Consider the following 111057-nt stretch of genomic DNA (forward strand, 5'->3'; position numbering starts at 1 on the left):
AGTGAACGAATACGGTGTGAAGCTTATTGTCAACCTTCACGACTACTTAGATACTGGTCTTTTCTTGGATCACAAACTAACACGTCGCCGCATTGGTGAGATGGCAGCGGGTAAAGATTTCTTGAACCTGTTCGCTTACACCGGCTCTGCAACAGTTCATGCTGCGGTTGGTGGTGCTCGCACGACTAAGACTGTCGATATGTCGAATACCTACCTAGAGTGGGCAAAAGAAAACATGGAGCTTAACGGTCGAGTAGGCCGCCAACACCAATTTGTTCAAGCTGATTGTCTACAATGGCTAGCAAAAGAGAATGGTAACTACGATCTTATCTTTATCGATCCACCAACGTTCTCTAACTCTAAGCGTATGGAGCAGACATTCGATGTACAGCGTGACCACCTTCAGTTGATGGAGAATCTAAAACGCCTTCTTCGTGAAGAAGGCACGATTGTGTTCTCGAACAACAAACGTCACTTTAAAATGGATCTAGAAGGCCTAGAGGCGTTAGGCCTTAAAGCACAGAACATTTCTGGTAAGACATTGCCTCTAGATTTCGCACGTAATAAGCACATCCATAACTGTTGGGTTATTACTCACAAGTAATGTGTTGTGCACGAATAAGGATAGATAAGTGCTGACACTATACAGTACTGAAGGGTGCCATCTATGTGAGATGGCATTTGAACTTACGGAACAGTTAAACATTAGCCAGCACGTTCAAGTGGTTGATATTGCTTTTGATGATGAGCTATTTTCCCGTTACGGGGTCACTATTCCCGTACTCAAATACGAAAGCTCCGACGGCAATATTAGTACAGAACTGAACTGGCCCTTTGGCTTGTTAGAATTAAACGATTGGTTAAGAAAGAATGGCATTACTTACAATTCATAATGGTCAGTTAGCATTTGGCGATCACCCATTATTAGATCGTGCAGACTTCGCTTTGCAAGAAAATGAGCGTGTTTGTTTGGTAGGCCGTAATGGCGCTGGTAAGTCAACCTTAATGAAGGTTCTTGCTGGTGAGATCATTATGGATGACGGTAAGATGCAAGTGACACAAGATGTTGTTGTATCGCGCTTAGAACAAGATCCTCCTCGTAATGAAGAGGGAACGGTTTATGAGTATGTTTCTGGTGGCTTAGCGGAAATTGGTAAGAAGCTAAAGATCTACCACGATCTATTGGATCTTATTGCGGAAGATCCAAGTGAGAAGAACATTAACCGTTTAGCTCGTGTTCAAGAAGAGTTGGATCATGCGAACGCATGGCGCTTTGATGATCGCGTTAACAATGTTCTTGGGGCTTTGAAACTGTCTCCAAACACTAAGTTAACCGATTTGTCAGGTGGCTGGCAGCGTAAAGCGGCTTTAGCTCGTGCGCTTGTATGCGACCCTGACGTATTACTTCTTGATGAGCCGACCAACCACTTAGACGTAACAACGATCGAGTGGCTAGAAGGTTTCTTAAAAGACTTCCGTGGTTCTATCATCTTTATCTCTCACGACCGTGCATTCATTAAGTCGATGGCGACTCGTATCGTTGATTTAGATCGTGGGCAGTTGAGCTCGTTCCCTGGTGATTACGACAATTACCTTGTCGAGAAAGAAGAAGCGCTTCGCGTCGAAGAGATGCAAAACGCTGAGTTCGACAAAAAGCTTGCTCAAGAAGAAGTGTGGATTCGTCAAGGTATCAAGGCTCGTCGTACTCGTAATGAAGGGCGTGTACGTGCACTTAAAAAGCTCCGTGAAGAGCGTAAGAATCGCCGTGAAGTGCAGGGTAAAGCCGTTATTCAAATCGATGATGCACAGCGTTCAGGTAAGATTGTATTCGAAGCAGAGAACCTGAACTTTGGCTTTGAAGGCAAAGAGATCGTGAAAGATTTCAGCTTCAACATTATGCGTGGTGACCGCATTGCACTGATCGGCCCTAACGGTTGTGGTAAGAGTACAGTCCTTAAACTTCTATTAGACCAGCTTAAGCCTGATTCTGGTCGTCTGCATTGTGGTACTAAACTCGAAGTGGCTTACTTCGACCAATACCGCGAGATTTTAGATCCAGAGAAATCAGTTATTGATAACCTTGCAGACGGTAAGCAGGAAGTGACGGTCGGTGGTCGCGAACGACACGCGTTAAGCTACTTACAAGATTTCTTATTCTCACCTAAACGTGCACGCACGCCGGTTAAAGCTCTTTCTGGTGGTGAGAAGAACCGACTGTTGCTTGCTCGTATTTTCCTCAAGTCGAACAACTTGTTGATTCTTGATGAACCAACTAACGATTTAGATATCGAAACTTTGGAACTTTTAGAGGATTTGCTTGCCAACTATCAGGGGACGCTTCTTTTAGTAAGCCACGACCGTCAGTTCGTAGATAACACGGTTATGACAAGCTGGATCTTTGAAGGTAATGGCGTTATTGAAGAATTTGTTGGTGGCTATCACGACGCTCAACAACAACGAGCGCAAGTTCTTCAGTCGCGTCAGGTTGAAAAGCCATCAAAGAAAGCAAAAGTAGTTGAGGAAACTCCCAAAACTGCGCCAGCTAAGGCTAAACCTAAGAAGTTATCGTATAAGCTACAGCGAGAGCTTGAAGCGTTACCTATGCGTTTAGAGGAATTGGAAGCCCAAATTGAAACTCTTCAGGAAGAAGTGAATGAACCTAACTTCTTCTCAAAACCTGTAGAGCAGACACAACCAGTTTTAGATAAGCTATCTGCTGCAGAGCATGAGCTAGAAGTTGCTTTTGAGCGTTGGGAAGAGCTCGAGGCACTACAACAGGAAAGTTAAGAAGTAATAATGAGTAGTACGAATTTTAAGTTAACGACAATTGCAGCCTTAGTACTGGCTGCGACGAACGCTAACGCTGCCTTATACCAAGTCGTTGAGGTAGAGAAACCTGCAGCGATTACGAACGCAACTGAAACTTTCGGTGTTGCTATTCAACCTGGTAGTGCGACGGATGGGTCTAATGAACTTGCTATGGGTTGTTTCGATTCTAACGCGACAAACTGTGCAATCGGTTCGTTTAAGTTAGCGGGCGAAACACGTAATACGGTTGAAGGTGTTAGTTATCGTGAAGAAGTGCCTTTTGCGATGGATGCTGCGTTTCAATATATCCAAGAGTTTAACGACTTTGAGAGCTACTGCTTTCGTGAATTAAGATATTCAACTTGTGAAAGTTGGGCCTTACAGCGCTGGAATACCTGGAAGTTAGAAATCAATGATCTAACACATGTTAATGCTCAGGCATTCGTAGAAGGCGGCACTTCTTCTATCAGCACACATAATGTTGTCATTAACGCCCTTGATAGCGCTGCTGCACCTATTGGCATCGAGTCAAATGGTAATGATATTCGCAACAACGCGGTGACTACTGTTCCTGTAATTGCAGCTTCAGAGTCTCGCGCTTGGGGCGCTAAAACACTTAGCGACGGTACTGTTGTCAACTACGGCAGTATATCTGTAGATCAGCCGAATACAGGAACGTCTACGATTACGTTTAGCTCTAAGGCAGCAATCTGGGATGCTGGTAATGTTCAGCAACTTACATGGATTCAAGGCGATATTCCTCAGACAGGGGATTACTTTGCTCAAGGTAGTATGCGTGGACTCGCCGAGAAAGACGGTAAGTTATACGGAGTCGGCTTTGACACAGTTAATGGTAGTGGCGATCTACAAGACATGAACGCTAGTGTGTTCATAAGCAATGGCATTGATCTGTCTTCGGCTACTTGGGAAACGAAGCAAGTTTCTGGTGCTCAAGTAAATTCAGGATCTTCTAATGATGATGCTGTTTACAGTAATTCGGTTGTGGCCGATATAAATGATAATCTTCTAGCTGTTGGCTATGCAAAACGTAATGGCTATGTGCCAGAAAGTGGTTCAGCCGCAAACAAAGCATTTGTTGTTGATAACATCGCTTCTGGTTCTCCTTCTGCAAACTTTACATTACAGAGCTCTTTGTTCTTCACTGGTGCAGGTTCGGAAGCTAAAGCGCTTAACAACTTTAATGAGTTTGTTGGCCAAGTTGACGCCGATACTATTCGAGAAGTCGATGGTAGCGAGCGTCGCCATCGTGGTTTTATTTACCCGTATCAAGCAGACGGTACAGACCCTTCGAGAATCGCATTATTCGATAGCAAAGCTTGGTGGTTAGACGACCTGACCAACGGTGCTAATGCTGATGGTCAAGATTTCTCAGACCAGAATAACTTTTTCCGTATCATCGATGCATCAGATATCAATGACGCAGGTGTTATTTCAGCAACTGCTATCAAATGTACAGTGAATGGCGTGGCACAACAGTATGACACAACGTCGCATAACTCATACTGTGGAAATGCATCATCTGATGCAGTAGAGGAAGTTGTCGCTGTAAAACTGGTTCCAATTTCTGGTGCAACGTCTGCTGATATACAAGCGCGTGGAACTGATTCTCAGAATGTTGAACGTCAAGGCGCAGGCCTGGGTATTTTCGCTTTGACACTGCTTGGTTTCCTCGGGTTCCGTAGAAAATTTAAATAATTTTAGCTCTTGAGCCCAAGTTCACAGTTCTGAACTTGGGCTTTTTTTCGCCTTGAGAAAAGTAGGATCTTGGTTAATTCTTAAAGTTGGAGTCACAGAAACTCCACGATGTTGTAATCATTATATGTTTAGAAATGGACACCCGTATGAGGACTGCACTATGAAGAGACAAAAGCGTGATCGCCTAGAACGAGCACAATCTCAAGGCTACAAGGCTGGTTTAAATGGAAGGTCGCAAGAAGCTTGCCCGTATAGCCAAATGGATTCTCGGTCGTATTGGCTAGGTGGTTGGCGTGATGCCAAAGATGACAAACAAGCAGGTCTCTATAAGTAATAGGACAAACGTCAAGGATTTCAAAGGCTCCGATTTTCGGGGCCTTGTTATTTTTTGTGAACGAGAAGCTGGTGGAGGGGGCAACTTTAATGATTACAGCAAATAACCAACCATTTAATGCACTATAACTAATGTGTTTGACGCAAAAGAAAAGCTGCAATTAGCAGCTTTATCTTTAGAACTCTTTTAGAAAGAAGACGTATCTTGGAAAAGGCCAACTTTTAGGTCTTTTGCAACGTAGATTTCTTTACCATCTACAAGAACGCGACCATCTGCTAAGCCCATTACTAGCTTACGGTTAACGACACGTTTCATGTGGATCTCGTACGTTACTTTTTTCGCAGTAGGTAGGATCTGACCAGTAAATTTAACTTCACCTACACCTAGAGCACGGCCTTTACCTTCGCCGCCAACCCAGCCTAGGAAGAAGCCAACTAGTTGCCACATTGCGTCTAGACCTAGACAACCAGGCATTACAGGGTCACCCGGGAAGTGACAATCAAAGAACCATAGGTCTGGAGTAATATCTAACTCAGCAAGGATTAGACCTTTACCAAAATCACCCTCAGTTTCTGACATCTTAGTGATGCGATCCATCATCAACATGTTTGGTGCTGGAAGTTGAGGGCCTTGTGGCCATAGTTCGCCTTGGCTTGATGCTAGAAGCTCTTCGCGAGTGTAAGAATCACGTTTGTTTTGCATTATCAATTTACTCCAATTTTTGATAGGTGCATATTAGTGAACAGGTGTACGCTAAACAAGTCCGATCAGTACTAGACAAACCAGTTTTTGATGCGTTCCACAATTCCTGGCGGATGTTCATGTCTTTCAAAGTTTTCAATACGTTCCGCGATTTTGCTAAGAACGCTTTCTTGCTCTTCGTCTCTAAATGGTTTGTTCATGATAAGAGGAATTGCTTCATCTACATTCGATACAGACCAGATATGAAATTGTCCATTTTTGATGCTTTCAACGACATCGGGTTGAAGCGCTAAATGCTTTAAGTTTGTATGCGGTAGAATAACACCTTGCTCGCCTGTTAGTCCTTGATGTTTACAGACGTGATAGAAGCCTTCGATCTTCTCGTTCAACCCTCCAACAGCTTGTACGCGGCCAAATTGGTCAACAGCACCTGTAACGGCAATCTGCTGATTAATAGGGTACTCTGAAAGGGCGCTGACAAGTGAACACAGTTCTGCCAACGAGGCACTGTCGCCATCAACTTCGCAGTAAGACTGCTCGAATACAACTGATGCGGAATATGGTAGCGGGTCTTCAAGGTTGAGTGAGGCACTCACAAACGCTTGCATGATCATCATGCCTTTAGCGTGTAGGTTACCGCCGAGTTCGGCTTTGCGTTCTACATCAGAGATATCGCCATCACCAAAGTGGATCACACATGAAATACGAGCAGGCTCACCATAAGAGATAGGGTGTCCAGGGACGTCAATAACGGTTAAACCATTAACCTGGCCAACTTGCTCACCTTGAGTTTCAATGATCACTTGTCCATCAAGGATATCGTCTAAAGCTCGCTCCGGTAGATAAGACTCACGTTGGTATTTGTGTGATAAGGCTTGCTCGATATGAATACTATTTATTTCAGTGTTGTTTGATTCAATAGCCGCTTCACTAAGCAAAGTGTTGTGCCAAATTGGACACAAAGGGGTATATGTTTGATCTTCAGCTTCCCTAGCACCAGCGCAAAGTAAGGCTGTAACAGCTTCTACATTAAGCTCTGGTAACTGATAGCGTTGTTGTAGCCATTTTAGATAGCCTAAATATTCAACCAAACTTTCTTGGTCTAACTTAAGATCTTGTTCAATCTCACTAAAAAGGCAAAAGCCGCTGCGGATGTCGCTGTCTAAATAGTCAAGGTCGCCCATTTGGCCACGATCACCAACTATGATGAGCTTGATGTTATATGTACGAGGTAGCTGTGGTGCACATAGATGATCTGGGTTGCTTCTGATTGGATCAATCTCATCTCCTAATAAGGCAGACTTAAGTAATAGCCAGCTTCCTGGGTTCGCGAGGATAAGATTCGCAGATACAATAAGAAATCCATTGTCGGCTTTAGAAAGCAGGCCTTGCTTGGTTGCAATTACTTGTCCATCTTTTGACTCAACTTGATCGAACAGTGCTTCTGCATTAAGTGATTCTGTTCTGATTACAGGGTGATTGTCGTCTGAAGTAGAGAGACTCAATGATTCAATGATAAGTTGACGATAGATGGCATTATCAGGTGCGTTGACGAGTAACACGCGTGATAGGCTAGACAAGCGTACAAAGCGACTTAAGGCATCACGGAATCTATGCTGAATCTGAGTAAATGAAAAAGGCGTTAGGTTAGGGTATTGCTCTAACTGATGTACGTATTCATCATATTGTGGCGTAACATGTCGCCAGTCTACTTGAGTCATTGAATCTACTAAAAATGGTAAAGAGACAGGGAGTATATAGAAAAACGACAATGCCTAATAGAAGTATCTGTTTAATCGTAATAAACCAAGCAATATAAGTATGATCTTGGTCTATTCTTTTAATTGATCAATTGTCTAATTGGGTAATTTGGGTTACGCTGTCACTAGAATTAACGTTTGGGATTTGACATGAAATATCAGCAGCTTGAAAACTTAGAATGTGGTTGGAAATGGAACTATCTGGTAAAAAAATGGAAGGAAGGTGAATCCATTACCCGTCATATCGATTCAAGTGAAGCAGATGTTGCTGTACAGAATCTTCTTAAGTTAGAACACCAACCAACAGGCGTTCTTGAGTGGATAGAAGAACACATGTCGCTAGAGCTCGACAACAAGCTAAAGCAGGCTATACGAGCTAAACGTAAGCGCCACTTTAACGCCGAACAAGTCCATACCAAGAAAAAGTCGATTGATTTAGATTATCGCGTTTGGGAAAAACTTTCACAAAGAGCCAATGAACTAGGCTGTACGCTTTCTGACGCGATTGAATATTTGGTAAGTGAAGCATCAAGAAGTGAACAAGCAAGCAAAACAGTAACAAGCCTCAAAGAAGATTTGAGTGCGTTGCTATCTGACGATAAATAGTGATTTAAGGCGGCTGTTATGATGTATGTGATTCTTATTGGGGCAGCACTCGTATTTTGGTTGGTTGCAATTGATAGGCCTGTACTTAAAGTGACTTTTGAAAAAGGGCGAATAGCTCAGTTTAAAGGGCACATGCCACCAAGTTTTAAACACAACTTACAAGAAATTGGCCGTAATCAAAGCTTTGATGGTGAGCTAAAGGTTTATGCGAAACGCTCGGGCTACAACTTAAAGTTCTCCAAACAGGTTCCTAAAAGTACTCAACAACGTATTCGTAACGTTTTCCCTCATAATGGCTTTAAATCGAAAGGCTCTAAGAGAGCGTAAATTCTGATAACGCTAACTGACTAGTATTGTACCATTCTAAACTCATTCAATTTGTTCAAATTTGACCTGCATAATACCTTCAGTCAAAGGAGGTATTATGAAAAGGTTACTGATTCTTTGTCTCTTTTCTCAAGTTTCTGTTGCTGATGATGCGTTGGTTAACCCGGTAGCGAAGAAGATTAAGTCTCAAATTATCAAAACACTGAATGCTAAAGGGCATAGTGAGCTTGATGGGTTTTGTGATTTAATGCTGGAAATGAAGCACAGCAAAGCATTCACCAAAGTTCATCGAGTTAGGACTCATGGTGATGCGAAATTATGTAAGCTAGCTAAAAAAGCAGTACCTAAGAAACAGTATCGGTACCAAAGCTATGAAAAATTCATTCGTATCCAGATAAGTTTTTAACGACAAACTAGATTTAACGCACTATAACTAAATTTATTGAGTAACCGATAACTATCCCGTGAAAAATAATGCAACTTCATTTAATATATACCACTAATAACTTAAATAGGCTGTCATAACAGTCAGATAACGAAATGTGGTCAAGGGATTTGTAGGTTGTTGTTAGCAAATAAAAATTACACTCCTGAAGTAGTAGAACTCTCCAGAAAAATATCTTCGAATGTTGCAGAACGTTTTAACAAGTGGCTTGTCAGTCCGAAATACAAACTTAATCAGGATCTCGTTGACTCATTGCTTAGCCTAGAGAATCGCTATTGTGATGATGTTATTTTTAAAGAATCGGAGCGTATAACCAATAATCAACGCATTTTATTAATGTGCGAACAGGATAGGGTTGCCGCTAAACGTGAAAAAATCGCAGCGAAGCAAAACACACTGCGCTATGTTCTAGAGGATGTCTGCGAGACGGCTTCAGTACTTCTAGAAAAAAAGCTTGAAAGCACTCTTATCAGCTCTCTCTTTTCCCAGCTTCCAGACTATAACGACTTTGCTAGCGTTGCTTATTCTCCCTCATTGAACTTCAATAAATTGCATCGTGTAGCGGAAGAGAATCGAGGCTTATCGTCGAGCCTAACGGACTTTGTTTCTAACAGACAGTTTTGTGAGAAATATGGACGTAAACCTAAAGCCATCTTAGATCCTAAAATAGCCGTAGGGCAGATCGGGATTGATAATAGTCGGTTACTTTTTCCTATCTTGATGAGCCAACCACTACTTAAGTGGTCTGACGAAAATACGAAACATATTGCTCCCAAACTATGGCAACACTTAATGGTGACCGCAAATGCAACGCGTATACGTCTGCAAGACACTTCGGTCAGAGAGCCCGATGTTGGTATTCTATTAGGCACACTGCGTATTTTACCAATGTTTCTGGTATGCAATCATTTCTCTCAAACGTTTGAAGATGCTCTCGTCCAAACTATGCTGAGTTATCGTGAAGCAAGTGATAAGCACAACGAATACTATGCTTGTGCGGAAGTGTTACCTGATACCAGCTTCCTAGAGAAAGTGTTTTCAAGCATGGAAATGACACTGCTTAATAAGCTAATCGAACATATCGATTGGAGCCCGAATACCACTTACATTAAGCAAGCATTAGTGGAGGAGGTCGATGGTGTGAATGTTTCTGATAGGAGCGTTTATGGTGCTGCACTTGCCCAGGCTCATGCATTTTCTATTTTCGAATCCCTAAACAATAGTGAATTGTTTAACCTCAAGCATCGTCCTTATTGGTTCTCTCAGGTGCAAATGTCCGGCTTGGCGATCGCTCAGATGAAATCGAGAGTCCCTGGGCAGTTGATGAATAGTATCTAGTTACCACGTAACTAAAGTATGTTTAGCACCGACTTTGCAATGTAGTCGGTGTTTTCTTTCAAAGCTATAGTTATAGTTACAGCCATCTCAATAATACCTTCCGTGTTTTACGTAACTTGTTAAAACTCTTATATGTTTCACGAAAAAGAGCAGGGAACGTATAACATTCACACCTTTTCATCAAACCTATCGTATCTGTTTAACACTAGTAGTATCAAGCTACACTGTAACTTTTTCTGTCTGAAGTGTGGATGCTATCGTGCACCGAGAGTTTCTTGCATCAGTATGAGTAAGTGTTGTTCTAACGCAGAGAGCAAAGGTTGCAAGTCGGAACATTGTCAGGTAACGATAGTAAGCGCGCAAAGCGATAACAGAGCCAATCGGCTTATAAACCGGGAAACTACGAGTTAGATAGTTCAAGCTTCACGGTCAATAACTTCGGCGGCCTTGAGTTAAAGCGCTTCGGTATCACACTTGTGAGGTCAATGAAATGATGACAGCAACAGAGCTCAAACAATCACACAATATGTGGATGAAGCACTTGAAGATGCCAATAATGAACATGCAAAGGCACAATACAAAAAGATCTTCGACAGCTTAGAGTGTCTACATGAAATGTTGTTGATGCGAGAGTCAGATAAAAATCATGTGAAGATGCTTGGATACCGTGAAGACTCCAATCAAGTTCAATGTATGGTGTCGAACGTAGTTGGCTTAAACTTCTTGGAAGTCAATGAACTGGCTGACTCAGGATTTTTAATCGACGACTGGTTCATGTCAGTAACAAACGTGGATGAGCAACAAAGCCACCAAACTAAAATCTATGGGCCATACAAAACAGACCAACAAGCAATGGACGCAGCGCGTAAAAGCTTGTCAGTCACAAGGTTCAACGTAACAGAAAGCCCAGAGCGCCGCGCCCAATAAGTACAATCCAACTGCGCATTATGTATATTATGTTAAATGTAGTGTGTATGAGCGAGATATAACTTCTTATATCCACACCCCACCATCACTTTTCTGCAGGCAAAGCGCTTCAATTTAACCGAAAGCCTATTTACCATAAAATACCTAATAATCATATTCATAATCTTCGATTCAGAATACGTTTATTAGGACTCTATTAATAAACGATCTATCGCTTCTGTGATCTCTTTGGTTCTTACTGGTTTGGTCACAAAATCATTCATACCCACATCCAAGCACGAGACTTTATCTTCGTTAGATGTATGAGCTGTCAATGCGACGATTGGTATATCTATGTTGTTTTGCCTCATCAGTTTGGTGGTTGTTAACCCGTCCATTACTGGCATTGAAACGTCCATAAGAATAATGTCTATTGGTGCTTCTTCAGCTTGGATAAAGTCGATTGCTTCTTTTCCGTTGCTTGTGATGAAAACTTTATGCCCTTGTCGTGACAAAATCAGCTGAATTACCATTTGATTCGTTGGGTTGTCTTCAACGATTAACACTGAGTATTGAGCCCTGAAACATGCGTCTGTTGGGCAACATACTTCTTTCTGTTCAGTATTCTGATGTAATCGACTTAACACTGGTAATTGAACTTTGAAGCATGACCCCTTGCTAAGTTCACTCGCGACTTCAATCCTACCGTCCATTAACTCAACTAGCCGTTTGGTAATCGCTAAACCTAAACCTGTCCCACCAAATCTGCGTGTAATGGTACTGTCTGCTTGAACAAATGGACTGAATAACGAAGCTAACTGTTGCGGCTTCATTCCAATCCCTGTGTCTTCAACCGATATGTGGAATGCACTTTGTTGGTAATGAATACCGATGTTGACTTCACCTTGCTCTGTGAACTTAATGGCGTTGCCCACCAAATTAAACAGAATCTGCGCAAGTCTCGTTTGGTCTATGTAATGCAACTCGTTTTCAGGCATCTCGCAGGACAGATTTAGCGCCAGTCCTTTAGCGTCTGCTATCTTCTTTTGTTCGGATAATACAAAAGTTACAGTGTCTCTTACGTTGTTCCATTGAGGAGCCAGTGAAAAGCACCCGGATTCAATTTTGGAGAAGTCCAGTACGTCGCTAATTATAGCCAATAATAGTTCAGAAGATGTTCCCATGCTCTGAATGATCGAGCGTTGTTCGCAAGTAAGTTCTGAGCACTTTAGTGTTTCTATCAGTCCGATAATGGCATTCAGTGGTGTTCGGAGTTCGTGGCTCATCATTGCCAAGAATTCAGATTTGGCTTTGTTTGCTCGTTCTTCTTCTTTACGTGCAGAGATGAGCTCGGCAGTACGTTCTCTAACAGTCGCCTCTAACTTCTCTTTATTTTCAATGTCGAACACGGCACGTTCAATTAGAGGTCTAAAACGATTCAATGTGGCTTTAGTTTCAACACTAAAGTGCTTTGTATTGGAGTGAATGAATACGATAACCGACTGGGTTAAACCTGTATCGATACCTGTCATCAATACAGAGTTGATCTGATCAAGCAATATAGAGTTGAGTGAACTAAACTCCGGAAGATTTCGAGGCTCAAATAATATCGTGCATTCGCCATTAATAACACGAGACAGCTTTCCTGAGTCTCGCCAAAAGATATTTTCGTAAACACGATTGTTAGTTAGAAGCGTTTTAAAACTATCTCTATTATTGACTCGTGAAATTACGATGAAGTCATCGAACTTTATATACTTCTTAAGAACTAGTTCTAGGCTGGAGAATATATCCGAGATTGAGTTAGCTTTACTAATTTCAGATATTGTCGACAAGATCACCCGATTCTCTTCAGCTAAACTGCGCTCTCGTGACTTAGCTCTCTCTAATTGAACAAGTGCTTCTTGCAACGCTTCTTGGTTGTCCGTACCCATTACTTTTTTAACCTATAAAATGTGGCAGATGACACCATCAAGTTACCATGTGCGTTCTCGCCACCACACAGACGTCCTTGTTCGCCAAAAGTGAATGGACATATATACGGAAGTCCATTAAGTGCTTGATTTATTTGGGTGCAGACTTCACTCATATCTTGTTTAAGACTTAGCATCGGCCCTGCGCAGAAGATGTTGATTGCGCCCAGTTTCTCTTCATGATCCATGTCGTTAAAGTAGGATGAATGTATGATATTGGCAGCTCTACTAATGATCTGCTTTCTAGATCCTTGCATGAGATGAATGACATCACCCTCATTAATATCGGTAAATAATTCAATGCCTTTACACTCAGTTTGTCTAATTGAATGGGATAACTTGAAATAAGGTGTTTTATACGAAGAGCCCACCTTTCGCCCAAGCGGATAGACAGATGACTGTTCGAAAATAAAACCATCATCTGAGCTTCCCAAGTGATAATTGGTCCATTCATTGTAGACATCAACAGCCGGCTTATTATCGATCTCTTGGAGTATACGATCTCGCGCTTTTGTTACTGTGCCAGAAAATTCAGTTGGCGTGTGTCCAGCATTGAGTGAGCTATATACGGATTGCGATGAGAAAAATACAGTAAGCGAAACACCATTAATAGAAACGAGATCTTCTGTAAATATACTCCAGTTTCCTGAAACCTTATTATCAGCTGCACTGCCACCAATTATCGGTACTTCGGTTCCGAATTTCGAATCAATCGCATCCATGACCGTTTCTTCATTGCCCGGCGTTGAATGAAGAAGAATAAGGTCAGGTACTTCCCCTGCTCGGTCTGCCTTTTTCAATGCCATATCAATAGCATCATAGGTGCTTGAGGTAACATCGCCATCGAAGCTCTTTATCCCCGTACCATATGCATTGATTCCTGAATCATAAATGGCTAATACACCGATAACTGGACCTGAATGAAACCCAGTCTCTGTCATTATCCCATGACAGGTCGTACAGCCTTGAATTGGTATATTTGGGAGATACTCTTTGAGTAACTCCTGAATCGCGAACGTGGAATACTCTTCGGTGCAGTAGCAGATAAGACAAGCGATCTCATGAGTTCGCTCTAAACCCGCGAGGAGCTCTTGAACAGCAATAACGTTGTTATGTGAGTAGGAAACTTTAGAGAGAAACTTCATAAACGCTTGATTAATTTATTAATCGCTCAGTTATAACATTTTGAGGCGTGAGTTTTTACTGATTTAGTACAAGTTTATCGCCACCTCCGACCTCATATTGACTATTTTGAGAGGGTGACCGAAACACTATGATCTTGTTGCGTGGTTGTGACTGTTATTTGTGATGTCGGTTCATCGGTTGTAAGTAACCAAGAAGATGGACTTTTCGTGACTAAAGACCCGCCTCCCTCATAGCTAATATCAATTTTGTTACTTTCAGATGTTTCGATTAAATAGTTGTGATTATCACTTGAAACTCTAACATTATATTTATCAATAGTAATTTCACACGGCGTAGAAAGAATACAGTCAACCGTTTCGTTATTTTCGTATGTCACTGTTCTCCAAGTAAATGCAGCTAATAAAATAGACAACATGACGATAATTTGTACAAGCCTGCCTTTTGTGAGCTTTTGTGCTGCCATTTTATCCTTTACTCCTTGTTACAAAGTTCAAAGTTTTTAAATAAAAATACATTTCCTGACCAACCGTAAGGTTACTACTCTGTCATTGATTTGTTAATTCAAGTATAGTGTCGCGTTGAAAATGCCACTTTTTTTTAAAATCAGCAAGCGGAAATAAAGTTCTGAATAGTCTGAGTTTCTTTTTCTGATTTGGGTGGCATTACGACGTGAGTCGTGTTGGAAGTAAAGTGTAGTAAATAAGAAATTGGAAGCATGCAAATGAGCCAAGAAAAGCAGCTTGAACAAAACTACAACTATACGGTCGTCCGTCAGTTCACCTTAGTAACTATTCTTTGGGGTATTGTCGGTATGGGCGTTGGTGTTTTGATTGCCGCTCAATTAGTTTGGCCACAGCTAAACTTTGATACGCCGTGGCTGACGTACAGTCGTTTACGTCCCCTGCATACTAATGCGGTTATTTTTGCGTTCGGTACAAGTGCCCTGTTTGCAACATCATATTATGTTGTACAACGCACCTGTCAGACGCGTCTCTTTGGTGGCCCTCTCGTAGCCTTCACCTTCTGGGGTTGGCAAGCGATTATTCTGTCCGCTGCAATTACTTTACCGTTAGGTTTAACCTCTGGTAAAGAATACGCAGAACTAGAATGGCCAATCGATATCGCTATCACGCTTGTGTGGGTAGCTTATGCGGTCGTGTTCTTCGGAACCATGATTAAGCGTAAGACGTCGCACATCTACGTAGCAAACTGGTTCTTCGGAGCCTTCATTATCACGGTTGCCGTGTTGCACATCGTTAACAGCCTAGCTGTTCCTGTATCTGCGTTTAAATCGTACTCGATTTACTCAGGTGCTATCGATGCAATGGTACAATGGTGGTACGGTCACAACGCGGTAGGCTTCCTGTTAACAGCTGGTTTCCTAGGTATGATGTACTACTTCGTACCTAAGCAAGCTGAACGCCCTGTTTATTCTTACCGTCTATCGATTGTTCACTTCTGGGCTCTAGTGTCTCTGTATATCTGGGCTGGTCCTCACCACCTACACTACACAGCACTACCTGACTGGACTCAATCTCTAGGTATGGTTATGTCTCTTGTTCTATTCGCTCCTTCTTGGGGTGGTATGATCAACGGTATCATGACTCTATCTGGTGCGTGGCATAAGCTACGTTATGACCCTATCTTACGTTTCCTAATCGTATCTCTATCTTTCTACGGCATGTCGACTTTCGAAGGCCCGATGATGGCTATTAAGACGGTTAACGCACTATCTCACTACACTGACTGGACTATCGGTCACGTACACTCTGGTGCATTAGGTTGGGTTGCAATGGTTTCTATCGGTTCTGTTTACCACTTAGTTCCTAAGCTATTTGGTCAAGAACGTATGTACTCTGTATCTCTGATCAATGTTCACTTCTGGTTGGCAACAATCGGTACTGTTTTCTACATCGTAGCAATGTGGATTTCAGGTGTGATGCAAGGTCTGATGTGGCGTGCAGTTAACTCTGACGGTACGTTGACTTACAGCTTCGTTGAATCTGTAGAAGCATCTTACCCATTCTACTTTGTACGTTTCCTAGGTGGTTTCATCTTCCTAAGCGGTATGTTCTTAATGGCATACAACACGTACAAAACTGTTACAGCACCAAAAGCTAGCTTAAAAGCTATCGCGCAACCGGCTTAAGGAGATTTAAGAATGAGCTCAAATTCAAATAATCGCCATGAGTTGGTAGAAAAAAACGTTGGCTTGCTAGCAATCCTGATCGTTATCGCAATCAGCTTCGGTGCTCTTGTAGAGATCACTCCTCTTATCTTCCAAAAGCAGACAACTGAACCTGTGGATAACCTACGTGTTTACTCTGCTCTTGAGATGGAAGGTCGTGACATCTACATCCGTGAAGGTTGTAACGTATGTCACAGCCAAATGATTCGTCCATTCCGTTCTGAGACTGAGCGTTACGGCCACTACTCTGTAGCTGGTGAAAGCGTTTGGGAACACCCATTCCTATGGGGCTCTAAGCGTACTGGTCCGGATCTAGCGCGTGTTGGTGACCGTTACTCTGACGAGTGGCACCGTGTTCACCTAATTGACCCTCGTGAACTTGTTCCAGAGTCAAACATGCCTGGTTTCCCATGGCTTGAAGACAATGTACTTGATGGCAAATTGACGCAGCAGAAGCTTGAACTCTTCCGCAACCAATTTGGCGTTCCTTACACAGACGAACAGATTGCTAACGCGAAGCAAGATGTTGAAGGCAAAACAGAGATGGATGCAATCATTGCTTACCTTCAATCTCTTGGCCACGCAATGAAATAAGGAATGACTATGGACATTATTACATTTCAAAGCGTTTGGACTGTGACCGTTTTTGCTTGTTTTATCGGCATCGTTTGGTGGGCATTTGGCAAGAATCGTAAATCTCGTTTCGAAGACGATGCAAACCTAGTTTTTGCGGATGAAGCTGAAACGAGTTCAAAAGAACAAGGAGTGACTAAGTAATGAGTACATTCTGGAGTATCTGGGTTTCCGTAATTACTATCGGTACACTCATTGGTTGTGCGGTTTTACTTCGCTCATGCTTCTCGAACAAAACGGGTATTGAAGAAGGTGATGACATGGGTCATGAATACGATGGTATTCGTGAGCTAAACAACCCTCTTCCGAAGTGGTGGACTTACCTATTTATCGGCACGCTTGTGTTCGCGGTAATCTACTTCATCCTTTATCCAGGTTTAGGTAACTTTAAAGGTGTTCTAGGTTGGACGAGTTCTGACCAGACCGTTACTTCGGTAGCACAATCTCGTGCTTCTGTAGTTGACGCTCAACAGAACAAGCGACTAGACCAATATGCGAAAGAGCTAGACGACGCTAATAACTACTTTGGCGAAGCGTTTAACCAACTTGCATACGACGATAACGGTCTTCGTTCTATCCCTGATATCGCATCAGACTCTGAAGCAATTAAAGTAGGTCAACGTCTGTTCCTACAAAACTGTTCTCAGTGTCACGGTTCAGATGCACGTGGTCAGAAAGGTTTCCCTAACCTAACTGATGATGCTTGGCTATACGGCGGTGAGCCGGAAGCGATCCTGACGACAGTACTACACGGTCGTGTTGGTCAAATGCCAGGTTGGAAAGACGCTCTTGGCGAAGAAGGCGTAAAAGAAGTAGTTAGCTACACTCTTAGCCTTTCTGGTCGTAGCGTTAACGCTCGTGAAGCTGAAGCCGGTAAAGCTCGTTTCGTAGTGTGTGCAGCGTGTCACGGTACAGATGGTAAAGGTAACCCTGCTGTAGGCGCACCTGACCTTACTGACCGCGATTGGTTGTTCGGCGATTCTCGCGCAGATGTAACAGAAACTGTAATGTACGGCCGTTCTGGTGTAATGCCAGCATGGAAGGACATTCTAGGTGAAGAAAAAGTTCAACTAGTTTCTGCATATGTGTGGAGCTTAAGCAACTCAGATAATAAGTAACATTTCAATAACAGCCCCTTTCTTAGGGGCTGTCTTTCCTTTATTTTATAAACACTTCTTTTTATTCTTTTTCGAGATCTTTTTTATGGTAAAGCCTTGGTATAAACAGTTTTGGCCGTGGTTCTTAATCGCGTTGCCTGCGACAGTTGTGGTCTGGACGATCTTAACGGTTATTGTATTTACACAAAACTCTGTCGACTTAGTGACTGAGGATTACTATAAAAAAGGGAAAGGCATTAATGTCGATATCTCTAAAGTTAACGTAGCAAAAGAGCTAGGCCTGTCAGCAGATATTTCTGAGCGTGGCGAGTCAATCATCATCTCACTAGATAAAGGCAAACTAGAGCACTTCCCTGCGATCAGTGCCATGTTTGTTCACCGTACTCTTCCTGACCGTGATTTCACGCAGTTGCTTACAGCAAACGCTCAAGGCGATTATGTGCTCAACACGCAGCATGAAATTGAAGGTCCTTGGTTCATTGAATTGACGCCACATAACGAAGAATGGTTGGTGCAAGGCCGTATTACCTTCCCTCTAGAAAACAAAATCAAGCTAGAGAACTAAAGTATGAGTGAATCCTGTTATCACTGCGGTGAAGATGTACCAGCGGAAACGGATTTTAAAGTAGAAATATTAGGCTCTATACGTCCAATGTGTTGCCCGGGCTGCGAAACCGTAGCCCAAACCATCGTTGATAGTGGCTTAGTCTCCTACTACCAGTATCGTACCGCTCCGGCTGAAAAAGCTGATCTTGTCCCAGAACAATTGCTTGCACTGAGTCATTACGACAATGAAGATGTGCAACTTGAGTTTGTTCGTAACTCAGAAAATACCTCTGAAGTGACATTGTCACTAGAAGGGGTCTCTTGTGCAGCTTGTGCGTGGCTGATTGAGAAGCAAGTTTCCTCTCAAGATGGTGTTTATGGTATCCGTGTCAACACGACAACCAACCGTGCCCTACTTAGCTGGGACAATACCAAGACGAAACTAAGTGAACTGCTGTCAGCCATTCATACTCTTGGCTACAAAGCTGCGCCTTTTGAGGCAGACCAGCAAGAAGCTGCGTACCATCGCTCGATGAAGAACTACTTGTACCGCTTGGGCGTTGCTGGTTTGGCGACGATGCAAGTGATGATGCTCGCGGTCGCACTCTACCTTGAAGTATTCGGCAACCTTGAGCCTGAATTTAAACATTACTTCCGTTGGGTTAGCTTGATCTTCGCTACACCGGTTCTTCTCTATTCTGCTCTACCTTTCTACATTAATGCTTGGCGCAGTATTAAAGGTCGAACTCTCGGCATGGACGTACCCGTGTCGATCGCCCTATTGTTCGCTTATGTTGCGAGCTTGGTGGCTACAGTCACAGAGCAAGGTGAAGTCTTCTTCGAATCTATCTCTATGTTTACGTTCTTCCTGCTGTTAGGACGATTCCTAGAGATGCGGGCACGTCGCAAAGCCGCTGCGGCGAGTGGTAACCTGCTTAAACTCGTACCAGCGATGGCGACGACATTAGATGGCGAACAGATTCCTGTTAAGACGCTAAAAGTCGGCGACAAAATTCGCGTATTACCAGGCGAACATATTCCTGCAGACGGTATCGTACTTTCTGGCCGCGTTCACATTGACGAGTCAATGTTGACGGGTGAATCAATCCATGTGGTTAAAAACCAAGGCGATTCTGTTTTCGCAGGTACCTTGAATGGTGATGAGTCTTTTGAGCTAGAAGTTAAAAGCTCTAAGGCCGACTCGGTTATCTCAAATATTGTTCGTTTGCAAGATGAAGCGCAGCTCTCTAAGCCGCGTATTGCAGAAATTGCAGATATTGTTGCGCGTTACTTCGTTGCCGTGATTCTGATTATCTCTTTTGGCACCTGGTTGTATTGGCATCAAACCAAACCAGAAGATGCGTTCTGGATCATGCTGTCAGTACTGGTAGCGACCTGTCCTTGTGCATTATCTCTTGCTACGCCAACGGCAATCACTTGTTCAACTTCGCGTATGGGTAACTTCGGCATCCTGCTACGTAAAGGACATGTATTTGAGACACTGTGTAAAGTGAACCACCTTATCATCGATAAAACGGGTACACTGACCGAAGGCGATATCCGTATTAGCCAAACTGAAACGCATGCAGAGCTAGATAAAGATATTTGTCTACAAATCGCAGCAAGCCTCGAACAACACGCTAACCACCCTATCGCTAAGGCGTTTAAAGCCTTCGAATCTGACGACATAAAAGTAGAATCAGTGAACAACGTGATTGGCTCAGGTATTACTGGTGAATGGGATGGTCACAAAGTGGCTATCGGCAGTAGTGAGTTTATTCTTGGCCAGGCGCAGAATGATCAGAGTAACGGCATCTATCTTTCTCTGGATGACAAACATATCGCCACCTTTGTGTACGAAGACCCAATCCGTAAAGAGAGTATTGAGTTCATTCAGAAGTTTAAAGAAGCGGGTATTAAGACCACTCTTTTAACAGGTGATTCTCTGGTGAACGCCAAACCTGTTGCAGAAGAGATCGGTATCACTGATATCGTGGCGAATGCGAAACCAGAAGATAAGCTTGCTTACCTTAACTCTCGTGACGATAAAGACATCACTATGATGGTAGGCGATGGTATCAACGACGCCCCTATTCTTGCTGGTGCTCATCTCTCTGTTGCTATGGGTGGTGGTACAGACGTAGCCAAAGCATCGGCTGATATGGTTTTATTGGGTGATAAGCTAGATAGACTACTTCAATCACGTAAGTTGGCATTGAAAACGCGTAAAATCATCCGTGAAAACTTAGCGTGGTCATTAGGGTATAATCTACTTATACTGCCGCTTGCGGTTGCTGGCCTCGTCGCACCGTATATCGCTGTAGTTGGCATGTCAGCGAGTTCTATTATTGTAGTGTCTAACTCATTAAGACTTCTAAAAGAGCAAGGTAAATAATGGAAAGCTTATACATACTCATTCCTATCGCTATCGTCTTAGTGTGTATTGCAGTCGGCATCTTTTTGTGGGCTGTGAAAAGTGAACAATTTGAAGATCTAGAACGTCAAGGTCACAACATTTTGTTCGATGAAGACGCGAACGATCCTTCTTCAAAGAAACAACCAAGTAGCAAGAAATGACACCTGATTGGATTGGTGCCTTTGTTGTCGGCTTAATTGGCGCTGGCCACTGCATGGGAATGTGCGGTGGTATTGCGTCAATACTCTCTATCGGTACTCAAAAGCCTTCTCCTATTACGCCGGTTCTATATAACTTCGGACGTTTATTAAGTTATATGGTGATCGGTGGTTTGATTGGCGGCGCAGTTTCGTCATTAGGACAACTAAGCGATTTCAACGCGGCATTAGCTTGGTTAAGACTTGTCGCTGCGGTGTTTATGATCGTTCTGGCGTTGTACATCGGTAAATGGTGGTTCGGGCTTTTAGCGTTTGAAAAAGTCGGGCAGCGTTTATGGCGCTACGTCTCTCCTATTGGACAATCTCTACTTCCTCTTAAACACCCAAGCCATGCTCTGCCATTTGGCTTTGTATGGGGCTGGCTTCCTTGCGGCCTGGTTTACTCTATGTTGACTTGGGCAGCGGTCTCTGGAAGTTGGCTCAACGGTGCGGGAATTATGCTTGCGTTTGGCCTAGGGACATTGCCAGCAATGCTTACCGTTGGCTTTGGCACAGGCTTTCTCAAGAAGCTGCAACAAGCTGACTTATTCAGGCAGTGTGGTGCAATTTTGATCCTTTTGTACGGTCTATTTACAGCTTACCAAGCCATTCAGCTCATTATTTATACCGTATAGCAATGCTTTAAATGCGGTTTTTTTGCTATCCTTTAGTCTTAAGGGATGCTAAAATATTGACGTATATCAAATAGTGAAAGATTGTTATGATTTCTGAAAAGCCTGTGACGAAACGTGTTCAGTCTGGTGGCTGTGCAATCCACTGCCAGGATTGTAGTATTAGCCAGCTGTGTATCCCATTTACTTTGAGTGAATCTGAACTGGATCAACTAGATCAGATCATCGAACGAAAAAAGCCTATTCAAAAAGGCCAAGAGCTATTTAAAGCGGGTGACGAGCTTAAGTCTCTTTACGCGATACGCTCTGGTACCATCAAAAGCTACACGATTACTGAGCAAGGTGACGAGCAAATCACTGCATTCCACCTCGCGGGTGATTTAGTAGGCTTTGATGCAATTACTGGCGATTTACACCCTAGCTTTGCACAAGCGCTAGAGACATCGATGGTATGTGAAATCCCATACGAAATCCTAGACGACTTATCAGGTAAGATGCCAAAGCTTCGCCAACAGATCATGCGTTTAATGAGTAACGAGATCAAAGGTGACCAAGAAATGATCCTGCTTCTTTCTAAGAAGAACGCAGAAGAGCGTCTTGCAGCATTCCTTTACAACTTGTCTACTCGTTTCTCTCAACGTGGCTTCAGCCCTCGTGAGTTCCGTCTAACGATGACTCGTGGTGATATCGGTAACTACTTAGGCCTTACGGTCGAAACCATCAGCCGTCTATTAGGTCGCTTCCAGAAAGCGGATATCCTAAGCGTTAAAGGTAAGTACATCACCATCGAAGATCACGATGCACTGATGGAACTGGCTGGCGTTTCTAAAGAATAGTTCTAAATATCAATGATGTAGTTCAATAATGAGCTACATCATGTTTCTCTCCAAAAACCTCCTATATTTCTCTTAATCTCTTTATAACTACGCTACATTGTTTATATGTCCAGTCTGAAAAGTAGGCTTAGTTATGAGTATCTATAACAAAATCTTAGTGGTCGCCGATATCAATCATGATGAGCAACCTGCCCTAGTTCGCGCTATTCAACTTGCTAAAAAAAGCACTTCAAAAAGCCACGTTACTTTCTTTCTTTCCATTTACGATTTCTCCTATGACATGACATCAATGCTCTCTGCTGACGAGCGTGACGCGATGCGTAAAGGTGTGATTCATCAACGTGAGATCTGGATGAATAAAGTGGCTGAGCCATACCTAGATGACACTATCGAATTCAACGTTAAAGTTGTGTGGCATAACCGCCCATATGAAGCGATTATCGCTGAGGTATTTAGTGGTGAGCACGACATCCTAATCAAAGGCACTCGCAAACACGATACACTTGAGTCGGTTATCTTTACTCCGACCGATTGGCACTTGTTGCGTAAATGTCCAAGCCCAGTCTTGTTAGTTAAAAACGAATACTGGCCAGATGACGCGAAGATTTATGCGTCTGTTCATGTCGGTTCTGAAACAGAATCACACCTAGAGCTCAACGATGCGATGGTTGATCGTCTATTAGAGATTACTGGTCGATTAGACGCTCAGCCTTACTTAGTTAACGCCTACCCTGTGACTCCAGCCAACATTACTATTGAGCTGCCTGAGTTTGATCCGACGTCGTACACTGATGCCGTTCGCGGTCATCATTTAACAGCCATGAAAGCGCTGCGTCAGAAACACGGTATGTGTGAAGAGCAGACAATCGTAGAGCAAGGCTTACCTGAAGATATCATTCCTAAGGTGGCTGCAGAGAACAACGCAGCAATGGTGATTTTGGGTACGACAGGTCGTACTGGGCTTTCTGCTGTGTTTATTGGTAACACTGCTGAGCATGTGATCGATAAAATCAATTGTGACGTCTTGGCATTGAAACCTGCTGGATTTATTAGCCCACTCGATCCACATACCTCGAGCTAAACTTTATCAATCATTAAAAAAGCGCCTCTAGTCTAACTAGAGGCGCTTTTTTATCTTTATTTCTAACGTAAATGCTAGATGTTAGTTACGTCGATGAACATTGACTCATCGATGTTAGAAAATGAGATTTCAGCTTCTTGGAATTCGTACTCTTCACGCTCGCCGCTACGGTCTAGTGGAAGGTTTACGAAGTCAAACAGTTCGCGGTCAGCCAGTTGGCTTGGGCTAACGTTTTGGATTGATTTGAAGATCTTCTCAACACGGCCTGGAGTTTTCTTATCCCAGTCAATCAGCATCGCTTTAATAGATTGACGTTGTAGGTTCTCTTGCGAGCCACACAGGTTACAAGGGATGATTGGGAACTCTTTGTGTTCAGCGTATTTGATTAGGTCCGTTTCACGACAGTAAGTCAGTGGACGAATAACAACGTTACGGCCATCATCAGAACGTAGTTTAGGTGGCATAGCCTTTAGACGAGCGCCGTGGAACATGTTAAGGAACATTGTTTCAACGATGTCATCCATGTGGTGACCAAGGGCGATCTTAGTTGCGCCGATCTTCTCTGCGAATGAGTACAAAGTACCACGGCGCAGACGAGAGCACAGGCCACACGTTGTTTTACCTTCTGGGATCTTCTCTTTAACTACTGAGTACGTGTCTTTATCTACGATGTAGTAAGGAATGTTCAGCGTTTCAAAGTACTCAGGAAGAATATGCTCAGGGAAGCCAGGTTGTTTTTGGTCTAGGTTTACTGCGACAACATCAAATTTGATTGGCGCTGCTTCACGTAAACGTAGCAGGATGTCTAGCATAGCGAATGAGTCTTTACCGCCACTAATACAGGCCATTACTACGTCATTTTCTTCGATCATGTTGTAGTCGATGATGGCATTTCCAACATTTCTTCTTAGGCGCTTTTGAAGCTTGTTGAATTCGTGGATTTCTTTTCTGTTATCGTTTTGGTTCATTGCTATTCTCATACTGCCGGGATCACCGACTGTCGATTGCTAGGTGGTATGTTTTAGGGCGTGGATTATACGGATTTTTATTTAAGGTTGAAATAGTCAACGCGAGATAACCTCACCTCTTATTGACAATACTGTTCTATATCAATCAGATTCAAACAAAAACAGCAAGCGATGTGCTTGCTGTTTTGCCTAAACGTTAGAGCCCGATTTACTTGTCAGCTGGAATATATGGCAACACTCGTAACGTTGGTTCTGGCAGTGTAAAGCTGCTCGCGCCGTCGAGTTCTGCAATGGTAAAGCGAGCGCGACCTTGCTCAATTGCTATTGTTTTGCCATTTGAAAGGCTGATTTCACTATCGAGTTGATTTGGGAATTCCAGTGTTACACCTTCAATATCAGGTGTGAACCAACTAGAAAACATACCGCTGAGGTCTTCTAACATGGTCTGCATTTGCGGTAGAAGTGTTTCTATATCGCTAACCTGTACTTCGCCTTGTAGTGGCTCTTTGGTCATGACTACGAGTGAGTATGCGCACTCTTCTTCTGTTGTATGAACGAAGATTAAAGGGTTCGCTGAACGCAAGTTTTTGTCGATAGGAATCAGAAGCTCATTACCTGAAGAAACCTCTAGATCTTCGTAGTGCTCTTCTTTTTCCATCCAAGACTTACGAATGTGACAAGTCGTATTGTTGGCCTGATCTACAAAAAACACAGCAACCTTTACGTCTTCGTGACCTTCTTTAAGGTTGTTCTTAAGTTGCGTGTAGAGTTTTGAATAGGTGAACATGTACTCTTGGGCAGCAGCGGGCAGAGACAGCCCAAGACTCAATGAGGCTAGAATAGCAAGCGTCGTCTTTTTCATGGTACTTCTTATAATTGTTGAGCTAGGAAACAAAAAAAAGCAGCGTTAACCAGCTGCTCTTTGTTCATTTAATCGGTTATTTGACCCAGTATACCTTGTTGTGGCGTATCATGGCTTGTAAATCAGTCACATAGTCGGCACCACGTTCAGAATATTTCAATAAACCTTCGGTTAGCTTAGTCGCAGCATCAAAAGTTAATAGGTCTGCGCCTTTGTTGGCCAGTTCCGTTCTGATACCGCGTAGGTCTTGATAGGCTTTATTTCTATTTAAGTTCATGAAATAACGGTGAACAGACTCTTGGCTAGAAGAGAATTTCGCCACTTCATGGGTGCTCCCTTCGTTACGTTGTAATGGCACAAGACCACACCCTTTGCTGTAGCACCAATGCCCAAAGTAGTTGTTTGCTTCGGTCGCGAATCGAGATGTACCCCAAGCAGACTCATTGGCTGCTTGCGTCAGAACGAGTGCTTCTGGGAGCACGTTTACTCGGTTCAGCATCTCTTTCAACCACGCTTCATCAATACCTGCAGTTGGTAGCGGTAAGCTGTAGAGCTTGGCTAACCTTTTCGCGTACGCTTTGTCTTCCGCATCAGCTTCTGAGCTTCCCTTATCGGCAAGGCTTTCTAAGAATGCTCGTTCTTTGGAAATACGGCGGTTTTCAAGATTGATACTTGGACGTAAATAGTCGAAGAAGGCTTTTTTCTTCGCGTTGGTATCTTCAATTGCAGCGAAGTTAGGCTTCCCTGATGGTAACTCCAATTTTGGGATAACATTTGTCGCCTTTGCTTCAGTTTTCTCGATAGATGCCTTTCTACGTTCCTCTTCCTCATTATAGAGGTAAGGACCAACTAAGGAGACCGAGCCTACCAAAGCTAAAGCCGTAACCTTGAGTGCAAGAGAACGGCCTTTTTGTGCTGAATCTGAACTATGCATCGAAAACCTGTGAGTCGTTGTTATTGTCGTCATCGCCTTTTGGCTTATCTGAAGCGATAAGTTTTAGTTTGATGCCGAACATTTCACGATACAGAATGCCTTTCACATGGAAGAAGAAAGGTAAAACGAAAATCAAGCCAATGCCGTATAACATTGCGGCCGCAATAAACATCAGCATCACCATCAGGTAAATCGCAGCAACCGTGAATATTTTTTTGTTCACTGCGCGTAGTGACAGCAGTAAAGATTGCATCGGCGGGACTTTCTTATCACAGATAAGCAGGATTGAATGAGTGAAGGCTAAAGAGAAGTAAATCGACAAGAACGGCAGAATCATACCTGCAATCCCCTGCAGCATTAAGCTAAATAGTGTTGCTAGGATCACTGGTACCGTGAATTGCAATCCTTTACCGATATGGCGCAGTTTGGTGTTTAAACCCGCAGCGTGGCTCATGGCCATTAGACTGATGCCTGCGTATACCGGTGCGCTGATAACTTCGTAGCTAAAATTAGCAATGAAAATCGATTCAACGATCTGTGGTGTAAATGCTTCAGGATCAATGACCGCATCAAGGATGATACCTGGGTCACCAAGCTGTAACTTGAGAGCGATATAAAAGATAGCAAGCTGGACAAACATTAAAGCAATAATGGCTGGCGAGAAGTTCAAGAAGTGACTAATCGTATGCTTCCAAGCTTCTTGGAAAACAGCTGTCGCTTTCAGTTCGTAATCCCCAGAAAGTGCTCTGTCTATACTGCCGCCTAAATTAAAGTCTTTTTCGATGTCATTATTCATAGTGATACCTAGGTGCGCTAGCGAATTCGAAGCCACCTAACTTATTGATAAAAAATTGGCTTCATTATACTCATATGTCGAGTGCAAACTAAAACTTGATTCTGTAACAAGGCTTGCTTTTGTGCGTTAATGGTTAATAATTAAACACTTATTTATGCAGAAATGCCTCAAATATCAGTATGGTAAAGGATGTTTACTTTTACCTGCGAAATTTTTTATCAACCAATGATAAAAAATGCTTTGAATTCACGATTTTGGTGATTATGATGCGCGCCTTAAAAGTGTGTAGCAACAGGTCTTGAAAAGGACCAAGGTGGAGAAAAACAGACGTTGAACGCTAAACAATCAGTAGGAAAGCCAGTAGTACAACTCACTGGTATTAGTAAAAGTTTCGATGGTAAGGAAGTCATCGGCAATCTTGATCTAAATGTCAATCACGGTGAGTTCCTCACCATCTTAGGCCCATCCGGTTGTGGTAAAACCACAGTACTAAGAATGATTGCGGGTTTTGAAACGGCAGATAGTGGTCAAATCCTATTAGCTGACCAAAATGTTACCCAAGTTCCTGCTGAACAAAGGCATGTAAACACTGTTTTCCAGAGCTACGCCCTATTCCCACATATGACTGTCTTCGACAATGTGGCATTTGGTCTACGTATGCAGAAAGTTCCGAGCGCCGAGATTGAACCTCGCGTAATGGAAGCTTTGAAAATGGTACGCCTAGAACAGATGGCGCAGCGAAAACCACACCAACTCTCTGGTGGTCAGCAGCAACGTATCGCGATTGCGCGCGCAGTTGTTAATAAGCCTAAAGTTCTACTGCTGGATGAATCTCTATCGGCGCTGGATTACAAACTCCGTAAACAGATGCAGATTGAGCTTAAGCAGCTTCAGCGTCAACTTGGTATTACGTTCATCTTTGTAACGCATGACCAAGAAGAAGCACTATCGATGTCCGACCGTATTATCGTTATGCGAGACGGCGTTATCGAGCAAGATGGTACGCCACGTGAAATCTACGAAGAGCCTAAAAACCTATTCGTTGCGCGTTTCATTGGTGAGATCAACGTGTTCGAAGCAACCGCAATTTCTCGTCAAGACGAAAAGCGCATCGTGGCAAAGATTGAAGGTGAAGACTCTATTATCTATCACGATAAAGAGATCACTGAAGGACAAAAGCTGCAAGTTCTATTAAGACCTGAAGACCTTCGAATCGAAGAGATCAAAGAGTCTGAGCAGCGTGGCATTGTTGGCCACATTATCGAGCGTACCTATAAAGGCATGACATTGGATTCAGTTGTTGAACTGGAATCTGGTATGCGCGTAATGGTAAGCGAATTCTTCAACGAAGATGACCCAGATGTTGATCACTCACTGGGCCAAAAAGTTGCTGTAACTTGGGTTGAGAGCTGGGAAGTGGTGCTAGAAGATGAGCAAGAAGTTTAATTTACAAAACGCCATTATCGCTTTAATCACAGGTTGGCTTGTTATTTTCGTGATGATTCCAAACATCATGATCATTGGTACAAGCTTTCTAACTAGAGATGAAGCGAACCTTATCGAGATGACATTCACGCTCGATAACTATGTTCGTTTAGCTGACCCACTGTACTTTAAAGTCTTAGCGCATTCGTTCTACATGGCGATTGTGGCAACCCTACTTTGTTTAGTGATTGGTTACCCATTCGCTTACATCGTAGCGAAAATGCCGGCTAAATGGCGCCCTATCATGCTGTTCTTGGTGATTGTTCCTTTTTGGACAAACTCACTGATTCGTACTTACGGCTTGAAGATTGTGTTGGGTACTCAAGGCGTGTTGAATAAAAGCTTGATGGCGTTAGAAATCATCGATAAACCGATGCGTATTATGTATACCGAAACCGCAGTAATGATCGGCTTGGTATACATCCTATTACCATTCATGATTCTGCCACTCTACTCTGCGATTGAGAAGTTGGACGATACCTACATTGAAGCGGCAAAAGATTTGGGGGCGAGTAAGTTACAGACCCTACTTAAAGTCATTTTGCCTCTAACAATGCCAGGTATTATTGGCGGCTGTTTGCTTGTTCTTTTACCAGCGTTAGGTATGTTCTACATTTCTGACCTACTAGGCGGCGCGAAGAACCTACTGATTGGTAACGTGATTAAGAGCCAGGTACTGAATGCCCGAGATTGGCCGTTTGGTGCGGCAACCAGTATCGCGCTAACGGCAGCAATGGCTGTGATGCTTTATGCCTACTATCGTGCAGGCAAGCTATTGAATAAGAAGGTGGAGCTAGACTAATGGGTCGCACAGTTAAGTTCAGCTTTATGACATTGGTATATGGTTTTCTATATCTACCAATCATCGTATTAATCGCAAACTCGTTTAATGCGAACAAATTTGGCATGAAATGGGGCGGCTTCACCACCAAGTGGTATGACGCACTCATAAATAATGACAGCCTTATGCAGGCAGCATGGCACTCTCTCAATGTGGCTGTATTCTCTGCAACAGCGGCGACAATCGTTGGCAGCCTAACGGCGGTGGCACTATTCCGATACCAGTTCAAAGGTAAAGGTGTCGTAAACACAATGCTTTTTGTGGTGATGATGTCGCCAGATATTGTTATGGCAATCTCGTTACTGGCTCTGTTTTTGGTAATGGGCGTACAGCTTGGGTTCTTTACCCTACTCGCGGCTCATATTACCTTCTGTCTACCGTTTGTCGTGGTGACAGTGTACAGTCGCTTGAATGGCTTTGATGTCAAAATGCTGGAAGCAGCAAAAGACTTGGGCGCGAGTGAGTGGACGATCTTGAAACAGATCATTCTTCCGCTAGCGAAACCTGCTGTTGCTGCGGGTTGGTTACTGAGCTTCACGCTATCGCTTGATGACGTGATTATCAGCTCATTTGTGACTGGTCCAACATATGAAATCTTACCATTGAAGATTTATTCAATGGTGAAAGTGGGAATTTCACCAGAGGTTAATGCCCTTGCAACGGTTATGCTTGTGGTCTCTTTGATACTAGTTGTTGCTTCTCAACTGCTAGCAAGAGAGAAGATCAAGTAAACCTCACGTGTTATTCATAAACAGAATGGTGAAATCGCCATTCTGTTTTTCTATCTACTGCCTTTTAGGCAACGTTTAGTTCGGAGCTAACGTCAATGAAAAAATGGGCTACTTTATTAGCTGGTAGTGCATGTGCGCTTTCTATGTTTTCTGCGTCTGTATCTGCAGAAGAGAACAAAGAATTAGTGTTTATGAACTGGGGTCCTTACATCAACAGTGAGATCTTAGAGAAGTTCACAAACGAAACAGGTATTAAGGTTATCTACTCTACCTATGAGTCGAACGAAACCTTATACGCAAAGCTAAAAACGCATAACAAAGGCTATGACCTTGTTGTGCCATCAACCTACTTCGTGTCTAAAATGCGCGATGAAGGTATGCTACAAAAAATTGATAAGTCTAAGTTAAGTAACTTCACTAACCTAGATACTAATTACCTAGACAAGCCGTACGATCCAAACAACGACTACTCTATTCCTCACGTTGTTGCGATCACTGGTCTTGCTGTTAATACAGATATGTATGACCCAGAAGAATTCCAAAGCTGGGCAGACTTATGGAAGCCTGAGCTTGAAGGCCAATTGATGATGATGGATGATACGCGTGAAGTGTTCCACATTGCTCTTCGCAAGCTAGGTTACTCAGGCAACACAACGGACGAAAAGCAAATCGACGAAGCTTACGCTGAATTACAAAAGCTGATGCCGAATGTACTTGTGTTTAACTCTGATAACCCAGGTGCCCCATACATGTCTGGTGAAGTTGGTCTAGGTATGCTTTGGAACGGTTCTGCTGCTGCTGCTCAAAATGAAGGCTTACCAATTAAACTGGTATTTCCGAAAGAAGGTGGTATCGGCTGGGTAGATAACTTTGCTATCAGCTCTGGCGCTGTGAACGTGGAAGCAGCACATAAGATGATCGACTTCCTACTGCGCCCTGAGATTGCAGAGCAGATCTCTCGTGACACTGGCTACCTAACCGCAGTAAAAGCATCGAACGAGAAGTTCAAAGATAGCCCTGCGCTGTTCCCTTCTCAAGAAGATCTAGACCGCGTTGAATGGCAAGCGGCTGTTGGTGACAAAACCGTGAAATATGAAGAGTATTTCATGAAGTTGAAAGCCGGCCAGTAAGGTCTATAATAATTTCAATGCAATAGGCAGCTTAGGCTGCCTATTTTCGTATTAGACTGCTATAATCCGACGCGATTTTTATAAATCGATTCACATTGGGTCCGCAACCCAGATTCAAATCAAACAAATGAACGGAACAGTAATGAAAAAAACACTGTATACCGGCGCATTGTGTGCTGCTACCTTACTTTCAACTCCTTCTTTCGCAGCTGACCAAGAACTGTACTTTTACAACTGGTCTGAATACATCCCTAACGAAGTGTTAGAGGACTTCACTGAAGAGACTGGAATTAAAGTTATCTACTCTACCTACGAGTCTAACGAAAGCATGTACGCTAAGTTAAAAACTCAAGGTTCAGGTTACGACCTAGTTGTACCTTCTACTTACTTCGTATCTAAGATGCGTAAAGAAGGCATGCTTCAAGAGCTAGACAAATCTAAGCTAACTCACTTTGCTGATTTGGATCCAAACTACTTGGACAAACCATTTGACCCAAGCAACAGCTACTCTATCCCATATATCTGGGGTGCTACGGGTATTGGCATTAACTCAGACATGCTAGACAAGTCTTCTGTTAAATCATGGGATGACCTATGGGATACACAGTGGGAAGGTCAGCTGATGATGATGGACGACTCTCGTGAAGTGTTCCACATTGCTCTAACAAAGCTGGGTTACTCTCCAAACACAACTAACCCAGATGAAATCAAAGCGGCTTACGAAGAGCTGAAGAAGCTAATGCCAAATGTATTGGTGTTCAACTCAGATTTCCCAGCAAACCCTTACCTAGCAGGTGAAGTTTCTCTAGGTATGCTTTGGAACGGCTCTGCATACATGGCTCGTCAAGAAGGTGCAACAATTGACATCATCTGGCCAGAGAAAGGCGCAATCTTCTGGATGGACAGCCTAGCGATTCCATCAGGCGCGAAAAACGTAGATGCGGCACACAAGATGATCGACTTCCTACTACGCCCTGAAAACGCAGCAAAAATTGCTCTAGAAATTGGCTACCCAACGCCAGTTAAAACGGCATACCCTCTTCTACCGAAAGAGTTTGCTGAAGACCAGAACGTTTTCCCACCACAATCTGTAATGGACAACGGTTTTTGGCAAGACGAAGTGGGTGAAGCGAGCGTTATTTATGACGAGTACTTCCAAAAACTAAAAGTAAACAACTAGTTTACTTTTAAATGAATATGAAAGCGGCGTTGGCCGCTTTCTTTTTATCTAAACTTTATATAGGATAAAAATAAACAACACGAAGTGCGATTTAATATGAAGGCAAACCCTATACTATTGATTGTCACTCTAATGCTACTAGGCTCCTTTGTGATGCTTGGCTTGAGCTCTGTGACAGACATAGATTCAAACTACGACTTATTCTTTGAAACCAATACACTGATCATCGTAATTTATGTCTATGCTGTTGCTCGAAAAGCGATACTCCCTCATAAGATCTTGCACTTCGGTGCTCTGCTCCTTATTTTCAACCTTTGTTATGACGTCGCAACAGAACTCGAGAGGCTTGATGAATGGGCAGACCGCCATGAACTCATTGATACTTTTCTTGAAGATGGTTTACTGCAGATCGCGTTTTTGCTTATCGCGATTGGTATTACCCAACTCACCTCCTCCATTAAAGCTCAGAGCCACATTGATGAGTTGACGGGCCTGTTTAATCGAAAGAAATTCGACACAATTACACTCGCCGAGTTCGATGTTATCTATCTGGACCTTGATGGCCTAAAACGCGTGAATGATTTAAAAGGTCATAATGTAGGTGATCTCATGATTGTGCGCTTCTCTCAGGTACTTCGCCAAGCTGCGGTTCAGGACGAGTTACTATTTCGAATTGGTGGTGACGAGTTTGTCGTGGTTGCACTCAAAGGACGTAGCGCTGAATTTATAGATCAGGTTGTCAATCTGCTTCACGGCGAAAATATTGATTTTTCATATGGTGTAGCCCCTGCGACACAAGACACTTTTCAACAGGCCTTGGTTGCGTCAGACAAAGCGATGTACACAATGAAAAAGGCCAAGCACAGCTTGAAGAGTGTTTAATTTGCTGTAGAAGGAGCTTCGTTATAAGACAAAACACAAGTTTGTTTTTGCTCTGTAACTCGCACTTCGTGTGAACTATTGCTTGAGTCTCTGTTGGTTATGCTAGTCTTTTTTTGTTGTAGTTCAGAAGGATAAAAGACGTGAAGCCGATAGATGATATTGATGACTATGATATTGATGACTATGAAATTGAAACTGATCCAGAGATTCTTGCTGAGCTAGAAGAAAAACGTCAACTCGTTGACCTGATTCAAAATTACGGGATGACCAGTGAAGAAGCTATCGCTTTCTATGCCAAAAAGCACTAACTGTGTATGAGTAGTGCTTTTGAGTCAGACCAAAAACAAACAAGGCATCACATTGAATTGTGATGCCTTGTTTTTATATAAACCGATAGGCTATTTTTCTTTTCAAGCTCTTAAACTTTTAGGCTCTTCGTATAGAAGTTCTGAAACTAATTTAGGGACTTCAATGCTTGCCTTACCATAACGCTTTTCAACAAATTCGCTTTCTACAGCGCTTGGCTCTAGATTAATTTCAATAGTATGAGCGCCATGCATTTTCGCATCATGGACAAAACCTGCAGCTGGGTACACTACGCCAGAAGTACCGATAGAAATAAATAGATCCGCTTCTTCTAACGCTGAATAGATATCCCCCATACGTAGTGGCATTTCACCAAACCAAACAATGTGAGGCCTCATCTGAGCTGGGATTTGGCAACAATGACATAGCTCACCAGTCAGAATGTCATCTTTGTGCTCAATAACCTGATTCGATTCACTGCAACGGGCTTTTAGGAGTTCGCCGTGCATGTGTATCACATTGTCGCTACCGCCTCTCTCATGAAGGTTATCGATATTCTGTGTGATGATGGTGACTTTCCCATCTAAACGCTTCTCAAGCTCCCCTAGCGCTTTGTGTGCAGCATTAGGCTCAATATCAGGGCTTTGCAATCCTTTGCGGCGCTTGTTATAAAATGCTTGAACCAAATCAGGGTCTCGTTGAAAGCCTTCGGGAGTCGCCACATCTTCGATCTTGTGGTTTTCCCATAATCCGTCCTGCGCACGAAAAGTTTGTATTCCTGATTCTGCCGAGATCCCAGCACCTGTGAGAATCACGATATTTCTGTATGGGAAATTCATATTACGTCCTTATCAATATGTCACTTTGTAACAGCTTAGCATTGTTCAAATTCCAACAATAGTTTTGGGGATTAGACCATGGTCTTATGTGCATGTATTCATTGGTCATTTGTGAACTAGCTTGAGTTTTGAAGAGGAAAAATAGCTCGGAGACGATTGTTAAATCGGTTTTTTGCTCCTTATCGCTCTTTACAAAAAATGAAAAAAGCGACCGAAGCCGCTTTTAATTTCTGTATCTAGAGGTAAGAAGATTACTTCGTTTAAAGGTTAATCTTCGCTTACAGATGAGATCTTGTGAATGGATAGATCCGCACCGTTAAATTCATCTTCCTCACTTAAACGAAGGCCTGTCACTTTGTTTAGGATGCCGTAAACGATGAATGCACCGCCAACTGCAATGACAATGCCTGCAATAGTACCCAGAACTTGTACCACAAAGCTCACACCACCAAGTCCCCAGAATGCTTGTTGGCCAAAGATACCTGCTGCGATGCCGCCCCATGCGCCACAAACGCCGTGTAGAGGCCAAACACCTAATACGTCATCAATCTTGGTTTTGTTTTGCATGTAGGTAAATAGGTAAACAAATAGTGCGCCTGCGACACCACCTGTTACTAGTGCACCGAGTGGGTGCATCAAGTCTGAGCCAGCACAAACTGCGACTAAGCCCGCCAAAGGACCATTGTGAATGAAGCCTGGGTCGTTCTTGCCAGCAAACAGTGCAGCTAGAATACCGCCAACCATCGCCATGAGAGAGTTCATTGCAACTAAGCCGCTAATGCCATTGATTGCCTGTGCTGACATTACGTTAAAGCCAAACCAACCGACACAAAGAATCCATGCGCCTAACGCTAAGAAAGGAATGTTTGATGGTGCGAAGTTGGTGTGCTTACCCGCACGAATACGTCCTTTACGCATTCCCAGGAAGTAAACTGCGACCAATGCAATCCAACCACCTACGCCATGTACGACGATTGAACCTGCGAAGTCATGAAAACCATAGCCGAACTGTGCTTCAAACCAACCCTGTAGACCAAAATTCCCATTCCAAATAATGCCTTCAAAGAACGGATAAACCAGCCCAACCGTAAATAAGGTCGCCAATAGTACTGGGTAGAAACGTGCACGCTCTGCGATACCACCCGATACAATTGCTGGAATCGCCGCCGCAAACGTCATTAAGAAGAAGAACTTCACTAACTCATAGCCATTTGCTTGAGCCAAGGTATCGGCATCAGCGAAAAAGTGTGCGCCATAAGCAACCCAATATCCGATAAAGAAATACGCAATGGCGGAAACGCCAAAATCTGCAAGAATCTTCACCAAAGCGTTTACTTGGTTTTTCTTTCGTACCGTACCTACCTCTAGGAAGGCAAAACCTGCGTGCATCAAGAAAACCATGATGGCACCAAGTAGTAAAAACAGTGTGTCCGAACTTTGCGTCAAGTTCTGTACTGCACTATGAACTTGCTCGACTGACTGGCTCATTAAAGCTAACTCCTTTTGCTTTATCATTTGCACTGATTGTGTGCGCGTTAAATGATGTAATTATTTAAAGACTCAATAGCTAGGCAAGATGCGTTCCAAACCACATGAACCGAATAAGCGCAGTTGCACCTCTAGGTAAGTTATTGATTAATAGCGGATTGAATATTTAGTGGCACAATTTTGGTGAGCAACAGGATGTAAGTTGTTAATCTTTTTTGCACCAAGATAGTGAGATGCACCATAAAGATGCGTGCAACATCAAGGGATTGGCTGAGAGGATTTAGAAAGCAGACAATAAAAAACCCAGCAAAGAGCTGGGTTTCAAATAGAACAACTTAAGAGTGTTGTTACAGGTTTGGTCCTGTCGAAGCTTTTTGAGGCAAACCTTGCTTCAGGCGGGTCATTCCTTGGTACATACGAATAAACCAAACCACGATGGCAATAGCACCAAACAACATTCCCACGTAAGGGATGTAGTATGCAATCTCATCGATGAAATGACTCTTATACCAGTAGTCGTTTACACCTTTCAAAACGCCATTTGACGTTGCAACAGTAACGATCAATACCACAAAGTAGGTCAGATTCAGGAAGAAAGTACGGATTAGACCGTAGTAATGGGAGTCAATGACTTCCCCATCCTCTCCTTTGTCTAGACGATAACCCGCATAGACAATAGCTATCACACCCGAAATCAGACAAGTAAATGGCGTAAAGCAACTTAGTATATAAGCAACCCAAATACCTTTATGAGGTTTGTTCATTCGGCTTTACCTCTTTTGCTGTTTGAGAGACGTTTTCTGTGTTCGAACCAGTTGTGTCACCTTGTAGTGCTTCCTGTTTCTCTTTAGCCATGACTTCTTCGTACCAAAGGTCGTGGTGCTCTTTAGCCCAAGTTTCGTCAACTTCACCCGTTACCATACCTTCTAGCGCCCCTTCCATACCAAACAGGCCGATATAGATGTGGAACACAAAGCCACAGATAAGGATCAGTGCCGCTAGCATGTGAACTAAGTTAGAAAGCTCCATATCACGACGTGTTTGACCAAAGATTGGGAAGTCTAGAACTAAACCACTGATCGCAACGACGGTACCTACAACGATAAGTAACCAAAACAGTGCTTTTTCACCAGCGTTTGAAAACTCTGCTGACGGGTGTGAGCCTTTATGCTTACCAACCATACCACCAAGCTTCATAAACCACTTAAGATCGACCATCTTGAAGATAGACTTACGCCACCACTTCACTAGTACGCACATTAGCAGTACATAGAAAATTGGACCGATGTAGTTGTGGTATTGCTTAGCGAGCATGATGATAAAGCCCCACAAATCCGTTGGGATATAAGGCTTTAAGAAGTGCTTACCATAAACCAACATTAAGCCGCTGAAGGCCAAAGTTAGAAAGGTAAACGCCATGCTCCAGTGAAGTGCTCTGTCTAAACGAGACCAACGTTTTATCTTACGTCCGGTTCTCGGCGCACTTAACATGAGCGGGCCAATCACAATGTACATCAGAGTAACAAAGGCAATACTACCGAAGATAGCAACTGCGCCTGCCGGAGACATCCACTTCTCTTTTAAGATGTACCACGTTTGTCCAGGAGTACTGATCAGCATGCCGTGCTCAGCAGATTGAGACGTTGTGTAGCCTGTCTCACCTTCACGCACTTGTCGCCAAAAGTCTGCACCCGCAAGTTGGGTCATCTCACGCTCTGCGGTATTCGCTTTCGTCTCAGCAGCGTGACTCATTGGAGCCAGCATTGTCAGTGCTGCCAATAGCGGCAGCACGACAAATGAGAGACGTTTTAACAATGAAAGCATACGTCTCTCCCTACTTAGCTCTTAGTCGCATCGTAAGATAGGTCGTTACCATTGGTCCAACCCGCGCCTTTTGCGCCACGCTCTACAACACGTTGACGGAATACATCAGAGACTTTCTCTGCGTCACCCGCTAGAAGCGCTTTAGTTGAACATAGTGATGCACACATTGGTAGCTTGCCTTCAGCAATACGGTTCGCACCGTACTTCTGACGCTCTTCAACAGAGCCCGCTTCAGTTTCAGGACCGCCTGCACAGAATGTACATTTGTCCATCTTACCGCGCTCACCAAAGGCTTCCTGTTTAGGGAATTGTGGTGCGCCAAACGGGCAAGCGAATAGACAGTAGCCACAACCGATACACAGATCTTTGTTATGAAGTACGATGCCGTCTTCAGTGTGCTCGAAGCAGTCTGCAGGACATACCGCCATACAAGGCGCGTCAGTACAGTGCATACAAGCAACTGAGATAGAGTTTTCACCCGGCTCGCCATCGTTCAGTGTTACAACGCGGCGACGTTGGATACCCCACTCTAGCGCATCATCGTTTTCGTTTTTACATGCAGTGACACAGCCGTTACATTCGATACAACGCTTAGTGTCACAAAGAAATTTCATTCTAGCCATTATTGGACTCCTTAAGCCTTACGAATGTTACAAAGGGTTACTTTCGTTTCCTGCATCAACGTTACAGGGTCATAACCATACGTGGTTGCTGTGTTTGCAGCTTCACCAATAACATACGGGTCAGTGCCTTCAGGATACTTAGAACGTAGGTCTTCACCTTGGAACTTACCGCCGAAGTGGAATGGAATAAATGCCAGACCAGGCTTCACACGACGAGTAACTAGAGCTTTAACCTTAATACGGCCTTTCTCTGCACCTTCAACCCAAACATCATCGCCATCTTTGAAGCCGATGTCGTTTGCGTCTTTCGGGTTAACTTCAACGAACATCTCTTGTTGAAGTTCAGCAAGCCAAGGGTTAGAGCGAGTCTCTTCACCACCACCTTCGTATTCAACCAGACGGCCAGAGGTTAGGATGATTGGGTACTCGCCAGACTTATCTTCTTCTTGAATCGACTTGTACAAGGTTGGTACACGGAAGATCGCTTCTTTGTCGTCCCACGTTGGGTAGTCAGCAACTAGGTCACGACGTGGCGTGTACAGCGGCTCACGGTGAAGTGGTACGCGGTCAGGGAATGTCCACACAATCGCACGCGCCTTCGCATTACCAAATGGGATACAACCGTGCTTAATCGCAACGCGTTGGATACCGCCAGATAGGTCGGTTTTCCAGTTCTTGCCTTCAGCAGCTGCTTTTTCTTCGGCTGTTAGATCGTCCCACCAACCCAGCTGTTTCAGAAGCTTGTCACTGAACTCTGGGTAGCCGTCTTTGATTTCACTGCCTTTCGAGTAGCTGTCTTCTGCCAGTAGGTTTTTACCTTCAAACTCAACACCAAAACGGGTACGGAAGTTACCGCCGCCCTCTGCAACAGGCTTAGATGTATCGTAAAGGATATGAGTACCAGGGTGTTTCATCTCTGGTGTCCCCCAACATGGCCAAGGCATACCGTAGGTTTCACCGTGAATTGGGCCGCCTTCTGCTTCCAACGTTGTTTTGTGGAATGTGTGCCAGTTTTGTTGGTGCTCTTTAATACGCTCAGGGCTTTGACCGGTGTAACCGATCGTCCACATACCTTTGTTGAACTCACGGGTTAAGTCTTCAATCAGTGGCTGATTGTTCTCAACGCGGATGTTTTTAAACAACTGGTCTGCATAACCTAGCTTCTTAGAAAGCAGGTACATGATTTCGTGGTCAGGCTTAGAGTCGAACAGTGGATCAACCACTTTGTCACGCCACTGTAGCGAGCGGTTTGATGCTGTAACACTGCCGTAAGTTTCGAACTGAGTCGTCGCTGGAAGTAGGTAAACGCCGTCAGTACGGTCGTTCATTACCGCTGCAACTGTTGGGTATGGGTCAACAATAACCATCATATCCAGCTTCTGCATCGCTTTCTGCATTTCAGGACCACGAGTCTGAGAGTTCACCGCGTGACCCCAGTAGAACATTGCGCGAATGTTTTCACGTTGGCGGATGTTGTCTTTGTTTTCTAAAACACCATCAACCCAGCGAGATACAGGGATACCAGCACTGTTCATTGGTTTCTGACCGCCATAAGCGTTGTCATCGAAACGGCCTTTCACCCAGTCAAAATCTAGATCCCAAACTTTAGACCAGTGGCGCCATGAACCTTCAGAGAGACCATAGTAGCCTGGAAGTGTGTCTGATAGTACACCAAGGTCAGTTGCGCCCTGTACGTTATCGTGACCACGGAAAATGTTAGCACCGCCGCCTGATTTACCGATGTTACCTAGTGCAAGTTCAAGTACACAGTAAGCACGAGTGTTGTTGTTACCAGTGGTGTGTTGAGTACCACCCATACACCAAACGATACAACCAGGACGGTTTTCAGAAAGCAGTTTCGCTGTGTGGTAAACGTCAGCTTCAGATACGCCAGTTACGCGCTCAACCTCAGCTGGCGTCCATTTTGCAACTTCTTCACGGATCTCATCCATACCAAATACACGTTGGCGAATGAACTCTTTGTCTTCCCACTTATTTGCGAAGACATGCCATAGCACGCCCCAAATAAACGCGACGTCAGAGCCCGGACGAAGTGATACGTAGTGATCAGATTTTGCAGCCGTACGAGTGCGACGAGGATCTGCAACAACGATCTTACAGTTGTTCTTCTCTTTCGCGATCAGGATGTGCTGCATTGCGACTGGGTGTGCTTCTGCTGGGTTCGAACCAATGAATAGCATCGACTTACAGTTGTGCATGTCATTGAACGAGTTTGTCATTGCACCGTAACCCCAAGTGTTCGCTACACCTGCTACTGTGGTTGAGTGACAAATACGCGCTTGGTGGTCAACGTTATTGGTGCCCCAAAGTGACGCCATTTTACGGAATGCGTAAGCTTGCTCGTTGCTGTGTTTCGCACTACCAAGGAAGTAAACCGAATCAGGGCCAGACTCTTTACGAAGTTCTAGCGCTTTGTTACCGATCTCTTCGATTGCTTGATCCCAAGAAAGTTTCTTCCACTTACCGCCTTCCAGTTTCATTGGGTACTTAAGACGACGTTCACCGTGGCCGTGCTCACGCAGTGCTGCACCTTTCGCACAGTGTCCACCAGCGTTGAATGGGTGGTCAAATGCCGGCTCTTGGCCAGTCCATACACCATTTTGAACTTCAGCGTAGATACCACAACCCACAGAGCAGTGAGAACAGATCGTACGTTTGATCTCAGTTTTCGCATCTGGATCAACCGATTTCGCTTGTGCTTTCTTCATCATGCCTGGAGCAAATAGGCTTGCACCTACTACAGCGCCACCAGCAGCCAATGAAGTGTTCTTCATGAATGCACGACGAGATACGCCGAGCTGATTGGTTTCCTTGCTCACACTATCGGAGCGTTTGACTAGTTTCATCCTTTATCCCCTATAGTGTGTCGTAGTAGTCGCGAATATGTTGCGTTTCACGGTAGCCAGTCTTCTTCACGTCTTTTTTGGAAAGGTCAGGCGTTTCAGCCGCTGATGCCACTGTTGAAGTTCCAGCGACAACAGCACCCGCTACGGCTGCAGTTGTTAAGCCTTTGAGTAAGTCCCTACGGCTTGTATTTACTTCTTTATTATCTTTCATCATTGCTTCCTTACCTTACGGTAGATCTTTATGGAGGCTTACTGCCCCTCTATCGATATGATCGAGTACTGCTCGATTACTCGTAATCAGTGACGTTTTTCACATCAATTTTTGATTTGTGCTTACTGCTTTTGGTATTCACACTAAAACGAACTTGTTCTAGCGATAGGAATGCTTGGCATAGCTGAGCGGCCGGCTTGTAAAAGTTGGCGTGTTCCGCACTCTCCGTTTGACGAGTGAAAGATTCAAACCAAGGTGCAATATGTTTATTGAAAACAACTTGTTGAAGCTCTTCTTCTTCACCGGTTAGCATCGCCATGACTTCACAAAGAGCTGAAATATGATCTTCTGGCTCTTTTACGTTTTCGTCGCGCTCAATACCAAGAAGCTCAAGATCGTGTCGGATCTCAGCGAGTGGTTTTTCCATCATTGCGCCAGTCATGTGCCATGAACCAAAAGGCATGACTTCACCACGGCCAATACCGATGAAAAGGTCTTGGTATTCGTCTTCTAGTGCTTCACGTTCAGATTGAATTGCGGCTTGTTGAAGCGCAATCCAAGCTTTTTGCATGGCACTTTCCGACTCTTCAATTTCTAGAGATTTTAAAAAGTCAATCATCTCTTCTGTTGGAGCACTACGAAATAGTGCGGATAGAACAAGGTAGATATCTGTTCTTAGTGTTTGTTCATGTTCTGAATGAGTATCCAAAGCCAGCTCCTAGTATTTCAGTTGTTTCAATGGGTCTTGAGCCATTGAATCGAACATATCGATGACACGGCAGTCTTCACACATAGCAATACGATTGATCGCTGCTTCGTCAGAAAAATGAGAGTGACCGCGTAACTTGTTTTGCAACATATCAATCATAGATTGAGGAGCAAAAGGCTTATGACAACGAATACACTCCGCTGCTTTTTCTTCATGAATCACAACGGCCTTCTGACGCTCCTCTTTCACCCAATTCATTCGAGGCGTTAGAGTCAGAACGTTTTCAGGACATGCTTTTTCACAAAGGCCACACTGAACACAATCCTGCTCAATGAATTTTAGAGATGGAGATGTGCCATCGGTATGAAGTGCACGAGTTGGACATACCGCCACACAACTCATACATAACGTACAATCTTTGCTTTCACACGAAACGTTGCCGTAAGGTGCGTTCGATGGGAGCTCAACAATATTCTCGACAGGAATTCGTGATGTGCTTAGAGCATCAAGCGCAGTAAATAGACGTTCACGCTTATTGCCTTGCAAGTCCCCTAATGCCAAATCAAACGAATCGGTACACAGTATCGGAGCACCTTCACGAAGCGATTCAAGGTAAAGAATATCTACCGTCTCTTTTGCTACACCGATTTGATCCAATAGTTCTTGAGCAATACCGACTTCGTTATTTAGAACTCGAATAATGGTTTCTGGCATAAATCGAGATGCAGCAAACAGAACCTGAGTTGCACCATTTACTAAAGCTGCAAACCACGTATCAATACCTACAGAAGGAAGCTCTTCAACAACAATCGGAATAACATTGTCTGGAAGTGCTTTAAGTGCCATCACGTTATATGTTTCATGACGTGAGCTACAAATCAGAACGATCGGGTCTAGCCCCCCTGCTTTCTCATAGTTGGCTAACGTGCGTTCAATGAATTTTTGAGTGTCATCTGGATTAGGAAGTGCGTAACTGATCGCTTCAGTTGGACAGGTTGTTGCACAAGTACCCACGCCTTGACAAAGGTACGGGTTAATTTCGATGCGATGACCGGTTTTGTCCGTACCTTCACTTGATAGCGCGCCTGCAGGACAAGCATCAACACAACGCTCACAGCCTTTAACGCCACGAGAGCTATGCGCACACAAATCAGTATCTAAACGGAAGAATTTTGGCTTATCGAAGGTGCCCATCAGCGTTGGGATTTCTTCTAGCGCTTCAGCCAATTTCGGATAGCCACGTCCAACTGGGTAGTAACCCGGAACTGGAACTTCTTCAGTCATACAGCTGTTTAGGCATAGGTCTAACACAACATCAAAGCAATCGTGATTAATCGCAACTTTCGCTAAATTGCTCGTCGTCCCACGGTTTTCAATAACTACTTCAAACGTACCTAAAAAACCTGATACCTGAACTGAATTAGCGAAATAGAGTTCACTGTTTGAACCCTTCTCTCCATCGGTTGACAGCAAGGTAAGGCTAGTCAATTGAGGTAACTGCGCAGCCGCGCTCTCAATGATTGCAGTTGGCCCTATGATCAGGGTATTTCCACCACTTTCATAACTTACAGTTGGTGGAATAAGGTTGGTTAACTCTACGGTATTTTCAAAAGCATAGAGTCGCGCTTTACCATTATTTGTTGTTGCTTCTTTTAATAGTTCTATAAGCATTGCTCAGTTCCATATAGCGTCATGGATAATCTGCTCAACCTTGATTGTAGTCAGCCTCGTATAGAATGCTGATTAATTGCTCAATTAATCATGTGTCGTATTTCAGCATCGATAATGAAACAATCTACTAACCTGTTGATTATGCTTGTTTATAGCAATGTATATGCCAACTTTATTTTAATTATATTTCAATGGTTTATGTTATTTATTGCTATTTAATAAGGACAAAAAAACCGACTGGGACAATTTGTCTCAGTCGGTTCATTGAGTGTTTAGTCAAAATGTACCTATTCTTTGTGTGGTATATTTTGTCCCAGTTAAAGACTCATACTTTCAGGTGAAGTACCGATTTTATGGGTAACTGTATAAATATACAGTTATTGTTGTTTGGGAGACTTTTCAACCTTCTCAGTGTCTGAATTGAGGGCATTTTTAGGTTCGTTTTCAGAAACATCGCCCGCTTCTTGTGGAGCTTCTTCTTGCTCTGTTTCAGCGACTTGTTGTTCTAAGGTATCACTGGTCGAAGTTGACTCATCTTGAGCTTTAGCAGTGACAGGCTCACTATCCTCGACGGTATCTTTTACCCAGTCTCTTAACGTATCAGCAACGCCTTCAGTAAGAGACTTGAGATTGCTGTAGTCATCATCATAGTCATCTAAGCCATCACGAACGTTGAACTCTTCAGATAAGAATAGCTTTCTTAGAGCAGCCTTTTTAACGCTCTCCGATGCCTCAGATACCAGAAGTTGAGCAACAGAAGGAGACTCATCTTCAGCGTTTTCTACTGAATCATCAAGAGTTTCACTAGAAACATCCGCGGTTGTTTGTTCTGAATGAACCGAAGGATCTAGGTCATTAACGCTTGTTAATTGAGAAGGTTGAGCATCAGTGTTAGCGTTAACTGACTCTTCTGTCTCAACGTCAGTGGCCTTTTCTCCATCTAACTTACGCTGTGACCAACGACTAAAGAAACTAGTTGCCATTTGCGCGCCCTGCTCCTTTACGTTTCTTACGACGTTTTTCTAACAGCTCGCCATGTCGACCAATGAAGGCCTCCATCCAAGCTTGAACAGGTAAAGGCATATCAAACGAAAGAACTTGATTGTCCCCATCCATATACTGACCTGCGACAGTTTGAGAGGCTGTCAGCAATTGGATAATAGGTACACCTGAATCGACGTTATCCATTACCAAGAAAAGCTTGGGTTGTTGTGAACTAAGGTTGAATCGATAGTCTGTACGTTCATCTTTATGCAGTTGAAGTAGACACACATCTTTCGAGTCACTGTTTGGGGATAGTTCAAACCCTGCAAGTTCCCATTGTGTGGTCGTCCACATGCCCGTTTTGATCTCTTTCTCGATACGATGAACGCCTATCGACCAAGATGTCTCGGTTTTCTCATATTGTTGTTCTAGTTCTTTAGTTTCCGACATATCTCATCCAGTTGTTATTTGAAGCCGCTACCAATAGGACATTTTGTTCTATTTACGACATCACAAAATCTTTGGTTTACTACAACTAAGCAATAACCACGCCATAGCACCATCAAAATAGGCGAAGTCTCTGTTCAGGTTAGACCGATGTGACAGTTTTTGCGCTAAGTAAAGGTAATCATCCGAATAATTTGAGATAAATAGCGCTTTGGAATAAGAATTGCTTTAAGCATTAAGACAAAGAAGCCGACACCCTCTGCGAGCTTCAAAAATAACGCCTAAACCGTCAACGTCAAAACGCGTGATGAGCGTATACACAACTAGGATATTAAAGTGGTTAAACCAAACATTATTAAAACCAGTGAAAACCCTCTACAAACCATTGAAGTGGAAGTGTTCGACGAGTATGGCGAAAAGCTAACAAAACAGATTGCTTGCGAACGTCCTCTAACTGTTATGCTTAACTGGAAAGAGATCGTGACCCTGATGACTTTGGGCTCACGTCCTGAATCATTAGTCTTAGGTTATTTAAAGAACCAAAGCTTCCTTTCTGATCCTGAGGCGATTGAATCAATCATCATTGATTGGGAAACCAGTTCTGCAGCAGTCGTAACGAAAGAAGATACAAGCCAATTAGAAAGTGCGCTTAAAAAGAAAACTGTCACCTCAGGTTGTGGTCAAGGCACTATGTACGGCAACGTAATGAAGCAGCTGGAAAATTACCAAGTGCCTCAAACTAAGCTTAAGCAATCAGAAATCTACATGGCTCTTGAAGCGTTAACTCACTATAACGACACCTATAAAAAAGCAGGAGCTGTCCATGGTTGTGCTGTATGCAAAGACGATCAAGTGCTCTCTTTCGTTGAAGATGTGGGCCGTCATAACGCGGTAGATACGCTGGCAGGTGAAATGTGGCTGAATCAGGAAGATGGCTCAGACAAAATCTTTTATACCACTGGCCGTTTGACGTCTGAAATGGTGATTAAGGTAGCTCAAATGGGTATTCCTGTACTACTCTCTCGCTCAGGTGTGACTCAAATGGGCTTAGATTTAGCTCAGAAGTTTGGCATCACTACGATTGCTCGTGCTAAAGGTTTACGCTTCCAAGTCTTTACAGGTGCAGATAAGATTATCTTTGATGTTAAAGGTAACCAAGACGGTGAATAATGTATTTAAAATGCACCGTTGTTTCCTTATCTAACGAAGCCTAACCAAGTGTAATTCGATGCCCTCAATAGCCATGATCTCTACCAAGAAGTATGCAGTATCAATGTGTTGTTGAGGGTATTTACCATATTAGAGCTTGTTAATATGCCCTATTTAAGCTTGTTTGGGTAAAATTTTTACCAAACTGGTCCAATCCCTTGCGTTACTCCCCTAATAAGCTATTAGTTACATATCTATCTTTTATAAATACATTACTCAAATAAATAACAGATAGATATAAAACGTCATCGGCTAAAAGGAGTTGCCTATGGATAGGTCAACCGAAAAGCAGCGTTCTTCGCTGTCATTGTCTATACGAAGTAAATTTATTCTTATCAACATCACGCTATTTGTCTCCGTGTTTGTTTATGCCGTATATGAACAGATGAGCCTTGACCGGCTGGAGTCACTTGAGCGTGCCGCCAATGAGAATCTGAGAAGCTCAGTCGACCTACTCATGCTCAGAAGGCACGAGAAAGACTTTCTAGCAAGGAAAGAACAGAAATACGCAGAGCGCTTTGATACTACCGCCGTAACACTGGATCAAAGATTATTAGATTTGAATCAGACGCTTATTTCCCACGAGTTAAACCTCTCTGATAACACCTCCAAAATCAGCCAAGCAATCGAGAGCTACGAATATCAATTTCGTCAGATTGTTCAACAAGTCAATGCGATTGAAAACCCTAACCCTTCTGTTGGCTTGATTGCAGTTTTAGACAAGAGACGAAATGAATTGAAACATGCGGTAGAGAAAGAGGCGAATCTCGCACTGGAACTCGCCTTGCTTGAGTTGGTAGAGAAAGACTTTCATTATCTCGCCCACACCAATGACCAAACCAGTCTCGCCTTTGATGGTGCATTAGATGTGTTTACTCCCTATGCACAGAATACAGATACGACAAAACAGGCGTATTTGAACTACCGAGATGCCGTCGAAAAACTGCTCGTGGCTAATACGCGCCTTGGGCTGACCGAGGAGCTGGGGCTGAAAGGAGAACTTCGCCGAACCGTTCATCAAGCTGAACAAGCAATTAATGGCGTCCAATTGGAAATTAACACGGCGATTAGCCAAGCCAGTTCTGATACCAAAAATACCCTGCATCTGTTTGGTTTTGCCATCGTTATTCTTTTATCGGCATTATTGGCACTAATCGGTAAAAGTGTTTTAACTCGTATCAAAGCAATCAACCAAATGATGGAGTCTATTGCCAATGGTGATGGCGACTTAACGGTGCGTATGAATGCCAAAGGTACCGATGAACTTGCTCAGCTCTCCCACTCCTTTGATGCGTTCATTAGTAAGTTACACGCTAACATTAAAGATCTCTCTGGAGTTATGACCGTGCTTACTGACAGTTCCTGTAGTTCAGAGCAAGCTGCGCAAAAAAGCATGAGTAACGCCGAGAAGCAAAAGCAACAATCTGAATCGGTAGCCACGGCAGTCAATGAACTTGTGATGACCAGTAATGAAGTGGCCGCTAATATTGAAAACGCTGCACTGAGCGCTGAGAAAATCAAAGGTAATGCTCATCATGCACTGCAAGAGACGCACGCAACCGATGACAGCATTCAGGTGCTGGTTACCAACATCGAAGAGTCTCAGACCTTGATTGATCATCTTGAAGAACAGAGCCGTGAGATTAACCAAGTAGTTACGACGATTCAGGGTATCGCAGAACAGACTAACCTACTCGCCCTCAATGCCGCGATTGAAGCAGCACGAGCGGGTGAACATGGCCGAGGCTTTGCCGTAGTGGCGTCGGAAGTGAGAGAGCTTTCACTCATGACCAACAACTCTACCCATCAAATTGAAACCACCATCCAAGGGTTAACCAGCGGGATTGAGAAAACCGTCGCTAAGATGTCGGAGAGCTTAGATCAAACGGAACATGTTAAACGCCAAACCAAGGGTGTGGTTAATGCGATTGAAGGTATTCATCTGCAGGTTGGTGAAATGTTTGACTTGAATAGCCAAATTGCGACCGCGTCGGAGGAGCAATCTGTTGTCTCCGCGGAGATTGACCGAAACATCACAGATATCGCCCATTTGTCCGTCGATACGTATGAAGTGGTTTCTGGTTCTGTACGCTGTAGTGAACAGGTATCTAATGTGAGCGTTAAACTGGATAAGATCGTCGCCCAGTTTAAATATTAGTGTTGTTGTAACGAACAGTTCAGCACAAACAAAAGCGCCTTTATCGCAGTGATAAAGGCGCTTTTTAATAAGTCTGTGTCGCTTGGTTAGCGTTAGAGGTTCAATTAACCGTCGATGCCACGCGCTTTTAGGAACTCAGCGTAAGTACCACGGAAGTCATGGATCTGACCATCTTTGATTTCTAGGATACGTGTCGCTAGTGAGTCTACGAATACACGGTCGTGAGAAACGAAGAACAGCGTGCCTTTGTAGTTTTCAAGAGCAAGGTTAAGTGCTTCGATAGATTCCATATCCATGTGGTTTGTTGGTTCATCCATTAGCAGGATGTTTGGTTTATGCATCATGATCTTACCAAGAAGCATACGACCTTGTTCACCACCAGAGATAACCTTAACTGACTTCTTAATGTCGTCTTGGCCAAATAGCATACGACCCAGGAAGCTACGAACTACTTGCTCATCTTCGCCTTCTTGACGCCATTGGCTCATCCAGTCGAATAGGTTCATGTCTTCTTCAAAGTCATGAGCATGGTCTTGAGCGTAGTAACCGATGTTTGCATTCTCAGACCACTTGTATTCACCTGTACGCGCTTCTAGTACCCCAGCAAGTGTGTTTAGTAGAGTTGTTTTACCAACGCCGTTCTCACCGATGATTGCAACACGCTCGCCCACTTCGAAGATCGCATCGAACTTGTTGTATAGGTCTTCTTCAAAACCTTGAGATAGGTTTTCAACCACAAGTGCGTTACGGAACAGCTCTTTAGACTGTTCGAAACGGATGAACGGGTTTTGACGACTAGATGCTTTTACTTCTTCTAGCTGAATCTTATCGATCTGCTTCGCACGAGATGTTGCTTGTTTAGCTTTAGACGCGTTAGCAGAGAAACGAGATACGAACGTTTGAAGTTCAGCAATTTGCGCTTTCTTCTTCGCGTTGTCAGACAGTAGACGCTCACGAGCTTGTGTCGCTGCTGTCATGTATTCATCGTAGTTACCTGGATAAACGCGTAGCTCACCGTAATCAAGGTCAGCCATGTGAGTACATACAGAGTTTAGGAAGTGACGGTCGTGCGAAATGATGATCATTGTGCAGTTACGTTGGTTTAGCGTCTCTTCCAACCAGCGGATGGTGTCCATGTCCAAGTTGTTCGTTGGTTCGTCTAGAAGCATGATATGCGGGTCTGCGAACAGAACTTGTGCCAGAAGAACACGTAGTTTCCAACCTGGAGCAACTTCGCTCATTAGGCCAAAGTGAAGAGATTCTTCGATGCCTACCGCCAGAAGAAGCTCACCCGCTTTCGCTTCTGCCATGTAACCATCCATCTCTGCGAACTGAACTTCTAGGTCAGCCACTTTCATGCCGTCTTCTTCGCTCATTTCAGGTAGCGAGTAAATACGGTCACGCTCTTGCTTCACAGCCCATAGCTCTTTATGGCCCATGATAACTGTGTCGATTACAGAGAACTCTTCGTACGCGAATTGGTCTTGGTTTAGCTTAGCAACGCGCTCGTTTGGATCGTAGCTTACGTTACCTGCGCTTGGCTCTAGTTCACCTGAAAGGATTTTCATGAACGTCGACTTACCACAGCCATTCGCGCCGATTAGACCGTAACGGTTACCTTCGCCGAACTTCACTGAAATATTTTCGAAAAGTGGCTTCGCGCCGAATTGTTGGGTGATATTTGCTGTGGAAATCAATGCCTTTACCTTTTTAATGTGAAAAACGCCGCAACGTTACTCGTTCAGGCGGTTAACTGCAAGCGTTGTTTGTCTTATTACGCATATTAGCCACGTGAAATAGAGAAAATCATATCTAACCTTTCGCTTAGGCTAATGGCTTATTAAAAAGTAGAAGGGATTTTCGAAAACCCCAGCTTTGGTGACGTTTATTTCACCGAAAAGACATAGTTAACGACAATTAAAGAGGATCAATGGCGGTAAACGAACTACACTAATTCAATCTAATCAGGAAGTTAAAGTGAAGTTTATGCGCCAATTATCACTGATATGCGCTCGGCATATTTGGTTACTGTGGGTAGCAATGGTTTCATTTAGTAGTGCTGCACAATGGCAATACGAACAGGAAGTCACCCCCAGCGTTAGTGAAACCGCTGTGAGCATCAATAATGAGGTTCAAACCCTACCCGAGCCGCTATTTATGTCGGTTCAGGATCAACGCAAAGCGTCTCAGTTATTAAGAGTCGTACTTATCGAACAACAAAAACAGAGCGATCAGTTCGCACTGCATCTTTCCCAGTTTATCGATAACCTTAAATCCGATGAAGAACCCGATGTTAAATCGAAAGCGAGCGATGACATATGGTTCAAGGTTCAGTCTGACTATCTAACCCTAAGCAGCATCAATAGCAGCAAGCAAAAGTTACTTGAGCTTGCTGATAGCGCCACTCGTGACAAGCTCATTGGATTTGGACCGCAAGGGGTTAGGCAGTTGAAGCAAGAGTGGCAGTTAACGCTGCTTAATGCCGAATACCTGTTTTACTTTCAGCTACGCAGTTTTCGCGCGTTAATAGAAGATATCTTTGTTTCACCCGTGCCTGTGGTATGGGCTGGTATCAAAATATTTTTCATTTATAGCGTACTCATGTGGTGGCTTGCCAATAGCGCAAGAATAATAGAACTGTATAAAAACTCAGTTCTAGAAAAAACTAATACTCCGCCGTTATGGGTGCGCATCATTTGGTATTTTAGTCGTGCGCACAAAGCCATCGCTTGGTTGATAGCGATAACCCTATCCTTGCAAGTATTGTCGACCATTCCAAGCCTTCAGCATGTCGTCTTTCTCGAAATATTTACCTGGTGGATTCTCGGCGGTTCTATCGCGATTAGCTTCATTTTGGAGTTCGCTTACCGAAATAGCCGCTCTTCTAGTCAAGAGATTGTTGAACTGCGACTGTCGACCATTCGTCGTTATGTATGGGGCGGGATTATTGCTGGTGTGATCTTGCAAATTTCAACCATGACACTTGGTAAAGGCACCATCTACAACTGGATATACAGCGTGCTCTTCTTCTGGTTTGTTCTTATTACCATTTCAGTATTGAGGTTGTGGCGCGACACTGTGTTTGAAATGGTGGAGAACATTGCTGATCGTCCTTGGTGGGTCAATTGGGCAATCAGCAAAAAGCGGATCTGGGTCATCAGTATCATTGCAACCGCGATGGCCGCAGCATGGGTCATAGTACATATTGCTAAGCATCGATTAATCTCAAAGCTTTCGCACTTTACCTTTTTCAGCCAAGCGCTCGCCTATTTGTTTCGAATTGAGGTCGCTAAGCAAAAAAACAATACTGCAGATCGCCACGCATTAGTTCGTGTTAAAGGCGCTGCTGCCTTTGATTATGTGTTGCCAGGGAATCATGACAGTGAATTAATCGACTATGCTGATGCCGAAATTAAACAACTCTCTAAATATCTACTGACTGACTCTCCTGCTTTATGTGTCGTCTCTGGAGAGCGTGGCGTGGGCACTACAACCTTTTTAAAACAGATTTTGCATAAAGTGAAAAATGCAGAGCCTGTTTACCTCAATTGTCCTCACTCTGGCTATCAAGAGCTACTGGCTCGCTTTGCTGTGAGTATTGGGCTTGATGAAGAGACCACGGAAATACAGATCCTGAGTCAGCTTCGAGGCAGTCAAACCACTTACTTAATTGCCGTCGATAATGGACAGAGATTAGTGAAGCCTATGGTTGGGGGTTTATCAGCACTTATCCGTTTGACTAATCTCATTCGACGTTCCAAGAAAAATCACCGTGCAATCATCTCAATTGAGAAAGCGAGTTGGCGATTTGTTGATCGAGCGCGAGGAGAAAGACTTCTATTTGACTGGGTCGCCTTTCTGCCTAAATGGAATGAAATACAAATAGCGTCACTGCTCGATACGCGTATCAACCAATCAGACGAATACACAGTGAGCTTTGACGGATTAGTGGTACCGAAACAGTGGGACCAACAAGATATCAGTGAAGAGGAACGGGCAAAGCAAGGTTTCTATCGAATCCTATGGCACTACTCTGATGGAAACCCGACCGTTGCATTAAGGTTCTTCCGTTTCTCGTTAAATCGAAATAAAGAGACCGAACAAGTGTTGGTGAGGCTGTTCCATGCTCCCGAATCAGAAGAGCTTGAGAAGATGCCCAAACCCATGTTGGCGGTATTACGCTCTATTGTTCAATTGGAGATTGCGACACCAGAAGAACTCTCTGAATGTACACAGCTTACTATCTCCGAAGTGACTGGGACGCTGCGCTACTTCCAAAGCCGAGGCTATATCGAATGGACAGAAGACAAAGCCAAAATCTCAGATCATTGGTTCAGACACATTACCAATGTGTTAGACAGACAGCATTTATTGGTGAAGTAATATGATTAGAATATCTAAAATACTAGGCATCGCCTTACTGACACTGTTGCTGCCATCTCAACTGGCAATTGCCGCAGAAGAAGTGGTTAACGTTGAGAGCATCCAACAGTTTGCTAGCCTGATTCGTTGGAGTGGCGTCTTCTTCTCAATTCTAGTTGTCGCGGCAACATGGTTACTGATCAAGTTTATGAACTCGATGGTCGAGAGCATTGGTGGGCAGTTTGTTCAGTACCGAATGGTGCTACAAAAGGTTCAGTCTTTCCTACAGTTCTTCATCTATATGACAGCTGGTCTGGTCGTCTTTATGATGAGCTTTCGAATTAACGATCATATCTTGGCGCTGATTGGCGGTACGCTCGCTGTATCCGTAGGTTTCGCATTGAAAGACCTTGCGGCGTCGTTTATAGCGGGTTTAACCGTGATGATAGACAGGCCGTTTCAAGTTGGCGACCGTGTTACGTTTGAGGGGAATTACGGCGACATCATTACCATCGGCTTACGTTCTGTGCGTATGAGAACACTCAACGACGATATCATTACCATACCTAACAATAAGTTTCTAAATGAAGTAACGACCAGCGGGAATTATGGCGCTCTCGATATGCAGGTCGTGATTCCTTTCTATGTCGGGATGGATGAAGACATCACCCTAGCCCGCGATTTAATTCAAGAGGCTGCATCGTCAAGTCGTTACATTCACCTACCAAAGCCAGTCACAGTGCTAGTTAAACAAACCATCACTGACAACTACTTAGCCATTCAATTGACCTGTAAGGCTTATGTTGTTGATACGGCTTATGAGAAGTTGTTTGAAACCGACATTACCTTAAGAGTGATGAAAGAGTTTAAAAAGCATGGAATCAAGCCGCCGAAGATAGCTTTGGCTTCAAGCTAGCAAACTCGTCGGTTTAAAAAACAAAAAGCCCTCGCTTCAAATGAAACGAGGGCTTTTCTTTAGAGCGGTTTTAACAATTACACTTTGAAGTATTTCAGTTGCTCAGTTAGGTGCTCTGCAGTGTTCGCCATCTGTTGGCTATCTTCAGCGAGTGATTGAGATGCCTGAAGCACTTCGTTTGCTGCTAAATGAATGCTAGATACGTTCTGGTTCATCTCTGTCGCCACTGAACTTTGCTGTTCTGAGGCTGCAGCAATTTGTGCCACCATATCGTTAGCATTTTGCAGCTCTGCGACGATTTCATCCAATTGAGCTCGAGTATCGTCAGACGCTTTCACACTATGATCAACCTCTTCATTGCTTTGCTTCATCGCGACGAAGGTTTGCTCTGCCTGTTGAGTAAGCTTCTCAATGGTGTGTTGTACTTCATTGGTCGAGTTCTGTGTGCGGCTTGCAAGGTTACGTACTTCGTCGGCAACCACAGCAAAGCCACGACCTTGCTCACCCGCTCGCGCAGCTTCAATCGCTGCGTTCAGAGCCAACAAGTTAGTTTGCTCAGAAACATCACGAATAACCCCCACTACTTGACTGATTTCAGTTACGCCCGCTTGTAGGTCTTGCACCAAGCTGTTCGCATTCGAAATATTATCAGACACGTGAGAGATACTTGTCGCTGTTACCTTCATGTTTTCGTCATTACGATACGCATGATCAACCACTTTATTTGTACTCACTGCTGTGTTTTCAGCATTAACGGCCACATCAGAAATGGTGGCACTCATCTCGGTCATTGCTGTTGATAGCAGCTCAAGTTGCGCATGTTGAGAGTTAACACTAGTCGCAGCCTCTTCACTGGCTTGAGCAATATGACTCGCCATTGAGCTAGATTGCCCTGCTGATTCATTGGCAGTTTTAAGCGTGCTTTGCAGTTTCTCTAGCATCTTATCGATCTGCGTAGACATCTCACCCAACTCATCTTTGCGTGTCATGTTCATGCGCACACGCAAATCACCATCAGCGATCGCATGAGTGTTGTTAATCAACTTGGCCAAAGGAATCAGAATGTTATTGGAAATGGCGTAGCCCATCGCAAACAGCATCCCTGATAGAACAAGCGCTACAAACGCCTCTTTTATCGCTAACGCCCAGAATGCTTCTTGAATATCTGCAACTAAGATCCCTGAACCTACGATCCAGTTCCACTCAGGAAATAGTTCAACATAAGAGATCTTATCTTTGAGTTCCCCTTGAGGACTCTTCCATTGGTAATCAAGAAAGCCTTTAGTTTGCGGAGAACGTGAGATAGAGACCATTTCACGCCAGTGGAACTTACCCCCGCCGTCTTTGAAGTTATGAGTATTCTCACCATTCAGTTCAGGCTTTAACGGGTGCATCACGACTTGTGATTGCTGGTTAAGAATCCAAAAGTAGTTGTTACCGTCGTAACGTAGGTTTTGAATCGCAGCTAATGCTTGTTGTTGTGCTTGTTGCTCACCCAACACGGCACGTTGACCATAATAATGCTTAGCTAGCGATACGGCGGACTCGACTTGCGCACTGAGTTTACTCTCACGTTCAGCCATTGATGTGGCACGCTGCTGAAGCAAATTGTACGTACATGCCATAATCAGCGAGACCACTGAAAATATGACAATTGAGGCGAGTTTGGATTTGATAGAAAGATTGCTTAATTTCATAGCTGACTGACTTTATTTTTTGTTATTAGTTGGGAGCAACTTAACAAAACTGTCTCTAGCCGCGATGATGTAAGTCATGAAGAGTGAATATTCATATAGTTACACATGCAAAAGGTGACACTTGTCACCTATAGCCGGTTGAATTCTATAAAAATATCAATAATTGATAAGCCTTATTGAGTTAGCCTTTTAATTCCGAAAGTTGTGTAATGCTTTCACATTGAACACTGTCAGTGCTTTGTTCTGGTTTCTGTGTAAACCAAATGGCATTGATTCCAGATTTAAGAGCAGGAGTGATATCTTTCTCAAGTGTATCGCCAACCATAGTGATGCTAGAAGCAGGCACGTTGAGACGAGAAATAATTGTGGGGAAAAAATCTGGGCTGGCTTTATCAACGCCAAGGTTAGCTTTACAGAAGTAACCAGAAATGAACTTATCTAACCCTATTCTGCTAAATGCTTGTTGGATTTCTTGTTCGGAAGAGTCTGCTGCATTAGTCGCAATGTAGACACGGTGATGTTTAGAAAGGTATTCGAGGGTTTCCAATGCACCATCAATCGGTTCAACGATTGGCCAATCGCACATTTTTCCAGATTGATCGGGGAAATTAACCATCAAGGTGTCTCCCCAATCAAAGAGGTACGTTTTTGTCATTCTGCCTCCATGCATGACGTTATATCTATTTATTACTTTTAGTTCATCGAGTGCAACCCGATCACATTACCCTCAGTATCCATGACTAAGCTAATAAAACCAAATTCTCCAATCGCCATTTTGCTCATGTGAAGTGTTCCGCCGTTCATTAAGGCGCGTTTTTCTTCTATGGCACAGTCTTCACAGGAGAAATAGACGATGGTGCTGTTTCCACCAGCGGCCATATCGTCCATCTTCACTAAAGCGCCAGTCGCCCCATAGCTGCCCATATCATCAGAGAATACCCACATATCAAGAGGAATACCTCCAGGGCTATCAAGCTTCGACAGGGTTACTTGAAACACTTGTTGATAAAACTGTTTTGCTCGATCCATGTCATTCACATAGATCTCGAACCATCCCACTGGATTGCCTAACATAAGCCTATCCTCATTTGCCAAACACAAATTGAGCATAGTTCACTGCAAACCATACATCGTAGCTAATATCAGTTTCATCAGTAACGATACAATGAATGTTGGCTTGTTTTTAGTTAACGTTAGAAACCAGTAATTGTGGTGCTGCTTTCTTAGGTAAATAGACGCTGAAACGACTGCCTTTGCCTAATTCAGATTTAACACGAATTTCACCGCCGGTTTGAGACAGAATACTCTGCGAGACTGATAAACCTAAGCCAGTACCATCGCGCTTGGTGGTATAAAACGGTGAGAAGATACGCTTCAACTGATCTTCTTTAATACCACAGCCTTCGTCTTCAACATGAATCACAGCGCCCTGCACTACACCTTCTTCAATCCAGTCTTCACTAGAGATGGTCAGGTTCCCTTCTCCATCCATCGCGTGAATCGCGTTCATTTGAAGATTAACCAAGATTTGTAGCAGTTGGTTTCGGTTTACTTCAACAGAGGTTTTGGCATCAAGAGAAGAGTGATATACGATACCTTTCTTTTTAGCGCCGGTTTTTACCAGAGTAATACTCTCATCAACGATTGGGTTGATGTGCTGCCAAGTAACCTCATCTTGTACTCCGCCATGACGGCTGTATTGCAGAAGGCTGCGCGTGATGTTTCGAATTCGGTCGATCTGCTCCATGATCGCTTGGATCTCTTCATTGACGCGAGCAGTATCGTCGCCCAGCTCAAACTTCATGAGCTCGACGTTCCCGAGAATTACAGCCGTTGGGTTATTAATCTCGTGAGCGATACCAGCCGTAAGCTCACCAAGCGCAGCAAGCTTCTCATTGACCACTAATTTATCTCGAGCTTGGTTGAGCAAGGTAATGTGGTGTTCAAGCTGCTCCGTTTTCTCTTTGAGGCTAGCGGTACGAGAATGAACCTTGCACTCTAGCTCTAGCGCGGCTTGTTGGATCTCTTGATTGCGCTCGTGAAGAAGATCCAACATCTTGTCGAACTGTTTCGCAAGCTGAGTCAACTCGTGCTGATCATCCAGTCCCAAGGTACCGATTCGTTTGTCTTGTCCCATCTGAACTAATTTCACCACTTTGTGAATGCGCTCAATCGGGTTAAATAGATCTCGCGCACCACGATGAACAATAAAGCCGGACAGCAATAACAGTGCGACGATGGTTATGCTTATCTCACCAAGGTTAGTCAGGTAAGTTTCAATCAGCGGCCAAATCAGATAACCGGTATAAAGCATACCAATCACCTGTTCATGTTGATCGCGAATTGGTTGATAGGCGGTGATGTACCACGCATCGTAAACATACGCGCGATCAAGCCACTCTTCTCCTCGGTTTAACACTTTGGAGTGCACTTCATGAGAAACTCGGGTACCTATCGCTCGTCCTTCACTTGCATCACTATTGAGCGGTACATTGGTGCTGACACGCAGATCATCCAAAAAGACGGTCACAGTACCAACCCGGCGAGAGAATCCTTCACGCCTTGGATAGATAAGGTTACTGATCTGATCAACAAGCTGAGTACTGTTATTGAGAAGAATACCGCCATCTAGGAAGCCAACAACACGGTTGTCCCCGTCATAGATAGCGATAACAGTGCGACTGACTAAGCCACGAGTTTCAATCTCTGTGCCAGTAAGCAGCGGTACTTCTGCTCTTTTGGCTAAGGTTCGATCTAATTCGTCAAGCTGACTGCGTGTTAGTACGCTAAAAAAGGATTGCTTACGAGTGAGTTCAAGAAGTTCACTGGTATCTTGGACAGATTGAGCGCTGTGCCAGCGTAAGAAGTCGAGCTCGTAACGAGCTTTATTGTCCGATACCCATTGGACAAGTTGTTCTTCAGCGATATCACTCTGTAGTTTGTTTCTAAAACGGTAAGATTCTGAAAACGCTCTTACGTTGTAGGCCTGTTGGTTTTGAATAAGGTGGATACTGTTGTCAGCAACGTCTAAGCGCTCATCAACATCAATCAATGCACCTTGCCAGGTGTAATGCACTGACCAGTAAAGCGTGATAGCGATAAGAGCACAGAGAGTAAGAATGATTGGCGCAGAGGTTAAAAACAGAAGACGATAGCGAACCATCGTCTTGAATCGAAAACTCCATTTCGCCCACCAGTGACGACTAGTCGGCATATTCTGATCCCTCTGCATTCCAATCTTTATATTTACGCTCTAGGGTTTTACGCGCAACGCCTAAGTCACGGGCTGCTGCCGACTTGTTCCCATCGTGATAAGAGACGACTTGTTCAATATGTGCCTTCTCTACTTCTTTGAGTGTCCAGCTATTTGGATAGCCTTCTGCCGCGTCATTCGGATCCATCCCTGGAAGCTCTGAACCATGTGACACCGTCACAGATACTCGAGTAGGTACATTGCTCTCACCATTTAACTCACGCCAATAGTGTGCAGGTGGTTTACCAAGCAGTATACAACGCTCCATCAAGTTCTTAAGTTCACGAATATTACCCGGCCACTGATATTCGTTCATAGCAAGAATATCTTCATGTGCCCAAGTTGGTTCCGGCATGCCCAGTTCATGGGCTAGCATGCGTGTAAAGTAAGGGACAAGGTCCATCAGGTCTGACACACGTTCACGAAGAGGTGAAACATCGATCTTCAATACATTTAAACGATAGAAAAGGTCACGTCTGAAGTTGCCCTTCTCTACCTCTTCTTGCAGGTTTCGGTTAGTAGCAGCGACTACGCGCACATCAACCGTGATCTCTTTTTCACTGCCCACAGGACGGATTGTTCGTTGTTCCAAAACACGAAGCAGTGCGGCTTGCATTGGCAGTGGCATCTCACCTATTTCATCAAGAAACAGTGTGCCGCCACTGGCTACGCGAAAAAGACCTTCACGATTCTTTTTCGCGCCGGTAAACGCGCCAGATGTGTGACCAAATAGTTCACTTTCCAATAGTTCTGGGGCAATTGCTCCACAGTTAATCGGTACAAAAGGCCCTGTTCTTTTACTCGCTTCGTGAACACCGCGAGCCACTAACTCTTTACCGGTCCCCGATTCGCCTTCGACCAGAACTGAAGCTCGTGATGGTGCGAATTGAGTAATCAGCTGTTTCAGAACTCGAGTTTTGTCTGAATTACCGATGATTTCGGTTTTGATATGGCGACTAACGTCACGCTTCAAAGCATATTGCATGCGTTGTGCAAGTCGCTTGTCCATGCAGCGAAGGACTGCTTGAATCATCTGTTCGAGGTTGAACGGCTTTAATATGAAGTCGGAAGCGCCAAGCTTAAGAGCGGAAATTGTCATCTCTAGGTCCGCGTAGCCAGTCATAAAGATAACGTCTGAGCGCTTCTCGCTATCGTTGAAGGCTTCTTCCCACTCAATCCCTGAGCGACCAGGCAGATTGATATCTAAAACGATCAAATCAAAGTGTTCAGCGCTACGGATTGTCTCCGCCTCTTCCACTGAACCTGCGCACATCACCTTACCAAACAATTTACCCAGCGCCTTTTTCAAAATCGCCTGCATTCCTATCTCATCATCAACCACCAAAACAGAGAAAGCTTGGTATTGAGTTAAGGAGTTCAGAGTCTTGTTTGTGACATTTGGGCTGGTAAGAGACATAAAAACACACCGGTGAGGAAATTTGGGACAGAGTGTACCAACTCGTCTCAAGTACAACAGGTTCAATATGCGACATTTTGTCCTAGCTCATATTTTCTTTAAATTTAATTTCATAAATGGTGCTATTTTGCCCGAAATAACAGACATTTAATGAACCTAGTTGCCCATCCTTGTTGGCATCAAGTTTGCTTATAGGGTGTGGATAATCAATTTATACCATTTAGCCCAGGAGCCATAAGTCGATTAACTATGCTTATGGTGGTCTATTCATAACTCATGGACATAATAATAATGAAAGCAATTCCTTTAACTATTGCAGCACTTTCTCTCGTCAGTTACTCAGCTAGCAGCGCTGAAGATACTCAACACATCAAACTCGCTACAACTACCAGTACCTACCATTCAGGTCTACTTGATTTCCTACTGCCAGAATTTGAGAAAGATTCAGGTATCAAGGTTGACGTAATTGCTGCAGGTACAGGTAAATCTCTGCGCATGGGCGAGAACGGTGACGTTGATCTGGTTATGACACACGCACCGAAAGCGGAAGCGAACTTTGTTGAGAAAGGCTACGGCGTTCTTCCTCGCAAACTGATGTACAACGATTTCGTTATTGTTGGCCCTCAAAAAGACCCAGCAAAAATCGTTTCTCAAAACGACGTTGCTGACGTATTTAAGTCTATTGCAACTAACAATGTGACTTTCGTTTCTCGTGGTGACGACTCAGGTACGCACAAAAAAGAGATGGGTATCTGGGCTCAAACTAAGATGGAACCAAACTTCGGTGGTTACCGCAGCGTAGGTCAAGGCATGGGTCCAACGCTAAACATGGCGTCTGAGATGCAAGGCTACACTATGACTGACCGTGGTACTTGGTTGGCGTACCAAAACAAACTAGACCTTAAGATCCTATTCCAAGGTGACAAGAACCTATTCAACCCGTACCAAGTGATTCTTGTTAACCCAGAGCGCTACCCAAGCATCAATTATCAAGCAGCAAAAACATTCAGTGATTGGTTGGTAAATCCGAAAGGACAAAAGCTGATCAACGAGTTTAAGCTTCATGGTAAGCAGCTATTTGTCGCGAGTGCTGAATAAAACACTGCGAATTGTCTCAGGTTGCGATATGAGCTACTTATATCGCAACTGGCGAAGTTCGTAACAGATCATATTCGCGAAAGACAATATTCGTAATGGACAATGTCCGTAACTGACAAAGCTATACTGGAACTAAATGCGGAGCCTCCGCACAAAAGAGATACATCATGACCCTATGGCAAACAACGCTGGATGCACTGAACTTACTTGTGAGCTTTGACCACGAACTGTGGCAAATTGTCGCAGTGTCATTCAGCGTTTCTCTGTCGGCAATTTCACTGGTTATCGTACCTGCAATTGTCATGGCTTTTTTACTCGCCTACACAGAGTTTCCCGGCAAGTGGGGCTTGCTCTCTATCATTAATACTCTACAAGCGATCCCTACAGTCGTGATTGGTCTATTAATGTACATGATGCTATCTCGCTCTGGCCCTTTGGGTGATTGGCAAATGCTTTTCACCCAAAAGGCTATGATTCTCGGTCAGATGCTGATCTGCTTCCCTATACTTGTCTCTATGATGCATGGTGCGCTTCAAGCGAGTGACCGACGTGCCGTTGAAACTGCTCGTACTTTGGGTGTTTCGACTTTCCGTATCGCCTCAACATTGATTTGGGAAACACGCTTCCCACTTCTCGCTGCGACCATTGCCGCCTTTTCACGCATTGTTACAGAGGTTGGCTGTTCGATGATGGTGGGTGGCAATATCATGGGCATGACAAGAAATATTCCAACGGCCATCGCGATGGAAAGCCATAAGGGTGCATTCGCGCAAGGTGTTGCTTTGGGTATGGTGTTGCTAGCATTGGCACTGGTTTTAAACTTTTTCCTTTCGAGTGTGAGAGGAAAAGGCTACTTAAGAACATAGGAATGCTGTCATGAGTATAAAAATAACAACGCAGCAAGTTTCAATGCGCTACAAAGAGCGCGTTCTTTTTCATATCCCTGAACTGTCCATCGGTCCAAACGATGCGATCTATCTAAAGGGCGACAATGGTGTCGGTAAAACGACCCTACTGAAAATCTTATCTGGCTTAGTAAAACCGACGTCAGGAAAAATCCAAACAGCGCATCATAGTTGGAAAGGTACCCTATTCCCTCGCTCTAAATTCAAAGACATTATCTACCTACATCAAACGCCTTATTTGTTTGATGGTACTGTCTATCAAAATGTCGCTTATGGCATTCGTTTTAACAAAGAGTCACAAAAAGATAAGCGAGCTCAAATAATCAATGCGTTGAGAATGGTAGGTTTAGAGACCCTAGCAGATGAACACATCTCTGTTCTATCTGGCGGGGAACGTCAACGAGTTGCGATGGCAAGGGCCTGGATTTTAAAACCCTCTATCCTACTTATGGACGAACCAAGCGCATCATTAGATAAAGAATCTATTGAAAGATTGGTCATTATGGCCGAAGATCTTCTTCAACGTGGCGCAAGTTTGGTGATAACAAGCCACCAAACCAATGCCCTGACCGATCTATGCAAAAAGCAGTGGTGGATTAAAGATAACTCTTTGACTGAATCACCATTGCTGCAAATTATCAAAAAAGACAAAGCACAAGAGAATATTTATGCTGCTTCCAACGCAAACTAGTTGGGTTATCTTAGCTGGCGGACAAGCGAGCAGAATGGGTGGACGCGACAAAGGTCTCGTCGAGTTAAACGGTCGTCCACTTATTCAATACGTTATCGACAAATTGTCGCAACAAAACGTCTCTATCACCATTAATGCCAATCGCAACCAAGAGCGTTATCAAGACTTCGCGCCTGTGGTTTCTGATTCCTTTCCTGATTATCCGGGACCGCTAGGCGGTATCCATGCAGGACTGAAAAATGCCGACACCGACTGGGTCGGCTTTGTTCCTTGTGACAGCCCGCAAATCAACGAAGACTTAGTCGCTCGTTTCTGTGCTGCGGTTAACCCTGACAGCGATATTTTGGTTGCTCACGACGGCGAATTTAAACAGCCGGTATTTACTCTATTCCATAAGCGTGTATTACCTAGGTTAGAAGCATTTCTAGAGCGCGGCGATCGCAAGATCATTCTGCTCTATAAAGATTGTGTTACCGAATTTGTCGACTTTAGCGACTCGCCAAACTGCTTCGTAAACCTTAATACACCAGAAGAACTCACCCAATTTGGTACGCTTCAATAATGAATGATTCAAAACAACGCCCTAACCTTCCGCTATTAGGTTTTGCTGCATACAGCGGCACTGGAAAAACAACTTTACTTGAAGCTCTGCTGCCAATGTTGACCGAGTCCGGTCTGCGCATTGGTGTTCTAAAACATGCGCACCACGACTTTGATGTCGATAAGCCAGGTAAAGATAGCTATCGCTTACGCAAAGCTGGCGCTGGTCAAATGCTGATCTCTTCAAGAAAACGTCATGTGTTGATGACTGAAACCCCTGAAGCTGAAGCCGATTTTGACTACTTGCTGACTCGCTTCGATATAGAAAAATTGGATCTGATTCTGGTTGAAGGGTGTAAAAATATTGCATTTCCTAAGATAGAGCTACACCGCGAAGAAGTTGGCAAACCTTGGTTGTACTCTAACGACAGCAACATCATAGCCATTGCAGCTGATACTCAAGTTGAATCTGAGCTTCCTCAAATGTCGATTAATGATTTGGAATCGATTCGCGACTTTATTATCCACTACGCAAAAGACTTCAATCCAACCTCAGTCAGCTGCCAATCAAAACCATCGAAAGCGCCGACAGTGTGTTGTGACTCTTTCTCACCAGCGGGTTTGAGCGTCACACAAGGTCAAGAGAAGATCTTAGACAGCATCACTACAGAACAGCTCAGCGAAAACGTTGCTGTTGAATCCGCTTATGGTCGCGTGTTAGCTGAAGATGTTGTTTCTCCAATTAACGTTCCGCAAAACACTAACTCAGCAATGGACGGTTACGCTATCCGTGGCGATGATCTTGACCAAGAACAGTATCATGTTATCGCTGAGGTTTTCGCTGGGCACAGTTACGATCAAGAGATTCAAAAAGGCCAAGCGGTTAAAATCATGACGGGCGCACCAACACCAATTGCGGGTGATACTGTCATCATGCGAGAGCAAGCGGTTCAAGAAGGTGATTTTGTTCGTTTCCCTGACGCAAAAATCGATGTAGGCCAAAATGTTCGTATGGCGGGTGAAGACTTATCAGTTGGCCAAGCTGTATTCACGCAAGGCACACGCATTGAAGCACCTGAAATGGGCATGATGGCGTCGCTAGGTTTTGCAACCTGCCCTGTTCTTCGCAAAGTTAAGGTTGGTATTTTCTCTACCGGTGATGAAGTTCAAGCTCCTGGCACTCCGCAGCAAGCGAATTCTATTTACGACTCAAACCGTTTCACCATAATTGGCATGCTACAGAAGCTAGGGTGTGAGATTGTTGATTACGGCATCATCGAAGACGACCAGCAAAAAATGACGGAAGTTCTGCACTCTGCTGCGTTAGAGACAGACATGGTTCTAACTTCAGGTGGCGTGTCGGTTGGTGATGCTGATTACATTAAACTTGCTCTTGATGAGCTAGGTGAGATTAACTTCTGGCGTATTAACATGCGCCCGGGTCGCCCGCTTGCTTACGGTAAGGTTGAGCAAACACCTTTCTTCGGGTTACCGGGTAACCCAGTGGCGGTAATGGTCTCCTTCATCAACTTTGTTGAACCTGCTATCCGTAAACTGCAAGGTCAAACAAACTGGACACCAGTGAAAGCTAATGCGATTGCGACAGAACAACTTCGTTCTCGCCAAGGCCGTACTGAATTTAGCCGCGGTGTGTTCTCAATGAATGAGCACGGCCAACTCGAAGTCCGCACAACAGGCAAACAAGGCTCTGGCATTCTACGTTCAATGAGCGAAGCAAACTGCTTGATTGAGATCTCTCCTTCTGTTGATACGGTTAAAGTTGGTGAAACCGTAACCGTTATTCCACTTCAAGGACGTATCTAACGGCATCAAAAGCGAAGCTATTTATAGCTTCGCTTTTATATCTCGACTCATTAAGCAGTCCATATAATAACCTTTCACCACTATTTTCGGTTTAGGTTTACTTTACTAAACAACTAATTCCGCCTTAACCTTGAGAGTGTGTAAGATTTTCTGTAGAGTTCGCGAAAATCCTAGATTCAACTGGAGAGCACCATGGCTCGTACTATTTTGTATACCTATAAAGATGAAGACAAAGAGTTGCTGTTTTCAAAACAACAACACCGCACGATCCAAGAAGCTGTTGCTGCGGCTGAAGGCATCGACATCACTGAGTATTTAAAAACAGAGCAACAGCTTGAGTTGATTTCAGATACTAAAGCTGTTCGTAATTACCAAGATAACTACTTCCGTAAGCTAGGCTTCTCAAAGCTTACACTGAAGCAAAAAGAAAACCTGGGTGTTGGGAAAAAGAACAAGTAGCTCTTAGCTTCTTGATTCTGATTGCTCGTTTTGAACACCAAACAATAAAAAATGCCGCAACCTCTTCAGAGATTGCGGCATTTTTGTATCGTCGATTTAACCTAAGAATTACTTAAGGTTAAGGAATGCTGCGCCACGAACACCGCCTGAATCGCCGTGTTTCGCTTTGATGATCTTCGGACATTTAGCAACTGAAAGCAGGTATTTTGGAATACGCTTTGGCATCTCTTCGTAAATCAATTCGAAGTTTGATAGACCACCACCCAGTGCAACTACGTGTGGATCCAGTGCAGTAAATAGGTTAGCAAAACAGATAGCTAGAAGCTCCATGAACCGTTCTACATGCTCTACTGCTTTCTCTTCACCTTCAGCGTGCGCTTTGATGATGTCGATAGCTTTCTTCTTCTCGCCGTAGTAATGCTCATAGATTAGCTCGAAGCCACGGCCAGATAGGTAGCTATCTAAACAGCCTTTCTTACCACAACCACAGCCTAGAAGCGGTGCGTTTTCACCAAGGTGAAGCCATGCATCTAGCGGTAAACGCATATGACCAAGTTCACCAGCAACGTGGTTACGACCTGAGAACACCTTACCATCAAAGATTAAGCCACCACCAAAGCCAGTACCTAGGATTAGACCTGCTACTGATGGTTCGTCTTGAAGCTCTTCATCCCAAGCTTCTGAAAGTGCGAAACAGTTTGCGTCGTTTTCAATTTTAACGCTACGGCCAATACGAGCTTCCAGATCCTTACGCAGTGGTTTACCTGTTGAAGCAGGAACATTAACAACCAACATTGTGCCGTCGTCCGCGTTTTCCATACCTGGTAAACCTAGACCGATCTTACCTTCACATGAGAACTCACTGTCGTACTTCTCAACTAGGCCAGCGATCGTGTCGATCAGCTGCTGGTAAGAGTCTGTAGGTGTTGGCACACGTTCTGTTGCCACACGTTCTAGTTTCTCATTGAATGCACCAAATTCAATCTTAGTGCCGCCAACATCAAAGCCGTAATACATCAAATCTCTCCAATTTTTCCCTAAATCTGGGACAATATAAAAGTCACTGCGGGTTATTATCCATAACCCCCCCCCTACAAACCGTGATAGATGACAAACTTATTCTCTGATTGGGTCCGTTTGAACAAGTTGTCAGCACATGCGGTGTCAGGCTTAGAGCGACGTCTCACTTTCACAATAATCGATATAAGCATTTAAGCTAGGTTTTGTTTGGTCCGACTTGTAGCGGGTTTTACTTAGCATGTAGCTCTCTCTAAACGCTTCAAACCACATTTGTAGTGTTTTTGCGCCCTGCTCTTCACCAGCTTGCTTCAATACCAAACTTGCTACTTCTGCCGTTGATAAATGCTGCTCGTTATCCGACTTGCGCATCATGTATTGCGATACCGATTCTGGCTCAATAGATAACACAGGTAGGTGTTGCAGATACTCTGAGCGGCGGAAAATACGACGAGCTTCGCGCCAACTACCATCAATAAAGATCAGCAGCAGTGTTTTATTTGGATCGCGCATCGCCGGAAGATCTTGAACCACTCGGTTCTTGTCGTCCGTATAGTCTTCAGGGAATACAATTACCGGTTGGTATTTTTCGTCTTTTAAGACAGCGAGCATCTCTGTATTTGGCTCGGTTCTGTGCCAAAGGTAGACGTGGCTGTCTTTGACGGTGTCTACAATGAGTCGACCCGTATTGCTCGGTTTAAGAACTTCGTTATCAGATAAGATCAACATAGTCGCGACATTGGTTTCAATATCAGGCTGATGATCACAGATACAGTGACCTTGTTCGATCTTACAATATTCGCAGCGAACCACCTTACAACCTCGTGCTTTAAAAGGTCGAGTAGAGAGGGACAAACGATGTTGATAAAGGTGGTGAAAAGCGTGAATTCTCATGGTGTTTAACGATAGCTCTAGAAAAGTGGTGCGATTGTACTTAGAGTGAATGGATAATGATAGAAGGAATTCCTATGCAAGACCCCTCTTTGCTTCGCCTTGCCTGCTTTGTCACCGCTTTTGTCGGCTGTGCCTTATGGGAAGCGTATTCTCCACGTAAGCAACTTACCCAGAGCAAATGGTTCCGCTGGAGTAACAATTTTGCTCTAGTGGCGCTCAATAGCGTGTTACTCGCCACTTTGATTCCCATTGCTGCGTTCCAATCTGCGCTCATTGCCGAACAAAACCATTTGGGCCTGTTCAACCAGGTTTCGCTTCCAACGCCTTTGGTCGTGATACTGTGCGTTTTATTGTTGGACTGCGCGATTTACCTGCAACATCTGGTATTTCATCGAATCCCAATACTATGGCGTTTGCACCGTGTTCATCATGCTGATTTGGATATTGACGTCACCACAGGAACACGATTTCACCCAATTGAGATGATTCTCTCGATGCTGATCAAGATCAGCTTGGTAATGTTACTCGGCGTGCCTGCGCTAGCAGTTGTTATCTTTGAAATCGTCTTGAATGCAAGTGCGATGTTTAACCACAGCAATGCCAAACTACCGCTGGCGATAGACAAAGTTTTGCGCAAATGGATAGTGACTCCAGACATGCATCGCGTGCACCACTCTGTGATTGTTAAAGAGACCCACTCTAATTTCGGTTTCTTCCTATCAGTCTGGGATAGATGGTTTAAAACCTATCGCGCACAGCCCCAACTTGGACACGATAAAGTGCAAATAGGCGTTCCTGAAATCCAAGATGGTAAAGAGCAACGATTGGATAAAATGTTGCGCCAGCCCTTCATCAAACAGAACTAAGTATTTAACGAGTCCAACATACCAAAAGGACCGATTATCATATCGATAGTCGGTCCTTTTTCTATTTAACTTACTCGAAAGGCTTTAACTCAAAACATACTTATGTAGCATCGCTTGTTGGTGCCCCGCGATATCTGCAACCTGCTCTGAACTTTCGATCATCGACTCCAGTTGCATCTTGGTGTTTTCACCTTGCTCAGAGACTCGTGTAATAGATTGTGTCACATCAACCGTTGCACGCGCCTGCTCTTCTGTCGCCACCATGATTTGTTCAACACGTCCTTTGATTTGAGCAACAGCGACCTCAATCTTCTCGAATGCTTGCTTAACATCACTGCTCGTTTGAAGTGCGTTGGCCATTTCACTGCGTGATTCAATCACCGACTCTTTAGAACGATCAGCGGCTGCGATTAGCTCCGTCATCATGCTGCGGATGTTGGTCGTTTGCTGGGAAGTACCACTCGCTAGTTTACGGACTTCATCTGCGACTACCGCGAAGCCTCGACCTTGCTCACCGGCTCTTGCTGCTTCAATCGCTGCATTGAGTGCCAGCAAATTTGTGTTCTCGGCAATGCCACTGATCATATCCACCATCTCGCGGATCTGCTTTACGCGACCATCGAGTTCATCCATCGACTCTTCATTTACACTGAGTGTCTTCTCGAGCGCATGCAATCGCTGTTGGTTCAGACCGACCACTTGGCTGCCATTCACCGATTCGGTCTCAGCCAATTGCGCGTCGTCGTTTGACGCATTCGAGATACGTGCAATTTCGCTGATCGATGCTTCTAATTGAGTAATCGTCTTAATCATATTCTGCAATGACTCATTTTGCGCGTTCAAACTTTGGTTGGTTTGTTCTGCTGCATCATGACTTACCTCGGCAGTTTGATAGAGGGTTTCGCAGTTACGAGTCACCGAACTGACCGACTCCGCCATTGATTCAACTACAATGTTGAGCTTTGTGGTAATAACTTGCAGTTCGTATGGACCTTTAGGCTCCGACTTCTTTGAAAAATCATGTTCAGCCAATAGCGCCAAGTGCTGCTTAATATTCTTAAGCCCTTTGTTAACCCAACGTTGAAGCACGAACCCAGAAATCAAAATGATCATAGTGATTACTGTACCGCTAATAAGTAGCACTCTATCAATGTTATTGATCGTGCTATTTACCACCGACTCGCTCTCATCGATCAGGTTTGATGCCTCTTCAGACAAGGTGTTGAGACTTATAATCACTCGGTTTGCAGTCGCCATCACTTGAGCAAGTTCTTGCTTTTGATCTTCTACCAAGGCGAGTCTAGCAAGTATGTTTTTGATGATTCCCTGCTCTTCAAAGCCTTCAGATACCATCTGATAAGCGGCGACAAGGCTGGTGAAGTCTTTCACATCTGGATGCCACTCAGAAAAGTCATCATAAGCGAGGTTCATGCCCGCCAAGCGGTTACGTAACTGTCGATACTCCGATTCTGCTTTATCCATCTCTTCGTGCATCATCAACATCAAGAATGAACTTTCCATCGCGCTTACACTCGACACAAAACGGTTCGCAGCGTCCGTTGACTCAGGGTTACCTTCTGCTAAGAAAGAGCTAATGCGGCTCATTTCTGGCCCAGCAGAGCTTACACCATAACGAAATGGCTCAACTTGCTTATTGATGACACTCTGTTTGGCTTGAATGTCGATCTGCATGGTTAAGACATGGGATGTCATGGCTTGCAGTTGCGTCATGTCTGAGAGAAGCTGCTCTTTTTCCTGTGGTGAGATAGCTTCAGGAAAATGTTCCGTGATTAACAACAACTCTTGTAACATAGCGTTTGAGTCGTCGGAGAGTGTTTGAATTGACGATTTGGTTGAATTGAGCTGTGTAAGGTCAGAAGACTGAGTGCTGTAACCCAATAATTTAACTTGCTCTAGTACATTTTGTGTCAGCTTGGCATTATTGAGTGCAAGCGGTAATACTTGTTCAGAAAGCGTCTCAAAGTAGCCGCCAACTCGCTCGACCCCTTTTATACTGACCATAGATAGAAAGACAACAAGCAGTAAGATTACACAGAAGATACCGCTGACGGTTTGTATGAGAGAAAAAGTAAAACGAGCGGGTTGATTAGTTACATTTTTATCAGGCATTGTTGTTCCGATTTAGGTACGGTGTGTGGCATCCTTTCTAAGCTCGGTATACTAAGTTTCATTTATGACACTTATATTTCATAAACTTTTCAGAAGAGTTACAGATTGCAATTAATTCAAAGAGTTATATTATCAGTCGCAATAATAGGTGTCGTAGGATGCTCTTCGTCGCCTGATTTCAACGATCCTGCGCCTAACAATCAAACACTGTCACCACAAGAGAAACAAACGACTCAAGCGTACATGAGTGTTTACAAAGAGTGGCAAGGTGTTCCCTATCGCTTTGGCGGCACGTCTTATAACGGTATAGATTGTTCGGCATTCGTTCAGGTTGCGGTACTCAATGCAACCCAACAGGCATTACCAAGAACAACGCTAGATCAAAGTAAACAAGGAGTTGAGATAGCTTACGAGCAAGCTAAGAGTGGTGATTTGGTGTTTTTCAAAACGTCACCAAAGGTAAGACACGTAGGCGTTTATCTGGGCAACAAACAGTTCTTACATGCTTCGACGTCTAAGGGCGTGATTATTTCAAGATTGGATAACCCTTACTGGGCTTCAGCATTTTGGCACTTTAGAAGACTCTAACCTGGCCAGGCAGAGTATGAGGAATGGGTATTGGCGAACGTCAATTGAACTATCCGCCAATTACTCTGATTGAATCGAGTTTCGTTTTAGTCGTACGTAGCAACTGCCGTATCAAAAAGGTTTTTCACAAGAGCGATATACTCGTCTAGAAAAACAATTTGTTCATTGGTTGCTTTCTTAGCCCAAACACCCGCTAACACTTCACCTAGGTCGGCAACAACGGCATCCGCTTCTTTCAGCAACTGGAATCGAACACTGGCGTGCATCTCAGGGTTTTGTTCAAAGATCGCCATGATATTCGTTGAAATCATGTCAGTTACGATATCTTCAACACTCTCTGAGCCTGTATCACCTTTGTCACTTGTAAATACGTCCAAATTAAACGACAAGTGTTCAATCAAAGCTAAATAACCATCGGTTTCTACAACCACAATACTTCTCCGTTTAAGCTCAATGGTAAATTCGTCACAACGATAACCTACAATACTAGGCGAACTCTCAGTATTGTCATTAACTAATTGTTTGATTTGCTAATAAATCGCTCAACCTTGCGTCTAAATGCTCAAAATTAACTCAGAAGTAGTAACTTCCGGGTTTACGTTGTGAGTAAAGTACAGTGTACTTTCACAGATTAAACCAAACGTTCGTCTTTTATCGCGACTTGACTCATTAAAACATAGTTTTTTAAATTACAAATTGATTTACACAAATGATTCGAGCTTTAACAGCAATCTGGTTTATAGGTCGTCTCAATTGTGAGATTGATTCCATTGTCGCCGTTATAGAACGATGTTTAAGATTGGGGCTAAAGGTCACAATTCTCGTAATTGCTTGGCTTAAGAGCAAATAACAACTAAGAACATTGACGCATACGTCTATAAATAGTGGAAATTTATCCTAAACTATTGCGTATACCCACGTTCTTTGAGGATTTCCTATGTGGCAGGCCATTTCTCAACAACTTTCAGACACCCTTCTTTTTAACTTCCCAATTACCGAGCGCGTAAAGGTATCAGGTGGTGAGATTAACGATTGCTACATGATTACTGATGGTAATGAACGTTACTTCGTTAAAGTGAACCAAAGAGAGTTTATTAATAAGTTCGAAATTGAAGCTGAAAACCTACGATTGTTGCGAAATACCTCTACCGTTTACGTGCCAGAACTGGTGCTGATAGGTACTACTAAAGAAAGCTCTTTTATTATTCTCAATTACTTACCGACCAAACCACTTGATACCGGCAACAACGGATTTGATTTTGGTGTTGCACTCGCCAAGCTCCATCTTTGGGGCGAACAAAAAGAGTTTGGTTACGACCAAGATAATTATATCGGCAGCACGCTTCAGCCCAACCCTTGGCATAAAAAGTGGGGACGCTTTTTCTCGGAGCAACGCATTGGATTCCAGTTGCAACTCCTTAAAGAGAAAGGCATTGAGTTTGGGGATATTGATGAGATTGTTGATGTCGTAAACACTAAGTTAGCTGGCCACAATCCAACGCCTTCTCTACTGCATGGTGACCTTTGGCACGGTAATGTAGCGACATCTGCATTTGGCCCTATCTGCTACGACCCTGCATGTTACTGGGGCGACCGCGAGTGTGATATTGCGATGTCGGAATTGTTTGGTGGGTTTCCTGAAGAGTTTTATCAAGGCTATCAAAGCGTCGCTCCGCTCGACGTCGACTATAATATTCGAAAAGACATTTATAACTTGTACCATCTTCTCAATCATTGCAATCAGTTTGGCGGTAGTTATCTAGAACAAACGGAAGCACATGTTCAGAAGATTCTGGCTGTTTAAGTTGCTGTGAGGAGATTCGATCATGAACAACTACACTGAAAAGTACGTGTCTTGTCCACACTGCGGACACTCTATCGGAATAACTCTTGATGCTTCAAATGGAAGCCAAGACTTTTATGATGATTGCCCTGCCTGTTGCAATGCTATTCATCTCGACATGCAAGTCGATGAAGTAAGGAACACAATCAATTTATCTATTGATGCCGACGACGAACAAGTATTTTAGTCCACCATAAGGCTACTGAGCTTACTAAAACAAAGAGCACGTAATGACGTGCTCTTTTTGATTCGATTATTGTTGCCCGTACGGCTAATTTATTTGTTTTGATTCGCCAATACACGCTCTACCGTGTCAACAATGGCTTGCGTCTGTGGGTCAAACTCAATGTTTACTTGGTCGCCTACTTCTCGGCTACCAAACAGGGTGCGATTGAGTGTTTCTGGAATGAGATGCACTGAGAAACGATTCTCTTCAACTTCACCAATGGTGAGTGAGCAGCCATCGATACCGATGTAACCTTTACTCAATACGTACTTCATTGATTCTGGAGGCAACTGAAACCAAATTGTGCGGTTGTTTTCTGTCTTAATCACATCAACGATGTCTGCGACTAGAGTGATGTGTCCAGACATACTGTGGCCGCCAATCTCATCACCGAATTTTGCAGCGCGCTCAACGTTAACCAAGTCGCCTTCCTTCAAACGGCCAAGGTTGGTTAGCCTTAACGTTGCTTGCATCAAATCAAAAGAGATTCGAGTTCCGTTGATCTCCGTTACCGTTAAACAGCACCCGTTGTGGGCTACAGAAGCACCAATTGTCAGGCCTTCGACCATGTCATCACTCAGCTCAATAACATGAGTTTGGAACATCTCTTTCTTTTCTATAGCAACTAAGGTCGCCATACCTTGCACGATACCTGTAAACATAATATTCCCGTTTTGTGTCGTCACGTCACAGTTTTTCATAGCAGTTGTAGTGACATTTCTTTATTATTCGCCCAGTGGCGCATTACGATCAGTATCTCTGATTCATTCTGAATGTCCATCCCTAAGTATCTAATCTTATTATCTTCTAGCTGGAGTCCTTTGTGCATCGTTACAAAACAGAAGCATCAAACTTAATAAAACTCGCGACACCGGTACTCATAGCCTCTGTTGCCCAAACCGGTATGGGCTTTGTCGATACTGTGATGGCCGGTGGTGTTAGTGCCATTGATATGGCTGCGGTATCTATCGCTGCCAGTATTTGGCTGCCCTCTATTCTGTTCGGTGTCGGTTTGTTGATGGCTCTGGTTCCTGTGGTTGCACAGCTTAATGGTTCAGGTCGCCAAGAAAAGATCTCTTTTGAGATTCAGCAAGGCGCTGTAATGGCCCTACTTATCTCAATACCAATTGTTGGGGTGCTGTTTCAAACCCAAGGCATTCTCAATTTGATGGATGTCGAGCCGCTGATGGCAGCAAAAACTAATGGCTATATGCATGCTGTGATGTATGCCGTTCCTGCGTTTCTGTTGTTTCAGACGCTTCGCAGTTTCACAGATGGTATGTCGCTAACCAAGCCTGCGATGGTAATCGGTTTTATCGGTTTGTTACTCAACATCCCTCTTAACTGGATGTTTGTGTACGGCAAACTGGGTGCCCCTGCACTGGGTGGTGTTGGTTGTGGTGTGGCAACGGCCATTGTCTATTGGGTGATGTTCGCTCTACTTCTTGGTTATGTGATGACATCAAAGCGCCTCGCTAAGATTAACCTATTCGGTCAATTCCATAAGCCGCAGTTAAACGCTCAGGTACGCCTATTTAAACTTGGGTTTCCTGTCGCAGCAGCTCTGTTTTTTGAAGTAACGCTGTTTGCTGTTGTAGCGCTGTTGGTTGCGCCATTGGGTCCTATGATTGTTGCGGCTCACCAAGTTGCCATCAACTTCTCTTCTTTGGTGTTCATGTTACCAATGAGTGTTGGTGCGGCTGTTAGTATTCGTGTTGGTCACAAGCTTGGTGAAAACAACACGGAAGGCGCAAAAATCGCGACCCATGTTGGTATCTTAGTTGGCTTAGCGATGTCTCTAGCGACAGCATTCATTACTGTTGTGTTCCGTGAGCAGATCGCTCTTCTTTATACTGAAAACCAAGCGGTTATTACCATTGCGATGCAATTGCTACTGTTTGCAGCGGTATACCAGTGTACAGATGCGATTCAAGTTATCGCAGCGGGTGCACTGCGTGGCTACAAAGATATGCGTTCTATCTTCAATCGTACTTTCATCGCGTATTGGATTTTAGGTTTGCCACTTGGTTACATTCTAGGTATGACGGATTGGATTGTTGAACCGATGGGGGCTCACGGTTTTTGGACGGGCTTCATTGTTGGTCTCTCTTCCGCGGCTCTATTGCTTGGTTTGAGACTGCGCTGGATGCATAAACAAGACGACACCGTTCAGCTGGCCTTCAGCGAGCGCTAAGTTCCAGAAGCCTATTCATCATGACGACAAAGAGCCCCGCATCGAGGGCTCTTTTAGTATCCGTCTTTCTCTCTAATAAAACGGGCAAATTTAGGCTTACCATTTTGTGTGTACCCATTGTAGCGGAACGTTATTCGACTGCCGATTTGTGGTGGATCTAACCGCATCTCATCGGTGAACCCTGTACCAATATAGAATTGCACACCTTTCTCAGTATGAACTAATAATGAGCCCATCATTCCCGAATATTTACCCGTTCCCCCCTTGTAACCAACGACAATCGCTTCTGCGTCATGGTGTCGTTTCAATTTGAGTAGATCGTTACTGCGTCCAGCTTGATAACGGCTGGTGATTTTTCGCAGCATGATTCCTTCGCCTTTTTCGTTATCAATATTATCCAGCTGCATGTAAAGAGCGGCTTCGCTCTCGATTGGGTAATGCTCTACATAGTGAATGTGTTTTCGGTTGATCCGTTTCACCCAGTCAATAATGTTGTAGTAACGTTTTTGATAGTCGCCGGCGGCACCGGGCATATCAAACAGCATAAATTCGATTTGACTCCATGCTTTATCTATAGGTGTGGTATCGAGAACAGTTGACTGAACTATGTGGAAGCGATCTCTTCCGGCCCAAAGTTCTCCTTCTAAACGTATCGGGGGTAATGGGTCTGTAAACCAAGCTGGTGCGTAAATACGATTACCGTTACGAGTATAGAGGTGCACCCCATCCCAAATAGCTCTTACACCATCAAGCTTTTCGCTTTGCCAATACTCGTTGATATCAATGTGTTGATCGTAATGGTTAGCGAGCATGACCTGATAGGTCGGTTGGATGTTTGCACTAGTCGGGGCTGAAAAGGCCAATAAGGTAGCAATGGTCAATTTGTTTAATGTCATCATCATTCCATGATTGAACGTCATGCTTTTATTTAAGAACGCACTTAAATAAGTTTCACCGCCTGTATGATTCCGATGCGACACACTCACCAAAACTATGATTGCCGTCGTTTCATTTGCATTTCGTATGTGTTGTTGACCCCATGAAGCCCACTCTTTTTCATTCTCATATTGAGAAAACGTCTTTTCCTATTCTGAGAAAGTGGTCGAACAAACAGTAAGCGATTGAAAATTAAAGAAAATAAAATTGGCACAGAGTCTGCACTGTAGAAGGAAACTGAAAAGAAAAGTAACAGCTTCAAGGAGAGACATCATGGAACTACGTAAAATTGAGCTAAACAATTCAACGCTGACTCTTTCAATCTTCGGCGACCTAGATGCTTCAGGCAGTCGCAAAGTACAACCAGACATTGATGATGTGATTACAAACGACCTTCACCCAGAGGTAGAAATCGATTTCAGTCAAGTGCAGTTTTTAGACTCGTCAGGCGTAGGTGCCATCGTGTACATGTTCAAACGTCTAACGGAACGTGAACGCAATATGCGTTTAGAAAATGTTTCTGGTCAACCTCTGGAAATCATGAACCTACTTCGCATTGGCCATGCTATCCCTGTTAACTCCAAAAAGGCTGCGAATTCATAAAGTTCCACTAAGCTAAAGATGTACATAATTATAATAAAAAAATTCAAAGGACGTTGGCATGAAAAAATGGACTCATTACTTAGCCCTACCCCTGTCTGCCCTTGTTGTGGGTTGCAGCAGCTATCCAGAACATGGCACAGGAGGCTTGGCAGAAAGTTACGATTCAATCAATTATCAAAATTCTGATTTTTCACCAGTAATGCCTGATGAGCCACTCGGCCCTGAACATGGATTAAGATTTGACTGGCAGTTAGCGAAACTTCATTTGGATTCTCTTATCCAGGAAGGGGCTCGCTGGTGCTTCCCTGCAGCAGTTGTACAGGCAATAGAGAAACAAAACCGCATCGCACGTGAGCTTCAAGGGGGTCTTCTTCTTGATGCAGCCAATGACCTGGTGATTCAACGTAAACGTCTCAACGATCTAGAAACGCGTCTCGACTACGTGACATCACAGGCTCGTTGTGCGCCACCCAAGAATGAATCCCAATTTAGATTACAACTGTCGATTATCGAACAACTTTACGACCTACTGAATGTCGACAACCAATTTGCCCATAACTCTACTGAGGTAAACCCGAAGTACATGGGGCACTTGGCTGAAGCGAGTACCATTTTAAAGGATCATCCGACGTTAGATTTGATCGTAACCGGCCACGCGGATGCTACGGGTACTGAAGAGTATAACGACAAATTAGCGCTAGGCCGCGCGAAGCAAGTGGAACGTTACCTTACTATTTTTGGTTTAAGCCCAACTCGCATCAAAACAGTATCTGTTGGTGAAACCGTACCTCTTTTCGAAGGTGAGTCTGCTGGGACTCGTTTGACTAATCGTCGAGTGAGCATTGAGATTGTCTCTCCTGACAACGCAGAAATGATGGGAGGTTCGCTATGAAAACTCTAGTCATCACTCTAATGAGCTTTTTAACTCTTGCTTTTTCACCAGTATTTGCTGAGGACGAATTCAGCGATGCTGTCCAAGTTGGTGACCTCATCCAAGTTAACGTACCCGGTGAAGAGACCTTGAATCGAGGTTTTCAAGTCGACAAACGCGGCCGTATTACTCTACCTGAGGTGGGTGCAGTATTTGTTGCGGGTTACGACAACGAACAACTACAAAAAGTGGTTATCGATGCACTGAGCACGACCTACCGCGATTTATCAACGGCTACCGTATTTATCAAAGAACAACAGATTCTAATTTCTGTACAAGGTTATGTTGAACAGCCAGGCGAATACACTTTATCGCTAGGCTCAAGTGTTCAAATGGCTCTTTATGCCGCTGGAGGTTTAAGAGCGGGTGCGCAATTAGATAAGTTAATTCTCAAACGCGGCGCTGATAGAAAGGAGTTCAACTACAAACGCTTTTTAGATTCAGGTGATGATTCTCAGCTGCCTGAACTGCAATCACTTGATTCTATCTTTGTTCCTGCATCCCCACTTGTCGGTAATATCGAGCAAGAATTTGATGCGGCCAAGCTTGCTAACTCGGGTGATAGCGCCGATTCTCGCAACTCAATCAAAGTATTCGGTGAAGTTAACGCGCCAGGCTCTTTTGCTTACAAAGAAAATACCGACCTTGTTGATGTGATTATGCGTTCAGGAGGCGTAACACGTTACGCTGGTGTTGAACAGATTCGCGTTATCTCGAACAACACCCCGACGCTTTTCAATCTAAAACGTTACCTAGACACCGGTGATGATTCGCTTCTTCCAGTACTGCGTCCAGGCTCAACTATCTTTGTCCCTAAACAAGAAGTAGAGATCAAATCGGGTGCAAATACTGTGTACGTCATGGGTGAAGTTGCTGAACCCGGCGCGTACGACGGTAAAAAAGGTGCGACCTTTATGGACATTCTGGCGAATGCTGGTGGCCCAACTCGATTTGCCGAGTCGCGTCAGATTCGAGTTATCAAAGCCAGTGGTCAGGTCCTTAAATTTGATTTAACCGCTTACACAGAAGGCTTACGCGGAGTGAAGCCACCAGCGATCCAACCTGGCGATGCTATCTTTGTCCCAGAAAAAACCGACATGAATGAGAAGTCTTGGCTTAAGATTTCACCAGACCGCGCTGTGAATGTGATTGGTGAAGTGGTTCGCCCAGGACGCATCGAATGGTCTGACGAAATGGATCTTATGGATCTTCTTGCCCACGTAGGCGGCCCAACTCTTCGTGCAGATACGACCAAAATTGAAGTCGTTAACGGACGCAAGCTTACGGTTTTCGATTTGGATGCTTACATCAAAAACGGTGCGCCACGTGAAGACCTGCCTTTCATTCGTGCTGGCGCCATTGTACGTATCCATGACTTACCGCAAGACCCATCTGACAACAAATCGCAATGGGTTCGCCAAAGTTCAGATGCTTCAATTTACGTTTTTGGTCAGGTTAACGCGCCGGGTCGTTACCGCTTCACTAAAGATATGCACTTCTTAGATATCTTGTCTGCAGCCGATGGCCCAACAAAAGACGCTGACATTCACAATATCCGCGTGACTCATAGAGATAAACCCTACGCGAAAGTAAGTAAGCTAAATCTATCGCTCTATTTTGAAACTGGTGATGAATCTATCCTGCCTCGCGTAACCACTGGTGATACGATTTACATCCCAGAGAAGGATAAAAACTGGTTGGATACGTCAAAAGAGTCAACGGTACGCGTACTGGGTGCAGTCAACAAACCGGGTCGTTACGTGTTCAATGACAATATGACGATTCTCGACCTGCTAGCTGAAGCTGCTGGACCAACAGAGAACGCTTACTTAGAGAAGATTACTGTCGTAAACATGTCTTGCTGTCAGGGCCAAGCACGTACATTCGACCTGATTAAGTTCAGCAAGACAGCGAACATCTATCACCTACCCGTTCTTCGCGCTGGTGATACGATTTACATTCCAGACCGTAGTGAGAGCTTTATTGAAAAAGCACGCGTCACCCTAGATGACATACTACGTCTAACCACCACTATCGTATTAATTGGAGCATTATGATGACTATTTCAGCCACACAAGCCGAAGTCGAGAAGCTCTACTTAACATCGGAGCTGAATGGACACCGTTCAACATGCATTACTGCGTGTCAAAGTGGTGACGGCGTCACTTCGATTGCTTCCGCCTTTGCTGAGCGCTGCATGCTTGCAGGTCACTCAACCCTGTATGTCGATTTGAATCTGTTTAATCCAGCATTTCACGACTTGGAACTGGTTAACCTTGAACAACAAGGTCAACTGATCGAACATAAAGAATCTAAGCGACTGTTTGTTGGCGTACCTGCGCCACGTGAAGCGTCTGCTCAGTTAGCCTTTAAAGACCCAACAATGCTCAAAAAAACGGTCGCTCAATGGCTAACTCAATATGACCGTGTAGTGATAGATACCTCTCCGCTCTTGCAAGTCAACAAAGGTAATATCCCTGCACAGTCCGTCGCCAATGCGTGTGACTCAACCCTACTTGTACTCGCTTATGGTGAGACAACAACCAGTCAGCTTGAGCAGGCAAAACAGCTTTTATCGACAGATGGCATTCTATTGTCTGGTGCAATCATGAATATGAAACACGCGCCAAGTTTCACTCAAGAAATTGCACGTCAATTAAACAAAATGAAGTTCATTCCTTCTAAACTGCGTTCATCCCTGTGCAACAAACTTTCTCAAAATGAGTTCCTAAACCTGCCAATTTAGCCTTAAAGAATGTAGTGATTTTATTTGAAATCGATTAATTTCACAGAAAATCACTACATTTCAATGAAAATACCAATGAAAACACCACACTAATCCCTCATAGTGTGACTTGCATTGGCAATGCTTAAATCAAATCAGATCCAACATGGAATTTATCCAGATATTCCCTAAACTTATAAAAAGTGGTCAATTTTTGTTGATTCGTCATAAATACTGGGTACCACTCTTGCTGCATTAATCTGTTCCCTCGGAAATCGAAAGGAACCAGCCCGTGAGACGACCAAAGGATATGACTCGTCACATCAACACCACTCAGAGTAAGTCCACAGCCAAACACGATCTTTGTGTTCTTTTTGTGCGAGTTACAAACTTTAATGAGAAAGGAACCTCAATATGAAATACAAGTTAAGCTCCATGTTTTTGTTAGTCGCCGCAGCCAGTAACGCTAACGCTGGTGAATGTGGTAGCGTAACAATCGCCGACATGAACTGGAACTCAGCGACACTCATCGCCAATATCGATAGGTTTATCCTAGAGCACGGTTATGGTTGTGACGCAGAACTTATTCCCGGTGATACTATGCCAACCGGCACCTCAATGATTGAGAAAGGCCAACCTGACGTAGCCCCTGAACTTTGGAGCAACAGTTTAAAAACAGCGCTAGATAAAGGCGTTGAAGAGAAACGATTACGTTACGCTGGTAAAGCGCTCGTCAACGGTGGTGAAGAGGGTTTTTGGGTACCTAAATACTTAGTGAGCCAATATCCTGAAATTGCAACCATTGAAGGTGTTCGTAAACACGCCAAACTATTCAAACATCCGGAAGATCCAGATACATCCGCATTTTACAGCTGCCCTGCAGGTTGGAACTGCCAAATCAGTGCAGGCAACCTTTTCAATGCACTAGAACTCGAAGAGAGTGGCTTTAGCATTGTCGATCCAGGCTCTAGTGCGGGTCTCTCTGGGGCTATCGCCAAAGCCTATGAGCGTGAAGAAGCGTGGTTTGGTTATTACTGGGCACCTACGGCTGTGTTAGGTAAATACGACATGGTTAAAGTTGATTTTGGCAGTGGCGTCGATAAAGACGAGTTCGTGAACTGTACGACTCAAGAAGAGTGTGAAGCGCCTAAAGCGACCATGTATCCACCTTCTCCAGTGCATACCATCACAACAGAAAGCTTTGCGAGTCGTGCGCCTGAAGCCTACGACTACTTCACTAAGCGTGGTTTTACTAACGACAAAATGAACGCTCTTTTAGCTTGGATGGAAGATAACCAAGCCGATGGTGAAGAAGCGATGCTGCATTTCCTAAGCGAATATCCTGATATCTGGCACCCGTGGGTATCTCAAGATGTGGCAAAGAAAGTGGAAGCAGAGCTGTAAACAGTTAATGGTTTACTGTTTATAACGCATAATAATCACACATTATAACGTCGCTATACTTGATGTTATTCAGCATTCGAAGCGGTTGAGTTTATCAGCCGCTTCGGAATATAAGGATATAAAATGGCTGACAATAGCTGGTTCTCCAGTTTTCCTGAAATGGAACGCTCAGACTTACGAGCAATTAAGAAAGCACTAGACGGCGCCTACCGAGATTTTTCTCGTGAATATGGCGAATTGATTGAATCTTTCTTTGATCCTCTTCTCTCCTTCCTCGTCTGGTTTGAAAAACTCCTCATCTCAACACCTTGGCTTATCGTTCTCGCTGTCTGTACTGCTCTTGTGTATGCAGCAAGCCGATCGTGGAAACTTGCGCTAGGTTGTGTCGGTTCTTTGCTTCTTATTGGTTACTTTGGGATGTGGGAAGACACCATGCGCACCCTGAGTATTATTACCGTTTGTACTTTGGTTTCGATATGTTTAGGCATACCCATTGGGATTGCGATGGCGCGCTCCAATCGTGTTCAATCCATGGTTACTCCGCTACTCGATATAATGCAAACCATGCCCGCGTTCGTGTATTTGATTCCAGTAGTAATGCTGCTGGGCATCGGTAAGATCCCGGGACTTATCGCGGTTGTTATCTACGCAATCCCACCGGTTATTCGTTTAACTAACCTGGGGATTCGCCTAGTAGATAAAGAGGTGCTTGAAGCAGCAACTGCTTTTGGCGCAAACAAGAAGCAGCGTCTTTGGGGTGTTCAGCTTCCCTTAGCTATGCCAACCATTATGGCAGGTATCAACCAGACCATCATGATGGCTTTGTCTATGGTGGTTATCGCATCTATGATTGGTGTAAAAGGCTTGGGACAACCGGTACTGAAGTCGATTACTAACCAATACTTCACTTTAGGCCTTTTGAATGGCTTCGCTATTGTGGCATTAGCGATCCTATTTGACCGAGCATCGCAAGCCTACGCAAAAAGAACCAACGCACATTTAGGAGGGTTTAAGCATGACTAAGCCTCTGATTGAAATTAGTGGACTGTATAAAGTCTTCGGCCCTAAGCCAAAGTCGGTGATTGAGCGTATTCATAATGGTCAAAACAAAGACCAAATTCTCGCAGATACGGGCCATACCGTTGGCCTCAAAGAGATAAATCTAGAAATCAATCGTGGCGAAATATTCGTAATCATGGGACTTTCGGGCTCTGGTAAATCGACATTGATTCGCCACTTCAATCGCTTGATTGAGCCTACCGAGGGTAAAATCACCGTCGAAGGCACCGATGTTATGAGCCTCAACACCAAAGAGCTCGAAGAGTTTCGTCGTCACAAAATGTCGATGGTATTTCAACGCTTTGGCTTAATGCCTCATCGAACCGTAGTTGAGAATGTGGCTTACGGGCTTGAGGTTCAGGGCATTAAAAAGGACAAACGTTTAGCCAAAGCGTCTGAATGGCTAGATACGGTTGGACTTAAAGGTTATGAGCACCAATACCCTGCTCAATTGTCCGGTGGACAACAACAGCGTGTCGGTTTGTCACGCGCACTCTGCACCGATGCTGAAATCTTATTGATGGATGAGGCTTTCTCAGCGCTCGACCCATTGATTCGTAGTGAAATGCAGGATCAATTGATTGAGCTACAAGAGAAGCTTCATAAAACCATTATCTTCATCACCCACGACCTTGACGAAGCTCTGCGACTTGGGGACCGAATCGCGATCCTGAAAGATGGCGAGTTAGTTCAGCAAGGAACTCCGCATGAAATCCTTCTACACCCAGCAGACGATTACGTTGAAGCATTTGTTAAGGATGTAAACCGTGCCCGCGCACTTACCGTAGAAACGGTTATGCAGCCACCTCTGTATCGCATCACATCAGAAACGATTGAAGGTGCACTTGCTCAAATGAAGATGTTGAAGCATGACTACGCCTACCACGTAACGGATGATGGCTATCAAGGTCTGGTGACAAAAGAGAGCCTCCAAGATGCCGTTGAAGATAAAACTGTGAGTGACTTTAGTGATGACATCTACGAAGAAGTACCTGCGGTCAATCCTGATGCTGTCATTGAAGAGATTCTGCAAGATACCATGTCATGCGAATACTCACTGCCTGTAGTCGATGAAGAAGGCAACTTAAAAGGCGAGCTAGAGCGAAGCGCTGTAGCGGACATTTTTGCTGAGCCAGGGGAAACTGAAACTGACCCAAAGCCCGTGATTGATAAAGCATCTTAAACCTCTAACTATCGCCCGCTGTACGTTTCTTGAACGTCATCGGGCGACTTTTCTTCGCTGCATTGTTACCCATTCCCTCCCAGAACCCACCTTGTTTGGCATTTTTGCGATCTTCCATATTCAAGCAGTTGAAATTGTTCTAAAAAATGTCTAATACTTAAATATCTAATGCTTTACACATCATTCGTTGGTGTTACCTTTGCGTAACCTTCGAGTGTTTACCGAAATCAATAGATGGATCTATTTACGATGACAGTTACTAACACTGAAAACCAAGACCTTGTCGATGAGTCTATTCTGCAGCAGATGATTGTAGATACCAGTGCAGAGGTCATCCCTATTCTTATCGATCATTATGTGGAAGAGTCAAAAACGCGCATTGACGCAATTAAACAAGCGGCTCAATCCCAAGATGGCGAAGTTCTCGAGTTTGAAGTCCACACTCTAGGCAGCACATCGCTCGCTTTAGGCAACAAAGCTTTATCAATATTAGCTCGCGACATCGAACGCCAATGCTTAGAGAAACAAACAGAGCTCGCATTCACACGCGTCGATGAACTTCTTGCTTTAGCGGACAATTCGATAGAGGCGCTGATAGCGCGAAAAGAACTCGGTTTCGGCTAAAAACCAATGTCTGATTAAGAAGATACAAAACGACATCAAGTACAGAACGCAAAGATTGACGTTTGGTTAGGACAAGATTCAAAAGGAATAACACAATGCGCCCTAAAGTATTGTTAGTTGAAGACTCCACTTCATTAGCTGTTTTATACAAACAGTATGTAAAAGATGAGCCCTATGACATTTTTCACGTCGAGACGGGAGCAGAAGCCAAAACCTTTATAGAGCGTCACACGCCGCAACTGGTTATCCTTGACCTTAAACTACCTGATATGTCGGGTGAAGAGGTACTAGATTGGATTACAGAAAATGAAGTTCCAACGGCTGTAATTATTGCTACCGCTCATGGTTCAGTAGACATTGCCGTTAGCCTAATTCAGCGGGGCGCGGAAGACTTTCTTGAGAAGCCAATCCAAGCCGAACGCTTGAAAACCTCGGTACAGCTGCACCTTAAACGCGCGAAACTAGAGAACTTAGTGGAAAACATTAAGAGCAAGTTTGACCGCGAGGCCTTCCAAGGCTTTATTGGCTCATGTCTACCGATGCAAGCCGTATATAAAACGATCGACTCAGTAGCCCCAACCACTGCGAGTGTGTTCATTAATGGTGAGAGCGGTACTGGTAAAGAAGTGTGTGCCGAAGCCATCCATAAAGAGAGCCAGCGTCGCGACAAGCCATTCGTTGCAATCAACTGCGGTGCAATTCCTCGAGATCTGATGGAAAGTGAAATCTTCGGTCACGTTAAAGGGGCATTTACTGGCGCAACAACAGATCGAAAAGGCGCTGCGATGCAAGCGCATGGCGGTACCCTATTTCTCGACGAGCTCTGTGAAATGGAACTCGAAATGCAGAAGAAGCTCTTGCGATTCTTACAAACAGGTACATTTACCCCACTAGGAGCGACTCGCGAAGTTAAAGTAGATGTGCGAATCATCTGTGCGACTAACCGTGATCCCCTATTAGAGGTTGAAGAAGGTCGCTTTAGAGAAGATCTCTACTACCGTGTTCACGTTGTACCTATTGAGATGCCACCTTTGCGAGAACGTGGTAGTGACATTGTCACGCTATGTAAGCACTTCCTGAAAATCTACGCGAAACAGGACGGCAAGAAATTCAAATCAATAGATAAAGAAGCCCAGGTTTTACTTAAGAACTATCCTTGGCCGGGTAATGTCCGCCAACTTCAGAACATTATTCGCAACATTGTGGTCCTTAATAACGAAACCAGTGTGACCAAAGAGATGATCCCTGCGCCGATTAATGGTGCGGGAGGCCGAAGCAAGGTCGTAACGCCTATTAAGCGCGTCGAACCTGTTCAAGAAACCGTAGCAGATCCGGTTCCCAAGCCTGCGCCATTGACCCCAGAGCAAATTGAGGCAGCAACTGAGAGTAGCGGCCCTGCTCTTACCAATGGTGATGGCAGCATTCGCCCAATGTGGAAGATTGAGCGAGAAGCGATTCAAAATGCGATCAACCACTGTGATGGTAACGTGTTGAATGCTGCGGTGCTGTTAGAGCTTAGTCCTTCTACGGTATATCGTAAGAAGCAGGCATGGGAAGCTGAAGATGAGTACAACCAAGCCTAAGCACTCTCAAAAGTTAGATACTGAACCAAATGAGATTTGGCTGTTGCTCGACAGCCAAACCTTCGGCGGGATTGAAACTCACGTTTTGGAGTTAGCCAAAGGATTGAAAGCGCATCAACGACAGGTGCGCATTATCTTACTCACACGCTACTCTCCAGCCCCTCCCATTATTGAACGCCTTGAGAAATCTGAAATCGGTTTCTCGTTTCTGCAAGATTTAGCGACGACTGATGGTTCATCAGTTACTCAGCTTAGTCATGCAATCGAAACGTACCAACCAAGGCTGCTGCATTGTCACGGTTACAAATCCAGTATCATTGGCAAGCTTACAAAGCTGCTTTACCCTCGCCTTTCCTTATACCAAGTATCGACTTATCACGCAGGGGAAACACCAAGGGGCCGCGTATGGTTCTACGACGCACTCGACCGATACACAAGTTTCCTATCTAGCCACTCATTAGTGGTGAGTAATAAGATTAAGGAAAAGATCCCTAGCACCACGACAATGCTCAACAACTTTGTGAGTATGCCGGTACATCAACCTTCTCCTGAGTTTAGCTCTAGCTCATACCGATTTGGTTTCGTAGGTCGCTTAAGTCACGAAAAGGCGGCCGACCGATTTATAGATTTAGCTATTCAGTTTCCTGACCATCACTTTCACCTGTTTGGAGATGGTCCTGAACGCGAACAGTTGGAATCACGCAAAGTTGATAACTGTACCTTTCATGGTCATCAGCAAAATATGGAAAAAGTATGGAGTAGCATCGACGTACTGATTATCCCATCGCGATATGAAGGTTTGCCAATGTCTGCATTAGAAGCAATGTCACTCGGCGTTCCTGTCATTGCGACTGCTGTAGGTAACTTACCCCAACTCATAAATCACGAGGAGAGTGGCTATCTGGCGAATGATCCAAAAGAACTCGAAGCATGCGTAAATAGTTGGTTATCTCTCTCTCAAAATGAAAGAACAACGCTCAGCCAAAAAGCAATCGAAACCATTCACAAGACATACTCACCGCAAGCTGTCATCCCGCAACTACTAGAGTGCTACGGACTTTAATTCTCAAAACGAGATTCTCACTCTCGACTAAACAGCACACTTTCTCAAAATAGGATACGACTTTCTTATCCAAAAATAACTCATCAATCTGATTCTCAAATTGACATTTGCTTGATAAGCCCAATAACCTGTCATTAAAAATCAAACAGTTAAAGCAAAAATCATACTGGCACTCCGCTTGCTATGTTCACTCTATACAAACAATTTATCCCGCAAAGGGACAACGTCTTTAAATTGGTAGTCAGTGAGGCTTAGCAATGAACAATTACAAGAACATACTCTTTGTACATTACGGTGATAACTGGATTCGTGGAAGCGAAGCATGTTTAATCAATCTGATTGCGAGCTTGAATAATGCAAAGTTTCGACCAGTCGTTTGGAGCAATTGTGAACCGTTGACAGAACACTTCAAGAAGCAGTCCATCCCTACCGTTTATACCCCCTTTAAACTGCTTCTCGGCTGGAGCGCACCAAGGTTCAACCTTTACCAGTGGGGCGTGCAATTAAAGCAAGCTGTCTCTCTTATCAAGCAGCACGAAATCGACATTGTTCACATTAATAGCGGCGCTCCATGCCAATGGATGTGTATCGCCGCCAAGTTATGTGGCGTCCCTGTCGTAACTCAACTTCACAGTGACTATCAACTGAGAGATCGCTTTACTTTAGGTTTGCACCTTTCTCCAAACATCGCTTGTGTAAGTCATGATATTAGTAAAGGCCTTCTTGATGATGGCTACCCACAAGATCAGCTGTGTGTCATTCACAATGGCGTTATCCAACATCGAACTATAAATAGAGACGTGCGAGCGGAACTCAACATCCCACAGTCAAGCTTTGTATTTATTACTGTTGGCTCTCTGATTGTTAGAAAGGGCGTCGATTTGATTATCCAATCATTGAATCGAATTCAGAGCGACAAAGATGCACATCTTATTGTGATTGGTGATGGTGAAGACAGAGACAACCTAGTCGCGCTCGTGAACGATTTAGACCTAAGCTGTAAGGTCCATTTTGTTGGCGAAAGAGAAGATGTTGCAGATTGGCTTTGCAGCGACGTCGACGCATTCATTAGCGGTGCTCGCTATGAAGCCTTTGGATTAGTACTCGCGGAAGCTGGATTAGCCAAGCTTCCTGTTATCGCACCAAGGGTTGGCGGTATTCCTGAATTCATCCAACACAATCGCACTGGCCTCTTATTTGACCCAAGCAACCCGATTGACGAAATGTGCCACCAGATGACTCGATTAATGTCAGACGCGGCTTTACGTACTGACCTATCGACTCAGCTATATCATTTATCGCACTCGAAACTCACCGTTGAAGCTAATACACAACAATTTGAACGCCTATACAGCAAAGTTATCCGCAAAAATAACTCATCTTCCCTACTCAATGGCTTAAAGCCGCTTGTCCGCTGGGCATTTCATTAACGTTAACAGGTTGGAGACATACGATGAATACTAAGACCCGAAACGCCAACGACAAAGCAAAACACGGCTTAATTTACGATCCAATTCCTTTTGCGGGCGGCTCTAAAATAGCGACCCTCGAAATGTTGATGACCACTCACGAGTCAATTGAAAAGCAAGCTGATGACAATGTAAGTTTTACAATTGTTACCGCTGATCCTAAATCTTGGAGAACGGCAGTAAGCAAGCTCAACGCGAGAATTATTACTCTACCCAACTGGGGTTTTCTTACGGTACCTCAAGGGGTTCGCTACTGGGTTGCTCAGTTAGTGTTAGCCTTGATCCTGATGGCCACAGTTATTCGTCTACCACGCATCAGTTACACCGTTGGTGCCTCAAACCCAGGGATCGATATGGCGCTCTACATCGTGAAATGGGTTTGGAGAATGCCAATCATACAGTTGGTTCATGGCCCTGTTGGACTTTCCCGTTCTATAGGCTATTGCTTTACTCGCGCTGATTCGGTCTTCTACCTGTCTTCAAGCATCGATTCAATACGCGCTGCTCTTAGCTGCTATTTTTCTAAGGCTCATGACTCTGAACAAGCTGAGATCATGACTCGTGCTGTTCTTGAGAGCGCTAGATTTGAGTCTTTTACTAATGGTTTGACCCAAGCGAATTGGCCAACTCAAAGCACAGGAACATTAAATGACGTTTTTTGGGCTGCTTCTCTACTTAAATGGAAAGGATTAGAGACACTCAATGAAGCATTAAACATTGCTAGTCAGACAACGCCCTGGAATACCAATATCTGCTATATCACACCGCAAAATACACATTTAGGTGTAAGCAGTTTACCGACAAAAAGTACGTACACTAAGCTGTTCCATGCGCCTATCAATCTTGACCAAATCCGCGCAAGTTCAGGTATTTTTGTGTCTACCAGTATCAACGAGCCGTTTGGCTTGTCTGTTTTGGAGAGCCTAGCCGCTGGGCTGTGCGTCGTTATTCCAAGCGATGGCGCTTATTGGGATAGAGTCCTTGAAGATAATGTCAATTGCCTAAAGTTCGCTCCACAAGATCCACAATCACTGTATGAAGCTGTCCAAACGTTGATTGACGACCCTCAGCTTCGTCAACGTTTATCACAGGCAAGTTTAGATATAGCGAAACAGTATCGAGCGGAGCATTGTTACGCTTCGATTTGTATTGCTATGCGCGGACAAGCTGAGACTAAACCAGCAATGGCTTCGTTGGAGACATCTCATGATTAAGTCTTTACGTCAGCCATCGCCGCTAATAAATATGCTGACCTACGGCATCGGATTGGTCATAAGCAAAGGCGCGGCTCTAATTATGTTGCCGATTATCGCCAACTATCTTGCCCCTTCTCAAATTGGTCGATTAGACCTGTTAGCCTCTATCGGTGCGGTAGCGGGGATTGTTGTGACATTTGCTCTGCATGAGGCACTTTACCGTTTTGTTGGAGAAGAGAGTGATTTTAAAAAACGTTTTTTGAAAGCGAGTGAAATCTTCTCCCTCACCTGTGGCGTTTCTTTGATTCTGGCTGCTGTTCTTTTTGGTTATATCAATAGTGGTCTTGACGACCAATTTGCCTTTGCAAGCCGCACTGAACTCAATCTCATTTTAATTTGTGCTTCTCTTGAAGGCGTTATCGGTTTATCTACCGCGTGGCTGAGAATGCAGGACAAAGCTTTTACGTTTCTAGCAATCAGTGTCGCTTCAACACTACTACAAATCAGCTTAATTCTTGGTGTGCTATTTTCTAGCCCGAGTGTTGAGAAAATTTTAATGTGCGGCGTGGTCACCTACATTTTCCAAATCACTGCACTGCTTATTATCAATCGCTTTAAACTCACATTCACCAATATCTCTGCATTTCGAGAGTATCTTCGTTACGGTTGGCCACTGATGCTAACTGGCTTAATCGGTTTTGGTTTAAACGGTGCAGAAAGATTCTTCGTCGCCTACTCCACCAACCTAGATACCCTTGGACAATATGCGATTGCGATTAAGTTCTCGTTTGCCATGTGTATCTTGGTTCAGCCTTTTGGAATGTGGTGGATGCCAAAACGTTTCAATACGCTAGCGAATCAAGGTCGCCGTAAAACCGTTGAGGTTACCCAGCTTGGAATTATCTACATCACTCTACTCACTGTAGGCGTCGCATTCGCAGCCAAAGCTTTCATCTTGTTAGCACTGCCAGAAACCTATCTATTGTCGGCTCAACTTGTATTGGGAACGTTGCTGTTTTCTTGGTTCAAGGAGGTCGCGGAACTGCTCAATATCGGCATTCTTCATCGTAAAGCCACCAGATTACAGCTATGGATTTCGGTAAGCGCCACTCTAATTGGTCTCAGCATGATGTGGTTACTAAGTGGCTTTGGTGTCTGGGGGATAATTGGCGCTTTATGTATCGCTCAAGCGTTTAAAGCTGTCGTTGTGTTTATCTACAGTCAAAGGCTAACTCATCTACCTTATTCGCTTGGACTGTTCCTCTTTGAGTTTAACGTGCTAGTACTGTGTCTGTTGTTAGCTCTCTCTATACAAAATGTCTGGTTCTGCCTAGCGATGGCAGTCATTGCTCCAGTTATATGTTGTCTGCCCGCTTATCGAATTGAAGCAGTAAGGCATAACGTTCAAGCATTGGGACAGAAGCTTATTGGCAAATTGGGAATCTTAGCTGGGCACAAGCCTTGCTAGAACATTATTTCAGCACACAGGATTTTCATTATGACTAACGCCACCCACAAGTTACCTTCAATTGTCACAGTATCTATGCTGTGCCTATTGATGGGCGGCGTTTGGTATATAGTCCCACACCCGATCGTTGCAATTTGCTTAGCTTTCATCCCATTAGGTGCCCTGTTTGTTATCAACAAAACCTATTGGCTGGTGATTTTGTTCGTCGTATTCTCATTTTTCCGCATCCATGAAGCCATCCCCCAACTTTACGCGTTTAAACTGCCTCTGTTTCTTTCACTTGGAGCTTTATCGGCTTTGATGTGGCACACGCTTATTAGCAAAGAACTTAAGACCTACTGGCACCGCTCACTATCGTGGTTAGCACTGTTTTGGTTACTTGTCACAATTGGTCTGGTATTTGCCTCGAACCGAGGGGTTGCTATCCAAGAGTTTAAAGGGATTTACTGGAAGATCATGGTGATGACACTCGCGATTGTTTGGCTGGTAAACAGCATGGATAAACTCGCTAAAACGTCGACTATCATTATCTTCTCGGGCTGTTTAATTGGCATCATCGCCATCTCTAACTCCATCAATGGAATTGGTCTTGTTGAAGGTACTCGTGTCACCATTGGCCGAGACATTGGCTCAATGCTCGGTGACCCAAACGATCTCGCTCTTGTACTCATGTTCCCTATGGCCTTTGCGATCAGCCAAGCGACAACGAAAGGCATACCCACAATGCACCGTTTCATCGGAGCAGCTGCATGTATCATCCTTCTTTATGCAGTTATCGCAACACAAAGCCGCGGCGGCCTTCTAGGCTCGATTGCTGTTCTCGGAATCTTCGCTTTGAGCATCATTCGCTCAAAGGTCACTTTAATTAGCTTAGGCGCTATTGCAGCGGTTGGACTCTACTTCGCTGCTGGCATATCCGATCGAGCGTCCGGCGGTGCTGCAGAAGCCGGTATCGATGCGTCGGCTATGGGGCGCCTGTACGCTTGGGAAGCAGCGTTTAAAATGGCGCTCGATAATCCACTAACAGGGGTCGGATTAAACAACTTTTATTCAAACTACTTTTTCTACAGCCCACATTGGGATGGCCTCAATCATGCAGTACACAGTACTTGGTTTGGGGTACTGGCCGAAACGGGCTTCCTTGGTTTAACCGTATTTATCATCTTGATTGGCTCTTTGCTCATCACTGCGCGCAAAACGCTAACACAAATCAAAGACGATGGTAATTCAGTCAACCCAATCCTCTACTCTTCGGCGTTCGCCGTTTATGCCGGACTTATCGGGACAATTGTGTCTGGTACCTTCCTAACTCAAGGCTTCAATTGGCCTATTTATATCCTTTCTGCATTGACGGTTTGTGTTTCTCATATATCCCAAACTGAATGTCAAAATGAGAAACCAAACAAACAGAAACTTTAAGTAACTGAAAATTAATAACTATTTATATGGCACATATAATGAAAGTACTCCATTAAAACAAAAAATGGAGATTTCAAAATGACGTCAGTATCAGTTCATCAATTTAAGACTTGGTTGAAGTTTCATCCTAATTCTCATATTCGTAATCTGTTTTTCATTTTGAAAGACATACGCAATGCCGAGCTTCCAGTACCTAAATTTGCCAGTAAATGCCTATACCATGTTCACCGCAGTATCTCGGGTGTCATTTCAGGTATTACTCGCTTCTTCTATTGGACACCCGCTTTTAAAGGTCGTCTAAATCGCTGTGGTAAACATCTATACCTTTATGGCGGTTTACCGTTTGTAAGTGGCCCTCTCACTATTAACGTAGGCAGTGAATGTCGTATTTCAGGCCACACGACTTTTTCAGGTTGTAGCCAACCGACTGCTGATGGTAGCCAACCTTCCTTAGAAATTGGCGATAACGTTGATGTCGGTTGGCAATCGACAATTGCGGTTGGACGCCGCGTTGTTCTTTCTGACAATGTGCGTATTGCAAGTGGCGCGTTCCTGTTTGGTTATTCGGGTCACACTCTTGATGCACGACGTCGTGCTCTCGGTGAAGGCGACGATCCGGAACAGATTGGCGATATCATTCTTGAAAGAGACGTGTGGCTGGGCACCAATGTCACTGTAAAAGGTGGAGTAACCATCGGCGAAGGCAGTGTGGTTGCTGCGGGAAGTGTCGTAACCAAATCCGTTCCACCACTTTCAATTGTTGCGGGCAACCCAGCACGCATCGTTGGCAGTATTCCAAGCGAGCCAACTGTGTTCGATATTGAAGAACACAAAGGAGGTCGTCATGCGTGATTTGATTGTTTTCGGGGAAGACTTCGGTGGATTACCGTCATCGACGCAGCACTTAGTTCGTCATTTAGCGAAACAACATAAAGTTCTATGGGTTAATTCGATAGGTTTAAGACAACCAAAGTTAAACCTAAAAGACATCACTCGTGCATTGAACAAACTAGTAGGAAGAAGTAACGCACAAACGCAAAACATGTTACCCGAGCAAGCATTCGACAACATTACTGTGGTTAATCTTAAGACCTTACCAGCGCCACGTTCTTTAATCGCTAGAAAGCTTGCTAAAGAACTAATGTTAGCTCAGCTAAAGCCTGTTATTAAGAAGTTGGGAATGAAAAACCCAGTACTTTGGACTTCCCTACCAACTGCTGCTGACTTGTGCGGTCATTTGGGAGAAACCCATGTCGTCTATTACTGCGGAGATGACTTCTCGGCGCTCGCCGGCGTTGATCACAACTGCGTCGCTCGACACGAACAGGCTCTAATAGAAAAAGCTGACGTGATTTTTGCAGCTAGTCAGAAGCTAATGGATAAATTCCCTTCTGAAAAAGCCCACTTATTGCCACATGGGGTAGATTTTGCTCTCTTTTCTAACCCAGCAAAACGCGCAACAGATTTGCCAAGCCATCATCGTCCAATCGCAGGTTTCTACGGCAGTTTATCTCAATGGCTTGATTACGAGCTGATCGAAAAAACGGCGTTAGCACGCCCGGACTGGGACTTCGTTTTCATTGGTCCTAACGAACTAGAGCAGCTTGCTCTGCCGGTACTCAGTAACGTGTTCTATCTTGGTCCAAGAGCACATCATCAGTTACCGAGTTATTCACAGCACTGGGATGTGAGTTGGTTACCATTTGTCGACAACGAACAGATAAGAGCTTGCAGCCCTTTAAAACTCATGGAGTATCTCGCAGCTGGAACACCGATTGTGACTACCCCTTTTCCTGCACTCAAGCCTTATCAAGAGTATGTGACTACCGTGAATAACGCTGAACAGGCATCGCAAGCCTTAACTCACGCTCGCCAATCGTGCTCTGTTTCTCCAACGATCGTAGAAAAAGAGAGTTGGGAAACTCGCGGTGAGATTGTTCACTCTATTTTGGAGTCGTTATGAATAATCTAAAAACCCGATTGCTACAGATACTTTATGGTGCATGGCGACAACGCTATGTGATTGTCATTCCGATGCTGATACTACCGATTGTGGGTTTATTGGTTGCAAATCTTACGCCTAAAAAATACGACTCGCACACTAGTATGCTGATTCAAGAAACCGCTAAGATGAACCCGTTTCTAGAAGACATCGCAGTATCAACCATGCTCAAAGATCGTATCAACGCTCTAAAAACCTTGCTGCATAGTCGTCATGTTCTTTATTCAGTGGCAGAAGATCTTGAGCTAATAGACTCAAATATGTCGAGTATCGAGCAAGAACAGATCATTAATGACTTGTCGCAACGACTAATGGTGACACAGTTAGGCAAAGACTTTCTTAAAATCAGCCTAACTAGCAATACCCCAGACAGAATGGAAGAGACTCTCAAGTCTGTCAGTGAGCATTTTATCGCTCAATTACTTGCTCCTGAACGTTCCTCCATTGAAGACTCGAGTAACTTTCTCGCTATTCATATTGAAAAACGTCGCGAAGCACTCGACGATGCAGAGCAAGCACTAGCGCTTTATCGCAACGACAATATCGAATCGACTCCAGAGATTCAGAGCCAAAGCCTCAACCGATTAGCGGCACTCAAACAGAGCCTGTCTGAGAAGGAAGCCGAAATGGCTGGCGTTAAGAAAAGCCTAGGTTCCATGGATCAGCAACTCTCACGCACTAACCCGGTAATTGGTAAAATTGAAGACCAAATTATCGATATCCGTAGTGAGCTTACCCTACTTCAAGCTAAGTACACCAACAAGCACAGTGCCGTACAAGCAAAGTTACGTGAGCTAGACAGACTAGAGAGCGAACGCAAAACCTTGCTCGAAATGAAGCAACCTAACATGAATAGTGACCAGCTTTGGGACATTGCCAGTAGTAACACCTTTAACGACGTCTCAGAACTACAGCCCCTGTTAGTAACACAGTTACACAGCTTGCAACTGGTTCGTGCGCGTTTTGAATCATTAAAAGAAGAGACTAAGAGCTTAAAAACAATGATCTTTGAGCTAGAAAACAAGGCCAACAATTTTGGCCAAAATGCGAAGGAGATGTACCGCTTACAACGTGACGTTCAGATCAAGCGCCAGCTGTACGACGAATTAGTTGAACGTTATGAAATGGCCCAGCTTACTGGCTCTTTGGGTGTCTTTGAACAGAACAAGCGAGTCAAAATCATAGATCTGCCCTACACGCCGAGCATCCCATCCAACATGCCTTCATTCATCTTTGTCATTGCTGGTTTGATTGCAGGGATCGGGTTTGGGATAGGTTTAGCAATACTGTTTGAGTTGTTCGATTCATCAGTGAAAGGGAGCGCTCAAGTTGAACAAGTGTTGGGAGTTCCTGTGATTACAGTCATCCCCAACATGAACTAGTTTCCTTGATAAATCACTAAACCAAACCACCAGCTTCAACTGGTGGTTTTTTTATTCGTTTCTATTTCTATTCGATTTGTCGCAAATCCATTTTCAACAGTATGTTTCTCACGAAGCTATTTCTCAATAAGCGTTTTGATTTTCAATTTGAGAATAAGAGCCAAAAACCAACCCACAACACCTAACCACATGTATTTATTAGGGTATTTTTTTGGCACGCGACCTGCTAGGTATATAGCAACGCAAAATTCAAAGCTGAGAGTAATAGGAAATCTCACAACCCTCGTTTACCCACTTACTAACAATAATTACAGCGGAGTACCACATGAAAGCACAAGGAAAGAAAATCATTCATGTCGTTCAGCACCTCGCACCCGGTGGGCTGGAAACATTAACGCTCGACCTGCTTCGTCTAGCAGACCCAAAGGATCAAGTTTTGATCGTGAGCTTAGAAGGACAACGTGATTCCTCAATTAACAACTGGCCAAAACTAGAACAGTACCGCTCTCAAATTGTTTTTTTAGACAAAAAGCCAGGCGTGCAATTTAACGTTCTGCTCTCTCTCATTAAGGCATTTAGCAGCATCAAGCCAGATGTGGTTCATACCCACCATATCGGTCCTCTTCTTTACGCGGGCTATGCTGCTCGCCTTTGTAGTGTTCCTTATCGAATCCATACAGAGCATGATGCTTGGCATCTTAAAAATGCCAAAAGAAGACGTTTACAAGCAATCGCTCTTCAATTTGCGAAACCTATGCTAGTCGCAGACGCAGCCAAGGTTTATAACCAACTATGCTCTGCATTTTCCTACAAAAATATCACAACAATACGCAACGGTATTGATTGTGAAAAATTCCACCCGACTTCTAAAGTAGCGTGTCGTCATCTGTTTAACTTAGGCGAAGATGACTTCATCGTTGGCTGTGCTGGCCGATTAGAAGGGGTGAAAGGACAAGATCAACTCATCAAAGCACTGCCTCTGATTCCAAAGCGTATTAAAGTCGCGATTGCCGGAGACGGCTCTCAAAGGGAGGCTCTTGAGCAACTTGCTAAAAAATTGAATGTGTCAGACCGTGTCATGTTCCTCGGATTGGTCGAAGACATGGTCTCATTCTACAACTCGCTGGATGTGTTTTGTCTTCCATCACGCTCAGAGGGTTTACCACTCTCCTCCCTAGAGGCTCAAGCTTGCAACATTCCAACGGTTGCCATGGATGTAGGAGCGGTAAAAGAGACGCTCTGCCCTGTAACTGGCCATTTAGTAAAAGCAGATAACGTTCCTCATTTGGCTTACTCGTTATTCAAGACCTCACAAAACGACACGTTAGAAAACTTCTCTAACCCTCGTCGCTATGTACTTGAGAATTTCAACATCAGCGACATGGTGGATTCTTATAACAAGCTGTCAGAGGAGAGCTACGTATGATTGATATTGTACTCGCTACCCTGTGCTTATTGGCCGGAATGCTCATCGTGTATCACCATGCAGGTTATCCAATTCTGCTTCGTTGGTATGCAAAGCGTCATCCTAAGCAGCCTGTGCATGAAAACCAACGTGCTTACAAAGCAGAAGCACAAGACTGTACGCTACCAACCGTGACTATCTTAGTTCCGGCATACAATGAGCAAGCTTGGATTGCGGACAAAATTCGCAACCTCGCATCTCTCGACTACCCAAAGGATAAGTTAAAAGTCGTGATTGCCTGCGACGGCTGTACAGACAAAACCGTTGAGAAAGCTCAGATGGCGATTCAAGAAGCAATCTGCAGTGACATCTATTTCGAGATCCATGATCACAAAGTTAATCGTGGCAAAGTAGCGACCGTTAACGAAGAGATCGCGAACATCGACGCGGACATTACGGCTCTGAGTGATGTGTCGGCATTAATATCATTAGACGCGTTGCTGATCGCAGGCGAACATTTTAAGAATCCAGAAGTAGGTGTTGTAAACGCGACTTATCAACTTTGCCCAACGGGTAATCAGGGTGAAGATGTTTATTGGAAATACCAAACAGCGGTTAAAGAGCGTGAAGCATCATTCGGCTCAAGTTTAGGTTCACACGGTGCGTTCTATCTATTTAGAACAAGCCTGTTCACTCCACTGCCTAGCAACACAATTAATGATGACTTTATTCTACCAATGCAAATCGTCAAACAGGGTTACACTGCCGAGTACGAAATACGCATGGTAGCTCTGGAATTAGAAGAGACCAATACCAAAGCTGATTTCAAAAGAAGGTTACGAATCTCGGCGGGGAACATGCAGCAAGCCATTGAGCTGTTTAGTTTATTCAGCCCAAAATTCAAAGGGATAGCATTTGCTTTCTTCTCCGGTAAAGGGTTAAGACTACTCACCCCGTACCTAATGATTGTTAGCTTAGTGTGCTCATTCTTCCTACGTGATTACTTTCTATTTAACTTTTTATTCTGGGCACAAATCGCCGTTTATACGCTTGGCATCGTTGGGTATTTATTGCCAAAGAAACTGAGCATCAAACCTCTTTCGTTAATTTCTTATCTTGTGGTGGGACATTACGCCAACTTCGTTGGCGGTATCCGTTACCTAATTGGATTAGAGAATACCCCTTGGACACGAGTCAATCGTTAAGGATCAACTATGTTTACTCAAGACCACCAACAAATGCTTTACCAAAACAAAATTTCTCGTGCTAAACGTAGCTTTGACTTCTTTGCGTCCATGTTTGCGATTATTTTGTTCTCTCCGGTTTTCCCAATTATTGCTCTTGCGATTGTGATGACGTCTAAAGGGCCCGTCTTCTACCGCCAACTACGCGTAGGAAAATCGACACCAGAAAAGATGGAGATATTTGAAATCCTTAAGTTCCGCAGTATGTACGAAGATGCTGAACAACGATCTGGTGCCGTTTGGGCAACGAAGAATGACCCTCGTATTACTCCTGTCGGTCGCTTTTTGAGAAAGACCCGTCTCGATGAACTGCCACAGCTGTTCAATGTTATAAAAGGCGATATGTCGTTGATTGGCCCTCGTCCAGAGCGTCCTACTTTCTACAACAAACTTGAAACTGAGATTCCGTACTTTGCAGACCGTACCTATGGTGTGATGCCAGGTATTACTGGCTTAGCTCAAGTTAACCAAGGTTATGACACTTGTATTGAAGACGTAAGACGCAAGGTCGGTTTCGACCACAGCTACGCACTTAGCTTATGCTCAATGAAGTCATGGATCATTGCCGACCTGTCGATTATCAGTAAGACCATTATCGTTATGGTGGATGGTCGTGGTCGTTAACAAAATGATTTGATGAACTCATAAATTAAAGGCCAAAGCCCAACGTGTCATTGCGTTGGGCTTTCTACATTTATGAACTTTATTCACAAAACTCAAAACATAAACGGTGTACCCTAATCAGCGACTTAGACTACCCACCTTTTGCAAATGAAAATTGAAGACCTGAAACTGTTTACCACTGTTGTTGAACTCGGCAGCTTTACCGCTGCAGCGAATGCGTTAGACCTCCCTAGAGGTAATGTGAGCCGACGAATCAGCGACCTCGAAGCATCTCTCGGTATCCAACTTTTCATAAGAACCACACGTAGTTTATCGCTTACCCAATCTGGCGAGCTCTATTACAAAGAATTGCTGATTGCGCTCGGCGCATTAGAGAAAGCCAATCATGTGGCATCGAACCTTTCAGAACTGCCTCACGGTAAAATTAAGATAGGCTTGTTGCCAGAAACCAGTGACATCTTACAATCAACACTATTTCGCTTTCAGGACATGTACCCTGAAGTGGAACTCGACATTCGCAGCATCAACAACGGCTTTGTCGATATGCATCGCCAAGGTTTGGACATTGCAATGCATGGAGGGCGCTTGAGTGACGCGAATATTGTGGCTCGTAAGCTAATGGATCTACAAAGAGTGTTTGTTGCTAGCCCAGACTTCATTACTAAAGAAGGTCAACCCGTTTCCGTCCAAGAGCTATCCAATTATCCATTTGTCTGTTTCCGCTGGCCAACTGGCGATATTGATCAACAGTGGGACATCGCCAACATTAATGTAACCGTCGAACCTTCAATTGTTAGTGATAGCATCGGGTTTGTGAAAGGAGGCGCGATTCGTCATCGTGGTATCGCGCTCTTGCCGGAACTGCTGGTACGCCAAGAGATAAAAGACGGGACGCTAGTAAACCTATTTCCAAACGACACACTGCAAAAAGAAGAAGCTTGGTTGCTCTACCCACAACGGAAAGCGCTCAGTCACGCCTCTCAACTTTTGGTCGACTTTCTATTACAAGAACTGCCTAAACTCTAGGCATTGTCTCATTTAGCGTAACAGTGTTTCACACTGAACCCAGATTATCTAACGAAATTAGAAAGATAGAATTGCCCTATATATTAATAGGAGCAATCCATGAACACTATTTTTCGTCATTCCATCATCGCAGCATGTTTAATACCTTTAATCGGCTGCAATGATTCACAGGCCTTAGCTCCAACTAAAGAGCCACGACCAATACAAGTCATCAAAGTGAAAACTGCAAACGAACAGGCAGCTAAGCGCTTTACGGGTACCCTACAATCTGCACAAAGTGCCGCTGTCGCGTTTCGTGTCCCAGGTACCATTCAGAAAATACTGGTTAAAACCGGTGACTATGTCGAAAAAGGACAACCGCTCGCATCTCTTGACCCGCATGATTATCAAGTGGCACTCGAAGAGCTACAAGCTCGTGCATTAGAAGCGAAATCAGCTCACAAATTAGCAAAAGCCGAACTGGCACGCGTAAAACAAGCGATTGCTGACGACGCAATTGCTAACGTAAATCTCGATCGCGCAATTAGTGGTTATGAACGCAGCGAAGCGGCAGTCAAAGTGGTTGAACAAAATATCCGCCGTGCTAAAGATACATTACGATACACTCAACTACGCGCGCCATTCTCGGGCGTGGTCGCAACGTCTAACTTTGATCAGTATGAACAAGTTCTTCCGGGCATTTCAGTATTTACCCTGCATAAGCCTGACTTGTTAGAGGTCGAAGTCGATGTACCCGAGAACCTGATTCACCAATTCAAGCCGAAGCAACTTGCTGCGATATCTTGGTATGGAGAAGCGCGCTCTGTCGCTGGACAAGTCACTGAGATTTCTACGCTGCCTGACCCTATCAAACAGACCTACACGGTGACCTACCAACTAGATGGACTGAATCAAGAGTTGTTACCAGGAAAAGCTGTAACACTAATTACCGACCTAGGCAGTACGCAACCAACTCTGTGTGTACCTTACTCCGCTATTGTAAAGCCACTGCAACAAGATCTCGTATTCACGATTAAGGATCAAACTGCACACGCGGTTCCTGTTTCGGTTGTTTCTTTTAACCACCAGAACGCTTGTGTTCAGTCTCAACTCAATGCCGGCGATTACGTGGTTGTGAGTGGTGCACAATACATTCAAGAAGGTCAGCACTTCCCATCAATCCAAGTTAAAGAGCTGTAGGTAACTGTGATGAATTTAGCGGATTTCGCCATAAAACAACGCACCTTTGTGCTTTTTTTCACTGCGCTCAGTGTGATCGCTGGTCTCTACTCTTATTTTGATCTCGGCAAACTTGAAGACCCAAGTTTTACTGTTAAAACAGCGGTTGTTGTTACCCTGTACCCTGGCGCTTCAGCAGAAGAGGTAGAACAACAAGTCACTGATACCGTTGAAACTAAACTTCAGGAAATGGCCACACTTAATCGACTGCGTTCACTTTCTCGCCCGGGTATGTCGATGGTGTTTGTCGATCTTAAAGAGTCATTGAACTCAGAGGCTCTGCCGCAGGAATGGGATCTACTTAGACGTAAAGTATCTGACATGAAGCTTCTACTCCCTTCAACCGCACAAATCAGTGTGGTTCAAGATGAGTTCTCTGAAGTCTACGGCATGCTGTTTTCAATCTACAGCCAAGATGCGACACCAAACGAGCTACGCCAATACGCAGAAGAGCTACAGCGTCGCATTAAGACCGTCGACGGAATTAAAAAAGTCGAGCTTCATGGCGTGCAACCACGCGTTGTGTACATTGATATCCCTGATGAGCGCTTAGCTCAATATGGATTGTCGATTTCCCAAGTTTGGAACCAGCTTAATACTCAAAACACCACCTTCGATGCAGGACGGTTTGCGACTTCAAATGAGAGAATCCGCATCGAACAATCCAGTGAATTTGGCTCCATAGACGACATTAAAAACCTGATGCTAAAAGGCGGAATCAGTGAATTAGGTACTGGTCTTATTCGCCTAGGCGACATTGCTGATATCACTATGGGTTATCAAGAACCTACAATGACGGAAAACCGCTACAACGGCGTGCCAGCTGTAACGCTAGCGATGAGCCCTGTCTCTGGTGTGAACGTTGTATCGCTGGGCGATCACATTAATAGAATCGTGTCTGACTTCCAAAATTCACTCCCTCTTGGTGTCGAAATCGCGACGGTAGCTAACCAACCTGACGAGGTTCAAAAATCGATCGACAACTTCGTAAACAACCTACTAGAGAGTGTTGCGATTGTATTTATCGTCTTATCTATCTTCATGGGCATCAAGAGTGCGACTATCGTCGGTTCTAGTTTGTTGCTTACTATTTTGCTGACTCTTATCTATATGAACTTGGCGGGTATCGATCTACATCGTGTCTCATTAGGTACCTTCATTCTTGCCTTGGGTATGCTGGTTGATAATGCGATCGTTATTACGGATATGATGATTGTCAAAATCAACCGTGGCATCGATAGAACGAAAGCGGCAATTGATTCAGTTAAAGAGACGGCCACGCCACTTCTTGGTGCGACAGTCATCGCAATTATGGGTGCTAGCCCAGTTATTTTCTCAAAGACGGATGCGGCTGAATTTGCGGGCTCGGTGTTCCTTATCATTGCATCGTCTTTGCTATTGTCTTGGTTTGTAGCTATGACTTTCACTGCTCTTATGTGTTGGATGTTCATTAAGCCGAGTCGGCAAAAAGAGCAAACCAAAGAGAGCTTCTATCGCAAGAGCGTCAACTGGACGGTAGATAATCCATTCAAGGCTCTCAGTGCATTACTGCCATTGATCGCAGTGACTGCACTAGCAATTCCTCAAATCGCTATCAACTTCATCCCACAAGCCGATCGCCCTATTCTGTTCCTGGACTACTGGCTACCGAATGGCGCGAAAGTTGAACAGACTTCAGACGATATGAAGAAAATCGAATCTTGGTTACTAGAGCAACCAGAAGTCGTCGATCTCTCTACCTATGTCGGCGCTGGTGCACCTCGATTCTCAGTAACGATTGAACCAGAACCGTTTGATCCAGCTTATGGTCAGATTCTGATTAACGCAACAGACTACGAGTCGCTAAGTTCGCTCATTGCTCGTGGCGACAAATGGCTAGCTCAAACCTTCCCACAAGCAGACCCAAGATTCCGTGGTTTGAAGTTAGCGACATCAGACAAATTTAGTGTCGAGGCGCGTTTTTCTGGACCTGATATCGCAGTACTACACGAGCTGTCAAACCAAGCAAAAGTGATATTGGAAGCTCATCCAGATACCAAGTATGTACGTGATGATTGGCGACAACAGAGCAAGGTGCTACAGCCTATCATCAATCAAGAAAAAAGCCGTCAAGCAGGTATCAACCGCGCAGACATTGCGTTCGCCCTTAAGCGTGCTTCAGAGGGCATGCCGATTGGCCGCATGAATCTCAATGATGAGTTGGTGACAATCCAAGTTCGTGGCGTCGAGCGCTCACTAGAGTCGCTTGAAACTTTACCCGTCAATTCCCTACTCGGCCTACACAGCGTGCCACTTGGTCAGGTGATTGATGGTTTTGAGATGACCAGTGAAGAGACCATGATCTGGCGTAGAGACCGCGTCAAAACTATTACAGCTCAAGCAGGTGTTGGCCGATACACAACGCCAGCGGCAGTGAGAAATGACGTTAAAGCACAAATTGAAGCCATTGAATTGCCAGTAGGTTACCAGCTTGAATGGGGGGGCGAATACTACGATGAACACAAAGCGGTTAGCGACATTCTAAAACAGCTACCAAAAGCAATGTTGCTGATGGTGATCATCTTGGTAGCCATGTTTAACGGTTTCAAACAACCGGTGATTATTCTAACCACTCTTCCGTTGGCAGCAACAGGTGCAACCTTTAGCTTGCTGCTGCTGGATAAGCCGTTTGGTTTCATGGCATTGATTGGTGCGGTCACCCTAACCGGTATGATCATCAAAAATGGCATCGTACTTATGGACCAAATTGAGCTAGAGCGCAGTAACGGTCTTTCATTATCGGATTCCATTAAAGAAGCAACCGTAAACCGAACTATGGCAATTTCTATGGGTGCATTAACTACCGCACTCGGCATGATTCCGCTACTTACAGACTTATTGTTTGACCAGATGGCAGCGACCATCATTGGGGGGCTAGCCGCGGCAACGGTACTGTCACTGTTTGTGATGCCAGCGCTGTACAAGATCTTTTATCGAACTCAAGAGATTCGCTCTTTCTCACAAGAAAACGCATCTCTTTCTGAAGCTAAGCAATAAGGAGCGCCATGATGTCTTTCATTTCACAAAAACCATGGAATCTAGCACCAGTCGCGCTCTCTTTGTTGTTGGATGGTTGTGCAGTTGGCCCAGATTATCAAGCGCCACAAACTACAATGGCTGAAACCTATCTCTATTCGGAAGATAGCCAACAAGTAACGCGATCACACTGGTGGCTACAACTGAATGACCCAGTTTTAAACCAACTGGTTACTCAGCTACAAAGCGACAACACCACGCTTAAAGTGGCGGCTGAGCGCATCAAAATGGCTAACTCTTATAAGAGTGTGGTGGAGTCATTCAAAGTGCCCACCGTTAACATCGGTGCGGGTTATTACAACTATCAGCTTAGTGAGAACGACTCACTGCTAGGCCCTGTGTTTGGTGCATCAGATGCCGTCGAGTCTGCTACGGGCATGTCACTGCTTGAGGCGCAACATGATGGTGGTTTTCTTGGTGCCAGCATCGCATGGGAAGCGGATCTCTTCGGACGAATAGACCGCCAAGCAGAAGCGGCAGCGATTCGAGTCGAACAAGCCGAGATATTGCAATCAGGCTTAAATACTCTGCTGACAGCCGATCTTATTCATAATTACCTGCAATATCGAGGAGCCCAAGAACGTAAAGCAATCGCTTTAGAGAACATCGAAGATCAAAAACAGACCCTAGACTTAGTCGAGAAAGTTGTTCGCAGTGGCTATGGTTCAGAGCTCGATTTGGCACAAGCGAAAGCGATGCTCGCAGCGACACAGTCCATCACGCCTCAACTTGAGATCGCAGAGCAGGTCCACAAGCAGAGAATGGCCGTTCTTTTAGGCACTTCCCTAACTGAACTAGAAATTCAACTGCAAGACGACTTCACCTTACCAAGACTTAAAGGTGTTATCCCTACAGGGCTTCCATCGGAATTGTTGACGCGACGCCCAGATATTCAAATTGCCGAGCGTGAGATGGCAGCAATTAACGAAGATCTAGGGGCAAGTATCGCTAACCGCTATCCAAAGTTCTTCCTAACCGGAACGCCAGGTGTTACCGCTGGAAGTTTTGATGACCTATCCAGCAGCGACTCCTTTGGCTGGGCAGCGTCCGCAGGGATAAGCTGGAATGTCTTCGATGGTGGACGCGGTGAAGCACTGGTAGAGATGAATGAAGCACGATTTAAATCTGCCGCATTGAACTATCAGCACGCTGTTGATAGCGCATTTGTAGAGGTAGATTCAACACTGTTCGCTTATGGAAGAAGCCAACAAAATCAGCAACATATTGACGAAGCAACTCTCGCCGTTGATAAAGCGGTAAGTAAAGCTAAGTCCCTCTACAAAGCAGGACTTGTTGACTACCTAGCCGTACTCGATGCGCAGCGCCAACAGAAGATGATGCAAGACAGACAAGTCGCCGCCAAACTACAAACGGCCAATACCGCGATTGCTGTCTATAAGTCACTTGGTGGTGATTGGAAAGTCGTGACGGATAAACCAAAGGTAGAAAGTCAATCAACTAATAATACTCTTGAACTCGCAGCGAACAATTAATCACAACTCAAAAAATACCGCCTGACATTAGGCGGTATTTTTCTAAGGCTCTGATTTTGAGTAAATCATTGTGCTATCCAGTTCACCGTTAGGTAAACGCCTTGCGTTACAAGATTCCAACTAACTCGGTACCATCAACTGTTCATGTAACTCATTGTATGATTGGATATTGGCGATAGCACCACTAAGATCGTTCTTGCCATTAAAGTCGTGCTCAATAGCGATAACATCGCAGCCACTGGCTTTGCCTGCAAGAACACCTGCATTTGAATCTTCAAACACAACGGTCTGCTCTGGCGAGGCATTAAGTTTTTCAAGTGCAAGAACATAGGCTTCAGGATCTGGTTTATGCTTGGTAACGTGTTCTTGGGTAATCACTAGATCAAAAAGATTCTCTAACTCCAACGACGCCAAAATATTTTCCACCATCCAAGTAGCTGCTGAGCTCACGACGCCGCAGGTTTTACCTGATTTCTTCAACGCCTCTACGTACTCTTTTGCTCCAGAATTCAATTCAAGGCTGACTCTAAGTAACTCTTCATAGTGCGCTCGAAAGTAGCGATTAAATTCCGTTAACTCCGGTGAAATTTGGGCATGATGAAAGAAGTGCCCTGTGACCACTTGCCAGCTTTCGCCCATCACACCTTTATAGATATTGTGGTCCACGATCGATCCATAATCAGCGCATGCCATCGCAAGCGCCTTACCTTTCAGCGGTTCTGAGTTAACCAATGTTCCATCCATGTCGAACAGGTATACTTTGTAATCTTTCAACGTTGCCTCCATTTATTATCTTGTGTGGGGACTAATCCATGACTTAAAATCCAAACAAGTGCCATATGTATTGATTCATTGTTATGGCAAAAATACGGCTTTAGTGAGATAACGCCAGCCGCATTTTTGTTTCTTTGCTCTACTTTAATTCTTCAGGAATACGACGACCTTGATAGTAGTACTCACGGTCATCTTCATTGATTTCTCGTAGCACTCTACAAGGATTACCTACCGCGACAACATTAGCTGGAATATCTTTTGTTACGATACTGCCAGCGCCAATCACTGAATTCTCACCAATAGTTACACCTGGTAATACAACCGTGTGTGCGCCAAGCCATACGTTATTGCAGATGCGAACTGGAACATTGAACTGTGCTGCTTTGAGCCTCAGTTCAGGGCTAATCGGATGTGTGCCTGCTGCAATGGTTACATTAGGTGCAATCATCACGTTGTCACCTATAAATATGTCTGTGTCATCCACAAGCGTTAGGTTGAAATTCGCATATACATTGTTGCCGAGATGCGTGTGGCGCCCCCAGTTCGCGTGCAGTGGCGGTTCGATGTAACAATCCGTCCCTACTTCCGCGAACAGTTGCTTCATAATCTGTTGTCGCTTGTCGCCTTCACTCGGGCGAGTGTGATTAAAATCGTAAAGCACCTCTAAGCACTGTGTTTGCTCGGCAACCAGATCGACGTCATCACAGTAGTAAACCTCTTGGCTGTGCATTTTTGCCTTTATATCCATGTTTCAACCTATTTGATAGTGACCTAAAGCGGTATAAATATATCGATATATGAGTAGCTTGAAGCGTTTCATAAGCATCAAAACAAGACTCAGGATAAACGTAATATATGTTCTAGCAGACGTTCATTCAGATTCCTGATACAAAACAAAAACACTTCAAAATTCGCCACTACATTAGGATTTCGCTAGCGCCGATACCAACTTTTTACGCCATCTATGACCAAATTCATCATCGATTTGTGACACCACAAGGGTTCGTAAATAGCTTGTAAATGGATTGGAAAAATTTGAATACAAGGCCAAATTGGCGATACGCCTACTAATCAAAGACTTTTACAAGATAGGGCTCAAGGGAGTTATCTTGCTTTGTATAGGCTGAGTAATAAGTATGGGTACCAAAATCAAGATTATGTAAGTACCACTTAGAGGCGTTGATTCCGACCAATAAACCCAATAACTTCGTCATTTTAAAAGTCACATAACATGCCACGATTACATGAAAGACAATAAAAGGAGAAATAGCTCCTGGTTGATAGGCTTCTACAATGTTTATGAATGCCATGAACATTAATGCAACTGTTACAACAACTTTTGGAAATAGTAGTTTTAAAAAAGCGCTACGAAGGTCCCTTTCATTCTTGAAATGTAAGTTAAAAAGCGCATTACTTACATCATTCACAGGGATTCCGTTTATGTTAACGCTCCATCTTGTCTCGGAGGTTTCAACGAGCGCGACATCTTTCTTTCTCCAGTTCTCAACAACCATAGACACAATAAAAGCGTATAGAAGTTTGACTAACAACAAATACATTAGCATCGCTGGAGCTCCGACAGCTGCCGAAATCACTGAGAAAATCACAAGTAGTAGGAAGACGCTTGGTCCAAGCATCAGCTTCATATTATTCATGGAAAACCTTAATCGTTACTCTTAATTTTTAATTAGCTAGAACACTAATTTCTGTGGATATAGCAAAAATCGAACAATATATTCGACTTAAATAATGACCATTTTCATAACTCGGCCTTTAGAGCGTTATCTTCTAATGACAATCGTATTAGCTGTTAAATCACCGATTCTCTGACGCTTTCTAGATAGGATAAATATCGCGTCAATAGGACCTATGATTGGATTCATGACATTTCGAACGAAAGACTGCCAAATGGAGCAATAGTTACCAGAGTCCTTGTCGATTACCGACATTCCTAAAATGACTTTTCCGAGACTTTGTCCTCGTGGTAACGAATCTGAAAAGACGAGATAAATTGCTGCCACCGAAATTGAGACCAAATCAGTGTGGTCCCTAGACGCCCCTACAAAATTAAACAAAGACAACACTAACAAGAATATTACCCACGTAATGATCAGATCTATCATTTGACATAGGTAACGTCTTCCTGGGCTAGCCAAAGGCATAATTAACCTCTGTTGTTCAGGAGTTGAATATTCAATGTGCTGAACAACATTTGGGTGATTAGTTGCAATTCCATCGAGGTCACCGAGTTGTGGCTCTACTCTCACTTAGAAATTCTCCTCTTTAAAATTCACTGCTGTTCGCTTTCTTGCCTAAAACGAGCGCAGACAATGGTGGTTACATTCTATAAGCCTAAGAAACTTAAGATACCTTTCTTCTGCTTTTTGACCTTGGTACCTACACTGTCGTAAAGAGTGGCATTCAGGGTATCTGCCATTTCAAAAAGCTGCTTTTTGTATTTTTCTACATCGCAGCGGCTAGATATCTGTCCATTGAGTAAACGGAAACCAACCTCTACTCCGTCAACGCTCATTGAAAATTCTTTATATTCTTCATTTTGTGCGCGTACGACTGATTAGAACTCGCCTCTGGCATGAAGTTGATTTGCAGATTCCTGCATCTTTAACATTTGCTCCAGCACCTCTTGGTGTGTATCACCAAAATCCTCAACAGGGTCACACGAAGGAGGAAAAGAGAGGTAATTCAAGCTATCAACGAGTTCAGCTACATCATATATACCCAAGCTCCCATCTTGTAATGATTGCTGATTATCTCTTTTGATTATCATCCCTACCTCCTTGGATAGAATGCCTTTTTACTATCTGGATCGATTTTTCACGCAGAAACACCTGTTGCATATGAGGTGAACTTTATCACCATTATTTATGAAATATCAGTAATTTATAAATACAAAAGCAAGTTCAAATCACAAAATGAAGTTTCTACACCTTTAGGTTCAGCACACGAGGTCACCAAGCACAAAAAAGCCTGCAATCCATCTCAGAATTGCAGGCTTCGAAGTTAAGTCTAGTTGCGCTTAGCGGTGCTGACTGGATTACGTTTGTGTCATAGTTGTAATATGCCGCTCAAAACCAAATACCAAGCGTATTGAATCAGTTCTCCATCATAGAGGCAGCTTGTGTTAAGCGATAGCGCCTAACCGTCCCTTCTATTTCGGCGGTATAACTGCCAAGATATTCGCCACCACATTTCTCAATCACTTTTTGAGAAGCTGGGTTATCAACTGAACACGTGACTATCGCCGACTCCGTGATGGCGTTGTCTCGAACCCACGCCAATAGAAAGGGAGCCACTCCTTTTCCTCGAGCTGTAGGCCTTGTTTCGTAGCCAATATGCCCAATTACGTTTTCTACATAG

104 protein-coding genes and 2 pseudogenes (1 of these 106 cut by a window edge) are annotated in these 111057 nt (G+C 44.1%); 67 read left to right on the top strand and 39 right to left on the bottom strand.

Annotated elements, in window-relative coordinates:
• The 5 genes from rlmKL to rmf form a co-directional block, all read left to right on the top strand.
• A protein-coding gene (gene rlmKL, locus AC6R05_RS07550) for a bifunctional 23S rRNA (guanine(2069)-N(7))-methyltransferase RlmK/23S rRNA (guanine(2445)-N(2))-methyltransferase RlmL (protein WP_500647032.1) crosses the window boundary here: on the top strand, positions 1–604 show its final stretch. 1517 nt of this gene lie to the left of the window's left edge; only the last 604 of its 2121 coding nucleotides appear in the window; the start codon falls outside the window, past its left edge; its stop codon occupies positions 602–604.
• Positions 605–632: 28 nt separating this feature from the next.
• The gene (locus tag AC6R05_RS07555; RefSeq protein WP_084181796.1) at positions 633–893 is read left to right on the top strand and encodes a glutaredoxin family protein; all 261 of its coding nucleotides are present in this window, start codon (positions 633–635) and stop codon (positions 891–893) included.
• Positions 871–2787, top strand: a complete 1917-nt coding sequence (locus AC6R05_RS07560; RefSeq protein WP_500647033.1) for an ABC transporter ATP-binding protein — start codon at positions 871–873, stop codon at positions 2785–2787. Before AC6R05_RS07555 ends, AC6R05_RS07560 begins: the two co-directional genes overlap by 23 nt.
• Positions 2788–2796: 9 nt before the next feature.
• Positions 2797–4524 carry a DUF3466 family protein gene (locus tag AC6R05_RS07565; RefSeq protein WP_500647034.1) on the top strand — a complete coding sequence of 576 codons (1728 nt, stop codon included), beginning with the start codon at positions 2797–2799 and terminating at the stop codon, positions 4522–4524.
• A 160-nt stretch (positions 4525–4684) separates the two neighbouring features.
• A complete protein-coding gene (rmf, locus tag AC6R05_RS07570) occupies positions 4685–4858 on the top strand; it encodes a ribosome modulation factor (protein ID WP_084181794.1) in 174 nt (57 codons plus the stop codon).
• Positions 4859–5044: 186 nt separating this feature from the next.
• On the opposite strand, the gene fabA is transcribed toward rmf, so the two are convergent.
• Both fabA and AC6R05_RS07580 read right to left on the bottom strand, forming a co-directional pair.
• Positions 5045–5560, bottom strand: coding sequence for a bifunctional 3-hydroxydecanoyl-ACP dehydratase/trans-2-decenoyl-ACP isomerase (fabA, locus tag AC6R05_RS07575; RefSeq protein WP_032549106.1), 516 nt, complete (start codon positions 5558–5560; stop codon positions 5045–5047).
• A gap of 71 nt (positions 5561–5631) precedes the next feature.
• Entirely contained in the window at positions 5632–7281 is a 1650-nt protein-coding gene (locus AC6R05_RS07580; RefSeq protein ID WP_500647035.1) for a S16 family serine protease, read from the bottom strand.
• 189 nt (positions 7282–7470) lie between these two features.
• On the opposite strand from AC6R05_RS07580, the gene matP reads away from it, so the two are divergent.
• The 6 genes and pseudogenes from matP (at position 7471) to AC6R05_RS07610 (ending at position 10963) form a co-directional block, all read left to right on the top strand.
• Positions 7471–7926, top strand: coding sequence for a macrodomain Ter protein MatP (matP, locus tag AC6R05_RS07585; protein ID WP_150872368.1), 456 nt, complete (start codon positions 7471–7473; stop codon positions 7924–7926).
• 18 nt (positions 7927–7944) lie between these two features.
• On the top strand, positions 7945–8253 hold the full coding sequence (locus AC6R05_RS07590) for a DUF3634 family protein (protein ID WP_500647036.1): 309 nt from the start codon (positions 7945–7947) through the stop codon (positions 8251–8253).
• A 97-nt stretch (positions 8254–8350) separates the two neighbouring features.
• Entirely contained in the window at positions 8351–8659 is a 309-nt protein-coding gene (locus AC6R05_RS07595) for a hypothetical protein (RefSeq protein ID WP_500647037.1), read from the top strand.
• Positions 8660–8815: 156 nt separating this feature from the next.
• Positions 8816–10036 carry a hypothetical protein gene (locus AC6R05_RS07600; RefSeq protein ID WP_500647038.1) on the top strand — a complete coding sequence of 407 codons (1221 nt, stop codon included), beginning with the start codon at positions 8816–8818 and terminating at the stop codon, positions 10034–10036.
• Positions 10037–10422: 386 nt separating this feature from the next.
• Positions 10423–10530: pseudogene (locus AC6R05_RS07605) on the top strand (hypothetical protein); the annotation flags it as partial.
• A 34-nt stretch (positions 10531–10564) separates the two neighbouring features.
• Complete coding sequence (locus tag AC6R05_RS07610) at positions 10565–10963, top strand: hypothetical protein (RefSeq protein WP_500647039.1); 399 nt, start codon at positions 10565–10567, stop codon at positions 10961–10963.
• A 185-nt stretch (positions 10964–11148) separates the two neighbouring features.
• Here AC6R05_RS07610 and AC6R05_RS07615 read toward each other — a convergent pair whose 3' ends face one another.
• The 3 genes from AC6R05_RS07615 to AC6R05_RS07625 all read right to left on the bottom strand — a co-directional run bounded on the left by AC6R05_RS07615 (position 11149) and on the right by AC6R05_RS07625 (position 14524).
• Positions 11149–12876, bottom strand: a complete 1728-nt coding sequence (locus tag AC6R05_RS07615; protein ID WP_500647040.1) for a response regulator — start codon at positions 12874–12876, stop codon at positions 11149–11151.
• Positions 12876–14060 (bottom strand): FIST signal transduction protein, encoded by a 1185-nt coding sequence (locus AC6R05_RS07620; RefSeq protein ID WP_500647041.1) that lies wholly within the window; start codon positions 14058–14060, stop codon positions 12876–12878. Before AC6R05_RS07620 ends, AC6R05_RS07615 begins: the two co-directional genes overlap by 1 nt.
• 101 nt (positions 14061–14161) lie before the next feature.
• Positions 14162–14524, bottom strand: a complete 363-nt coding sequence (locus AC6R05_RS07625) for a hypothetical protein (RefSeq protein WP_152468687.1) — start codon at positions 14522–14524, stop codon at positions 14162–14164.
• Positions 14525–14782: 258 nt separating this feature from the next.
• Between AC6R05_RS07625 and ccoN the strand changes: the two genes are divergently transcribed.
• The 10 genes from ccoN to uspE all read left to right on the top strand — a co-directional run bounded on the left by ccoN (position 14783) and on the right by uspE (position 23708).
• Positions 14783–16210, top strand: coding sequence for a cytochrome-c oxidase, cbb3-type subunit I (gene ccoN / locus AC6R05_RS07630; protein ID WP_172974229.1), 1428 nt, complete (start codon positions 14783–14785; stop codon positions 16208–16210).
• Positions 16211–16222: 12 nt separating this feature from the next.
• On the top strand, positions 16223–16843 hold the full coding sequence (gene ccoO / locus AC6R05_RS07635; RefSeq protein ID WP_032549072.1) for a cytochrome-c oxidase, cbb3-type subunit II: 621 nt from the start codon (positions 16223–16225) through the stop codon (positions 16841–16843).
• A gap of 9 nt (positions 16844–16852) precedes the next feature.
• Positions 16853–17026 carry a CcoQ/FixQ family Cbb3-type cytochrome c oxidase assembly chaperone gene (locus AC6R05_RS07640; RefSeq protein ID WP_032549071.1) on the top strand — a complete coding sequence of 58 codons (174 nt, stop codon included), beginning with the start codon at positions 16853–16855 and terminating at the stop codon, positions 17024–17026.
• Positions 17026–18000, top strand: a complete 975-nt coding sequence (gene ccoP / locus AC6R05_RS07645) for a cytochrome-c oxidase, cbb3-type subunit III (RefSeq protein ID WP_032549070.1) — start codon at positions 17026–17028, stop codon at positions 17998–18000. Before AC6R05_RS07640 ends, ccoP begins: the two co-directional genes overlap by 1 nt.
• 85 nt (positions 18001–18085) lie before the next feature.
• The gene (locus AC6R05_RS07650; RefSeq protein ID WP_150872410.1) at positions 18086–18565 is read left to right on the top strand and encodes a FixH family protein; all 480 of its coding nucleotides are present in this window, start codon (positions 18086–18088) and stop codon (positions 18563–18565) included.
• A gap of 3 nt (positions 18566–18568) precedes the next feature.
• Complete coding sequence (locus tag AC6R05_RS07655; protein WP_500647042.1) at positions 18569–20941, top strand: heavy metal translocating P-type ATPase; 2373 nt, start codon at positions 18569–18571, stop codon at positions 20939–20941.
• Entirely contained in the window at positions 20941–21123 is a 183-nt protein-coding gene (gene ccoS, locus AC6R05_RS07660) for a cbb3-type cytochrome oxidase assembly protein CcoS (RefSeq protein WP_032549067.1), read from the top strand. Before AC6R05_RS07655 ends, ccoS begins: the two co-directional genes overlap by 1 nt.
• Positions 21120–21794, top strand: a complete 675-nt coding sequence (locus tag AC6R05_RS07665) for a sulfite exporter TauE/SafE family protein (protein ID WP_500647043.1) — start codon at positions 21120–21122, stop codon at positions 21792–21794. The genes ccoS and AC6R05_RS07665 overlap by 4 nt, the downstream gene beginning before the upstream one ends.
• 86 nt (positions 21795–21880) lie before the next feature.
• Positions 21881–22627 carry a fumarate/nitrate reduction transcriptional regulator Fnr gene (fnr, locus tag AC6R05_RS07670; protein ID WP_032549065.1) on the top strand — a complete coding sequence of 249 codons (747 nt, stop codon included), beginning with the start codon at positions 21881–21883 and terminating at the stop codon, positions 22625–22627.
• 133 nt (positions 22628–22760) lie between these two features.
• On the top strand, positions 22761–23708 hold the full coding sequence (uspE, locus tag AC6R05_RS07675) for a universal stress protein UspE (RefSeq protein ID WP_500647044.1): 948 nt from the start codon (positions 22761–22763) through the stop codon (positions 23706–23708).
• Between the two features lie 74 nt (positions 23709–23782).
• Here the strand turns inward: uspE and ttcA are convergent, their stop codons facing one another.
• From ttcA to AC6R05_RS07695, 4 genes are all read right to left on the bottom strand, one after another.
• A complete protein-coding gene (gene ttcA / locus AC6R05_RS07680) occupies positions 23783–24676 on the bottom strand; it encodes a tRNA 2-thiocytidine(32) synthetase TtcA (RefSeq protein WP_500647045.1) in 894 nt (297 codons plus the stop codon).
• A 208-nt stretch (positions 24677–24884) separates the two neighbouring features.
• Positions 24885–25538 (bottom strand): DUF2987 domain-containing protein, encoded by a 654-nt coding sequence (locus AC6R05_RS07685; RefSeq protein ID WP_032549061.1) that lies wholly within the window; start codon positions 25536–25538, stop codon positions 24885–24887.
• A 76-nt stretch (positions 25539–25614) separates the two neighbouring features.
• Positions 25615–26472 (bottom strand): glucosaminidase domain-containing protein, encoded by an 858-nt coding sequence (locus AC6R05_RS07690; protein WP_500647046.1) that lies wholly within the window; start codon positions 26470–26472, stop codon positions 25615–25617.
• Entirely contained in the window at positions 26465–27268 is an 804-nt protein-coding gene (locus AC6R05_RS07695) for a DUF2189 domain-containing protein (RefSeq protein ID WP_032549058.1), read from the bottom strand. The genes AC6R05_RS07690 and AC6R05_RS07695 overlap by 8 nt, the downstream gene beginning before the upstream one ends.
• Before the next feature lie 330 nt (positions 27269–27598).
• Between AC6R05_RS07695 and potA the strand changes: the two genes are divergently transcribed.
• The 7 genes from potA (at position 27599) to AC6R05_RS07730 (ending at position 33825) form a co-directional block, all read left to right on the top strand.
• A complete protein-coding gene (potA, locus tag AC6R05_RS07700; RefSeq protein WP_032549057.1) occupies positions 27599–28714 on the top strand; it encodes a spermidine/putrescine ABC transporter ATP-binding protein PotA in 1116 nt (371 codons plus the stop codon).
• Positions 28698–29555 (top strand): spermidine/putrescine ABC transporter permease PotB, encoded by an 858-nt coding sequence (gene potB / locus AC6R05_RS07705; RefSeq protein ID WP_500647047.1) that lies wholly within the window; start codon positions 28698–28700, stop codon positions 29553–29555. Before potA ends, potB begins: the two co-directional genes overlap by 17 nt.
• Positions 29555–30325: a spermidine/putrescine ABC transporter permease PotC gene (gene potC / locus AC6R05_RS07710; RefSeq protein ID WP_032549054.1), complete on the top strand. Its 771-nt coding sequence runs from the start codon at positions 29555–29557 to the stop codon at positions 30323–30325. The genes potB and potC overlap by 1 nt, the downstream gene beginning before the upstream one ends.
• A 95-nt stretch (positions 30326–30420) precedes the next feature.
• Positions 30421–31455: an extracellular solute-binding protein gene (locus AC6R05_RS07715; RefSeq protein WP_032549053.1), complete on the top strand. Its 1035-nt coding sequence runs from the start codon at positions 30421–30423 to the stop codon at positions 31453–31455.
• A 142-nt stretch (positions 31456–31597) separates the two neighbouring features.
• Positions 31598–32635, top strand: coding sequence for an extracellular solute-binding protein (locus AC6R05_RS07720; protein ID WP_150872425.1), 1038 nt, complete (start codon positions 31598–31600; stop codon positions 32633–32635).
• 96 nt (positions 32636–32731) lie between these two features.
• The gene (locus tag AC6R05_RS07725; protein ID WP_032549050.1) at positions 32732–33517 is read left to right on the top strand and encodes a GGDEF domain-containing protein; all 786 of its coding nucleotides are present in this window, start codon (positions 32732–32734) and stop codon (positions 33515–33517) included.
• Between the two features lie 140 nt (positions 33518–33657).
• Entirely contained in the window at positions 33658–33825 is a 168-nt protein-coding gene (locus AC6R05_RS07730) for a hypothetical protein (RefSeq protein ID WP_331441452.1), read from the top strand.
• Between the two features lie 102 nt (positions 33826–33927).
• On the opposite strand, the gene cobB is transcribed toward AC6R05_RS07730, so the two are convergent.
• The 11 genes from cobB to AC6R05_RS07785 form a co-directional block, all read right to left on the bottom strand.
• On the bottom strand, positions 33928–34662 hold the full coding sequence (gene cobB, locus AC6R05_RS07735; protein ID WP_032549049.1) for a Sir2 family NAD+-dependent deacetylase: 735 nt from the start codon (positions 34660–34662) through the stop codon (positions 33928–33930).
• A gap of 267 nt (positions 34663–34929) precedes the next feature.
• Positions 34930–36150 (bottom strand): ammonium transporter, encoded by a 1221-nt coding sequence (locus tag AC6R05_RS07740; protein ID WP_500647048.1) that lies wholly within the window; start codon positions 36148–36150, stop codon positions 34930–34932.
• A 347-nt stretch (positions 36151–36497) separates the two neighbouring features.
• Positions 36498–36914, bottom strand: coding sequence for a hypothetical protein (locus AC6R05_RS07745; RefSeq protein WP_032549046.1), 417 nt, complete (start codon positions 36912–36914; stop codon positions 36498–36500).
• The gene (locus AC6R05_RS07750; protein ID WP_285467660.1) at positions 36898–37974 is read right to left on the bottom strand and encodes a formate dehydrogenase subunit gamma; all 1077 of its coding nucleotides are present in this window, start codon (positions 37972–37974) and stop codon (positions 36898–36900) included. Before AC6R05_RS07750 ends, AC6R05_RS07745 begins: the two co-directional genes overlap by 17 nt.
• 14 nt (positions 37975–37988) lie before the next feature.
• Complete coding sequence (gene fdh3B, locus AC6R05_RS07755; protein ID WP_032549044.1) at positions 37989–38597, bottom strand: formate dehydrogenase FDH3 subunit beta; 609 nt, start codon at positions 38595–38597, stop codon at positions 37989–37991.
• Between the two features lie 11 nt (positions 38598–38608).
• Positions 38609–41464, bottom strand: coding sequence for a formate dehydrogenase subunit alpha (locus AC6R05_RS07760; protein ID WP_390517805.1), 2856 nt, complete (start codon positions 41462–41464; stop codon positions 38609–38611).
• 10 nt (positions 41465–41474) lie between these two features.
• Complete coding sequence (locus AC6R05_RS07765; protein WP_032549042.1) at positions 41475–41675, bottom strand: twin-arginine translocation signal domain-containing protein; 201 nt, start codon at positions 41673–41675, stop codon at positions 41475–41477.
• Positions 41676–41751: 76 nt separating this feature from the next.
• Positions 41752–42384: a TorD/DmsD family molecular chaperone gene (locus tag AC6R05_RS07770; RefSeq protein WP_500647049.1), complete on the bottom strand. Its 633-nt coding sequence runs from the start codon at positions 42382–42384 to the stop codon at positions 41752–41754.
• Between the two features lie 9 nt (positions 42385–42393).
• Positions 42394–44055 (bottom strand): 4Fe-4S binding protein, encoded by a 1662-nt coding sequence (locus tag AC6R05_RS07775; RefSeq protein ID WP_500647050.1) that lies wholly within the window; start codon positions 44053–44055, stop codon positions 42394–42396.
• Positions 44056–44432: 377 nt separating this feature from the next.
• On the bottom strand, positions 44433–45038 hold the full coding sequence (locus AC6R05_RS07780; RefSeq protein WP_500647051.1) for a DUF3306 domain-containing protein: 606 nt from the start codon (positions 45036–45038) through the stop codon (positions 44433–44435).
• Positions 45028–45489 (bottom strand): DUF3305 domain-containing protein, encoded by a 462-nt coding sequence (locus AC6R05_RS07785; protein WP_285467653.1) that lies wholly within the window; start codon positions 45487–45489, stop codon positions 45028–45030. Before AC6R05_RS07785 ends, AC6R05_RS07780 begins: the two co-directional genes overlap by 11 nt.
• 333 nt (positions 45490–45822) lie before the next feature.
• Between AC6R05_RS07785 and fdhD the strand changes: the two genes are divergently transcribed.
• Complete coding sequence (gene fdhD, locus AC6R05_RS07790) at positions 45823–46656, top strand: formate dehydrogenase accessory sulfurtransferase FdhD (protein WP_500647052.1); 834 nt, start codon at positions 45823–45825, stop codon at positions 46654–46656.
• Positions 46657–46963: 307 nt separating this feature from the next.
• Positions 46964–48853 carry a methyl-accepting chemotaxis protein gene (locus tag AC6R05_RS07795; RefSeq protein WP_500647053.1) on the top strand — a complete coding sequence of 630 codons (1890 nt, stop codon included), beginning with the start codon at positions 46964–46966 and terminating at the stop codon, positions 48851–48853.
• Between the two features lie 104 nt (positions 48854–48957).
• Here AC6R05_RS07795 and AC6R05_RS07800 read toward each other — a convergent pair whose 3' ends face one another.
• Positions 48958–50550 carry an ABC-F family ATPase gene (locus AC6R05_RS07800; RefSeq protein ID WP_032549035.1) on the bottom strand — a complete coding sequence of 531 codons (1593 nt, stop codon included), beginning with the start codon at positions 50548–50550 and terminating at the stop codon, positions 48958–48960.
• A 289-nt stretch (positions 50551–50839) separates the two neighbouring features.
• Between AC6R05_RS07800 and AC6R05_RS07805 the strand changes: the two genes are divergently transcribed.
• Both AC6R05_RS07805 and AC6R05_RS07810 read left to right on the top strand, forming a co-directional pair.
• Positions 50840–53236 carry an ATP-binding protein gene (locus AC6R05_RS07805; protein ID WP_500647054.1) on the top strand — a complete coding sequence of 799 codons (2397 nt, stop codon included), beginning with the start codon at positions 50840–50842 and terminating at the stop codon, positions 53234–53236.
• A 1-nt stretch (position 53237) separates the two neighbouring features.
• The gene (locus AC6R05_RS07810) at positions 53238–54131 is read left to right on the top strand and encodes a mechanosensitive ion channel family protein (protein WP_500647055.1); all 894 of its coding nucleotides are present in this window, start codon (positions 53238–53240) and stop codon (positions 54129–54131) included.
• A gap of 77 nt (positions 54132–54208) precedes the next feature.
• Here AC6R05_RS07810 and AC6R05_RS07815 read toward each other — a convergent pair whose 3' ends face one another.
• The 5 genes from AC6R05_RS07815 to AC6R05_RS07835 all read right to left on the bottom strand — a co-directional run bounded on the left by AC6R05_RS07815 (position 54209) and on the right by AC6R05_RS07835 (position 60498).
• Positions 54209–55828 carry a methyl-accepting chemotaxis protein gene (locus tag AC6R05_RS07815; protein ID WP_500647056.1) on the bottom strand — a complete coding sequence of 540 codons (1620 nt, stop codon included), beginning with the start codon at positions 55826–55828 and terminating at the stop codon, positions 54209–54211.
• Positions 55829–56009: 181 nt separating this feature from the next.
• Entirely contained in the window at positions 56010–56483 is a 474-nt protein-coding gene (locus AC6R05_RS07820; protein ID WP_500647057.1) for an HAD family hydrolase, read from the bottom strand.
• A 38-nt stretch (positions 56484–56521) separates the two neighbouring features.
• On the bottom strand, positions 56522–56902 hold the full coding sequence (locus tag AC6R05_RS07825; RefSeq protein ID WP_500647058.1) for a VOC family protein: 381 nt from the start codon (positions 56900–56902) through the stop codon (positions 56522–56524).
• 109 nt (positions 56903–57011) lie between these two features.
• Positions 57012–59042 carry a sensor histidine kinase gene (locus tag AC6R05_RS07830; RefSeq protein WP_500647059.1) on the bottom strand — a complete coding sequence of 677 codons (2031 nt, stop codon included), beginning with the start codon at positions 59040–59042 and terminating at the stop codon, positions 57012–57014.
• The gene (locus AC6R05_RS07835; protein ID WP_500647060.1) at positions 59032–60498 is read right to left on the bottom strand and encodes a sigma-54-dependent transcriptional regulator; all 1467 of its coding nucleotides are present in this window, start codon (positions 60496–60498) and stop codon (positions 59032–59034) included. Before AC6R05_RS07835 ends, AC6R05_RS07830 begins: the two co-directional genes overlap by 11 nt.
• A gap of 291 nt (positions 60499–60789) precedes the next feature.
• Between AC6R05_RS07835 and AC6R05_RS07840 the strand changes: the two genes are divergently transcribed.
• From AC6R05_RS07840 to AC6R05_RS07865, 6 genes are all read left to right on the top strand, one after another.
• Complete coding sequence (locus AC6R05_RS07840) at positions 60790–61596, top strand: ABC transporter substrate-binding protein (RefSeq protein WP_032549026.1); 807 nt, start codon at positions 60790–60792, stop codon at positions 61594–61596.
• A 167-nt stretch (positions 61597–61763) separates the two neighbouring features.
• The gene (locus AC6R05_RS07845) at positions 61764–62462 is read left to right on the top strand and encodes an ABC transporter permease (RefSeq protein ID WP_150872452.1); all 699 of its coding nucleotides are present in this window, start codon (positions 61764–61766) and stop codon (positions 62460–62462) included.
• 10 nt (positions 62463–62472) lie between these two features.
• Positions 62473–63192 (top strand): energy-coupling factor ABC transporter ATP-binding protein, encoded by a 720-nt coding sequence (locus AC6R05_RS07850; RefSeq protein ID WP_032549024.1) that lies wholly within the window; start codon positions 62473–62475, stop codon positions 63190–63192.
• Positions 63170–63754, top strand: coding sequence for a molybdenum cofactor guanylyltransferase MobA (gene mobA, locus AC6R05_RS07855; protein ID WP_032549022.1), 585 nt, complete (start codon positions 63170–63172; stop codon positions 63752–63754). Before AC6R05_RS07850 ends, mobA begins: the two co-directional genes overlap by 23 nt.
• The gene (locus AC6R05_RS07860; RefSeq protein WP_500647061.1) at positions 63754–65556 is read left to right on the top strand and encodes a bifunctional molybdopterin-guanine dinucleotide biosynthesis adaptor protein MobB/molybdopterin molybdotransferase MoeA; all 1803 of its coding nucleotides are present in this window, start codon (positions 63754–63756) and stop codon (positions 65554–65556) included. Before mobA ends, AC6R05_RS07860 begins: the two co-directional genes overlap by 1 nt.
• Before the next feature lie 192 nt (positions 65557–65748).
• A complete protein-coding gene (locus AC6R05_RS07865; RefSeq protein WP_500647062.1) occupies positions 65749–66015 on the top strand; it encodes a DUF2960 domain-containing protein in 267 nt (88 codons plus the stop codon).
• 108 nt (positions 66016–66123) lie between these two features.
• Here AC6R05_RS07865 and nagK read toward each other — a convergent pair whose 3' ends face one another.
• Together nagK and AC6R05_RS07875 are read right to left on the bottom strand one after the other, a co-directional pair.
• A complete protein-coding gene (gene nagK, locus AC6R05_RS07870; protein ID WP_152468710.1) occupies positions 66124–67032 on the bottom strand; it encodes an N-acetylglucosamine kinase in 909 nt (302 codons plus the stop codon).
• A gap of 153 nt (positions 67033–67185) precedes the next feature.
• Complete coding sequence (locus tag AC6R05_RS07875) at positions 67186–67926, bottom strand: tRNA-uridine aminocarboxypropyltransferase (protein WP_500647063.1); 741 nt, start codon at positions 67924–67926, stop codon at positions 67186–67188.
• Between the two features lie 74 nt (positions 67927–68000).
• Between AC6R05_RS07875 and AC6R05_RS07880 the strand changes: the two genes are divergently transcribed.
• The gene (locus AC6R05_RS07880; RefSeq protein WP_500647064.1) at positions 68001–68792 is read left to right on the top strand and encodes a sterol desaturase family protein; all 792 of its coding nucleotides are present in this window, start codon (positions 68001–68003) and stop codon (positions 68790–68792) included.
• Positions 68793–68876: 84 nt separating this feature from the next.
• On the opposite strand, the gene AC6R05_RS07885 is transcribed toward AC6R05_RS07880, so the two are convergent.
• On the bottom strand, positions 68877–70922 hold the full coding sequence (locus AC6R05_RS07885) for a methyl-accepting chemotaxis protein (protein ID WP_500647065.1): 2046 nt from the start codon (positions 70920–70922) through the stop codon (positions 68877–68879).
• 105 nt (positions 70923–71027) lie between these two features.
• Between AC6R05_RS07885 and AC6R05_RS07890 the strand changes: the two genes are divergently transcribed.
• A complete protein-coding gene (locus AC6R05_RS07890) occupies positions 71028–71510 on the top strand; it encodes a C40 family peptidase (protein ID WP_152468714.1) in 483 nt (160 codons plus the stop codon).
• Positions 71511–71596: 86 nt separating this feature from the next.
• On the opposite strand, the gene AC6R05_RS07895 is transcribed toward AC6R05_RS07890, so the two are convergent.
• A complete protein-coding gene (locus AC6R05_RS07895) occupies positions 71597–71941 on the bottom strand; it encodes a DUF3802 family protein (RefSeq protein ID WP_500647066.1) in 345 nt (114 codons plus the stop codon).
• A gap of 506 nt (positions 71942–72447) precedes the next feature.
• Between AC6R05_RS07895 and AC6R05_RS07900 the strand changes: the two genes are divergently transcribed.
• Positions 72448–73314, top strand: a complete 867-nt coding sequence (locus tag AC6R05_RS07900) for a fructosamine kinase family protein (protein ID WP_032549011.1) — start codon at positions 72448–72450, stop codon at positions 73312–73314.
• Positions 73315–73336: 22 nt separating this feature from the next.
• Entirely contained in the window at positions 73337–73540 is a 204-nt protein-coding gene (locus AC6R05_RS07905) for a CPXCG motif-containing cysteine-rich protein (protein WP_084181786.1), read from the top strand.
• Between the two features lie 89 nt (positions 73541–73629).
• Here AC6R05_RS07905 and AC6R05_RS07910 read toward each other — a convergent pair whose 3' ends face one another.
• Positions 73630–74241 (bottom strand): riboflavin synthase subunit alpha, encoded by a 612-nt coding sequence (locus tag AC6R05_RS07910; RefSeq protein WP_500647067.1) that lies wholly within the window; start codon positions 74239–74241, stop codon positions 73630–73632.
• Positions 74242–74402: 161 nt separating this feature from the next.
• Here AC6R05_RS07910 and AC6R05_RS07915 point away from each other — a divergent pair, with 161 nt between their 5' ends.
• Positions 74403–75773: an MATE family efflux transporter gene (locus AC6R05_RS07915; protein ID WP_500647068.1), complete on the top strand. Its 1371-nt coding sequence runs from the start codon at positions 74403–74405 to the stop codon at positions 75771–75773.
• A gap of 53 nt (positions 75774–75826) precedes the next feature.
• Here the strand turns inward: AC6R05_RS07915 and AC6R05_RS07920 are convergent, their stop codons facing one another.
• A complete protein-coding gene (locus AC6R05_RS07920; protein ID WP_500647069.1) occupies positions 75827–76669 on the bottom strand; it encodes a DNA ligase in 843 nt (280 codons plus the stop codon).
• Between the two features lie 313 nt (positions 76670–76982).
• Here AC6R05_RS07920 and AC6R05_RS07925 point away from each other — a divergent pair, with 313 nt between their 5' ends.
• The 24 genes and pseudogenes from AC6R05_RS07925 (at position 76983) to AC6R05_RS08040 (ending at position 106905) form a co-directional block, all read left to right on the top strand.
• The gene (locus AC6R05_RS07925; RefSeq protein WP_150872469.1) at positions 76983–77312 is read left to right on the top strand and encodes an STAS domain-containing protein; all 330 of its coding nucleotides are present in this window, start codon (positions 76983–76985) and stop codon (positions 77310–77312) included.
• Between the two features lie 58 nt (positions 77313–77370).
• Positions 77371–78204, top strand: coding sequence for an OmpA family protein (locus AC6R05_RS07930; RefSeq protein ID WP_500647070.1), 834 nt, complete (start codon positions 77371–77373; stop codon positions 78202–78204).
• A 20-nt stretch (positions 78205–78224) separates the two neighbouring features.
• The gene (locus AC6R05_RS07935) at positions 78225–80300 is read left to right on the top strand and encodes a polysaccharide biosynthesis/export family protein (RefSeq protein ID WP_500647095.1); all 2076 of its coding nucleotides are present in this window, start codon (positions 78225–78227) and stop codon (positions 80298–80300) included.
• Positions 80300–80989 carry a P-loop NTPase family protein gene (locus AC6R05_RS07940; RefSeq protein ID WP_150895951.1) on the top strand — a complete coding sequence of 230 codons (690 nt, stop codon included), beginning with the start codon at positions 80300–80302 and terminating at the stop codon, positions 80987–80989. The genes AC6R05_RS07935 and AC6R05_RS07940 overlap by 1 nt, the downstream gene beginning before the upstream one ends.
• A 393-nt stretch (positions 80990–81382) precedes the next feature.
• Complete coding sequence (locus tag AC6R05_RS07945) at positions 81383–82372, top strand: ABC transporter substrate-binding protein (RefSeq protein ID WP_032549003.1); 990 nt, start codon at positions 81383–81385, stop codon at positions 82370–82372.
• A gap of 123 nt (positions 82373–82495) precedes the next feature.
• Positions 82496–83395 (top strand): ABC transporter permease, encoded by a 900-nt coding sequence (locus AC6R05_RS07950; protein WP_500647071.1) that lies wholly within the window; start codon positions 82496–82498, stop codon positions 83393–83395.
• Positions 83388–84614: a quaternary amine ABC transporter ATP-binding protein gene (locus AC6R05_RS07955; RefSeq protein ID WP_500647072.1), complete on the top strand. Its 1227-nt coding sequence runs from the start codon at positions 83388–83390 to the stop codon at positions 84612–84614. Before AC6R05_RS07950 ends, AC6R05_RS07955 begins: the two co-directional genes overlap by 8 nt.
• A gap of 249 nt (positions 84615–84863) precedes the next feature.
• Positions 84864–85238: an Hpt domain-containing protein gene (locus AC6R05_RS07960; protein ID WP_500647073.1), complete on the top strand. Its 375-nt coding sequence runs from the start codon at positions 84864–84866 to the stop codon at positions 85236–85238.
• A 95-nt stretch (positions 85239–85333) separates the two neighbouring features.
• A complete protein-coding gene (locus AC6R05_RS07965; RefSeq protein ID WP_500647074.1) occupies positions 85334–86821 on the top strand; it encodes a sigma 54-interacting transcriptional regulator in 1488 nt (495 codons plus the stop codon).
• The gene (locus AC6R05_RS07970; RefSeq protein ID WP_500647075.1) at positions 86802–87884 is read left to right on the top strand and encodes a glycosyltransferase family 4 protein; all 1083 of its coding nucleotides are present in this window, start codon (positions 86802–86804) and stop codon (positions 87882–87884) included. Before AC6R05_RS07965 ends, AC6R05_RS07970 begins: the two co-directional genes overlap by 20 nt.
• A 257-nt stretch (positions 87885–88141) precedes the next feature.
• Positions 88142–89314, top strand: a complete 1173-nt coding sequence (locus AC6R05_RS07975) for a glycosyltransferase (RefSeq protein ID WP_500647076.1) — start codon at positions 88142–88144, stop codon at positions 89312–89314.
• Between the two features lie 23 nt (positions 89315–89337).
• On the top strand, positions 89338–90567 hold the full coding sequence (locus AC6R05_RS07980; protein WP_500647077.1) for a glycosyltransferase family 4 protein: 1230 nt from the start codon (positions 89338–89340) through the stop codon (positions 90565–90567).
• A 31-nt stretch (positions 90568–90598) separates the two neighbouring features.
• Positions 90599–91372: pseudogene (locus AC6R05_RS07985) on the top strand (lipopolysaccharide biosynthesis protein); the annotation flags it as partial.
• A 675-nt stretch (positions 91373–92047) separates the two neighbouring features.
• Positions 92048–93436, top strand: coding sequence for an O-antigen ligase family protein (locus tag AC6R05_RS07990; RefSeq protein ID WP_500647078.1), 1389 nt, complete (start codon positions 92048–92050; stop codon positions 93434–93436).
• A gap of 78 nt (positions 93437–93514) precedes the next feature.
• Positions 93515–94288, top strand: coding sequence for an acyltransferase (locus AC6R05_RS07995; protein ID WP_500647079.1), 774 nt, complete (start codon positions 93515–93517; stop codon positions 94286–94288).
• Positions 94281–95399: a glycosyltransferase gene (locus AC6R05_RS08000; protein WP_500647080.1), complete on the top strand. Its 1119-nt coding sequence runs from the start codon at positions 94281–94283 to the stop codon at positions 95397–95399. Before AC6R05_RS07995 ends, AC6R05_RS08000 begins: the two co-directional genes overlap by 8 nt.
• Positions 95396–96820, top strand: a complete 1425-nt coding sequence (locus AC6R05_RS08005; RefSeq protein WP_500647081.1) for a GumC family protein — start codon at positions 95396–95398, stop codon at positions 96818–96820. Before AC6R05_RS08000 ends, AC6R05_RS08005 begins: the two co-directional genes overlap by 4 nt.
• Positions 96821–97145: 325 nt before the next feature.
• The gene (locus AC6R05_RS08010) at positions 97146–98246 is read left to right on the top strand and encodes a glycosyltransferase (RefSeq protein ID WP_500647082.1); all 1101 of its coding nucleotides are present in this window, start codon (positions 97146–97148) and stop codon (positions 98244–98246) included.
• Complete coding sequence (locus AC6R05_RS08015) at positions 98243–99430, top strand: glycosyltransferase family 2 protein (protein ID WP_500647083.1); 1188 nt, start codon at positions 98243–98245, stop codon at positions 99428–99430. The genes AC6R05_RS08010 and AC6R05_RS08015 overlap by 4 nt, the downstream gene beginning before the upstream one ends.
• Positions 99431–99439: 9 nt before the next feature.
• A complete protein-coding gene (locus AC6R05_RS08020) occupies positions 99440–100093 on the top strand; it encodes a sugar transferase (RefSeq protein WP_172974231.1) in 654 nt (217 codons plus the stop codon).
• Between the two features lie 147 nt (positions 100094–100240).
• On the top strand, positions 100241–101119 hold the full coding sequence (locus AC6R05_RS08025) for a LysR family transcriptional regulator (protein WP_500647084.1): 879 nt from the start codon (positions 100241–100243) through the stop codon (positions 101117–101119).
• Positions 101120–101218: 99 nt separating this feature from the next.
• A complete protein-coding gene (locus tag AC6R05_RS08030) occupies positions 101219–102298 on the top strand; it encodes an efflux RND transporter periplasmic adaptor subunit (RefSeq protein WP_500647085.1) in 1080 nt (359 codons plus the stop codon).
• Positions 102299–102307: 9 nt separating this feature from the next.
• A complete protein-coding gene (locus tag AC6R05_RS08035) occupies positions 102308–105373 on the top strand; it encodes an efflux RND transporter permease subunit (RefSeq protein WP_500647086.1) in 3066 nt (1021 codons plus the stop codon).
• A gap of 11 nt (positions 105374–105384) precedes the next feature.
• Entirely contained in the window at positions 105385–106905 is a 1521-nt protein-coding gene (locus AC6R05_RS08040; protein WP_500647087.1) for an efflux transporter outer membrane subunit, read from the top strand.
• Between the two features lie 120 nt (positions 106906–107025).
• Here the strand turns inward: AC6R05_RS08040 and AC6R05_RS08045 are convergent, their stop codons facing one another.
• The 7 genes from AC6R05_RS08045 to AC6R05_RS08075 form a co-directional block, all read right to left on the bottom strand.
• Complete coding sequence (locus AC6R05_RS08045) at positions 107026–107691, bottom strand: HAD family hydrolase (RefSeq protein ID WP_500647088.1); 666 nt, start codon at positions 107689–107691, stop codon at positions 107026–107028.
• 127 nt (positions 107692–107818) lie between these two features.
• The gene (locus AC6R05_RS08050; RefSeq protein ID WP_500647089.1) at positions 107819–108427 is read right to left on the bottom strand and encodes a sugar O-acetyltransferase; all 609 of its coding nucleotides are present in this window, start codon (positions 108425–108427) and stop codon (positions 107819–107821) included.
• A 319-nt stretch (positions 108428–108746) separates the two neighbouring features.
• Positions 108747–109334 carry a hypothetical protein gene (locus tag AC6R05_RS08055; RefSeq protein ID WP_500647090.1) on the bottom strand — a complete coding sequence of 196 codons (588 nt, stop codon included), beginning with the start codon at positions 109332–109334 and terminating at the stop codon, positions 108747–108749.
• A 126-nt stretch (positions 109335–109460) separates the two neighbouring features.
• Positions 109461–109841 carry an RDD family protein gene (locus AC6R05_RS08060; RefSeq protein ID WP_500647096.1) on the bottom strand — a complete coding sequence of 127 codons (381 nt, stop codon included), beginning with the start codon at positions 109839–109841 and terminating at the stop codon, positions 109461–109463.
• 182 nt (positions 109842–110023) lie between these two features.
• Positions 110024–110212 (bottom strand): hypothetical protein, encoded by a 189-nt coding sequence (locus tag AC6R05_RS08065; protein WP_500647091.1) that lies wholly within the window; start codon positions 110210–110212, stop codon positions 110024–110026.
• A 42-nt stretch (positions 110213–110254) separates the two neighbouring features.
• The gene (locus tag AC6R05_RS08070) at positions 110255–110467 is read right to left on the bottom strand and encodes a hypothetical protein (RefSeq protein WP_500647092.1); all 213 of its coding nucleotides are present in this window, start codon (positions 110465–110467) and stop codon (positions 110255–110257) included.
• Between the two features lie 325 nt (positions 110468–110792).
• A partial coding sequence (locus tag AC6R05_RS08075; RefSeq protein ID WP_500647093.1) for a GNAT family N-acetyltransferase occupies positions 110793–111057 on the bottom strand: 265 nt, incomplete at its 5' end.

This window comes from Vibrio sp. R11-SG3-ISO9, from assembly GCF_059834255.1.

Bases quoted from the DNA above. Each gene is read 5' to 3' on its own strand.
- fnr (WP_032549065.1), top strand. From the start codon at position 21,881: ATGATTTCTGAAAAGCCTGTGACGAAACGTGTTCAGTCTGGTGGCTGT.
- AC6R05_RS08060 (WP_500647096.1), bottom strand. From the start codon at position 109,841: ATGCCTTTGGCTAGCCCAGGAAGACGTTACCTATGTCAAATGATAGAT.
- nagK (WP_152468710.1), bottom strand. From the start codon at position 67,032: ATGTATTACGGCTTTGATGTTGGCGGCACTAAGATTGAATTTGGTGCA.
- AC6R05_RS07820 (WP_500647057.1), bottom strand. From the start codon at position 56,483: ATGACAAAAACGTACCTCTTTGATTGGGGAGACACCTTGATGGTTAAT.
- AC6R05_RS07685 (WP_032549061.1), bottom strand. From the start codon at position 25,538: ATGAAAAAGACGACGCTTGCTATTCTAGCCTCATTGAGTCTTGGGCTG.
- potB (WP_500647047.1), top strand. From the start codon at position 28,698: ATGAGCAAGAAGTTTAATTTACAAAACGCCATTATCGCTTTAATCACA.
- AC6R05_RS07965 (WP_500647074.1), top strand. From the start codon at position 85,334: ATGCGCCCTAAAGTATTGTTAGTTGAAGACTCCACTTCATTAGCTGTT.
- AC6R05_RS07830 (WP_500647059.1), bottom strand. From the start codon at position 59,042: ATGCCGACTAGTCGTCACTGGTGGGCGAAATGGAGTTTTCGATTCAAG.
- AC6R05_RS08005 (WP_500647081.1), top strand. From the start codon at position 95,396: ATGAATAATCTAAAAACCCGATTGCTACAGATACTTTATGGTGCATGG.
- AC6R05_RS07785 (WP_285467653.1), bottom strand. From the start codon at position 45,489: ATGTCGGAAACTAAAGAACTAGAACAACAATATGAGAAAACCGAGACA.
- AC6R05_RS08015 (WP_500647083.1), top strand. From the start codon at position 98,243: ATGATTGATATTGTACTCGCTACCCTGTGCTTATTGGCCGGAATGCTC.
- AC6R05_RS08070 (WP_500647092.1), bottom strand. From the start codon at position 110,467: ATGATAATCAAAAGAGATAATCAGCAATCATTACAAGATGGGAGCTTG.
- AC6R05_RS07775 (WP_500647050.1), bottom strand. From the start codon at position 44,055: ATGCTTATAGAACTATTAAAAGAAGCAACAACAAATAATGGTAAAGCG.
- mobA (WP_032549022.1), top strand. From the start codon at position 63,170: ATGCTGCTTCCAACGCAAACTAGTTGGGTTATCTTAGCTGGCGGACAA.
- AC6R05_RS07745 (WP_032549046.1), bottom strand. From the start codon at position 36,914: ATGAACAAACCTCATAAAGGTATTTGGGTTGCTTATATACTAAGTTGC.
- AC6R05_RS07850 (WP_032549024.1), top strand. From the start codon at position 62,473: ATGAGTATAAAAATAACAACGCAGCAAGTTTCAATGCGCTACAAAGAG.
- AC6R05_RS07640 (WP_032549071.1), top strand. From the start codon at position 16,853: ATGGACATTATTACATTTCAAAGCGTTTGGACTGTGACCGTTTTTGCT.
- AC6R05_RS07845 (WP_150872452.1), top strand. From the start codon at position 61,764: ATGACCCTATGGCAAACAACGCTGGATGCACTGAACTTACTTGTGAGC.
- AC6R05_RS07835 (WP_500647060.1), bottom strand. From the start codon at position 60,498: ATGTCTCTTACCAGCCCAAATGTCACAAACAAGACTCTGAACTCCTTA.
- AC6R05_RS07920 (WP_500647069.1), bottom strand. From the start codon at position 76,669: ATGACATTAAACAAATTGACCATTGCTACCTTATTGGCCTTTTCAGCC.
- AC6R05_RS07860 (WP_500647061.1), top strand. From the start codon at position 63,754: ATGAATGATTCAAAACAACGCCCTAACCTTCCGCTATTAGGTTTTGCT.
- AC6R05_RS07935 (WP_500647095.1), top strand. From the start codon at position 78,225: ATGAGCTTTTTAACTCTTGCTTTTTCACCAGTATTTGCTGAGGACGAA.
- ccoP (WP_032549070.1), top strand. From the start codon at position 17,026: ATGAGTACATTCTGGAGTATCTGGGTTTCCGTAATTACTATCGGTACA.
- AC6R05_RS07960 (WP_500647073.1), top strand. From the start codon at position 84,864: ATGACAGTTACTAACACTGAAAACCAAGACCTTGTCGATGAGTCTATT.
- potC (WP_032549054.1), top strand. From the start codon at position 29,555: ATGGGTCGCACAGTTAAGTTCAGCTTTATGACATTGGTATATGGTTTT.
- AC6R05_RS07650 (WP_150872410.1), top strand. From the start codon at position 18,086: ATGGTAAAGCCTTGGTATAAACAGTTTTGGCCGTGGTTCTTAATCGCG.
- AC6R05_RS07765 (WP_032549042.1), bottom strand. From the start codon at position 41,675: ATGAAAGATAATAAAGAAGTAAATACAAGCCGTAGGGACTTACTCAAA.
- cobB (WP_032549049.1), bottom strand. From the start codon at position 34,662: ATGAATTTCCCATACAGAAATATCGTGATTCTCACAGGTGCTGGGATC.
- AC6R05_RS07715 (WP_032549053.1), top strand. From the start codon at position 30,421: ATGAAAAAATGGGCTACTTTATTAGCTGGTAGTGCATGTGCGCTTTCT.
- matP (WP_150872368.1), top strand. From the start codon at position 7,471: ATGAAATATCAGCAGCTTGAAAACTTAGAATGTGGTTGGAAATGGAAC.
- AC6R05_RS08050 (WP_500647089.1), bottom strand. From the start codon at position 108,427: ATGGATATAAAGGCAAAAATGCACAGCCAAGAGGTTTACTACTGTGAT.
- fdh3B (WP_032549044.1), bottom strand. From the start codon at position 38,597: ATGGCTAGAATGAAATTTCTTTGTGACACTAAGCGTTGTATCGAATGT.
- ccoS (WP_032549067.1), top strand. From the start codon at position 20,941: ATGGAAAGCTTATACATACTCATTCCTATCGCTATCGTCTTAGTGTGT.
- AC6R05_RS07620 (WP_500647041.1), bottom strand. From the start codon at position 14,060: ATGAAGTTTCTCTCTAAAGTTTCCTACTCACATAACAACGTTATTGCT.
- ccoO (WP_032549072.1), top strand. From the start codon at position 16,223: ATGAGCTCAAATTCAAATAATCGCCATGAGTTGGTAGAAAAAAACGTT.
- AC6R05_RS07655 (WP_500647042.1), top strand. From the start codon at position 18,569: ATGAGTGAATCCTGTTATCACTGCGGTGAAGATGTACCAGCGGAAACG.
- AC6R05_RS07905 (WP_084181786.1), top strand. From the start codon at position 73,337: ATGAACAACTACACTGAAAAGTACGTGTCTTGTCCACACTGCGGACAC.
- AC6R05_RS07690 (WP_500647046.1), bottom strand. From the start codon at position 26,472: ATGCATAGTTCAGATTCAGCACAAAAAGGCCGTTCTCTTGCACTCAAG.
- AC6R05_RS07595 (WP_500647037.1), top strand. From the start codon at position 8,351: ATGAAAAGGTTACTGATTCTTTGTCTCTTTTCTCAAGTTTCTGTTGCT.
- AC6R05_RS07975 (WP_500647076.1), top strand. From the start codon at position 88,142: ATGAACAATTACAAGAACATACTCTTTGTACATTACGGTGATAACTGG.
- AC6R05_RS07900 (WP_032549011.1), top strand. From the start codon at position 72,448: ATGTGGCAGGCCATTTCTCAACAACTTTCAGACACCCTTCTTTTTAAC.
- ccoN (WP_172974229.1), top strand. From the start codon at position 14,783: ATGAGCCAAGAAAAGCAGCTTGAACAAAACTACAACTATACGGTCGTC.
- AC6R05_RS07805 (WP_500647054.1), top strand. From the start codon at position 50,840: ATGCGCCAATTATCACTGATATGCGCTCGGCATATTTGGTTACTGTGG.
- AC6R05_RS07970 (WP_500647075.1), top strand. From the start codon at position 86,802: ATGAGTACAACCAAGCCTAAGCACTCTCAAAAGTTAGATACTGAACCA.
- AC6R05_RS07930 (WP_500647070.1), top strand. From the start codon at position 77,371: ATGAAAAAATGGACTCATTACTTAGCCCTACCCCTGTCTGCCCTTGTT.
- AC6R05_RS07865 (WP_500647062.1), top strand. From the start codon at position 65,749: ATGGCTCGTACTATTTTGTATACCTATAAAGATGAAGACAAAGAGTTG.
- AC6R05_RS08065 (WP_500647091.1), bottom strand. From the start codon at position 110,212: ATGAGCGTTGACGGAGTAGAGGTTGGTTTCCGTTTACTCAATGGACAG.
- AC6R05_RS07750 (WP_285467660.1), bottom strand. From the start codon at position 37,974: ATGCTTTCATTGTTAAAACGTCTCTCATTTGTCGTGCTGCCGCTATTG.
- AC6R05_RS08010 (WP_500647082.1), top strand. From the start codon at position 97,146: ATGAAAGCACAAGGAAAGAAAATCATTCATGTCGTTCAGCACCTCGCA.
- AC6R05_RS08030 (WP_500647085.1), top strand. From the start codon at position 101,219: ATGAACACTATTTTTCGTCATTCCATCATCGCAGCATGTTTAATACCT.
- AC6R05_RS08035 (WP_500647086.1), top strand. From the start codon at position 102,308: ATGAATTTAGCGGATTTCGCCATAAAACAACGCACCTTTGTGCTTTTT.
- AC6R05_RS07945 (WP_032549003.1), top strand. From the start codon at position 81,383: ATGAAATACAAGTTAAGCTCCATGTTTTTGTTAGTCGCCGCAGCCAGT.
- AC6R05_RS07980 (WP_500647077.1), top strand. From the start codon at position 89,338: ATGAATACTAAGACCCGAAACGCCAACGACAAAGCAAAACACGGCTTA.
- AC6R05_RS07725 (WP_032549050.1), top strand. From the start codon at position 32,732: ATGAAGGCAAACCCTATACTATTGATTGTCACTCTAATGCTACTAGGC.
- AC6R05_RS07580 (WP_500647035.1), bottom strand. From the start codon at position 7,281: ATGACTCAAGTAGACTGGCGACATGTTACGCCACAATATGATGAATAC.
- AC6R05_RS07990 (WP_500647078.1), top strand. From the start codon at position 92,048: ATGACTAACGCCACCCACAAGTTACCTTCAATTGTCACAGTATCTATG.
- AC6R05_RS07695 (WP_032549058.1), bottom strand. From the start codon at position 27,268: ATGAATAATGACATCGAAAAAGACTTTAATTTAGGCGGCAGTATAGAC.
- AC6R05_RS07795 (WP_500647053.1), top strand. From the start codon at position 46,964: ATGGATAGGTCAACCGAAAAGCAGCGTTCTTCGCTGTCATTGTCTATA.
- AC6R05_RS07875 (WP_500647063.1), bottom strand. From the start codon at position 67,926: ATGAGAATTCACGCTTTTCACCACCTTTATCAACATCGTTTGTCCCTC.
- AC6R05_RS08045 (WP_500647088.1), bottom strand. From the start codon at position 107,691: ATGGAGGCAACGTTGAAAGATTACAAAGTATACCTGTTCGACATGGAT.
- AC6R05_RS07565 (WP_500647034.1), top strand. From the start codon at position 2,797: ATGAGTAGTACGAATTTTAAGTTAACGACAATTGCAGCCTTAGTACTG.
- AC6R05_RS07995 (WP_500647079.1), top strand. From the start codon at position 93,515: ATGACGTCAGTATCAGTTCATCAATTTAAGACTTGGTTGAAGTTTCAT.
- fabA (WP_032549106.1), bottom strand. From the start codon at position 5,560: ATGCAAAACAAACGTGATTCTTACACTCGCGAAGAGCTTCTAGCATCA.
- AC6R05_RS08040 (WP_500647087.1), top strand. From the start codon at position 105,385: ATGTCTTTCATTTCACAAAAACCATGGAATCTAGCACCAGTCGCGCTC.
- AC6R05_RS07825 (WP_500647058.1), bottom strand. From the start codon at position 56,902: ATGTTAGGCAATCCAGTGGGATGGTTCGAGATCTATGTGAATGACATG.
- AC6R05_RS07840 (WP_032549026.1), top strand. From the start codon at position 60,790: ATGAAAGCAATTCCTTTAACTATTGCAGCACTTTCTCTCGTCAGTTAC.
- AC6R05_RS07810 (WP_500647055.1), top strand. From the start codon at position 53,238: ATGATTAGAATATCTAAAATACTAGGCATCGCCTTACTGACACTGTTG.
- AC6R05_RS08025 (WP_500647084.1), top strand. From the start codon at position 100,241: ATGAAAATTGAAGACCTGAAACTGTTTACCACTGTTGTTGAACTCGGC.
- AC6R05_RS07950 (WP_500647071.1), top strand. From the start codon at position 82,496: ATGGCTGACAATAGCTGGTTCTCCAGTTTTCCTGAAATGGAACGCTCA.
- ttcA (WP_500647045.1), bottom strand. From the start codon at position 24,676: ATGAACCAAAACGATAACAGAAAAGAAATCCACGAATTCAACAAGCTT.
- AC6R05_RS07590 (WP_500647036.1), top strand. From the start codon at position 7,945: ATGATGTATGTGATTCTTATTGGGGCAGCACTCGTATTTTGGTTGGTT.
- AC6R05_RS07740 (WP_500647048.1), bottom strand. From the start codon at position 36,150: ATGAGCCAGTCAGTCGAGCAAGTTCATAGTGCAGTACAGAACTTGACG.
- AC6R05_RS07615 (WP_500647040.1), bottom strand. From the start codon at position 12,876: ATGGGTACGGACAACCAAGAAGCGTTGCAAGAAGCACTTGTTCAATTA.
- AC6R05_RS07720 (WP_150872425.1), top strand. From the start codon at position 31,598: ATGAAAAAAACACTGTATACCGGCGCATTGTGTGCTGCTACCTTACTT.
- AC6R05_RS07625 (WP_152468687.1), bottom strand. From the start codon at position 14,524: ATGGCAGCACAAAAGCTCACAAAAGGCAGGCTTGTACAAATTATCGTC.
- AC6R05_RS07560 (WP_500647033.1), top strand. From the start codon at position 871: ATGGCATTACTTACAATTCATAATGGTCAGTTAGCATTTGGCGATCAC.
- AC6R05_RS07910 (WP_500647067.1), bottom strand. From the start codon at position 74,241: ATGTTTACAGGTATCGTGCAAGGTATGGCGACCTTAGTTGCTATAGAA.
- AC6R05_RS07955 (WP_500647072.1), top strand. From the start codon at position 83,388: ATGACTAAGCCTCTGATTGAAATTAGTGGACTGTATAAAGTCTTCGGC.
- AC6R05_RS07760 (WP_390517805.1), bottom strand. From the start codon at position 41,464: ATGAAACTAGTCAAACGCTCCGATAGTGTGAGCAAGGAAACCAATCAG.
- AC6R05_RS07815 (WP_500647056.1), bottom strand. From the start codon at position 55,828: ATGAAATTAAGCAATCTTTCTATCAAATCCAAACTCGCCTCAATTGTC.
- AC6R05_RS08020 (WP_172974231.1), top strand. From the start codon at position 99,440: ATGTTTACTCAAGACCACCAACAAATGCTTTACCAAAACAAAATTTCT.
- AC6R05_RS07940 (WP_150895951.1), top strand. From the start codon at position 80,300: ATGACTATTTCAGCCACACAAGCCGAAGTCGAGAAGCTCTACTTAACA.
- AC6R05_RS07665 (WP_500647043.1), top strand. From the start codon at position 21,120: ATGACACCTGATTGGATTGGTGCCTTTGTTGTCGGCTTAATTGGCGCT.
- AC6R05_RS07925 (WP_150872469.1), top strand. From the start codon at position 76,983: ATGGAACTACGTAAAATTGAGCTAAACAATTCAACGCTGACTCTTTCA.
- rmf (WP_084181794.1), top strand. From the start codon at position 4,685: ATGAAGAGACAAAAGCGTGATCGCCTAGAACGAGCACAATCTCAAGGC.
- AC6R05_RS08000 (WP_500647080.1), top strand. From the start codon at position 94,281: ATGCGTGATTTGATTGTTTTCGGGGAAGACTTCGGTGGATTACCGTCA.
- AC6R05_RS07885 (WP_500647065.1), bottom strand. From the start codon at position 70,922: ATGCCTGATAAAAATGTAACTAATCAACCCGCTCGTTTTACTTTTTCT.
- AC6R05_RS07780 (WP_500647051.1), bottom strand. From the start codon at position 45,038: ATGGCAACTAGTTTCTTTAGTCGTTGGTCACAGCGTAAGTTAGATGGA.
- uspE (WP_500647044.1), top strand. From the start codon at position 22,761: ATGAGTATCTATAACAAAATCTTAGTGGTCGCCGATATCAATCATGAT.
- AC6R05_RS07880 (WP_500647064.1), top strand. From the start codon at position 68,001: ATGCAAGACCCCTCTTTGCTTCGCCTTGCCTGCTTTGTCACCGCTTTT.
- AC6R05_RS08055 (WP_500647090.1), bottom strand. From the start codon at position 109,334: ATGAATAATATGAAGCTGATGCTTGGACCAAGCGTCTTCCTACTACTT.